The organism is Microscilla marina ATCC 23134 (genome assembly GCF_000169175.1).
In the GTDB taxonomy this organism is placed as follows: Bacteria; Bacteroidota; Bacteroidia; order Cytophagales; family Microscillaceae; genus Microscilla; species Microscilla marina.
In genome coordinates this window covers 5,001-120,343 of the sequence record NZ_AAWS01000012.1, presented here as the reverse complement: position 1 = coordinate 120,343, position 115,343 = coordinate 5,001, and the positions used below count along the sequence as shown (strand labels likewise).

Sequence of the window (115,343 nt, the reverse complement as noted above, 5' to 3'; positions counted from 1 at the left end):
TTGTTGAGTCTATTATCAAGGTACTGGCAGATACTTACCTAAACAATGGTATTAAAGCATTTAAACATATTTTTTGGTGTACTCATTCTGTGCTTATTTTCGCATCAGGGGTTTGCTCAAGGCAACAAGTTATTTGTTACTGCGCTTGATGAGAATGAACAGCCAATACCAAAAGTAGAAGTGTTGGTAGATAGTTTTTATGCTGCTGTAACCAAGCCAGATGGCAAGCTGATTATTAGCATGAAAACCACCGATGACCCTCAATCATTGACGGCAGTAAAAAACGGGTTTGCTTTTAAAGACTGGGGGTACGATACTACCAGCCGAGAAATTACCATCCACATGGTTACTACCGGGCTTATCAAAGGAAAAGTGACCAGTAAAAAAGGAAACCTCCCTGTACCCAATGTAGAAGTATTGCTGGTAGGCACCAGGGCAGCACCTGCTCACACCAACAAAAAAGGCGAATTTACCATTAAACTTCCCGCTGATATTTCGCCCAATTCACCTAAAAAATACGCTGTGTACAGTTTTGGGCTTGAAAGCTCTGATTTTGAATTTTATGAACGCAACGGGCTGTCTAACATACGTTTGCAACAAATGCCTGCGCACAAGGTAAAAGTGGCTTATGTGATAGACAACATCACTAAAAAACCCATTGCTGACCTTATGCTGACTGCGGATGGCAAAGAGTATACCTCTGATCAAAATGGTTATATCAAGTTTAGGTATGCTTTGAGCACCAAAAACGAGTTTAAACTTTTGGGGTATCAAGTAGTAAACCTGGCGTATGATGAAAGGAATGCCGCCTTAAGACTAAGGGTACAACAAGCACTGAGTAACGTAAGCGATACAGTAGTAGTAACCACTCGTTCTGGTGAACGCCTCATTGTAAAGGTAGATGAGTTTAACAACTTGCTTGCTGAACGCAACAAAAACTTAAGCACCGAAAGAAGCCAACTGGAAAAAGAAGCTGATGCGATTAAGAAAAAGCTGGATAGTGGCAATGTAAGCGACGAAGAAAGGATAGAATTGAAGAGAAAGCTGGATGCTATTTTTTCTAACCTTGCCCGCAACCGAAAGGTAGGCGATAGTATAGAAAACATTCGCCAAAAGGTATTGGAAGAAGTAAACAACAAACTAAAACTTGCCAAAATACAAAGCGACCTTGCCAAGAAAAACGCCCAAACGCTCCAGCTAGAGCAAAAAGCCGCTAAAGCACGCAGCCAACGAAACAACCTTATATTTGGTTCTATAGCTACTATTTTGCTGCTGATAGCCATTGCCTTTTTCATGTTCAATCGTCGCAACCGTAAACAAAATAAGTTACTGGGCGAAAAGGTCACCGAGATTAACCGAAAGAATGAAATGCTGGAGGAGTCTAAGACTATTTTGGACAGAAAAAATGCCCAGCTGAGCCAACAACGCCACGAAATGGAAAGGCAACATACCAAAATTACTGATAGTATACGGTATGCCTTGACTATCCAAGAGGCCATATTGCCCGCTCAAGAGTTGATCACTGCCGCTTTTAAAGACCACTTTATATTATATAAACCCAAGGATATTGTAGGGGGTGATTTTTATTGGTTTGCCCAAAAAGGTGACAATTACATTATTTCGGCCATTGACTGCACTGGACACGGGGTACCAGGAGGGTTTATGACTATGATTGGCAATACTTTGCTCAACCAAATTGTAAAAGAAGACAACATTACTGATCCTAAGGAGATATTGACCCAGTTGAACATAAAAGTAAAGGAGACCCTCAAAGAGCAAGTAAAAGACGAAGGGCGCGATGGTGACGGAATGGATCTGGGGATATTAAACTTTGACATGGTAAACAAAACAGCTACTTTTTGTGGCGCCAAAACGCCTTTATTTTATGTAAAAAACGGCGAGATTACCTACCTTAAAGGCACCAATATATCAATAGGTAGTACGCTTTCGCGGAAGAAAAAAGAGTTTAAATCACATACCATTACTTTTGAAGAAGGCGACCAGTTTTACCTGGCTTCTGATGGTTTTCAAGACCAACTGGGGGGACCCAATAATGGAAAACAAAAGTTTTTGAAGAAAACTTTTATTGCGCTCATTGAAGAGGTAAGTGTGTACCCTTTAGAAGAACAGGTTCAAAGGTTTGAAGAGGCACTTGCTAAATGGCAAGGGGCAGGCGACCAAACTGATGACATTGTTATTTTAGGGCTAAAGGTATAAATAGTCGAGAGTTGGTAGACCGTAGTCGGGAGCTACTACAGGCTACAAGCCTTCATCGACAAACGCACCTTGGTGTGCAAGCATTTACGTTTTAGCAGGTTGATTTTTTAGCAATTTATAAAACCCGCAAATAGAAGGCTATAGCGTGGGGGCACTCGTTGAATTGTGCTTTTTGAAAAATTTACTACTGATAATTGGTGAGTGAAAAATCATAAATACGATTTTGCGAAAACTACCAAAAACATCTTCAATTCAGTTTTACTCCTACTACCAATATATCATCGGTTTGTGGATAGCCCAGCATCCACTCTTGAAGCATAATCTCTAACAGCCTTTTTTGCTCATTTACTGGTTTGGCTGCCAAACCTATCAGTCTCTCTCTTAACCTTCGTTTCATCATTTTTTTGCCTTCTTTGCCCCCAAATTGATCTTGATAACCATCTGAGTACATATAAAACACAGTAGGTACTGAAATATCTATAGTGTGTGCGGTATATTTCACCACCGCTTTGGAACTACCAGACTCGGTATTGATTCCATAAATATCGCCCCTGATTTCTGTAAGTTCACCGTTTTGCACCAGTACCAAAGAGTTTTTTGCTCCGGCAAAGTACAATTGTTGCTTTTGCCTGTCTAATACAGACACCACTATATCCATTCCATCATTTATTTGGGTGTCTTTTGTTTTGAGCAAATAAGGCAAAGTTTCGTTCAAAGCATTGAGAATTTCGTCAGGTTTGGTTATTTTTCTTTGTACTACTATATTCGACAACGCCTGAGAACCCAGCATAGTCATGAAAGCACCTGGTACCCCGTGTCCGGTACAGTCACCTACAATCAATATTTGCAAATGCTCTACCTCTTCGCACCAGTAAAAATCGCCCGAAACTATGTCACGAGGTTTGTATAACACAAAGTGTTCAGGAAAAACCTTTTGCATACGTTCCTCGAACGGCAAAATAGCTTCCTGAATACGTTGAGCATAGCTAATGCTACTCATAATATCGTCGCGTTGTATTTGTACTGTTTCGAGCGTGTCCTGCAAGGTTTCATTAATGGCATTGATTTCTTCATTGGCGGCACTTATTTCAGCGTTCGATTCTTGCACCTCTTGATTAAGCAGCATCAACTCCTTGCGTTGCCTTTCAAGATCATCCTTTTGTTTGGTGAGCTTTGCATTTAATTGTTTTTGTCGTTGGCGGCTTCTAAAAATAAACATGGTAAACAATGTAATGGCCACAAGTACTATTACTGCAAACCAACCCAAATTTCGATAAAGCCGCTTTTTGAGCACTTCTTTTTCTCTTTTTGCTTTTTCGTTTTCCAACCTTGTATTGAGTATTGCCTTTTCTTTGTCTTGTACAAACCTGAGCGAATCGGTTTGTTTTTCAAACCCAAATTCGGCTTCCATCCGGGTCAGCTTTTTAGTATTGGTTTCATTAAATAAGCTATCAGACATTTGTTTAAACAATTGATAGCTTTGGTAGGCATTGGCAAAGTCACTAGTAGCAGCATATACTTTTGCCATTAGCTCAGCTCCTTCTTTTACAAACACCAGGCTCCCCTTTTGTTTTGCCATATTTACACCACTTTTTAGGTTTTTGAGTGCCTCCAGATAATCTTGTTGATGATAGTTTACTCTGCCCAGCTCTACATAAGCTTGAGCTGTCCAGGCTTTTTCCCCCAACTTTTTATGGGTGGTCAATGCTTGGGTCAGGTACTCTTTGGCTTTGGCATATTGGCGCTGCTCCAGCCAAACTTTCCCTAGGTTGATATAAGAGTTGGCAATGCCACTTTGGTTTTTATTTTTTTTCCTAATGTCCAACGCCAGTTGCAAATACTCAAGGGCTTTATCGTACTTTTTTTGCTCCTGATACACTACCCCTATGTTGTTGTAACTATACGCCATTCCACGCTCGTTTTTAATTTCCTTTTTGATTTCAAGCGATTTAAAATAATAGTCCAACGCTTTGGCATAGTTGTTTTGGTTGCGGTGAATATCGCCCACGTTGTTATAAATAATGGCTTCTCCTGACTTATTACCTATTTCCTGCAATATTTTCAACGACTTAAGGTAGTGTTTCAAGGCTTGGGAGTAATTCCCCTGCTCGTCGTATATAATTCCTATATTGCCATAGCCATAAGCCACTCCCATTTTATTATCCAGCTCCTCATCTATCTTTACCGATTTAAAATAATAGTCTAATGCTTTAGGATAGTTTCCTTTTGCCTCATAAACATTGCCTATATTGTTATACAATGCCGACACACTAATTTTGTCGTTCAACGACCGATCTATCAACAATGCCTCTTGGTAATACTCCAGGGCTTTGTCATAATTACCTTGCTTTTGGGTAACCAAGCCCACCCTATTATACATCTTAGACAGTTCTCTTTTTATCTGATGTTTTTTGCTCAAAGCTATTCCTTTGCTATACACCTCCAAAGCCTTGTTGTTATTACTTACTCGTTCGTACAACAACCCGATATCATAATAAGTCTTTACTTGATACACAGGTGTAATACCCTCAGTATTCAATGATTTTCCATAATACTCTAAAGCTTTTTTTTCCTCTTTTTTTGACCGAAACACATTACCCAAGCCGTTATTTGACCTTACTATACCTTCTGTATATTTGGCTTTTTCTGATTTTGCCAATGCCTTCTCCAGGTATAGTTTTGCTTTAGACAAATTGCGCTGGCTTTGGTATAAGCTACTTAAATACAGGTAACTATCTACTTCTCCTCTTACATAGTCGTTTTTTTGAGCAAGATCCAGTGCTTTTGCGGTGTATTTCAACACATTGATAGAGTCGGCATTCAGCGCATACTCTTTAGCAATGCCATTGTATAAGTCTGTTTTTTGGGTATCTGATAAGTCTGTATTGAGTAATTGTTGGAGAGAGTCTATTGTAGCTTTATTTTGACAAACTACTTGAAAGCATGCCCAAAATAAGAAAAAAATAGAAAAGTATATTTTCATAAACACCTGTGTTTTCGTAACCTTTCGTAAATGCCTTTTTATCTTTCAAACATAGCATAAACCATTCGATATATTATAACCAAGAAAATTTTGGATGAAAACTGTCCTGTGCCACTGACAGCTCTATACTATAAGGATATGTGCTGTAAACCCTGGTTGCTACTATAAGCTTCTGGATTCACAGGCAATAAAAATACAAAAAAAAGGCAATTAAGAAGCAATATTGTACAATAAAGAGTCAGGAATAGATCACAAATAAAACCTTATTACCCTTCATTGTTACTGTTTGCTCCCCAAAAGCCTTTCAAATTTGCGCAGTATGAACTGCTTAGTTCAAAAATAACTGTGCTTTTCTCTTTTTCCAGACAAAAGTGATGGTCGTTTGATTTTTGGTAGCATCATAACTTAGCGTGATGCTTTTCTTGTCAATCTTCTCTGCTTTCTTAATCGTGGTAAACTTTTTATGATGAATCACCAGGGTCACTTTTCGGTGTTTGGGAGCATTAGGGTAACGATGCTTGCTACGGTTAAACTCTATCTCATAATGACCAGCTTCCTGCTCTGCCTCAAACTCTAGCAACTCGTATTTTTTACGCTTTAGTGCCTCCGCATCTTTTCCATCGTCTTCATACATTTGTCCGTCTTGTTCTCCTTTTAGGTCTTTGTCAAAATAGTAGTGTATAATGAGATTTTCAGAACTATAAGCACTGGTATTGCTCAGGTGGGCTACCATCGGCACAAAAGCTCCTCCGCGTACAAATACTGGAATTTTGTCGGGGGTTACAGCAATAGTAGTGGTGGTTCCACCCTTGTATACTTTGTTGCTCCAGAAGTCTGTCCAATTGTACCCTTTCGGGAAATACACCTGCACTTTGGTTTGTCCTTTTTGCAATACTGGAGCTACCAAAAAATCGTTGCCCCACAAGTAGTTTTTATTCTCTTGGTATAGCTGAGCATTGTTGGGCTCTAAAAAAAACAAGGGGCGCATCAGTGGTGTACCTTTGGTAGCATTTTCATAAGCCAGGGTATAGTTATACGGCAGCATTTGGTAACGAAGCTTTATAAACTCACGCACTATTTTTTGGGTAGAATCGGCATAATAAATTGGCTCAGAAGGTACTGCTTCTTGTGAATGTGGGCGGTAAATAGGTTGAAAAACACCATACTGTAGCCAACGGGTATACAGCTCTGGGCTAAGTTTTCCTTCGGCAAAACCACCCAGGTCGGAGTGCATATAGCCCACTCCTGCCAACCCCATATTGAGGGTAAGTGGAATCTGTGACTGTAGCCCTCCCCAAGTACGGCTCACATCGCCCGACCACGGAATCAACCCAAAGCGTTGTGATCCGGCAAAGCCTGCCCTCATCAATATAAATGGTCGTATACGAGAATATTCTTTTTGGTAGCCTTCGGCAATGAGTTTAGCCCAGTAGTGCCCATAAATATTGTGCACCTCATCTGCCTTGCCTTGAGTATGCCTCATTCCAGCCGGATGCATTTCAGGTTCGCCCAGGTCGCCCCACCACCCGTGCACTCCAGTATCAATATGTTTTTTGTATTGTGCCCAAAACCATTGCTGAGTAGCTGACTGAAAAATGTCTAACAACCCGGTTTTACCAAAATAAAAATCAGGAATAATAAAAGGCTTGCCTTGTTTATCTTTGGTTAGTAAACCTGCTTTGGAAATATGCCCAAAATTTTTGGAGTCAGTGAGCACAAAAGGCTGGGTAATTAATACAGTGTGAATATTTTGCTTTTGGAGGTCGGTTACCAGTCCCGCACCACTTTTCCAGTGGGGGGTATACCAGTCAAAGTCACCCATTGCTACCGACTGTTTAATTTCGCCCTTGCCATACCAGTAATGATCTAAAATGACGGCATCGAGCGGAAAGTCTTTTGCCTGATAAGCTTTTACTACTTTGCGTACTTGTGCTTCGTTACGGTAGCCATAGCGGGTGGCAATATTGCCCAATGCCCAACGCGGAGGCAAAGGCTGCCTTCCGGTAAGTGCAGTATAATGCTCTACCACTTGAGTAAGCGTTGGCGCAGCAATTAAGTAATAAGTCATTTTGCCACCAATGCTCTCAAAAGTCAGTTGATTTGGGTTGGTTTTCCCTAAGTCAATCACTCCTTTAGGAGCATTGTCAAAATAGATGGAGTACTTTTTAGAAGACAACACCAAAGGAATATTATACCCCATTAGTTTCGATTGGTTACTGTAAGCATAGTGGGCTTTATTGTATAGCTCCAGTCGATACCCTCGCCTATTCATTGGCAAAGCCCGTTCTCCAGTACCAAACAACTGTTCTTTTTTGTCAAGATTAAAGGCAAAACCTTTGAGGTAACCTTGCTTACCCTTGGTTTCGAAATACCCAGCGGCTTCGCTGGTTATCAGTTGTTTGCCCCGATAAAACTTTAATTGAAAAGGTGTTTTTTGAATAATTACTTTCAAAGCTGAGGTACTCCACTCAAGCGTTTGACTGGTATTTTTAAGGCTTATTTTAGTGCCTTGGGGCTGTAGTACAACCGCATGCGAAGAATCGGGATTTTGAAAACCCTTTTTCTCAAAAGACACTTCTATAATATAAGGGGTAAATGCCCGGAGGCTGAGTACACCATCATTAGTTTGTATATTTAAGGTATTTTGAGTGCTACGATGGCTTTTGTATTGTCGTTGAGGGTTTTGAGCGTACACATATTGCCCCAACAACAACAGACTCCACAGCAAAACCACTGCAGTTTTAGTATGCTTAGTCATTGTTCTATAAAAGTTGTGATTTTTCTAATTAAGTAATGGACAAAAAATAAGCTACCCCAGTCAACAGCACCTTGAGCAGATGCACTGCTTCAAAAATTTCACCCTGTAAAGGACTACCGAAGCTTTGGCTCCAGATTATCGAAATTACCAGCTATGACAGTACTTTTTCGTTTGTGCACCAACAAGGTATTGGGTTTCTTTGGAACACCTTTATTTTTTCCATTTTACTAAGGAATAAATGTACAGAAAAAGTTTTAAATCTCCTCAATATTGATCAAATCAGATGTTTTTTTACTTCTATTTGTAAATAGAAAGATATTCGAAGCTCTTTACATTCAAACTTTTATCTCGCCCAGAAATTCACTATATTTCTGTGAATACCAATAAGTAAGCTGCACAACCCTATATAATGATTATTTATAACCGAACATATATTGAGCAACATAAGAATTCCCACGAGTTTAAATCAGTCAAAAAAGCCTTCGATTGGTTTATCAAACATACCTACCCTACGCTCAACGCCCAACAAAAAAAGAAGCTAAAGAAAGCAAAACGTGCCCACAAAAAAGGGCATAAATTGTCGATTAAACGAATGAAAAAAATCTTGCAAACCTATGGTGAGTTTGAAGTAGTTTACCGTTTTAAAGCCCCTGGTTGAGCAGTTATTATCGTTTTTTTGACGCAATGAAGGAAGGGATAAAACTGGCTTTTGAAGCTAAAAAAGGCTATATTTACTTTAGATTTCAGAAGAAATTAAGCCCAAGAGGTTCTGTTTGACGACACACCTCAAGGGCTATTGTTAAATTAAAAAATATAACAATGCAAGATAATCAAAATTTACAGGCGCAACCAAATCAAACCCCCGAACAGAAAGCAATTTCTCTGAGGATAGAGCACTTGCTTATTTTTCAGCTGAGTCTACGTCATCGGCTTGAGAAATTTGCCTTTGATGCTGACGATATTCTGGAGTTGATGCCCCGCACCACTCAACCATACAACAGACAATCAGTACAACAAGCAAGTAGTCAACTACAAGCCATGCGCAAAGAGCTGGACTACCTTATCAACGAAGTAAACCTCTGTGCTGGCTTGATTCCGCTGGATGAAGTTGATTGATATAAGTTGCTCTTGATTAAGGAACGTGATCGGGCTGTTTTATTAAATGTATGATGAGTATCTTGCTAATAATAAGCGAGTTAGATGTTTACTAGATGAAGAGTAATTTCATTAACTGAGTCTCTAACGCCCATAAAGGGCTTGAGTAGACATTAGAAATATTAGGAACTAGTCTAAGTAATTATTATAAATCTAATTATCAATGAGTTATCCATCATACATTGTGAAAAACAGCCCGTGATCGCAATAACTGTCCGGTTTAGAACATATCCTCTTTACTGACTTTCGTTACCCCGGCAGTTCCGCCGGGACTATGAGCTTTTATTGTCCGTAGCTATGGCTACGCCCGCAAAAAGTGCCTCAGTCAGCCTTGAGTTTATGCCCTCAATCTCGACACTTATTTTGAACATGTTCCTAAATAAAAAGAGACTGTCTCCTAAAGCAACTCATACCAAATTTTATTTGGCTTAAGTTTACTATGAAACAGTCTCTTTTTAGTCTTGATAATTGGGTAAAAACTATGCTTCTACCTGGTTTACTACGATTTTTTCCATCACATCACCCTCACGAATAGTGTCTATCACTTCAAGTCCTTCTATTACTTTACCAAACACTGTGTGTACACGGTCGAGGTGCTGTGTGTTTTGGCGATTGTGGCAAATAAAGAATTGTGAACCACCAGTATCTCTTCCACGGTGCGCCATAGACAACACCCCTTTATCGTGGTATTGGTTGTCGCCATCCAACTCACAAGCAATGCTATAGCCTGGTCCTCCGGCACCTGTGCCATCTGGACAACCACCTTGTACTACAAAGTTTGGGATCACACGATGAAACGCCAAACCATCGTAATAACCTTCATTGGCAAGTTTTATAAAGTTAGCTACTGTCCCGGGAGCGTCTTTTTCAAAAAACTCTACTTTCATTACTCCCTTATTTGTATGAATGTCTGCTGTTTTCATATCAATTTTTTGTTTGTAATTTATTGGCAAGGTAGGAGATTCGAAAGATAGATAAAAACTTTGCCCGCATCTTAAGGGGTGGTAACCAAATAAATACGCATTTTTAACCTCAGTTTTACCAGCCACACTTCATTAAAATTTATTTTGTAAGCAACTGTCGTGGTGCCATGCCCTTGTTGCCTTGACCAACCAAAACACATTTTACCATAACACTCTTTTTTATAGACTATTCACCTCTTAACACTAGTTTAACAGAGATTTTCTCCCCTAAAAGAATCTTATTGCCGATATATTGTTTACTTTACCACAAGAACTCCTCTCAGCTTTTAATAATGCGCTACAAACCATTCATTTTGTCTATTGACTTCAAGATTGTTTAGCTAAAGTAGGGAGCATTTCTCACGGCTGGCGCACGCATCCCGCGTGTGTTCCTAACACATTAAGATCAAGTAACTTTAAAAGGTGCTTATTTTTAATTGAAGGTGTTGTCTATCAATAGTCCATAGCATTTAGTCCGTAGTCCATAGCGGATTCGAGTAAATGTTTACCCTATTAATCACTGTAAACCAATGGCGTATATTAAATTTGCGTACTTGCTTTATTTTTCAAAGGGTTTCAGTTTTACGTCTAAATTAAATAGTTTTTAAACTTATAACCATTTGATAACCGACCAACGGGAGCTCACCGAAGGTAATCAGTAATCAACTTTGACTAAAATCACTGAGGAGTATTGGCCTATCAGTAATTTAAATAATTCAACTGAAAAGTTAAGTTGACGCTAATACGATAAGAAATCGGGGCTTTGAAGCTGTCCGATTTAGAACATTGTTACTAAGTACTCAATCATCCATTATGAAAAAGATATTTCCACAATTTTCACTAGCGCTGTACACGTTTTTACTCCTGTTTTTTGTGAGTGCCTGCAAACAACCCACTTCAGAAAACAAACAAACTCAAAAAACGCCCCTACTTACCGCTGGTATGTGGCGTGCTACTATACAAACTCCGGGAGGCAAATTGCCCTTTCAGTTAGACATCAAAAAAAACGAGGAAAACCAACAATATACTGCCCATATCATCAATGGCGAAGAACGCATTTTACTTGATGAATTTGAGTTTGTAAAACCTGATTCGGTCAAGATTACTCTGCACGTGTTTGATGCTTACCTTACGGGTAAAATCATTGATGGGAGGCGTATCAAGGGTTTGTGGATAAAAAACGGGCTCAAAAAACCTTATGAGGTAGCGTTTGAAGCTGAACACGGCAAAAACTACCGTTTTGCTCCTGTAGCTGATGCCAATCAACCATTGGTTGACTTTAATGGTAGGTGGCAGGTAGAGTTTACCAAAAAAGATGGGAGCACATATCCGGCTATAGGTATTTTCAAACAACAAAAACGTAAGGTAACGGGTACTTTTATGACTACTACTGGCGACTACCGTTATCTTGAGGGACAAGTAAACCAAGCTGGTGAGCTACAAATTAGCGCCTTTGATGGCAATCACGCTTTTTTGTTTCAAGCCACCCAACAAGGCGACAGTCTCAAGGGGCAGTTTTGGCATGGTAAAAGTGTATACGAAAGTTGGACAGGGATAAAAAACGCCCAAGCTAAATTACCTGATGCCAACAGGCTTACTTACCTAAAACCTGGTCACGACAAGCTTGCGTTTAGCTTTCCTGATATGTTGGGCAAAAAAGTATCGTTGAATGACCCAAAGTTTAAAAATAAGGTGGTGTTGGTACAAATATTTGGCACTTGGTGCCCCAATTGTTTGGATGAAACGGCTTTTTTAGCTCCCTGGTATGACAAAAATAAAAGTCGTGGGGTAGAAATTATCGGTTTGGCTTATGAACGCAGCCCTGAGTTTGCGAAGGCGAAAAAACGCATTGAGAAGATGATTAAACGGTATAATATAGGGTATGACTTTTTATTTGCGGGGCATAATGATAAAAAAGAAGCCGCGAAAACATTGCCAATGCTCAATCATATTTTATCTTTTCCTACCACCATTTTTATTGACCGCCAGGGCAAGGTACGTAAAATACACACAGGGTTTAACGGCCCCGGAACAGGCAAATATTATGAGGATTTTAAAAGAGATTTTAAACAAACAATGGATGAGTTAATCGCTGAAGGGAAAAGTCAATAATTATTATACTAACTGAAGTTACGCAGACCTACTTATTTTGATGGTTATATGGCTTTATTGCTCAATGGTTTGGCTACGCATTGCGCAATAAAGCCATTCAACAATAGAAACAGGTGACCTTCAGAAAACTGCGTAACTTGAGATACTAAGTAATTGACTAAAAAGTACCTACAAAAAAAACACACCCCAAAAACAATGATTTTTGGGGTGTGTAGGTGCTTGCTTTTTATGGAAAAATTAAACTTTTTAGAATGTCTAATTTTATTTATAAGGTAAATCAACTATGCTCTTGTCTATGTATACAACATATATTAGTATAAAGTCAATCAGTTTAGACTAAACAACTTGATATTTCGATAAGTAGCACTATTTTAAGGTTAAACATAACACTTATATTATGACTACTTTGTCATAAATCTCCTTGATAAAAATGAAAACTTTAGAATATAGTAGGGTTTTTGTATATTAACTTTTAAGAATAAGCTAAAACAAGTCATGTCAATGTATGCTTATTCAACTAATATTGAGATTTACTACTTTTTAGGGCTTTTGCCATGGCTAATAATCAACATCTGGACAACTCGTCTGAAGAGCACTTTCAGACCATACTTGAATTACTCGAAACACTGGACAAAAGCAATATCATTGGTGCGTTTCAACTCTCCGAAAACACCTCTAATCTTTCCATTGATATCCTTTCTTACCTTTTTGCTATCTCACTTTTTTTTCCTGACGATTTTGTGACTGAACAGTCCAGATTAATTGTTGAAAACAGTCTGGCTTCAAGCTCCGATGTGTATGCCCTCAGTTATAACTTTGACCTGGAGTACCATTTGGACAATGAGTCAAAGCTTTCTGATTTTTTGTCTGAACTACACTTTGAGTTTAACCTTAACTCTTCTATTGTGGGCAATACTGCCTTGCGGTTATTGAATACAGGTTGGATGTTTTGCCTCCAGCAACAAACTGCTAGTGCCGACCAACTACAGGATTGGATTCATAATCGGGAGCTTTCGCTTGATAACCTCGACATTGAGGAGGTGCCTGCTGCGGTGGGTGGGCTTACTAATTTAAATTTTCTATTTCTTGAGCTCAATCAATTAAGTACCTTGCCAGACGAGATCAGTAACCTTAAATACTTAAAACGTTTGTACCTCAATGATAATTTTTTCAGTGAGTTTCCTGAATGTATATGCCAACTAGAATATTTGCGCGAATTGCGATTAGAGCATAACAAGATAGAAACCGTTACTCCTTTGATAGGTCTCATGACCAACCTTGAGGTGCTACACCTGAGCTATAATCGTTTGACAACCTTGCCCCCCGAAATTGGTCAATTAAAAAAACTACGACGGGTATGGTTGGTAGGAAACCATTTTTCGGGGGCTGAAAAAGTGAAAGTAAAAAAATTGTTTTCTCCCTCTACAATGATAGAAATTTAAACTACTGCTTCTATGAATAGTTTTAAGTCAATTACGGGTTTGATCATTGCCACATTTTTGTACACCTTGCCGCTACATGCGCAACGCTCTACCCAAGCCATCCAAGAAGTAACCCAAGCCATTGAAGCGTTTAATCAAGCATTTTTAACTGCTGATGTAATTTTTTTAGACCAACACCTTACTGAAGAGTACATTCACTCAAACAGTGGCAGTGCCTTGATTGACAAAAAAGGATGGCTCAATTACATCAAAAAACGACACACCCAACTCAAATCAGGACAACTAAAGGTGCATACTTACCAAATGACCGAACTCACAGTGAAGGTATATGGCAATAGTGCCATTGCCAATGGCCTAATCACTTCCAGTGGTGTTTTTCGAGCTAAAAAATTTAAATCTATCATCCGTGTAACACAGATGTGGGTCAAAGAAAAAAACGTGTGGAAACGTGCCGCTTTTCACGACTCGAAGCTCAGTAAGTAACCTGGTCAAAACTTTAATATGATACCAGCAAACTGTCTGGTGAGTTTCTCTTGATGAAGGGGTGCTATGGGGTTGTTCTTCAAATGAATTGCTTTTAAGCTAGGCATTCGCTGGATTATTTTAGGTAAACTAGTTAACTGATTGCTGTGCAAATACAAATACTGAAGTTTGGTTAACTGCACAATCTCTGCTGGTATTTCGCTCAGTTGATTATCGTATAAATTAAGCTCGGTTAAATTTGTTAGCGCCAACACCTGTTTGGGGAAAACCTTGAACTGATTGCCTCCTAAATACAATTTTTCAATTTTTTTTAACTTTTCAAAACCATCCGGCAAGCCCTGCAATTGGTTATGAAACAAACTCACCCTTTGCAACAACCCAAGTTCACTTACTTCTGGAGGTAGGCGATGCAATTTATTGTACTTCAGGTTCAGCGATTTGAGTTTTTGCCATTGGGCTATTTGTGGGGGCAATTCAGTCAAACGACAATAAGTAATAGATATTTCGATGAGGTTGCGCAGCTGCCCTATTTCTTGGGGTAGCTCAAACAATTGTGAGGTAAGTACAGCCAGTGCCGTAAGCTGGGTCAATAAACCTATTTCGGGAGGCAGTGTCAATACCTCATTACGGTATTGGTTGATCATGAGGCGCTCAAGGCTCTCAAAATGCTGTAAACCAATAAAACTCTCTCTTAAGGGTAGGTTATAGTGTTTTAGATAAGGGTTAAAATTCCATTCACGTAAATGAGGAAAAGCTTCTACCAACCCATACCGAACACACATGGCTTTTTTTCGAAGGGCATCGCTCTCTATTTGCATAAAGTACTCAAGCGCCTTGGGCAATCCTCTGCCTTGAATAATTTGCTCGGCAAGTGCTTCATTTTCTGGTTGCCCATTGCAAATGAGTTTTACAAGATTAAGCACTTCTTCGGGTGTATAGTGAACAGGCATTTGTGATTGTTTACGCTATTAAGGAACGGAAAAAAAATAACCCCCGAATCAAGTTCGGGTGGAGGTGCTCTTTCACCCTGATACTTCATTACTTTTTTTAGCCGTAGCTATGGTTACGCCTGCAAAAAGTGCCTCCTCTCAGAATAAAATCCCTACCTCAAAATCGGTAATTTATTTTTTCACCATTCCTAAAACTAAAAAAGGACTGTCTCATAATAACTTCAACTAAAATATTATTTTGAATATTAACCCCTACCTGCCAGGTTTTTAAAACCGTTTTTTCTTAAAAAAAGAAATTTGGTAATGCTTGAATTATGAGACAGCCCCTTAAAACTTCATTACTTTTAGTTACTTACTTTCGATCAAACCGGCACGACGCAACAAAGCTTCTGGTGAAGGCTCTTTGCCTCTAAAGCGTTTGTACAACACCATAGGGTGCTCGCTGCCTCCTTTTGCTAAAATGTTGTCTTTGAAAGATTGGGCAGTTTTGGAATCAAAAATCCCGTTTTCCTGAAAATACTCATAAGCATCAGCGTCTAATACCTCTGCCCATTTGTAACTATAGTAGCCTGCCGAATAGCCTCCGGCAAAAATATGACTAAAACCACAGCTCATGCTATTGTTTTCTTTGCTTTCGGGAAACAAACGCGTCTCCTCCCCTACCTCACGCTCAAATGTTGCAATATCACCAACATTGCGAGGATCTTGAGCATGCCATGCCATATCTAACCTGCCAAAACTAATCTGGCGAACGGTTTGGTATCCTTGCATGTAGTTTGCACTGTCTTTGATGCGTTGAATCAGGTCAGCAGGAATACTTTCCCCGGTTTTGTAATGTTGGGCAAAAATGTCCAGAGTTTCTTTTTCAAACACCCAGTTTTCCATAATCTGCGAAGGTAGTTCCACAAAGTCCCAGTATACATGGGTACCACTCAGGCTTTCATAATTACCACTTGCCAACATCCCATGCAAAGCATGCCCAAACTCATGGAAAAAGGTCAGTACCTCGTTGAAAGTAAGCAAAGATGGGCGAGTTTCGGTGGGTTTGGTAAAGTTGCATACAATAGACACATGAGGGCGCTGCTCTTCCTCATTGACTACTTTTTGCCCTCTAAAGCTGGTCATCCAAGCACCATTGCGTTTGCCTTCTCTTGGAAAAAAATCAGCATAAAACACAGATACATGGCGCCCCTCCTCATCTTCTACCTCATACGCCTTTACCTCTGGGTGATACACCGGAATATCGGCATTGGCTTTAAAGTTGAGCCCATATAGTTTTTTTGCTACTGCAAAAATACCCTCAATCACCTTATCCAACTCAAAATAAGGCTTGAGCATTTCGTCGTCAATATTAAACTTCTCTTTCTTGAGTTTCTCAGAGTAATAGGCATAATCCCAACGCTGCATTTCCTCTATACCATCCAGTTTTTTGGCATAAGACACCAATTCTTGCATCTCTTTGTCAGCTGCGGGTTTGGCATGCTTGAGCAAGTCGTTCAAGAAGTTTTCTACCACCTTGGGGGTACTTGCCATGCGTTGCTCCAGCACAAAATCGGCGTGGGTAGCATACCCCAATAGGTTGGCTCTTTCATAACGCAGGCGCGCAAAGTCTTTTACTATTTTTTGGTTATCGTTGTCGTTGCCTTGACACCCTCTTTTGGCGTAAGCCTTGGCAAGTTTTTCTCGCAATTCACGCTTGCTGGCATAGGTCATAAAGGGCACATAACTTGGGTATTGTAAAGTAAACACCCACCCTTCTTTTTCCATTTGCTTTGCCGTCATTGCGGCCGCCTCACGCACTTGGTCTGGTAAACCTTCAAGATCTGCCTCATCAGTTAAATGCATAGTATACGCATTGGTATCTGCCAATACGTTTTGCCCAAACTGCACCGAAAGCTTCGACAACGCTACATCTATTTCCCTTAACTTTTGCTTATCTGTATCATTTAAATTTGCTCCATTACGCACAAAACTCTTATAAGTTTTGTCTAACAAAGTAGTTTGCTCTGCCGATAGACTCAAGGCTTCTTTTTGTTCGTATACCGCTTTGATTCGAGCAAATAAAGCTTCATCCAACAAGATGTCGTTGCCGTACTCGGTAATCATTGGAAAAATATCTTTTGCCAACTCCTGAATCTCTGGGCTGGTTTCGGCACTATTGAGGTTCGACAATACTCCTGCTACAATATTTACTTTAGACCCGGCACGCTCCAGGGCTTCTACGGTATTGACAAAAGTAGGAGCCTCTGCATTGTCAGTAATGGCTTTTACTTCTGCTTTACCTTCTGTCATTGCGGCTTCTATGGCAGGTTTAAAATGCTCCGTTTTGATTTTATCAAAAGGTACCGTTTCAAAAGGTGTATCAAATTTCTCTAAAAAAGGATTCATAGACATCTATAATATCAATTTATGTTTTTGTCAGTGTTATAAAGTTCAAGATAGTGATTTCTTGTAAGCCAGTCAAAAGTTATAGTGATGCTATACAATGGTACTGACGTGTATTATACCCCTTTCTTTTTGTAGAAAACCACTAGCCAACCTTCGTTGATGGTGTGTTTTTCCATAGTATAAAAGCTCAGGAAGTTAGGCACGAAAAAATTGCGTCTTTGGTTGCCCAATTGTATAACCAACTCTTGCCCTACGCTGGTTACACGGAGGTCTTCACTCCCTTCTTCTACAAAAGGCAAGTGGATTTTTAACAAATAACGACTGCCATTTTCAATGATTTGAAAAGGGGACTCGTTGTACAAAGGCTTTGAAGGATCGCTGTCGGGGTAAAGCAAGGTAGCGATGGTTTTGAGCAAATCGATTCCAAAAACTTCTTCCCCCAAATGTTTTACCTGTGCAATAGGCAGCGGATCAAAACTTTCTTCTATAGTTTGTAAGTACTTCTTTTGGCTCTGAATGTATTTATGGAAAACCGAGTCGGCATCCATTTCTGGAAAGATGCGGTTAATCACCACTGAGTCTACCGGATACCCATACATTTGCAAGTAAGTATAAGCACGTTTAGCTTCTTTGATCACCATTCGCTCCGGGTTTACCACCAAGCGAATAGAGCATATTTCGGGGTTGCTCATGAGTTTTTGCACCTTTTGCAACTTATTAAAAAGCTCATCCAGTTCTTCATACCCTTTGTCTATAGGAATACCCGTAACTCCCCGTACCATAGACCCCACTGCTTTGATGGCATATTTCTGAAAAGGAAATGCTTTGCTCAACCACCACTGGCTCACTTGTGGAATGGTAAGTAAAGTAAGGGTTTCGCCAGTAGGCGCACTGTCAATAATTACCACATCGAAGGCCTTTTCTTCATAATACTTGTCTATCCACAAAAAAGCAGAGGCTTCTTCCATACCGGGCAACGCTGACATTTCTTCTGCCACTACCCGGTTTACCCCTTGTAGCTTAAAAATGGCCAACAACATCTCGCGCATTTGTCCCCAGTACTTTTTCATAGAATAATATACATCTAACTCCTGCCCATAGAGGTTTTCTTGAATAAGGGTAGGCTCAGGCTGTAGCTTTACGTCTAGGGCATCGGACAGGCTGTGCGCCGGATCGGTAGAGATTACCAAGGTTTTATACCCCATTTCGGCGGTTTTTACGGCAGTGGCGGCGGCTATGGTAGTTTTGCCTACCCCACCTTTTCCAGTATAAAGTAGTATGCGCATATTATTCTCATATTTGCAAGTAAAATATCACCTGTTTAACATTCTTAGCACCCTATTTGTTTGTCAATCACTCATTCGTCGATCTACCCAATCTATGATTGTATCAACTTTTTGGGGCGAAAACCAATGGATTTCTTCGTCTCGCCTAAACCAAGTCATTTGTCGCTTCGCATATCGACGACTGTTGCGCTTAAGCAAACGTACTGCCTCGTCCCAATCGTGCTTGTTGTCCATATAGTCAAATATCTCTTTATACCCCACTGTTTGCAGTGCATTGTGGTTTTTGTAAGGGTACAAAGCTTTTACCTCCTCTAACAGTCCTTGCTCCAGCATCAAGTCCATGCGCAAATTAATGCGCTCGTACAACTCTTCCCGGTCACGCTCCAACCCTATTTTTAAAATATTAAAAGGTCGCTGTACTTTATTTTTTTTACGAAACGAAGAATAAGGTTGCCCTGTACTCAAGCACACCTCCAGAGCACGTACTACCCTATGAGGGTTGGCTTGGTCTACCTGTTGGTAATACACCGGATCTAGTTGCTCCAATTGCTGCAATAAAGGCTCAAGCCCTTCTTGCTGGAGCCTCCCCATCAACTGGGCACGAATTTCGGGAGCTACTTCAGGCATTTCGTCTATTCCATCGCACACCGCCTGTATATACAAGCCCGACCCACCCGTAAGGATGGCTACTTGTTTACGGGCAAAAATGTCCTCTAGGCAAACCAATGCATCTTTCTCATAGTCTCCCACATTATAGTCATCCATAATAGACTGAGAATCGATCAGGTGATGAGGAGCTTGCGCCAATTCTTCGGAGGTAGGCTTGGCGGTTCCTATAGCCATTTCACGGTAAAACTGTCGGGAGTCGGCAGACACTATCTCAGTGTCGAAATGTTGCGCCAAACGAATACACAAGGTTGTTTTACCCACTGCCGTAGGCCCTACCACTACCAGCAAGTATTTGTTGAGATTGGTCAATTGTAGCTTATTTTGTAATGATTTAACTATATTTGAGTAATATCAAAAGTCCATAGCAATGACAGGTTCAAGCTTTAAGCAACCAGCTTCGAGTTAGTCCTTGTTTCATTAGCAACTAACAAGTTGATAACTTACTTATTTTTAAGCATTTATAATTTTGTTAATTAAAAGTCCCTGACAAGGGTAAGCATCAAACTAACAAATTCATAACCCATTGAAAATAAGTTTACTATGATTTTATTAGTTGCCTATGAACCGAATCTACAGCAGTTTGCTCAATGCAGTTAAACAGGGTGTAGCTTGCGACTTGTCGCTTGAAACTTGCCCCTGTGGACACTTCAAACTTACACCTACCAACGCTATGGGCTACTGTAATATCAAAGATTAAAGAATAGAAGGCAATCAATTCGCCGTATTTTTTCTGTGAACTTATCTTGAATTTTACCGGGTACACAGCATTGTAATGCTTTTTGCCCAAACAAGACGAGTTCTGTTTGTGTGTCTCTATACCCCCAAACTCTGATGAATCAAGAGAATAAACCAGTCACCGAAGATTTGATGCAGGAAATTGCACAACTTCGTCAGGAACTTGACCAACTCAAGCGCAATGGTACCCCATCGGCCAACCATAGTTTTTACAAAGAAATGTTTAACTCAACTATTGACAGCATTTTTATTTGTGATGACGACGGGATGATTATTGACGTAAACGAAACTACCCTGCATACCCACCAATGCCAGCGCGAAGATATTGTAAATAAAAGTGTCAAGGCGTTTTGTGATCGTTACCAATACGATTTTCAGGCGATTCAACAGGGCATTCAAGACGCTTGGGAACAAGGTACGGGTAAAGTAGACTTACAGGTCTTAAACCGCCACAACCAATTGATTTTGCGTGAATTGGTGCTCAAAAAAATGATGTATTTATCTCAACAAGAGGTAGTAGTGGCTTTTGGCAAAGCGTTGTATCAATCACAAATTTCTCAAAAAATTATCAGCGAAAGTGAGTCTCAGTTTCGCACCATTGCCAACCACGCCCCAGTGTTGTTGCGTATGTCGAACCCCCAACACCAGTTTTATTTTTTCAGCAAACAATGGCTTGAGTTTACAGGCAAAACTGTAGAAGAAGAAATCAATGAAGGTTGGCTAAAAAATGTGCACCCCACTGACTATGAGGGGGTAAAAAATCATTTGTTGAAGTCGTTTGAAAAACAAAAAAAATATGAGGTAGTATATCGTTTGCTCCGCCACACCGGACAATACCGCTGGATTGTAGAAAAGGGGGTGCCTTACCTCGACGCACGCAACCACTTCAGGGGATATATAGCGTCAGCGGTAGATATTACAGAACAAAAAATGGCAGAAGAAGAAGCCAAACGCATCCAGCTGATCAAGGAGACTAAGACTCGGTTTCAGGAAGCATTGGAAGGGGTAAACCTGATGGGGATTAGTGTAACCACTGATGGTACAGTTACTATGTGCAACAACTACTGGCAAAAAGTAACGGGGTATACTAAAGAGGAGATTGTAGGCAAAAATTACTTTGACCTGTTTGTACAGGAAAGCGAGCGCCCCGAACGGTGGAATGAGTTTGATAAGACCCTGCAAAACGGGGGTTTTTGGGAAACCTCAGAGCGTACCATTCTTACTAAAACTGGTGATGTGCGCTATATTCAGTTTAACTCGGTAATATTGAACAATGAAAAAGGAGAACTGGGTGGCTTGACCAAGGTAGGCAAAGACATTACTGAAAACCGCAAAGTAATGAAAGCACTCAAACAAAGTAATGAAGCACTGCAGGACTTGTTTGACAATTCTAACGACTTAATTTTTATTTGCTCTATGCGGGGTAAGTTTTTGTTTGTAAACAAGACTTTCAAGAAAAAAACCGGGTATACCAATAAGGAGCTTAAAAAGATGAATATTCTTGATTTGCTCCATCAAGACACCAAAAAATCTACCCTTAGTACAGTCAAAAGCATCATACAAGGCGAAACGGTATATAATTTCATCACCATCTTGTCGCACAAAGAAGGGGGTAATTTGTATTTAGAAGGCAGTGTTACTTGTCGTTTCGAAGATGGTAAGCCTACAGCAATGCGAGGCATATTACACGATACCACAGATAAGATACGCGCCGAAAAAGCCCAGACTCTGTACTACAGTATTGCCAACCTGACGGTACGCAGTAAAAATATGAATCAGTTTTATCAAAGCATTCACCGGGAACTGGGCAATGTGATTCAAGCCAAAAACTTTTATATCAAACTGTATGACTCTGACCACCGCCAAATGAGTTATCACTATTATGTAGATGAGGCTTTCGCCAGCGGAGGATTAGAAATACGCCAAAACAAAACCGATAAAGGACTGGCTGAGTATGTGGTGGAGTCTAAAAAAGCTTTGTTTCTTTACGAAGAAGAAATACAGGCATTGGCTGAGGCTGAAGGCTTGATTTTATCGGGTCCTGCTCCTAAAATATGGATTGGGGTACCACTCAAGTTTGAAAATGAGGTAATAGGGCTAATTTCGGTCAAATCGTACCGCGATCGTAATATTTATACCATCAAAGACCTTGAGTTACTCGACTTTGTGTCGGGGCAAATTGCACTGGCAATTCAGCGAAAGCGTAATGAAGCCAAGTTGAGTAGCAAAACTGCCCAGCTTCAGGCTATTTTTGAGAGTAGCTCACACGTGATGTGGTCTATTAACCGTAACTGGAAACTTACTTCGTTTAACCACAACTACGCCGAAACCCTGCAGCGCCAGTATGGAGTATCGCCTACTCTCAATCGGGGGTTGATCCAATTGAGTGCCAAGTTACGTAAAACCAATAACTATAAGGTTTGGCAAAAAATGTATGAGAATGCGTTCAAAGGGGAAACGCAATATTTTGAGATAGAATCGGACACTCAAGATGGTGAAACCTGGTGGCGCGAAGTGTACTTAAACCCTATAAGGTTAGAAGATGGGCGGATAGAAGAGGTTTCGGCAATATCGCACGACATTACCCAAAAGAAATTGGTAGAGCAAGAGGTGATCAGGGCTAAAGAAATTGCCGAGAAATCGCTCAAAGTAAAAGAACGTTTTCTTGCCAATATGAGCCACGAGATACGCACGCCTATGAACGGAATTATAGGAATGATTGACCTTATGATGGATACTCCACTGGAAAACAAGCAGCAAGAATATATGTACACTATCAAAAAGTCGTCAGAGACCTTGCTCAATATTCTCAACGATATTTTGGACTTGTCGAAACTAGAAGCGGGTAAAATGGCGCTACACCCGAAGCCAATGGACATCCGCTTTATGGTAGAAAAGGTTTACACCTTATTTTTGCAACAAGCCAAAGCCAAAAACAATTTTTTGAGTTATCAGGTAGACCCTAAAATCCCTTATTTTTTGGAGGCAGACGAAACCCGTTTAATTCAGATTATATCTAACCTGATGTCGAACGCTATTAAATTTACCGAAGACGGGCAAGTAGCCATCAAGTTTACGCTTGCTTCTAAGGGCGAACTGTCTGTACACTTATTGGTAGAGGTAGCTGATAGCGGCTTGGGTATATCGCCCGAAGATCAAAATCGATTGTTTAGTACATTTACCCAACTCGACAACTCTTCGTCTAAGTCTTACTCTGGCACTGGCTTAGGGCTTGCCATTTCTAAAGAACTTTGTCGCCTAATGAATGGAGACATTGGGGTGATTTCGGAGATTGGACATGGTAGTACTTTTTGGTTTACGTTTGAGGCACAACCTACCGATGAAAAACCTGAAGGGTATTTGATGGATGATTGGGATTTTTCGTCTAAAGATCATTTTGGCGATTACCGCCCACGAATTCTTATTGTTGATGACAACATCGTGAACCGTAAGGTGGCCAGTGAGATTCTAAATAACGCTGGGTGTATTATTTCGCTTGCCGAAAGTGGTTATCAGGCATTAGATAAGGTACAGGCACACAGCTACGACCTCATTTTTATGGATATTCAAATGCCTGGTATGGATGGGGTAGAAACTACACGCGCAATTAAGGGTTTGGGCATTGAACAACTCCCTCCTATCGTTGCCATGACTGCCTACTCGATGAAAGAAGATCGAGAACGTTTTATGGAAGAAGGTCTGGATGACTATGTGTCTAAACCAGTCAAAGCCCAGACATTGATCCAAAAAGTGCAAGAGTATATTTTGGGTAAAAGTAATGTACCTCAACATTCGGCTACTCAACTACATGAAAGTGAAACGATTACGCTAAAACCTGCTGATACAGAAGTAGATGTGCAACCCATGATTTTGGATATGTCGGTGCTGGGACAACTCAAAAAATATGGTGGAAACGATTTGGTCATAGAGTCGCTGCAAGATTTTGAAAATGAAACCGACCAACTACTCACTGATGCCATGGAGGCTTTTCAGCAAAGTGACTACGAACAGGTACGTAAACATTTGCACACCATCAAGGGTTCGGCAGGTACTTTAGGCATAGTACAAGTAGCCGAATTGTCTGAAACAATGGAAGACCAACTGAAAGTGCAAGATATTACCGACCTGGAAATCAATTTGCAAAAACTACTGCAATATTTCCGCGATTTTCAGGCAAATTACCAAGGGTTGGTGAAGTAATAGAGACAAGCTTTAAGCAAAAGTTGCAAATCCTTGGATGCCGATGAATATCGGGGCTCCAAGTTATGCACTCTACATTGACCTCATCACAACAAGCTGCCCCAATGAATCGGGTTTAAAAACAGCTTCAGTTCACAGGTAGCTAACAAATTCATAGTATGCACGACTGGCGCACGCATCCCACGTGTGTTCCTAACGCATTGAGATCAAGTAGTTCTAAAAGGCACTTATTTTTAACTGAAAGCATTGTTTATCAGATATTTAAAGCCTTCACTTGAAAAGTTAAGTTGACGCCAATGCAATGAATCGGGATTTAGAAATAGATTCGGTTCACAGGTAACTACATTTTTTCTATCACGTTGATTTTTTAACAATTTATAAAACCTTAGTAAGTACTTAAAGAACAAAAAAATACCTGGCAAGTTGCTACAACCTGTCAGGTATAAATATTTAATAAACAATACTCGTATTATGCGTTCAATGCTTCGGCACCACCTACAATCTCTAGGATTTCTTTGGTAATGGCCGCCTGACGAGACTTGTTATAAGTAAGTTTCAACTCTTTCACCAATTCTTCGGCGTTTTCTGTTGCCTGATCCATCGCTGCCATACGAGCGCCATGCTCAGCAGCGTTTGAATCCAAAATACTGCTATACAACTGAATCTTAAGGCTTTTAGGAATCAACTCTTCCATAATTTCTTCTTCCGAAGGTTCAAACAGGTAATCTACCGAATCGCTGTTTTTTTCCTTGATCTCAGAAGAATCCTCTATACTGTCAGCCGAAATAGGTAAAAACTGCTTACAACGAACCGCTTGGGTAATTACATTGATAAATTCGTTGTATATGATCTCTACTCTGTCTATTTCGCCAGATTTAAACTGTTCCAAAACAACCTCTGCAGTATCTTTGATATTGGCAAAGTTTAGGTTTTGAAATACTTCTACTCTTTCCAGTTCGCCTTGAGCATTTCTCTTTTGAGGAAAAATGGTTTTGTACTCACGACGAGCCAAACCTTCACTTGCTTTTTTACCAATAGTTAAAAAAGTAAGGTTGCCTTTAGCCAACTGGTCAGCATATTTATCTTCAGCCAAAGCTACTGCAGCTTTAATAATATTATTGTTAAAAGCTCCACAAAGACCACGATCAGAAGTAATGGCAATGATCAATACTTTCTCTGGTGAGCGATCTTCCATGAACTCACTTGTAAGGTCTTCGCTGCTCATATTTCTGGACAGATTATCAATGATTCCCTTAAGCATAGAAGCATAAGGTCTCATTCCTTCAATCGCGTCCTGCGCCCGGCGAAGTTTTGCCGCAGCTACCATCTTCATTGCCTTGGTAATCTGCTGGGTAGACTTTACCGTACTTATTCTGGTTCTGATTTCTTTTAAGTTTGCCATTGTCTTTTCAGAGGTTCATAGAATAAACAAGCCGCTTGCTGCAAACTGCAGTAAGCGGTTGTTAATCAATTATTTATATCTTTTAGCAATCATTTTGGCAGTTTCTTCAAGAGTATCGGTAATTTTTTTCCAATCGTCTCCCTTAGGTTTGGTTTTCTTGTTACCCAAAGTTGCCATCATTTCTTTATGGTTCAACTGCAATGACTGAAGATATTCTTTTTCAAACTCTTTTACCTTATTAGTAGGCACATCGTTCAACAAACCATTAGTAGAAGCATAAATAATTGCTACTTGCTCTTCTACTCTCACTGGAGAGTACTGACCTTGTTTCAATACTTCCAGGTTTTTACGTCCTTTTTCAATTGTCAGCTGAGTTGCTGCATCCAAATCAGAACCAAACTTAGCAAACGCTTCCAGTTCACGGAATTGCGCCTGGTCTAACTTCAAAGTACCCGCTACTTTTTTCATTGTTTTGATCTGAGCTGCACCACCCACACGAGATACCGAGATACCTACGTTAATGGCAGGACGAATACCAGAGTTAAACAAGTTGGTTTCAAGGAATATCTGACCGTCAGTAATAGAAATTACATTGGTAGGAATATAAGCAGAAACGTCACCTGCCTGCGTTTCAATGATAGGAAGTGCAGTCAAAGAACCACCACCTTTTACCTTGCCTTTCAAAGACGGAGGCACATCATTCATTTGTTGTGCAATGTCATCAGATTCACTGATTTTAGCGGCACGCTCTAACAAACGGCTGTGCAAGTAAAACACATCACCAGGATAAGCTTCACGCCCTGGAGGACGACGTAAAAGTAGAGATACTTCACGGTATGCTACTGCTTGCTTCGACAAGTCATCATAGATTACCAACGCAGGGCGGCCAGTATCGCGGAAGTACTCACCAATAGCAGCACCAGTAAACGGAGCAAAAAACTGCATAGGTGCAGGGTCAGAAGCAGAAGCAGAAACTACAGTAGTATAGCTCATTGCACCAGCATCGGTCAATGATTTTACTACTTGTGCTACAGTACTTGCTTTTTGCCCAATGGCAACATAAATACAGTAAACAGGTTCTCCCCTGTCATAAAATTCTTTTTGGTTGATAATGGTGTCAATCGCTACGGCAGTTTTACCAGTTTGACGGTCACCAATGATCAATTCACGCTGACCACGACCAATAGGAATCATCGAGTCAATCGCTTTGATACCAGTTTGTAGAGGTTCATCTACAGGCTGACGATAAATAACACCAGGGGCTTTTCGTTCCAAGGGCATATCATAAAGCTCGCCTTCGATAGGTCGCTCTCTATCATCAATAGGATTAGCAAGTGTATTTACTACACGACCAACAATTCCTTCACCTACTTTAATAGATGCAATCTCTTTGGTACGTTTTACAGTGTCGCCTTCTTTAATATCAGAAGAATCACCAAACAATACAACCCCAACGTTATCTTCTTCAAGGTTCAATACCAATCCACGTAGTCCGTTAGCAAACACTACTAATTCTCCCGCCTGAACTTTAGATAGTCCATACACACGGGCAACACCGTCACCAATCTGCAATACGGTACCTACTTCTTCTAGTTCGGCCTCGGTTTGAAAGTTAGAAAGCTGTTCTCTTAGAATAGCAGAAACTTCATCGGGTCTAATTTGAGCCATAATTAGTATATTTAAAATCGCCTGTTAAGAACGAAAATCTTGTTTTATTTTTTGTAGTTGACTTTTGATAGAGTTATCTAATTGAGTATCGCTAATGCGAATGACCATACCTCCAATTAAGCTTTCATCGATTTCCTCTTCAATCTTAATTGTCTTGCCAGTTTTTTGCGACAATGCCGCCCTCAACTCTTCTTTCAAAGGATCAGGAAGTGTCACCGTACTAGTGACGTATACTTCTTGAATATTTTTATAAATATTGAACTGCTCGCGAAATGCAACACTAATAGAATACAATACTTCTTCGCGGCTACGACGGGCAAGAATCTCAAAAAGAAGTATCATTACATCTGATACCTTACCTTCAAAGATAGCCTTCAATATTGACAATTTTTTATGTGCACGAATAATAGGATTGTGCATGACGGCAAAAAACTGTCGGTTTTCTTCATTCACTGTCTGGAAAAGCTCCATGTCTTTGTCCACTTGATCCAACGTACCTCTCTCGATGGCCAAATCCATGACAGCCTTGGCATATCGTTGTGCAATTCTGTTATCAGACACCATTATTAATAATTTTGATAGTTTCGCCTAAAAAATTGAATAGAAAATCAAAGAAATACAATGCGTGAATTAGTTAACCTTTAGGTCGTTAATCAATTCCTGCATTAAGTTTTCTTGTTTATTACTATCTGACAATTCACGTTTTAGTAACGTTTCAGCTACTTGTACCGAAAGTGTACTGATTTGACTTTTGATATCAGCTATGGCAGCTTGTCTTTCTTTATCAATAGCCTGCTTTGCTGCTTCTTCAGCATCACCAATGATCTTAGATGCTTTGGTAGTTGCTTCTTCCAGGTTTTTGTCAGCAATTAGTTTTGCTTCCTTAAGTATTCTGTCTTTTTCTATGCGGGCGGCCTCTTCCATATTGGCTTGAGACTTTTTAAGCTCGTCTACCTCTTTGCGGGCAGTCGCGGCTTCATCCAATGCATTTTGGATAGAATCTTCACGATCTCTCAAAGCCTTCATAATAGGCTTCCAGGCATATCGGCTTAAAATGAAAAGTACTACCAGGAAGGTAATCCCTTGCCAGAATATCAGACCAATGTCGGGCGTAACTAAATTCATTTTTATATAAAAGTTTTAGTAATAGACTTATGTAAATAGCAAAATAGCTTAATTAAATGCACTTTTTATAAAAGCTCAATAAGCTTACTCAATTGTGTAGAATTAAATAAAACCCACTCGTTGACCTAGTGTCAACAAGTAGGTTTATTTTGTAAATTATCCTTTGAAAGAAATCAACAAACAGATTACAACACCAAAAAGAGCAACACCTTCAATCAAGGCAGCTGCAATAATCATGTTACGTTGAATGTCTCCAGAAGCACTTGGGTTGCGAGCGATACCTTCAACAGCACCACCACCAATACGTCCGATACCAACACCTGCGCCTAACGCTACAAGTCCGGCTCCGATACCAGCACCCATAATTGCCATACCAGATCCCATATCCATCATGAAGATAGATGAAATAATAGATAATAATTGAGCTAACATAATATTGAACTTATGTAATAATGAATAAAAAGAAAATATTAATTAACAAGAGTGCTAACCACTCATGCATAATTAATGCGTTTAACAGTGTCACCACAAACCGATTTACCAATTTGCTGTGTCACGTAATATTTTTAGTGAGCGTGTGCGTGTGCTTCATCATGATGATGCTCCTCTACTGCTGTTGAGAAATAAGAGGCAGAAAGCAAGGTAAACACATACGCTTGAATAAATGCTACCAGTAGCTCCAGAAAGTTCATAAAGGTTGCAAAAGCAGTACTTACTACTCCTACAGCAAGACTTTGGAAAATAAAGATCAAACCAAACAAACTCAACATAATAATGTGACCTGCTGTAATGTTAGCAAACAATCGGATCATTAGAGAGAATGGCTTGGTGAACATTCCTATAATTTCAATAGGAACCAAGATAATGTAAAGTAGTTTGGGTACAGGAGGGGTAAATATGTGTGCCCAGTAGTTTTTGTTAGCACTCAGCGTTGTAATTACAAAAGTAATTACAGAAAGCACCAAAGTTACGGCAATGTTTCCGGTAAGGTTGGCTGCACCAGGCAATAACCCCAACATGTTGTTAAACCAGATAAAGAAAAATACGGTAAGAAGATAAGGAGTAAACCTTTCATACTTAGGTCCAATGTTTTCTTTGGCTATATCATCTCTCACAAAAATGATGATAGGCTCAAAAAATGATTGGATGCCTCTTGGAGCCTTACCCGCTCGTTTTTTATATCCTTTAGAAACACTAAAAAACACGAAAAACAATAAGGCTACACTTACAAACAAAGAAGCTACGTTTTTGGTAATAGAAAAATCCATTACGTGCCCTCCATTTGCCAAGGCAAAATGTCCATGAGCATATACATATTTGTTGCCTCCATGTTCAAAGGTTATGGCTCCATGATGAGCTTTCGCTCCTTCTTTGTGCCCTTCTTTTTTGATGTCCTCATGTTTTCCATCTCCGTGAGGAATGGCAGAAGACATGAAAATATCAAGACCTTTGTCGGTGTATAAGATTACAGGCAACGGGATGGTAAAGCCTTTGAAAAACTCCCAACCATGCGAATCGGCAATGTGGTGAGTGATGAGTTCACTGAAGTCTTTTGCTTCAAACTTGTCATCTCCTCCTCCTTTGGCTTGTGCAAATTGAAAAAGACAAAGAAGTCCAACCAATAGTAGCGTTTTTTTAAGCATTTTATTATCTATGATAGTCTCGTTTTTCGTATATATTTAATCCGATCATTCAGATTTTGCGCGCAAATTACCCAACAGGAAATAAATTTCAAAAACAAAGTACAAGAAATAAAAAACAAAGAAGGTTATTACAAACGAGTAAATGCCTTCCATTCTGAGAATAATACAAACAAATACAAATATAACACTCAAAAATAGCCTTATACCCATTGATAAAAAGTAGTATACATGGAATGCTTTTTCATCTTTTTTTAGCCCGTAGCTTGTTACAAGCGAGGTTACCAAGGCTATAGCAATAAAAAATCCCCATAAGCCCCACTTGGTAAAATGAAATAAATTAATTTGTTTAATAAATGTATCAGCAATAATAAAAATTGCAATAATTAATGAAGGGATGCCAATCTGTCGTAAATGTTGCTGCATCTTTAACGAGATGTAAGGGTTCGAATTAAAAGAAAAATAGCGACAATTACAGAAGTAAGTGATAAGATGAGTGTCATGATAGGGTTTTCTAGCCCCCAGTATTCATCTAACCACCTACCTCCTAAAACTGCCGCCAAAATTAAGGCAAACATTTCAAAAGCAAGTGCTGAATAACGAACGTAATCGTTAGACGACCTGTTTTTGTTTTTGGTCATGAGAAGGTTTCTTAGTACTATCGTTTATTTTTATTTCTTTTACCATGTTGCCCATTTTGCAGCTTCCATTAAATACAGCTCCTGCTTCAACAATCAATTTGTTACAAACAATATCACCATTAATCACTGCTGTAGATTTAAGGGTCAATAAGTCTGCGATCTCAACCAAGCCTTTTACTTCACCTGAAATCTCAGCATTTTGGGCTAAAATACTTCCTTGTAAACCAGAAGTTTCTCCAAGTACAACTCTTGATTTACTTTTAATATTACCGACAATCTTACCGTCTAAGCGTACTGGTCCGTAAGTCTCGATATTACCATCTAAAACAGCTCCTTTACCAATGCGGGTTTCTGCATTGCTAAGTTCTGTGATATCTTTTTTGGTTTCTTTGCTAGTGTTATTTCCAAATACAGCCATGAACATGTTTTTTTGGGATTTAATTTAAAATGAAACAAATGCTTCGGGGTTAACTGGCGTACCTTTGTACCATAATTCAAAATGCAAAAACGGCTTATTTTTTGAATTTTTACCTAAAAGAGCTACTGCTTCTCCTGCTTTCAAAAAACTTCCTACTCTTTTGTTCTGAAACAAAGTAGCACAATGCGTATACACCGAAATGAGATTAGATTGGTGTTGTATTGCTACAACATACCCTTTATCACTTGTCCAAGAAGTCATAATAATTGTGCCATCTGCAATAGAAGACACAGTACTGCCGTGCGTAGACACAATATCCACCCCGTAATTTTGTTGACGAGGATTATATTTTTTAGAGATTACTCCTTTTAAGGGAGCAAACAAATAGAGCGACTTCAGGCTTTTGATTCCTTGCCCACCCATGAGCGGGTTTCCTGAACTTCCCTCAAATTCTTCGCGCAATAACTTATCGTTAGGATCTATATAATCTGGATTGATTGAGTCAGAAACTTTGCGAATGACAGGTATTTTTGATTTGGCGCTGTCTTCATTATTAAAGTACTTTACCTTCCCTCCTACCACATTTCTAAAGTTTTTGATAAAAAATTCCCGTCCTTGTACCTGGCTTGATATTGAATCGATCTTTTGATTCAAAGTTTTTACACTTCGCACAAACTCAGCCCCATTATCAGTAGTCAAGGTACTTTCACTGAAAAATTTTTGAGAGGTGAAAAAGCCTAAAGTAAAGACCAATCCGGAAAATAGCGTAGCAATAAATATAACAATGGAGTAGGTATAAGGGATTTGTTTTTTCTCCTCTAAACTTTCTTCGTTTCTTATAATTAACTTATATCGGGTAGTAAGCCAATTAGACAATGTTTTTTTTACTTTCAATGTGGTATATTTTTGTTACACATCTGGACAAACCCACAAAATCGGTGCAAATTAACGTATTTTTATTGATATTGATCGTTAATTTGCCTAAAAATATGCTGAAATATGGGTTTTTTATGTAATTTTGATACTGTTTTTGGTATTTATAGTACATTATACTGTAAATACAGGCAATTTATCTGCCAAAAAACACTTAGTTAAACACTTGAAAATCAATGTTTCATATACAAAACCTGTATTAATTAAAATCAACCAAACACAATAGTGTTTTATTTAGGTATTGTAACTTAGTGATCTTTCATAAATAATTTGAGCCATTAAAGTGTATCTATTGTCCTCATTCTCCTCAAAAAAAAAGTTTCATAGCTTTGGCTATGCACCGTTTTTTTTGAATTATCTGAGAATAATATATTTTCTTGAATTGGCACATCTTATTTTTTCCAGATCACTTGCCAATATACTATTTTAATTTGGCTTTTTAATCTCCATTTTTTGAAAGCAGAAGCAGTATAGTGGCGTAGGTTTTTACCATTATAGTATAAAAACTCTTTTTTGTGAGACAGGTTTATTTTAATGTCCTTTCATTTAAAATTAGCCACAAAAAAATAAACTGGAAAATTTTGAAGTATTTTAAAGTCATACCTCTGCTTGCAATCGCAATAGTGGCCATTTTACAAGCCTGTAAGCCTTACCATAACATTACAGCTCATTACAATGCTTATTTTCTTGCCAATGAGCGAATGCAAGAGATAGAAAGAAAGCTGTTTCTGAAGCGTATCGAAGATTACAATAAGATATTGGATGTGCAGCCTTTTATAGATACCAATACTATGAAGGCACACGATCAGGACATTAAGTACAGTCTAGAGAAAGCTTCTATTATATATCACAAACACGATGAAAGCAACTGGATGGATAATGCCTACCATGTGATTGCTAAAGCCAGGTTTTACGGACGTAACTTTGACCAGGCAATCGTAGGCTTTAAGTTTGTGAATACCCAAAGTGAAGACGATGACCTCCGGCATAAATCACTTATATTTCTTATTCGAACTTTTCTGCGCACTGATCAGGACAGAAACGCGTTGACGGTAATTAATTATTTGAAAAAACAGGCAATGAGTAAACAAAACCTGCGTGATTTTTTGATTATGCGGGCGCACTATTACCGAACAAAACTTAACTATAAAAGAACCGGGAGGTATTTGGTAAAAGCAGTAGATATGATGCGCCATGGAGAACGTAAAGGACGCATTCATTTTATCATAGGGCAAATATACCAAAGGTTTGAACAATACGATAAAGCGTATACTCATTACCGCTCTGTGCTTAGAAACAACCCTCCTTATGAGCTGGCTTTTTATGCCCGACTCAAAATGACCCAGGTATCTAACATAAAAACGGATAAAGACATACGTAAAGCCCGACGTTATTTCAGACGGCTACTACGTGATGTAAAGAACAAAGAGTATCATGATAAAATTTATTATGAACTGGCGCTTTTTGAACTGCGACAAGACAGCACCAACCGAGCAGTTACTATGCTCAAAAAATCTATTGATGCCAGTGCAGGTAACAAGGTACAAAAAGCCTACTCTTACCTTAAACTAGGTGAAGTGCACTATGCCCCACTAGAAGAGTATGAACTTGCCAAAAAATATTATGATAGCTCGATGGTGTCGCTGCCCAAAAATGTAGAAAACTATAAGATGATCAAGCGAAGGGCGCGTATCTTGGGCGACTTTGTAAAATACCTGAATAGTGTAAGGCTGGAAGATAGCCTGCAAAGAATGGCTAAAATGGACACCTTACAGTTATCAGCTTACCTGGATAAAAACTTGAAAGTTAAAATAGAAAAAGCATACGACGAGGAACAACGCCTTATACAAGCTGCCAAAGACAAAGCCAAACGAAGCAATAATACCAGCACTTTGAAAGAACTGCAAAGTAATGTATGGTATTTCTATAATCCTCAATTAGTGGCGCGAGGCAGGGTAAAGTTTCAACAGAAATGGGGCACAAGGGTACTTGAAGATAACTGGCGCCGGAGCAACAAAGATCCTGAGCCACCTGATTCTTTGTTTATAGGGGGAGACAAAAAGCCTGACAAAGGAAAAATTGTAGCAGACAGGGTAAAAAAGGCAAAAGAAGAACTCTATAAAATTATACCTTTTACTCCAGAAGCTATCAAGGCCTCTGACAAAAAACTGGAGGATGGTTTTTATGAGTTAGGTAAAATTTATAACCTCCATTTGAATGAAAACAAAAAGGCCATTGGGTCATTTGAAGAGTTGCTCAAAAGGTTTTCTAAGACAAAGTATGAGGCAGAGGTACTTTATTTTTTGTACCTCATTAACAAAAACTTGCCGAATGCTTCCAGGGCAGCCTATTATAAGCAGCAAGTGCTGAAAAAATACCCTAACTCGGTATACAAAAATATGATTATTAACCCTAATTGGTTAAAAGAGGCCAAGAAACACGAAAAAGAAGTAAAAGAGGCTTACAAAAAAGCTTATGAGGCTTATCAAAACCTCCAGTATGAAAAATCGCAACAACTCATGGATGCTACACTGAAAAAGTTTCCACAAAACCTCATTCAAGATAAGTTTTCGTTTCTGAAGGTGCTAATTATTAGTCGCACACAAAATAAAGAAGTAAGGGAAAAAGCCTTGTTAAAGTTTATTAAAGACTACCCGGGCAGCAACCTTAAAAAGTTTGCCAACAACTTGCTTAAAAAGTCTAAAGCAATGTAGCCACTTCATATTTCACAGTAACCTAAGCGGTAAGTTTCAAGTTTGTAATTTTAATACTTGACTTATCGCTTTTTGCCTGAAGCTTGTAGGTTAAAAAAGGTTACTTTTTATTTTTTTTTGTATAAACTTCACTATGATTAATTAACTATATCAAAAATCACTAATTTTGAAACACTAAATTAAAAACAGTCTCAAACAATGGGTAAAAAAGACAGACCATTTTACAGAAAAGGATATTGGCGGCTGATTATGCTTATTTGGATCGGTTTTTTGGCAACTATTACCGGAGCCGTTCTTTATTTTACCGCACTAGAGAACGACTTTATGGGATTTTTTGGTCCTATACCAAGTCTGGAAAGCTTAGAAAACCCCAAAACAGAACTTGCCTCTGAAATTTATTCTGCAGATGGCAAACTGATGGGTAAATATTACCGGGAAAACCGAAGCCCGGTAGAATATGAAGAAATTTCTCCCTACATGATCAATGCCCTCATAGCTACCGAAGATATTCGTTATGAGAGTCACTCTGGCATTGACCTCAAAGGTTTGACCCGTGCCATTGTAAGGCTGGGTAAAGATGGAGGGGCAAGTACCATTACCCAACAACTTGCAAAAAACCTCTACCGTACCCGTGGAGCAGCCAGCAAAGGTAAACTTCACGACTACCCATTGGTGGGCACGATTGTATCAAAAACCAAAGAATGGGTCACTGCCATTAAAATTGAGCGGAATTATACAAAAAAAGAAATTATTACAATGTACCTCAACACGGTAGAGTTTGGTAGCAATGCTTTTGGTATTCAAACCGCTGCCCGTACTTTTTTTGACAAACACCCTAGCCAGTTAAATGTGCCTGAGTCGGCAGTGTTGGTAGGTTTGTTAAAGGCTCCCACCCGTTATAGTCCGGTATCTAATCCTGAGCGATCGAAAGCCCGCCGAAACACGGTGCTTGAGCAAATGGAGAAATATAAATTTATTACTTCATCACAAGCAAGTTATTTCAAATCTCAGTCTATCAAGCTTAAATTTGGGGTAGAGGACCACGTAGGTGGAATTGCTCCTTATTTTAGAGAAGAAGCCAAAAAGTTTCTGAAAAAATGGGCAAAAGAGTCAGGGCGTGACTTATATACAGATGGCTTACGCATTTATACTACTATAGACTCTCGTATGCAAGCCTACGCCGAGAAGGTAGTAGAAAAGCAAATGAAAACACAACAAAAAATCTTCTACAAACACTGGGAAAACAGGAATCCGTGGGTAGACGCTTACAATGTAGAATTACCCAACTTTATTGAAGATTTGGCGAAAACTACTACTCAATACCGTATTTTCAGAAAAAAATATGGAAAAGATACTGCCAGCATTAACAAGGCAATGAATACCCCTGTAAAAACTAGGGTATTTTCCTGGACTGGTGAAAAAGACACCTTATTGAGTCCAATGGACTCTTTACGCTACTACAAACACTTTTTGCATACTGGTTTCATGTCTATGGAACCACAAAGTGGTCATGTAAAAACCTGGGTAGGAGGTATCAATTACAAATATTTTCAGTATGATCACGTAAAACAAGGACGCAGACAACCTGGGTCTACATTTAAACCCATTGTGTACGCCTCTGCCATTGACCTGGGGTATACTCCTTGTCACCAATTTGTTGATCAGCCAGTAGTGTTTAATGCCGGAGGAGGCCCTTGGGTAGCCCGTAATGCTACTTTATCTTATACGGGTGTTCCCCTGACTTTGCGCCGGGCACTAGGGCAATCAATCAACTCAGTTACAGCCGGACTTACCAAAGCCATTGGGGTAAGAACGATAGTAGAACACGCCAGAGAGTTGGGTATATCATCTCCGTTACGCTCTGTACCCTCGTTGTGTTTAGGGTCAAGTGAGGTATCGCTATTTGAGATGTTGGGAGCTTACAGCACCTTTGCCAACAAAGGGAAACATACGGTACCTATATTTATATCGCGCATAGAAGACCGCAACGGAAATGTTGTCAAAGAGTTTATACCCAAGGTAACCAAGGTATTGGATGAAGAGACTGCTTATATTATGTTGCACATGCTCAAGGCTGCTTTGGAGCCCGGTGGTACATCTACCCGACTATGGAGCTATGGTGTAGCTACTAAAAATGAAATTGGTGGTAAAACAGGAACTACTCAAAATAACTCGGATGCCTGGTTTATTGGTGTAACCAAAGATCTTGTATCGGGTGCTTGGGTTGGTGGCGATAACCGTAGTATTCGTTTTAGGAGCATTGTATACGGACAGGGTGCAGTACTTGCTTTGCCCATGTGGGGTGAGTATATGAAAAAAGTATATGCCAACAAGGATTTGCCTTATACCCGTGGTTCGTTTGAACGCCCCGATAAAGTAGACATAGAGTTGAATTGTGCCAAGATGCGACAAAAACGAGCTCAGATGTTACTGGATAATGAATAAATTATATAAATTATAAATTAATATCGCCTGCAAGAATCAAATTCTTGCAGGTTTTTTTGTTTTTATATCCAACCTGTCGTACTAATGATATACGCGGATACAAGTGAACAATGAAGGCAGTAAAAGACACACTCTATCAATACTTAAAAATACCTAATCGGGGGCTTGAATGGCTCATTTACCACAACTTATACATAGCATTGGGGGCTATGGCGCTTGCTTTTACTACTTACCTTTTGCTTGACACACCTTTAACCCAAATCAACTGGGCACTACTTTTATTTATTTTTTGTGCTACCATATTCACTTACAACATAGATCGTGTTCCTTTCTATTTTAATCATTGGTTTACTATCACACTCCAGTTGGTTGCCACCATCGGAATAATTACATGTAGCTTTTGGCTTTCCTGGCAGTTGCTTTTATTCGTAGTACACTTGGGGTTTATTGCGGTTTTTTATTCTATCCCTAAAGGGTTAGGGTGGCTTTCGTGGCTTTCGTTGCGACGTATACCTTTGCTCAAAATATTTTTGATTGCCTATGGCTGGGCAGCAGTTACGGTAATCCTTCCTGTAATTACATTGCATACAGACTGGCAAGCTCCTCAGGTGTTATATTTGTTTACTGAAAGGTTTTTATTCATTTTTATTATTACGCTGCCTTTTGATATAGGTGATGTAAAAAATGACCAAAACCATCGTATTATTACTATTCCCGTATGGTTGGGCATCAAGCGTGCCCGTCAAATAGGCTACCTGCTCATTGTAGTTTATATGGCTACAGCAATAGGACATTTTCAACAGATTATTTTTGTAATAATGGCAGGTGTGCTGATGTTCAGTTGTGGGATATTTTTGAGACAAGTAAACGCACAGACTCCCCGAATTTACTACAAAAAATATGTGGATGGTGCTATGTTTTTATATTTTGTATTATTTAGCTTTGTGTAAGCCTTGAATAATTAATTACTGAAGTCACGCAAATCCTTCTAAGCACCTCTATTTTGATGGTTATATTGTCATATGGCTATATTGTTTCGCAATGCATCGCAAAACAATATAAGCCTTTTGAGGAAGGTATGTAACATTAGTTAATTAGTTTACTATGATAGTTTAATAGCTAATTGCGCCAATAGGAATCGGTATCTAAGACTTGCTACTGCTTAAACCCAATTAGTGCACTGGGAACTAAATTCCTACTACATTAGCTTCGCAGAGCTCGCCACAGCAGAGCTGTAGGCTCGGTTATTCGGAGCCTTTAGCCTGCTGACTTTACTTAAAAAAGTTTGCGTAGCTTTGGCTATGCGCACTTTTCGAAGTGTGTCAGCAAACAAAATACCCTCGAATAAATAGCGCATTTATTTAATCCCCAGTGCATTAGTTTTACCCAAAACACCTTGAATTATGAAAGAAGATTTTATCAAAAAATTAAATATCATCTGGTTTGCACTCATCTTTGGTCAAGTCATTTTTCTATGTGTCATTCTGCTTGTATTTCAAGATAGTGGGATTAACGAAAGTTCACAAGGTTTGCTGGAGTATGTAGCGGTGGGGGCTTTGTTGCCTATGGTAATGATGAGCCAGGTTTTATATAAAAAGCAAATACAAAGAGCACAGGCATCTGAGGCTGCAGAAGAAGACAAACTCATGATGTATCAGACAGCTACTATTGTTAAAGCAGGGCTTCTGGAAGGAGGCAATATCTTTTGTTTGGTCGCCTACTTGCTTACTGGTGTGCAATGGCTACTTATACCGATTGTAGCAGTATTGGGCTTATTTTTTATGCAACGTCCTTCTGTACAGAAGTATGATATTGAAGTAGGGAGTCGATTCTAAAAAATAAATACCGGATGACTACTTGCCATCCGGTATTGTTACCTTTATGCATTGACACTTTCCTGCAAGGCTGTTTCTTTCTCTACTTCGGCTATAATCTCTTGCCACGCAGTGAGTTCAGGAATCCCTGGCTTTCGTTTGCCAAATAACTGTACAATTTGATTGCCTTGAGCGTCAAAACACTCCAAGGCAGTTACTACCCCATCTTTGGTAGGCTTACGCACCACCCACACATCTTTTAGGTGAGGCTCTTTCACGTGTAGGTTAAAATCAGGGTCCATTATATTGAACCAGTCCTGATGATCCAGGAGTTTTTTTACCGGGCCAGTATGAATTTGAATCATTCCTTTGTTACCCACAAATACCATAATAGGCGTATTACGCTCAGCGGCCAGCGTCACTACTTTGCGAAAAGCTTGTGGGTTTACTTTGATGGCATAATTTCCGGCAGGAGCTAGTCTTAAAGCTTGGGTTCGGGTAAGCTTATGTTTTCTTACCAACCCAAAAAAATCGTGGGTATCTTCTAAATTAATCCATCCTTTTTGAAAAGCAGCCACATCAATGTTTTCGTCTGGATGTTCTTCTACCGTTTCGTCCCAGGCATGTACAGCCTGTAGGTCAGATTGATCCTCGTGACGGTATTTGGTTACCAATGCCTGATATTTATCCAGGTTGCTCTTGGCAGTAAGATATATTTTGTGAATAGCCTCGCCATCCTTGGCAAAAAACTGAAGACTATACCGGGCTTTGCCTCTGACTGTATCGGTTACGGCAAAAGCTGAATCCCACGACTTGAAAAAAATACGTAAGTCTATGTCTTCGCCTACAAACAAACCCACGTGAGGGTTTTCCAGCGAAGCGTTCGCGTATACTCCTTTGCGCTCGTGTACTACATCATTGTTGCGGGTCAAGGCCATCACTTTGCCCAAAGATTCAACTTCTTGTAGTATTTCTTTAAAAGCAGGCAACAATCGGGTAACTTCATCGCTTCCGCAACGAGTGGCCAAAAGTTCGGCTTCGCTTACTTTCAAAGAGTCAGCGGCATTGCGAATGCGTAAATGAGGTTGAGTTTGTTTTAATTCTTCCCAACGGGCTTTGAGATTTTTTGGAGTGCTTTCCATATTTTTCGGTAATTTTTAATTCTTATATAATGGTCTGGTGTTGATGGATAGATGACTGGTAGGGTAATTTGTCGAAATCGCCAAAATACACTACCGGACAATGGTGATATGGGTGGGTAGCCACCTTCACCGAAAACTGATAACATTTGTTTAAACATTGTTCAGTCAATACTTCTTTTGGTGTTCCATAAGCTTCTAACTTTCCTTGGTGCAATAGTAAAATTTTATCGGCATACAATGCTGCCAGGTTCAAGTCATGAATCACCAACAATACTATATTTCCGTTGTGGGCAAAACCTTTAGTGAGTTGTAAACAACGGTGTTGATAACGAATGTCTAAGTTATTTAAAGGCTCATCCAACAACAGTAGTTTGGAGGTGGTGGCAGCTGTCTGTTGATGCAACTGCGCCAAAGCTCTTGCCAGTTGAACCCTTTGCTTTTCACCTCCCGACAGTGACGCATAATTACGTTTTGCCAGTGGTTGTATGCCCGTTTGCTCGCTCACTTTTTGAACCACTTCCCAATCGTACTTGCCAGGTTGGTGCTTAAAATGAGGATAACGCCCCATGAGCACTACTTCTTCTACGGGAAAATCTTGGCTCATATGAATATTTTGGGTCAATATTGCCCGTTCATAAGCCATTTGCTTACTAGTTGTTTTGGCAAAGGGTGTTCCTTTCCAGGCAATTTTTCCTTGGGTAGGCAAATATTCCTGACTGATCAACTTCATCAATGTAGATTTACCCGCCCCATTAGCACCTACCACGGCAATTAGTTCTCCTTTGGTTGTATCAAAAGAAATATTTTTAAGAATATCTTGCGACTTGATGCGATAGTCTACCTGGCGTAGTTGTAACATTAATTTAGTGCATTTTTTTGTCGATACAAAATTATTAGAAATACAGGTGCCCCCAATAAAGCAGTGATTACCCCAATGGGTATTTCAGCAGGAGCCACTACAGTACGGGCAAGCGTATCTGCCCAACAAAGCAATAAGGCACCCGCAAGCACTGATGCAGGCAATAAAAACCTATAGTTACCTCCTCCGATCAAACGAAGGACATGAGGTACTACCAAGCCAACAAAACCAATCATCCCGCAAAATGCTACGGCAGTGCCTATTGCCAACGCCGTAAGTATTACTACTTGAATCTTAAGACGCTCAATGGGCATTCCTATGTATTTGGCTTCTTGTTCGCCCAGTGTCAAAGCGTTGAAAACTTTTGCCAGACGAAATAAAAACACTGTAGCAAGCCCAGTAGCAAATGCTATCAAACCTACGGTTGTCCAATTGGCACCACCCAGGCTACCCAATGTCCAAAAGGTAATGCTGCGTAACTGAGCATCATCGGCTACGAAAATAAGTACCCCAGTGCAAGCACTTGCCAACGCATTGAGCGCAATACCTGCCAACAACATCATAGTAACATTGGTGCGGTGTTTTTGACGTGCCAAGGCAAACACCAGAAAAGTAGACCCTACTGCTCCCAAAAAAGTAACCAAAGAGAGTAAGGTGCCTGCCCACCAGCCAGACGCCAACAATGAACTGGCCAACACAATGACCAACGCTGCTGAAAAAGCGGCTCCAGCAGAAATGCCAATAATGGAAGGGTCTGCCAGCGGGTTGCGAAACAAACCCTGTAGTGCTGCACCACACAACGCCAACGATGCTCCTACCAATAAACTTGTGATTACTCTGGGCAAACGAATGACCCATAAAACGGCCGTTTTTTGCGCATCGGATACTTCCTCTACCCACCCAGCCTTGGCAAGCAGTATTTGCCACCACTCGCTAAAGCCAATGTGAATAGCCCCCATACCCGATGTTGCCACCAATGATAGTAAGACAATGACTGATAATACAATGAGTATGTAGCTATTGCGTTGCAAGAGTGGCTTTCAGTTTTTTGTTTAAAGTATATACTGCTTGCCCCAAACGCGGACTGAATCCGGTAAGAAACTGACCATCCATGGCGACAAACGCTTTGTTACGTCCAGCGTTGGTATTGACTACCCCTGGTATTTTCAACAATCCATTGCCCTCGTCCAGGCTTTTTAGCCCACTTTCAAACATCAAAATTACCTCAGGATTGGCTTTTACTAATGCCTCAGCAGTCAATGGCTTGAAGTTGTCAAAATCATTGATGGCATTTTGTCCACCTGCCATTTCAATGATTTTTTGTACGGGGGTATTTTTGCCAGCTACCATCAAAGTACCTGCGCCTCTGGCATAAATAAACAACACTTTAGGGGTATTTGGCAACTTTTCCAACTTTGTAAGTGGCTCATCTATTTGTTTTGTGAGTGCCTCTACAGTTGCGCCATTGGTTGGAGGTAGTTTTTGAGCTATGTCTTTGATCAACTGCTTGGCTCCCTGAACAGAATAGTCTATTTTAAAAAGCTCTAGATCGATCTTAGTGGCTTTTAATTGCTGGATTAGCTCAGGCTTAAGCTCTTCGGTTTTACCCAAAATCAATGAGGGCTTCAAAGATATAATGCCCTCTGCTTGCATATTACGGGTATGCCCTACTTTAGGCAATTTGTTAATGGCGCTTGGATAGGTGCTTGTTACATCTACTCCTACTATGTTTTGCTCATAGCCCAGTACACATAGTACTTCGGTAATGGTTCCGTTTAGCGATACAATTCTAAGTGGTGTAACGGTTGTTTTTTCTACCTTCTTTATATGCTGTTGTTGACTTTCGTCAGATGCATTGCTTGTACAACCTCCTGCCATCAGGCTATATGCTAGTAACCCTACCCAGGCGAGAATTAAACCCAGTTGAGTAATCACGTTTTTTTGATGTATTGCAGATTGTTCCATATCTATTCAGTTTTGTCTATTTGATTATAAATAAAACTACTAAAATAACCTGAGCCATTTGACTAATCTTATAGCCCCAGACTTCTTAAAAAAATATGTCCATAGCTTTGGCTATGCAAATATTTTTTCAATCGCCTGAAACTAAAATATTGCACCAAAATTTGGCTCATTTTATTTTTTCCGTTTTACTAAACTCATGTTGTTGTGTTATTTGATAAGGCAAACTTATAGTTTATTTAGACTAAATAAAAATAAAGTTCTCAAATTATTTGGAATCATTCTAAATAGTAGGTTTGTTTGCAACGTCTTTCTGACAAACACAAACTCAGAATTACTATGAAAAATGCTGCAATATTATTTGTAATCTCTTGTATAACAGTTAGCTATGGATATAGCCAAACAGGGCTCACTGACAGTGCTGAGGCAGTCAGGTTAGAAGAAGTAGTAGTAACGGCTACTCGCACCGAAAAACAATTGGGTACACTTACTACGCCTGTAACCCTGATTACTCAGCAACAAATCAAGGCTTTGGGGGCAGTAAGACTTACCGAGGTATTGCAAGAGCAAACTGGGCTTGCCATTAACAATGACCATGGGCAAGGAATACAAATGCAAGGGTTTGACGCTGACTATACCTTGATTATGATAGATGGTGAACCATTGATTGGACGAACAGCAGGCACTTTGGCTCTGTCGAGAATTGCAGTAAATAACATCAAACAAATAGAGATTGTCAAAGGACCTAGTTCTAGTTTATATGGTTCGGAGGCTTTGGCTGGGGTAATTAATATCATTACTCACCAACCCAAAGATGACTTGAACGGAGGAGTAAATGTACAATACGGAGCAAACCAAACCTTTAATATCAATGGTAAAGTAGGCTTTCGCCATAAAAAACTGGCGGTTTCTTTATTTGCTGATAGCTACCAAAGTGCGGGTTATGACCTTACGCCTACTGTTGAAGGAGCCACCGTGGAACCTTTTCGTAACCATACCTTGCAGGCAAAACTGCAATACAAATTCAACCCAAAACTTAAGTTCTCTTTGTCGGGTAGATATTTTGGCGAAAGCCAACAGCAAAAAGCCAATATAGGGAGCAACCCACCTGTGATAGTAAGTGGAGATGGGGCACAAACAGATATGAATATACATGCAGTAGCAGAGCACAAGCTTACACCAAATGTACAGTTCAAGTATAAGTTTTACCACACCCAATACTCTACTCGCTCATTGCTACGCTACGAGCAAGACCAAAGTGTGTATGATGAAAGCTTTTTTAAACAGAAATTTAGCCGCCCCGAAGTGGTCACCAACTATTATATCAACAAACAGCATTTTTTAACGCTGGGCATAGGCAGTACCTTGGAGTCGGTAGAGGCTACCCGCTACACTACCCAACAACGCTTTAGTACATTGTATGCCTTTGGGCAACACGAATGGACACCAGCAAAAAAGCTTTCGGTGATTACAGGACTCAGGTTTGACCAGCATTCGGTCTATGGCAACCAAGTAAGTCCCAAACTCTCGGCAAGGTTTCAAGCCCTGCCCTGGTTGGCAATGCGGGGTTCGGCAGGGGTGGGATTTAAAGCACCTGACTTTAGACAATTGTACTTAAATTTTAGCAATGCAGTAGCAGGCTATAGTGTATTTGGTACCCAAGCATTGGCCACTGGAATAGAGCAACTCAATGATGCCGGACAGATAGCGGCTGTATTTACTGACATATCTCGGTTTCAAGGTTTAAAACCTGAAACTTCTATAGCTTACAATATTGGGATAGAAACCCGATGGAAAAGCGGGCTAAAAACAAGTTTCAACTTTTTTAGGAATGATGTACAAAACCTGATTGAAACCCAGATTGTTGCCCGAAAAACAAATAGCCAATCGGTATTTAGCTACGCCAATTTACGCGAGGTATTTACTCAAGGGGTAGAGTTTAATGGTAGTTACCGATTGTTCAAAAGCTTAAAGTTAATGGCTGGTTATCAGTATTTAATCGCCAAAGATAAATCGGTGATTGATCAACTAAACAACGGAGAAGTATTTAAACGTGATCCTCAAACATTGGTCACTACCAGGGTGCGCTCTTCTGAATACGGAGGCTTATTTAATCGCTCGCGTCATATGTGGAATGTACGCCTGTTTTATGAGCACTTACCCAAAGGTTTCAATGCCAGCTTGCGAGGAGTTTACCGGGGTCGCTATGGGCTTGCCGATATGAACAACAACCAAATATTAGACGCTGACAATGAGTACGTTACGGGGTATTGGCTTTGGAATGCCTCATTGAGCCAACGCTTGTATAAAACATTGAGGGCACAGGTAGGGATAGACAACCTGTTTGGCTTTCAGAACGCTACAGCAATACCAGGTATTGCAGGTAGGTTGTGGTACATACGGTTGAGCTATCAATGGCAAAGAAATACCCCAAGCAAAACTTTATAAATGGCATTTTAGTGTCTTAGATTAGAATCAATTTTTAATAACAAATAGTGTAGAAACAATGACTAGATTTAGCTTTATTTTTCTGATGGTGGCAGGAGTTCTGCTGACTTGCACCGCTTGCAAGAAAGAAGCCTCTGAAACTGTAACTCCTCCTTTAGAAACCAAAACATATCAGAACCTGGCAGCTCCTGGCGATGTGATTGACCGCACTACGGGCAAGGTGATTCAGGAAAACCCTTATGTATATTTTAGCCTTGAAAAAGGTAGTACTGTAAGCAAAGACGAAAACTGGGACATTGGTTTTAAGGGCTCCAGTATCATATTTAATAGTGGAATTAGCGGGAGTGGGCAAGCAGGTGCAGTAATCAAAACAGGGGTGTTTGAAGAGCTCACTACAGCGCCAGCAAGCGAGGAGTTTCGTCAGGATAGTAACGAGCGCCTGGCAGTGCCTGCCGGAAGCAACAATGGATGGTACAATTATGCCGGACCTCCTTCGCACTTGATTACTCCCATTGCTGGTAAGGTAATTATGGTGAAAACCTTTGATGGCAAATATGCCAAAGTAGAGATACTAAGCTACTATAAAGATGCTCCGGCTACGCCTGATGCTTTCAAAGATCAATCGGCCACTTATACTTTCAGGTATATGTACCAGGCTGACGGAAGTAAAAACCTAAAGTAATTCTACAATACCTAAATATCATACTTACACTTGTTCGCTGGTATCAGCGACAATGAAAACAAACATTTACTTAACCTTTTATTGAGTTTTTGAATCCAATAGCAATTATTCTCCGACCAGCTAGTACAATGGGGATTAAGTAAATAATGAATTAATTTGGATGAATTAACTTCGTTGAGCTCGCGAAAAGCTCGGTTTTGTTCTCTAACGAATCGTTAAAATGGCGGATAGCCATAGCTATCTAACTTTTTGGCGATGAAGTAAGAGGGCAAAAGTCGCTGAATAAATCATTAGTAATTTAGTTCCCGTTGTACTAGGAACACAAAAGCCAACTATATCAATAATAGATTATTTAAACAGTTGTCTTGATCTTCAACTCAACTGTTTTCCTTATAAACAGGCAAAAGGGATATTATTACTGTATCGTAATGCCTTACATTGGTTTACAAAAAAGCGGAGGTGATACCTCCGCTTTTTGTTTATGTATATTTCTGAACTAACGCCCCAGGTACACCATTAAAATAGAAATGTCTGATGGTGATACGCCACTAATGCGTGAAGCCTGCCCTATAGTGTCAGGGCGAATAGTTTTGAGTTTTTCACGTCCTTCAGACGAAATGGCTTTGAGGTTGTCATAATCAAAGCTTACAGGAATCCGAAAACCTTCCAGTTCATACAGCTTTTGCGCCATTTTTTCTTCTTTGTCAATATAAGAAGCATATTTGGTCAAAATCTCTACTTGCTCTACTACTTCGTGATCAAACTGGTTTAAAAACTCTGCAACGCTTCCTTCCAAACTCCTTAGCTTTTCGAAACTTACTTCAGGTCGCTTTACCAGGTTGATCAAAGCCGATTTTTCTTTGATAGAGGCAGTACCCAAGGTTTCTAAGTGGTTGTTAATCTCGTTGGGTTTGTATTTGATCTTTGCCAACTCTTCAGACATTTGTTTGATTTGCCCTCTTTTTTCCCGCACGCGTTGCATACGCTTTTCTGAGGCAAGCCCTAGTTTGTAAGACTTTTCAGTCAATCGCAGGTCAGCATTGTCCTGACGCAACAAAATACGGTATTCAGCCCTTGAAGTAAACATGCGGTAGGGCTCATCTGTGCCCTTATTGATCAAATCATCTATCAATACTCCAATGTATGCTTCAGAACGACTCAAAATAAATGGGTTTTCTTCTTTTACCTTTAAATGAGCATTGATTCCTGCCATCATTCCCTGACAAGCCGCCTCTTCGTAGCCAGTGGTTCCGTTGATTTGCCCAGCAAAAAATAAGTTTTCAACCAGTTTGGTCTCAAGCGTCATTTTCAATTGGGTAGGCGGAAAATAATCATACTCTATGGCGTATCCAGGGCGAAACATTTTGGCATTTTCGAAGCCTACAATACTGTGTAAGGCTTCATACTGCACCTCTTCGGGCAACGAAGTAGAAAAACCATTGACATATACTTCTACTGTATTCCAGCCTTCGGGCTCTACAAATATTTGATGACGTTCACGCTCGGCAAAACGATTGATTTTATCTTCGATAGAGGGACAATAACGAGGACCTATGCCTTTGATACGCCCCGCAAACATAGGAGACTTGTCAAAGCCTTTCTCTAGTATGGCGTGTACTTTTTTGTTGGTATAAGTAATATGACAACTCCGTTGCTCTTTGAGTTTGGGAGTATCAGTATAAGAAAACTTACCAGGATCTACATCTCCGGCTTGTTCTTCCATTACCTCATAGTTGATCGAGCGGGCATCAACACGTGGAGGGGTTCCGGTTTTCATTCTTCCTGCCTCGAAACCCAACTGCACCAACTGTTCGGTAATCCCTTTAGAAGCTCGTTCGCCTGCTCTGCCTCCTCCAAATTGTTTTTCTCCTATGTGAATCAGGCCATTCATAAAAGTGCCACTGGTGAGAATCACTGAGTTACTTAAAACCTCAAGCCCCATAGAAGTCACTACCCCACTTACCTGGTTGTCTTTCACGACCATCCCCACCACCATGTCTTGCCAAAAATCTACATTGAGGTTTTGCTCCAAGGTAATTCTCCATTCTTCGGCAAAGCGCATTCTATCGCTTTGGCAACGTGGACTCCACATAGCAGCTCCTTTGGATCGGTTCAACATTCGAAACTGAATCATTGTTTTATCAGTGACAATGCCGCTCATACCGCCCAATGCATCTATCTCTCTCACAATCTGTCCTTTAGCTACGCCACCCATGGCCGGGTTACAAGACATTTGAGCGATCTTGTTCATATCCATGGTAATCAACAAAACTTTAGAACCCAGATTGGCAGCAGCAGAAGCTGCTTCGCACCCTGCGTGCCCCCCTCCTACTACTATAACATCATACTTTGGAAACATGGCATTCAATAATTTCAACCTAAACGCTTTGTGTACCCGCTTAGGTCAGTTATGATCTAAAAATTTTACAAATATAACAAAAATCAATGGATAAGGTTCAAAAGTAGGTTTCAGGCATTGAGGTGAGGCTTTACCTTGCTACAGTCATAGTAAAGCAATGGCACAAAACCACCTAAAAACAACAACCCTGCGCAACAAGTGGTTACACAGGGTTATTCAGAACTTGATAATTGTTTATTTATTTTTTTACCCGTTCTACATACTCTCCGGTACGAGTGTCTATTCTTACTATCTCGCCAGTGTCTACAAACAAAGGTATTCTTATTTCGGCTCCTGTTTCTAAAGTCGCAGGTTTTAGGGTGTTGGTAGCCGTATCGCCCTTAAGCCCAGGTTCGGTATAAGTTATTTCCAACTCAACAAAGGTAGGTGCTTCAGCGAAAATAGGATTTTCGTCAGAGTCGAAGCCTACGCTGATCAGCATCTCTTCTTTTACAAACTTAAGGGTATCGCCTACCAACGAGCCATCAATCATTGTTTGCTCATAAGTAGTGGTATCCATACATACCAAAGCATCACCTTCTTTATAAATATATTGAAGCTCTTTAGTTTCTACACGCTCCATATCTACGGTTTCGCCTGAGCGATAACGGTGTTCGATGATTTTGCCAGTACGGATATTGCGTAATTTTACATGGTACATAGCGCGGGTTTTGTTAGGAGTTACATGCTCGTATTCCATCACTACGCCCAACTCACCATTTAACCGGATAAATGCACCTCTTGAAATATCTGAAGTAGTCGCCATAAATTCTATGTTTTGATTCTTATGAGTGGCAAAATTAAGATTTTTCTTTTTAGCGACAAGCGATAAGCTACAGGCAACAAGCTTCAAGTTCAGGCATTTTTACACTTTCGCTCTTTATGGGCATAAAAAAACCTTGAGTATTATCATTGAAAATAACACTCAAGGCTTACTTTACCAAAGCTATAAGCTTGTAACTAGCAGCTCATGGCTTAAAGTATAAACTGACTCAAATCTTTATCCTGTACCAGGCCAGCAAGTTTTTCTTGTACCATATCTTTGGTAACCAAAATCTTGGCATTGGGTCCAATCACATCGGGTACGTCAAATAAGAAGTCGTTTAGCAGATGACTCATGACAGTATGCAGGCGACGTGCACCTATGTTTTCTACCTCAAGGTTGATCTGGTAAGCCATTTCAGCAAGTTGCTCTAAAGCATCGTCTTGAAAAGCAAGCGATACTCCTTCGGCATGTAACATTGCCTCATACTGCTTAGTCAAAGCATTTTTCGGCTCTTTCAAAATTTGGTAGAAGTCTTCTTTGGTCAAGCTACTAAGTTCTACCCTGATTGGGAAACGTCCTTGCAATTCAGGGATCAAATCAGAGGGTTTAGACACATGAAATGCCCCAGCTGCAACGAATAAAATATGGTCAGACTTAAGTACTCCGTATTTGGTATTGATAGAACTACCTTCTACTATAGGGAGCAAATCACGTTGTACACCTTCACGGCTTACATCAGGTCCACTGCCTCCGCTTGAACCACGGGCAATTTTATCGATCTCATCTATAAAGATCATCCCGGTGTTTTCAGCTTTCTTTAAGGCTTCTTCTTTTACCTCATCCATGTCGATGAGTTTGTTTACCTCTTCTTCCAACAATATCTTACGTGCTTCGGCAATCGTTACCTTTCGTTTTTTACTTTTCTTGGGCAACATTCCATTAATCATCTCCTGGATGTTCATCATTGCCATTTCGTCCATTCCTGGTCCTACCATTCCGACGTTGCCCATGCCATTTTGCGAAATATTGATTTCAATTTTTCGCTCATCCATTTCACCATTCCGAATTTTCTCGCGGAAACGGTCACGGGTTTTTTCGTTCAACTCCTGATCATCCTTGCTCATTGACGAGGTTTCGTCAGGGGTGACATCCATTGTAAAACCAGTAAACGAATTTTGAGCGGAGGCATCACGTACTGGAGGAATAAGGGCATCTAATATAATTTCTTCTACAATTTCTGTGGCACGTTCTTGTACAGTTTCGCGCTTAGACGCCTTCACCATATTAATGGCTTGTTCTACAAGGTCGCGTACCATACTTTCTACATCACGACCTACATATCCAACTTCGGTAAATTTAGAGGCTTCTACTTTGGTAAAGGGGGCATCAGCTATTTTAGCTAAACGGCGGGCTATTTCGGTTTTACCTACCCCAGTAGCACCAATCATCAAAATATTGTTGGGTACTATTTCTTGCCGCATATCATCAGCACTATTCATTCGTCTCCAACGGTTACGCAAAGCAATAGCTACTTGTTTTTTTGCGTCATTTTGTCCTATGATATATTTGTCAAGTTCGGCTACGATTTCTCTTGGAGTAAGATGTTTTTGATTATCTGCCATATTGTTTTGTTGAAATTGTCTTCGTTTTATCTGGTAGTTTGCAAGATTTGTGAATATAACTCAAAATAAGATTTGTTATTGGCTGATCAATCCAATATTTAGATTGTGCTAAAATATAAATTGCAATGACCGGATTTGTTGAGTTCACAAAATCAAAAATTACTACAGGCAACTACCTTGAAAAGTTTGCCAAACTAGCAAAGTATGACAAAATGTCTTTCCAATAGGTAGACAAAAGTACAGCTATATCTCTAAAATTTATGTTTGCCTTGGGGGAATAATCGTTTGTAGTAGTTTTTCCAATGCAGTGCTTCTTCAGGGGTATCAGCACTCTTGTACAATTCGCGGCAAGCCTCCCATACATTAAAATCAATCATGTCTTCGCTTTCTCCGGCATCACGAGCTTTTACATAATACTCAATGGCTTGCTCATAGTTTGCCAAAAAAAACCAATTCGCGCCAATCAAGTTCAAACTGCTGGCTTTTTCTTCTGGATATTGCTCTATAATTTTTACCAAGAGTGTATTGCTATCTTCGTATTGCCCTTGATTAGACAAACGTGCTGCCAGATTAATCATTTGTTGATAGTTGGAACCAGCATCCATTGTCTGTAAAAATGCATCCTGGAGCTGTTGTGCCTCGGTAGGGTTTAACCCTGGCGGGCTACTGGATATTTTACCATATAAGTGGACATTAATTTTACCCTGTTCGAGAAAAAAGCCCAACTTGATATGAGGGTCTTGATTTACCCCTATAGGCACTCCTTGCTCTTTGAGCAGTCTCAACCCTTGGTAAAAGGCATCTACCAAATGTCGCGTATTGTATATGGCTTGTTCAAACGCCTCCGTACTATTTTGATGGGTAATCTCTAGTGCTTCTTGCATTTGTTGTATAATTCTATGCACAAAATCCTGTACTTCGATTTCGGGTAATTCAGCCAAGCGGGTAATAATCTCCAGAGAATTGCTCAAGCTTTCTGAGGGAGCCTGAAACTCTCCTGCTTGGTTCCACAAGTTTTCATCGGTATACGCCATAGCCAATGCCACTATTGAGTCATAGTATGCTTGCTTGGCAAATGCAATCATTGCAAGGTTTACCTGGCTGGTAAATTCATTGTTCATAAGTAAAATAGCGTTAGACTTGTTCGTATCTTAAACAGAGCTACTCTTACCAAATCAAATAATCTTTAATCACTGAAACACACCTCTCCATAAGCAACTTATTTGATTGATTTGTAGGTACTTTAAACTTACTAAAAAAAAATTTCAACAAAGATAACTTTTCGAGTCTTTTCAGTACATGTTTTATAAAATCATTCTTTTGAGGAAGAAGTAGAAGTTAAACAACACAAAATCTTTACTTTTCAGGTATTTTGTAGCACTAAGCCTTGACTGAATAAACGAACTATTCGAGCAGTATAAAAGTCATACACGAAAGTGATGCTCAACCCTATGTGCTTCCTTAACAAAGTCTTTATTTTAGCTTTAGCCTCTCCATACGGCGGAGTTGAGCAAAGCTCTAATTAACATGAGGTTAGTTTGCAAGCATACTGGTTCGCAAAAATTAAGGACATGCCTGATGAAACTTTAAAGGGGAGATGAAAAAATAATTGGAATAGGTAGAAAAGTTTACTGTCAAAAATTATCTGATTGACACGTTCAATTGTAAGTTTATAATCAAGCCCAACGTATAAGCCTAAGCTAATATAAAGTTAGACAAATTAAGTACCAAGGCAGCATTCAACATACCTAATGAGTAGGTGTACCATATTATGAGCAAGTTGTTTTTATAATTTATAGCTAATTACTTGCTGCTACTTAGGGCTAAAAAAACCTGTATACATAAGCCAGGCAAAGTTACGTTGTTTGGTTGTCTATTACACAAACAATGAATGAGTGCGTGAAACAACATTACCCCACCCGCTTTTTTGCTTCAGCAAAAAAGGCAGAAACCTGGTTATCTAAATCCCCCTGTTTCTGCCTCTGTTCTATTCTTTAATATTTAGATCATTCAATGCACTGTTGCCAGGTATTTCATGAGCATTCGCTTAGACACGGGCAACAAAGTAGCGTTTACCGGGCAAACCACTTGCGAGTTGATGAGGTAAGTTGCCGGATTAGGCAGTTTTTTGTACTTGCGTATCAACTCTAACTTTAAGCTCTCAAAGGTGCGTCCAATGCCCCGGGTAATGCTCTCAACAAAAGAAGTATGAATGCCCCGGTATTTTTCGTTGGCACTTTCAAATATAGAGACCTGATATTCATATACCTGCGTATCTTTTTTTCCTTGTTGCTGTAAAAAGAAATATCCTTCTTGAAAATGTAATGGTGTAATGCCCACTGGCAAAATTTCAATGTTTTCCTCTATATATTCAAAAATATCTTTGCCTTCGCTCAACATAGTCTTAAACTGAGGAGCAGCATACTCTATAATCGCCTCCAATTCATCTATAATCTCATCGCTTTCTACAATTTTTTTATAGTGCAGACTTAATGTTTCAAAATCAGCTTTCGACACTGTCTCAGGAAAACTTTGAAAGAGTACTTCTTTGTTTTCTTTAATTGCCAGTAAGTTTTTATAATGAAATACCATGTCTGACAAATAAGGGTATAAAGCCACCCTGTCAAATTGTTGTCTGATATCTTTTAGATAGGCTAACAAAATATACTTCTTGTACTCAAAGTCGATCAAATGAGAAGTTAGCCAGTCTTTATCTAATGCTTTCATATATCTTATTTATTGTTGGTAAATTTTGTCAGTACTTGAACTCCGACGGTTGTTTTATAAAAAACAACGTTTACAATTTATTATTATAAACAACAAGCATAAACACAACTTTTAAATGTAATAAATAAACATTTTAACGAATTATATTCTGATTAACACTGGATTTACAGAGGATACACGAATGTCATAGTTTGGCTGCATCATGTAAGAAAACAGTAAAAATGGCAGACTATTACCCACTCAAACTGTCAAAAAAACGATTGGCATAGGAAATGATAAAACAGTATCTAAACTAATCTTGGTGATAGGGTGAGTGTGCATATCTCATTACCTTGCCTCTGTCAACCATTAGTTTTTAGTATACCTTTGTTTCAATATTTTTAGTAAACTCAAATTATAAAAAAATGGCTTTGAATATTAAACCGTTAGCTGACCGAGTGCTTGTAGAGCCTGCAGAAGCTGAAGAAAAAACTGCTTCTGGTATCATCATTCCTGATACTGCTAAAGAAAAACCTCAAAGAGGCAAAATTGTAGCAGTTGGTAACGGTAAAAAGGACGAACCTTTGACTGTACAAGCAGGTGACCAGGTATTGTATGGTAAGTATGCTGGTACAGAAATTACCGTTGAAGGCAAAGAGTATTTGATCATGCGTGAAGCTGACATCTTTGCTATTGTTTAGGTTTTCTCGACAAACCAGATTTAGGCAGTAACCATTACTGCCAAACTATCAACTTTACTATTTTACAAAACGAATATAATAATCATTTTTAGTTATGGCTAAAGAGATATTTTTTGATACTGACGCTCGTGATAAATTAAAAAAAGGATTGGATACTTTGGCAAATGCCGTAAAAGTAACCTTGGGTCCTAAAGGAAGAAATGTAATCATCGACAAAAAATTTGGTGCTCCTTCCATTACCAAAGATGGGGTAAGCGTTGCCAAAGAAATTGATTTGAAAGACGCTATTGAGAACATGGGGGCTCAATTGGTAAAAGAAGTAGCTTCTAAAACAGCAGACACTGCTGGTGACGGTACTACTACTGCTACTGTATTGGCTCAAGCTATTTTCTCTGCGGGTATCAAAAACGTTGCTGCTGGTGCTAATCCAATGGATTTGAAACGTGGTATTGACAAAGCAGTAGACACGATTGTAGCTGACTTGAAAAAACAGTCTAACACAATTGGTGACAATGATATAAAAAATGTAGCTACTATTTCGGCTAACCAAGACGAAACCATCGGTACTATGATTGCCGAGGCGATGGAAAAAGTTGGTAAAGATGGTGTAATCACTGTTGAAGAAGCTAAAGGTACTGAGACTGAGGTAAAAGTAGTAGAGGGTATGCAGTTTGACCGCGGTTACCTTTCTCCTTACTTTGTAACCGACACTGAAAAAATGGAAGCTGACTTAGAGACTCCTTATATCTTGATCTCTGAGAAGAAAGTTTCTAACATGAAAGAATTATTGCCTGTTTTGGAAGCTGTTGCACAAACTGGCAGACCTTTGTTGATCATTGCTGAAGATGTTGATGGTGAAGCATTGGCTACTTTGGTAGTAAACAAAATTCGTGGTTCTTTGAAAATTGCTGCTGTTAAAGCTCCTGGCTTTGGCGATCGTCGTAAGGCTATGTTGCAAGACATTGCTATCCTTACTGGTGGTACGGTGATTTCTGAAGAGCAAGGTTACAAACTAGAAAACGCTGGTATCGATCACTTGGGTACTTGCGAAAAGATCATCGTAGACAAAGACAATACTACTATTGTAAATGGTAACGGTGAGACTGGTCGTATTGAAGGACGTGTAAACGAGATCAAATCTCAAATCGAAAACACTACTTCTGACTATGACAAAGAAAAGTTGCAAGAGCGTTTGGCTAAATTATCTGGTGGTGTAGCTATCTTATACATTGGTGCAGCTACCGAAGTAGAAATGAAAGAAAAGAAAGACCGTGTAGATGATGCATTGCACGCTACCCGTGCTGCGGTACAAGAAGGTACTGTAGCTGGTGGTGGTATTGCTTTGATCCGCGCGATTGATGCTTTGGACACTGTTAAATTTAGTAACGAAGACGAAGAGACTGGTGTTAATATCATTCGCACTGCTTTGGAGTCTCCTTTACGTACCATCGTTTCTAACGCTGGTTTAGAAGGTAGTGTAATTGTACACAAAGTACGTGAGGGCAAAGGTTCTTTCGGTTACAATGCACGTAGCGGCAAATTTGAAGATTTGGTAGCTGCTGGGGTAATTGACCCAACTAAAGTTACTCGTTTAGCACTTGAAAATGCTGCTTCTATCTCTGGATTATTGCTTACTACTGAGGCAGTAATTGCTGACGAACCAGAAGAAGCTGGTGCTGCTGGTGGCGGAATGCCTGCCGGAATGCCAGGTGGCATGGGCGGAATGGGTGGAATGATGTAAGCCCCCCTTTTGTCTTAGACAAAAAGCTATAAAAACTACGCCTCCTGAGAGTTGTTTCTCAGGAGGTTTTTTTGTTCCAAAAAATTGGTAGCAAGCAAAGGCTATTCATTGAAAACAATAAACAGCAAAAGAAAATAGTGATTGTACGATTGTTGCTAATTTTTGGGTAGCATCAAAAATCAGAACATTCACTATGAGCTATACAAAATCACCTGATCACTGTTTTTTTCAAAACAAAAATTATAACCTGTACCATATTGCTGAACTCAACTTGTTGATTGTAGAAGCCAGGGGGCTGGTACAATTAGCGTTTGCTCAGGAAGCTTGGTACAAGGCGATTGACAAAGCAGTAGAATTTAAAGCATTAAAATGGCTCATAGATGGATCGGCCATTGAACTTGTAGACCTCAAAGCCAGCGAATGGCTCAGCAAAGAATTGTTTCCTGTTTTGGGCGAAAAACTTGACTACCCAGGACAACGCATTACCGCAAATGTGCTTCCAGCACGTTTTTATGCCGAGATGAGCTCAAAAGACTTAATGAAGAAAAAACTGGAGCATGATACTACTGCCAGCGAAGGAGGTATACAAAGGGTTTTTCAAAATTTCAAGACTTTTGAGGAAGCTTATGAGTGGGTGGTGAACCATCAGGAATGAAATTATTTCTTGGCAAAATATTCGGAAGGAGAAGCTCCCATGAGTTTCTTAAAGGATTTGTTAAAGGTAGTTTTAGAGTTGAAACCTGCCTCTTGTGCAATACCAAAAATCGTAAATTTTTGTGCTTCTTCGGTCTGAGCCAATGCGATAAATTCTTTGATACGATAATAATTGACATACTCAAAAAAGGTCATACCGATTCGTTCATTTAACAAACGGGCAACTTCAGGATTGCTCACCCCTAGCAAACCGGCAAGCTCTGACTTCAACAGTTTGCGGTTGAGGTAAGGTTTCTTGTTTTCCATTAATTGTTCCAGCTTGTATTTTAGCTGGTCAAGGTCTTTTTGTGACAACCGAGAATGTGCATATTTTTTGGTTTTTACTACTGATGCCAACCTAAACAAGTCGGGCGCTGTCATACCATAATAAGCAATCAAAAGAATAATGAGAGCAATGCTCAACCAAAGGGCTTGTCGAGTGGTTTGGGCAATAAACTTATTCCCATAAATACTCATCAAATAAACCACCACCCAGCACAATAAACAGGCTCCTATGGCTATCAAAAAAGTCAGGAAAAACCGCGTTTTGACCACATAGCTCAACTCATTCTGTAGTTTTTTCTTAAAGGCAAAAAACAAACGGCAACTAAGCACCCAATACGTAATGTTGAACAACAAACCCACCCCTGCAAACCAAATAGACATTTGAAGTAGTTGCCCACTCTTATATTTGGCTATGTAGGCTTCTTTGGTAGGTATGATAAAAAACACCGTAATTAGTATGATATAAACCACCCCTGGAATATAATGCACCAAATCGCGATAACTAAAGCGTTTGTCAAACAAAGACGATCGGGTAAACAAATATATGGTAGCTCCAAACAACAAAATGGCAAACTCGGAAATGGTAATGAGTTTGAAGTTTTTGCCAAAAACCTCTGACATATACAACACCCGCCCTGTAAGTCCTACAGTTAACACCAACACAAAAACAATCAAATATTGGTTCAGGGTTTTTCTACGTGTGGGCGAAAAAAGGTAGATAAATATCAAAAACAGGCTTTGTAGGTAGCCAAAATATACCAATTGATTCAAAAAGTTTTGCATGCGCTCTAAAACCAATAAACAAAGTAGGCACTGTACGCAATGCCTACTTCTGACTCATAAAATTAAAAAATTTTAAACTGATGCACTTGTTTTACGGCTTGATGGTTCATTTTTAGATTGGCGCGATAAAACTGCTCAAACGCTGCTTTACTTTCCCACTGGGTAATGGTAAAATAATCAGGGTTATAATCATAACCAAAAGGCGAAACTCCTTGAGTAAGTTCCAGCTTAACCACTCCTTTTGACTGACGCACTTTTTTGCGCCAAGCTTGCTTAAACTCACGAAACCCTTGTGTATCTTTTTGCCAATAAGCAGTCAATACCGTGTATTTTTTCTTATGTACCTCAAAAGATATGTCTTTTTTTAATTCATAATAGGTGAGGTCAAACCTAGACCAAATGTTTCTCCTCTTCTGGTGAAAATCGGGGTAGTTTGCCTCTACATGCGCCAAAAACTTATTACGAAGGGCAAGATTGTCCCAATAAGCCAATATTACGCTCTGGGGGTGGTAGTTTCCCTGAGTAGGGCTTTCTTTTACAGGAAACCCTTTTAGGGAGTGGTAACCAAATTTTTTACCTATGGGGATAAATGTTTGAATGTAATTTTTAGTTTTTTCTTGTACACCTGGTTTCAGCCTCAACAACAAAAGATCAAACACCTGCCCTTTTTTTAGATGATAAGTGAGTTTGTCAGATTGGGCTGATAAAGTCAAGGTATGCACCCACATGAAGCACAATAACAATAATATTCTCATAAGTTTTTTTGTTTATATGATTTGTAATTCCACAAACCTATGAGATTGGTTAGATAACGAGAAATAAAACAAAGGCATAGGGGTACATATACGGTATATGTACTTTATTGCTATTGGTAAACAAAGGAAAAAAACAGTATTTAAGCACTTGCCAAACGCCTATTGACTAAATGGAAAGCCACTACACCATTGCCAAATGTTCACTATACATTCCACTGGTAATTAACACTTTGCAAAATTATTGTTTACTCAAAAAATCTCCTTAAGTAACGGACAATAACTTCTCTATTTAGGAAATGAATATTTTATTTTTCAACCGTTACTAAACCAACAATTGACTACATCAAAGTTGTTGCTTTTTGCATAAAGTCTCTGATGATTAATTCACAAAAAATTGTTAATGAAAAATATTACTTGAACTATCTCTTTTGGGTTGGTGTTTTGACGGTGGTAATTATAAAAAATAATGACTTTAGTAAGCTTGATGACAGTTTATAAAAATTAAATTGCTCAAGTTTGTACGACTGTTTTTTTATTTCATTCAAAAACCCTTTAATAAAATGATGAACAGACTCCTATCCACTCTTTTACTGGTATTGATTGCCAGTGGTTTAACTTACGCTCAAGACTCTCCGGCAAAATCGCGGTTCAGTGCCGACTTGGGCTTAAGTGTTGGTGCGCAACAATACGGCGGGCATGCCTGGTTATCTAATATGCATTTTTTGGGAGCCAAAAGAAAAATAGGTATTGGTTATGGTATTCGCTGGAGCTCTTACTTTGGTACAGACCAGAACTTTACCAGTGCTCCTCCCGAATTTGCTGGAAAAGCAGAAAAAGAAGGGACTTTGACGGTAGCCAATGCCCAAATTAACTCTTTGAACCTTGCCATATTTTTGCAATATAACATTACCTCAAAACTAGAAGCGGGATTTAACATCGATGCCATTGGGTTTAGCTTTGGCGAAGAACAAGGCAGTGCTTTTGCACCTCCAGGTACAGGTACCAGCAATACTGCTGCTTATTTGGCCAGCCCCACTTCTACCAATATTTTGCTGGTAGGAGCCAATGATCGTGGCTCGCTTTATTCTGAGTTTTTTGTTCGTTATAAACTCAACGACCGCCTGGCAGTCAAAGCCGCTTTTAGTTATTATTTTTTAGAATATACCACCAGTCAGCCTATAGCTGCCAACGATGACAACGACCGTTTTCGTAACAGCGCTTCTATGGTGGGGCTTGGGGTCAGCTATACAATTAAGTAATTGCCTAAATTAAGCGACGTGTTCGCCCCTGAGAAAAATACTTATAAAACCCTCAACAATAATGGCCTGGTTTGGCTTCAAGCCTTATTGCCATATTTTGTTGAAAAATAACCGAATTAATTGCGTTGCTCACTGTATCACAGGACGAGCTCCAAGCTTTTTTCTCAATTAACTTTGTAGGGTTTGGACTTTGTTCTACGGTTTCGAACACCTATTTTAGAACATGTCACTAAGCATTACATTGTTATGCTGCCACAAGTAAAGTGATATATAAAAAAGAAGACCTTTGAACATACAAAGGTCTTCTTTTTTGTTTCCAAATTTTGCTCTCAGAGTATCATTTCACTACAAACCTCATAGTATGTACAGTCTCTCCCAAAGTTGTCCTCAATAGGTATATTCCAGCTTTATAATTAGCCGTATTGATTTTGATCAACTTTTCATTCTTCTTCTCTTCTTTACTGTTTGCCCTATCTATGACATTCCCCAGTAAGTCAATCACTTTTATATTTACAGCTCCCTTTTGAGTCGTATTTGTGTTTACTTTCAGGTATAGCGTGCCTCCCTTTTTCACTGGGTTAGGATAAGCAAATACCACCAAGTCGTTGCCCTCTGCACGGTTAGCAGCCCTTGTATTGGCAGTAGTACCTAGTGCTATATTTAGTGTATAGTCTTCTACTTCGCCATAACTAAAACTACCACAAGCAGTTGTGCTTCGGTAAGATACCTTGATCCTCATATTGGTGCTGCCAAGTACTGCATTTGCAGGAATGGTTACCGTAGCTACTGCCACCAGGTTGCCAGTTTTATTCATTGCTATAGTTTCGCCACTATCATCAAAATCACCATCCTGATTCCAGTCTACCCACGCATACATTTCATCATCGCTACCATCTCTATACCCCTCTATTTCTACTCTTAGGTTATGACTACTGTTTCTGGCAACTGTAGTAGAAATGTATCTATAGTCCTGATAACCAATTGCACCTCGGTCAGAAGAATTATTAATGGCTCCTAATTGAACTTTGGTAATGGCTTCTGGACCATTATTTCCTTTAGCAGTACAATACACCCTGTCATCGGCAGATAATAATGTACCTGCAACAATAGACTGATCAGGAATAGCTGAAACTGCACAAGATAAGAACTGTAATACTTTTCCATCTGAACTTACCTTCATTTCTATCCAACCATAGTGCATTCTGCCCGAACGTTGAAAACGAATGCCAATATATTGTCTTTTTCCTCTCCAGGCCTGATAAACATCAGAGTCAATCATATGTTGTCCTCTGCCTAAATGATACTGTCTACCTTTTTTCCAAGAACTGCTTGGACCTATTTTTATGCCATAACCCAATGGAGTTAGTTCATAGTTATCGTTGGCGATGGCATCTTTTCGCCAGGAAATAAACTTGAGACCAGGCACTGACGATTGTCCTGTTTTATAAAGCTGCAATTGGTAAGTGACTTGTGCACGTGAAAGGCTCTGGTGAGAGGTTAATAAGGAAAAGTTTGCTGAATTGGGTGACCCTTGATTTAAATCCATGACCTCATTTTCTAATGTTTTGATAAAGCTTTTCCCTAAAAACTCCATATTAAGCGTATATTTTGAGGCAATTATTGTCGCCGCATTACCAGAAGTAAAAGCTGCATTCAAAAACTCCAGTTCAATATTGTTCCGATAGTCCCAGCCTTGGTTGGCACTATGCCCTTGATAGGTAGAATTACCCTTCATTTTCAAGCGGGCACGTTTAGAATCAAGTACGTTTACCTCAAAAATAAGCCCGGCAGGTACATTTTTAATAGTATAATGAGTACCTGACGTCAATACTCCCCTGTTAGCAAACGATGCATTCTTAAGTTCTACCAAAATGTCGTTTGCCATTGCTCCATCGTTGGTTTTAGCTTCTACAAACCTGTCGTTATAATAAACCACCATAGGTTTGGTGATAGTAGTTGTCATAGAAGCTCCAGGTTTCTCCCTCAATCCATAAGCAATTCCTTTTACATACGAACCGTCTGCTGATGCCTCCAAAAGCAGCCAACCATAAAGATAAGAATTATTGATGGTAGGAATACGAATGGCTGCATAAGCGGTTTTGCCTCGCCAGGCAGTATACCCAGGGCTTGTAATAATGGGCAACTGATCGGTCACGCCTGCCCGACCTTGCCAAGTACCGGCTGAGGTTGCCGAAATGGTAGTATTTTCTGACAAAACCCGTACTTGTTTGGTATTGGTATTGCACAATACTTCCAGGTTGGTTTCATAATTATCCAACGTAACTTGGTCACCATCAAAGTTTCTTAATAAAACACTGAACTTGCCCCCAATAGCAAATGACTCAAAAGAGCTATTTTGTGGCAGTCTATTTGGAGTAGTGTACCCCATTTCTATGTGTTTAGAAAACACCTCATAGTATCTGCCATAAGCCTCAAGAAAATCTATAGTATAAGTACCTGTAACATGAGTTAGTTGTGAAACCCCTCCTATAATAGCTGGATTTAATAAAGTCACAGTAAAATTGGTCGAGTTGGCTTTGTTGTGCTGATTTGCTTTTCCTGCCAAGGAAATTTCTGCCATTGTTTGATCAATCACATTGATATTGACTGTTAAACCCGCTGGAACCCCGCTTACCGCGTAGTGCACTCCCTGCTGCAATGCTCCCAATCTGGCAAACTGTACTCCTTCAGCTTTGATTTTTCTTTTATTTAGTATTTTGCCGTCATTATCAAAATGCTCAACCAAGTTGAGGTATTTATCCTGATCGCTGTCGGTAATTTGCTGATATGTAAAAACAACCCTGCGATTTGCAGGCATGGTAACCGTACCAGTAGCTATCAGATTGTCGTTTGCCCACAGTGTTTTTCTTGCCTCATGCAAATCAAGAAACCCTTCCATACGTGTAACCTGCCCTTGGGTAAACATGGCTTCGCAAGGGTTATAGTCCATGTGATTTTGCACATTGATAAATTCATTGAAGCAGTTCTGTAGGTCAGTATTCACACTACAGTCTCCCGATACCTCTCCTCCCGTGGTGGCAGGTGTATCGCTTACTTTATCGCCTTCTCCTCTGGTACATCCTCCTTTAAAAGTGTGTTCTAATCCTAAAAAATGCCCAAACTCATGAGTTAAAGAGGAAGCAGGAGGAGTATACAACAAATATTTACCATTATACACTACTCTGGCAGTGCCTTCTTCAGACATACCTGTAGATGGCAACCAAGCAGTACCCGAATTGGTAGTACTACCCGATTTTAAAATCAATTGAATGTGCACATTCATGTACTTAAAGTTGTTCCAGGCATAACGGGCAATGTCCTTATCTCTGGTACCGTTCAAGGCAAAACCTTCTTGGTACTCATGGTAAATAATACCAGTAGTTGTGTTGCCTTTGGGGTCAATTTGAGCCAACCGAAACTCTACATCCATCCTACCCTCAATACTTTGAAAACGAGGGTTTACAGGGTCGTTGCCTCCTTTAAAATTGGCATTGACAGCTTCTAGAGCTTCTTTTACAATGGCATCGTTTACAGGGTATACTTTTCCACTGTTTCCTTTCCATTCTGTGCCATATATATGAAAAACTACCGGAATGACATACCTCGGATTTCCTGCCGCTTTTTGCTGTTTGGTTACCCTATGGGCTTCATTGGTTCGGCTACGAAAATACTGCTGAAGGGCTCCTTCAAACGCCTTAGAGTTTGGGGTAGCTGTCTGCTGATACAAGCAACTTTCATTGTTTTGACGTTGGTTTTGTGCCTGTGCAGGCATGGCAACAAAGAGGTAAGACAGCAATGTAGCTGCCCACAATTTTACAATAAATGTTTTCATTATTAATACATTAAAGACGTGTAGTATAAATTGGAATAGTACAGAAGTATCTCACATGGATGACTCCTGAATTGATTTTCTGACTTTTGTCAGTACATAAAGTTTGGGTGAACTCTCACAACTACCTGAAGAATAACCTGTGAAAATAAAGTGGTCCGATGGTGTAAGGCATTGAGTCGTTGGATTATAAAAAACCAAGCCTACAAACGCTTAAATACCAGTAAGTTTCAAAGTGATTTTTTGCCATGCCAATGGCCTGAACCATTCACTGCGTGGAGCGTACCGCAAGTAGTGTAAGGCTGTTTTTTCAAAAAGGACACAACAACTGGAAGTTACATTTCCTGAATCAGATTATTTTGTTGGATTACTAAGCAAGTACAAACCAAGCTATTGTATCTTGCATTAAAGCAAGTATATAATAAGATGGTCTTGGGCAATACCTTGGAGTTACAAACAATTAGTGAGTGATGCTCCATTGTCGGGGTAATACAAAACTTGAGGTAATGATCAAGTTTAAAGAGGGGGGCTTAATTGGTTAATTAAAACTTTGAGCGCAATCGTTTGCTGTCTCATAAGTTGTTTTTGGTATAAGGTCAACTGATAAAAAATTAACATGATAATATTATTAAAAGTGTGTAATATAATTTTATTATGAGCCTAATGTAATAATTCAATATACTGAGCCATCACTCAAGTACACATTTTTCAGGAACAGGTTAATAAAGTACAAATAGCTGACAATTTAGTATAACTTTATACTGCTTACCACGCTACCTTTACATACAATTACATGCTATATACCTTCAGACAAGGGCAGTAAAAAAGATAAAAAAACACGCAAAACAGTATCTATCCAAACTTTATTCTGTACAAGTTTTTATTTGACATATATCAATCATTATTTGTTTTTTTACGGTAAAAACTCAATTTAACCACACATTATTTTACAATACAGGCTTTATGCTTTTGTTTAAAAAACACTTCACCGCCTGCTATACACTATCAAAAAACACCCACCCCCCCCCCTGTCATCCCATTACACAAATTACAAAACCCGATTTAATCCAAATAATATCTTATTAAAGATTACATAACACACACTTTATTCTGTCAGAGTTATTTTTCACTACATTCACGCCTTTCTTTACTTAACCCAATCAAATACAATGAAAAATTACACGCTAATCTTGGCTGTTTTGATGCTTGCAATAGTGGGTTGTCAAAACAGTGAAACACCCACCCCCACTCATCAAACAGTTGCTCAAATACCAGGCAATGCACCTTCTGTACGGCAGTCGGCTGCTTTTTATGCTCACCTGGCTTTTCAGCATGCGCCTGTTCACTATCAAGACGTTGATCGTACTGGATCGCACGGCTTGAGCGGTAAGGCTGACTACATTACAGCAGTAGATTTTGATGGTGACCTCAACTCTAGCAACAACTGGAACAACATTGCCAATAATGCTTATAAGGCGCAAGCCCATGCGTATTATTCGGTGGTGGAGACTTCTACTCATTATTTTATCATTTATGCGTTTTTTCATCCCCGTGACTGGACTGATAATTGGTTTTTGTATCGTTTTGATGAACACGAAAATGATTTGGAAGGTTTGTTAACTATTGTAAAAAAAGATGGCAGTACTTATGGCAAAGCCGAAGGAGCTATTACAGTTTTTCACCGCGATTTTTACTCTTACAAAGCACCTGGATCATCACTTACTAATGGTGATGAAGACATTGATGGCACTTTTACTACCCAATATTATGGAGGGGTGTATCGTTTTAAAACTTCGCAAGAGGCCAAAGGACATGGTTTAAAGGCACACGCCAAGCAAAAGCCAGGGGGCAGTGATTATGTGGTATATTACCCAAGTAAAACTACCAGCGAAGTGCCTGACGATATTTATGACCGTCACGTAAAATACAAATTAGTGAATATGTTTGGAGCAGATGGTTTGTGGACGAATCGCTTCAACACTGCTTTTTTGACCAATGCCAAGAGCTTTCCAAGTACTTACGGAAATGGTTCGGCAAATGCTCCGTGGAACTGGGACGACCACAACGATGGTGGTGGGCAAGGTTTATTACATGGAGGAATGGCTTATTACCCTGCCGAATTGGTAGCTGCTTATTTCAATGGATTGGGCTCGTTTAGCAAGCAATATATTTATAACCCTTATTTGGGGATTGAATAAAAGTTTAACATAAAAAAATCCTGAGATGGTTTAATCTCAGGATTTTTTTATGCTAATTATCTATGTCTTAAAAATTCTCATGCATACCTTCATCTGAACGGTCAGTACCTATGTTGTTGATCTGATCTTCGTAAGAGAACTCCATTAAGGCTGGTTCTACCCTGGCATACTCTCTAATTACTTGTACTACCAAAAAAGCAGCTATGATGCCTAATACATGTTGCGCTATACTCATGATGGTGACCACTTGTATTTCAGCTATTTCTTTGGCGTTCATTGCCAATCTGAAGCTCACCTGCCCCAAGACACTCTTAAGTATCCAGGCAGCCCACCAAACCCCTAAAACAGACGTAGAAAGTTGCCCTTTGTCTTTGAACTCGTGGGTTGCCAAAAGCTCAGCTGTTTCTTCATACAATTCTTTCATTATTTGAAAAGGGCGAAACAAGTTTAAAAATGGCACAAACCAAGCACCCGCTGCCCAACCTTCCGAATGGTTCAAATGATCAACTCTTTGGTGCAGATTGTAGTAGGCACGGCGAAACCATTGGATAAAAGTAATGCCCGAAATAGTGAGTACAATCAAATACACTATGGCCACCAAACGTTCTCGGGCATCGTTGGCGTTGGCTTCTTCAATTGTAACGGATGCTCCTGCCACAGCTGACTGAATAAGGTCATACTGTAAGTAACTGGAAATTAAAGCTATAACCTCAACAACCATCACTACCCAGATTAAAGTAATGGCTGTTTTTGCCCGTTGATCATTGGGTTTTAAATTGTTCATAAATCTCTTATTTTAAGTTTAATACACTTATTAAAAAACATAGAGGTTAATTATTTTTGTTGGATAAAACTTGGTGAATAACAACGACTCACTATTTTGTTATTTAAACTTATTCAATTTATATTTTGAACGTGCCCCACAGCAATTTAGTTATTTAAAGTTTTTAGTTCTGTTACCAACATATTTTATAGCCAATGACCACCAAACGACAAAAGTAACCTTTGTAAAAAATTGGTGTAAGCCACAAAAAAAGCGACAAGTCATGATGTATGACTTGTCGCTTATTGCTTCTTCCTTTGTGTCTTTGTCTTTGCTTAAACGGCTACATTATTCTCGCGCAAGGCATCGTTTAACGAAGTTTTGAGGTCGGTACTGGCTTTACGTTGGCCAATAATCAAAGCAGTAGGAACCTGGAACTCTCCAGCAGGGAACTTTTTAGTATAAGTCCCAGGAATCACTACTGATCTTTCGGGTACATACCCCTTATATTCTACAGGCTGGTCGCCAGTTACATCTATTACTTTGGTGCTTCCGGTAATGGTTACATTGGCACCCAATACGGCTTCTTTGCCTACCCGCACCCCTTCTACTATGATGCAACGCGAACCAATAAAAGCGCCATCTTCTATAATAACGGGGGCTGCTTGTACAGGTTCTAACACACCACCCAAACCTACACCACCACTTAGGTGTACGTTTTTGCCTACTTGAGCACAACTGCCTACAGTAGCCCAAGTGTCTACCATAGTACCAGAGTCGACATAAGCTCCAATGTTTACATAAGAAGGCATCATCACTACCCCCTTGGCTACATACGCTCCATGACGTGCCAATGCGTGAGGTACCACACGTACTCCTAGCCCGGCATAGTCGTTTTTCAAAGGAATTTTGTCGTGAAACTCAAACGGACCTACCTTGATGGTTTCCATTTTACGCGTAGGAAAATACATAATTACTGCCTTCTTAATCCATTCATTTACCTTCCAGCCATCAGAGGTTGGCTCGGCTACCCTCAACGCTCCTTTATCCAGTTTTTCAATAATGGTGTTGATAGTTTCTACAGTGTCGGCTTGTTGCAAAAGGCTACGGTCTTCCCACGCCTTTTCTATCAAAGTTTGAATATCGTTCATGATTTGTTTTTATTACAGCGACAAGGCATAAGCTTCAAGCAGCAAGGTTTACCATACTATACCAAAACCCCTTGTGTACACTTGTAGCTTGTCGCTTGATTCTTATAGCTATTATGGTTTTAAAATTAGCACATTCGCCTATAAGTTTCTAACAGAACAGGTATTTTTCTGAAAAACAGATTTTTTTATTTTTTTATTTTCACGTCAAATATTTTACCTTGTAGTAGAGTTGGATCAGATGCCAATTTCATTTATTCAATTCATCTAAAATAATTGTAAATCTTCACTTAACTTTCAAACATTATGGTTGACCAATTAGCCAAAGAAATTGCGGCACACGCAAGTATCAACGAGGAACAAGGTAAAATTGCAGCAGAAATTGCCATTGAGTTTATCAAGAAAAGAGTTGCCGATAAGGTAGATCAAAAGGTAAACGAAGTACTCACCCTTACCTCGGCTACTATAAAAGCCGAAGTATATGAGGCTGTCACTGGAGAACCTAAAGAAACTTTCATGGAAAAAGCGTCTGAGATGACTAACGATGCTAAAGAAAAAATAGGAGAGTTTGCCGGAGACGCCAAAGAAAAAATAGGAGAGTTTGCCGACACTGCCCGTAACTTTTTTTCTAACCGTTTTGGCAAAAAAGAGGAAGAAAAGAAAGACGACGACAAAAAAACAGACGATAAGATTGCAGAGAAAAAAGACTAATCCTAATAGTCTATAGCATTCGGTCGATAGTCAATAGCTTTTACAGCCTAAAGGCCCTTAGCTTTAGGCTGGTTTGCAAGCATGCTACCTGTTTTATAATACATTGATTTTTAAGGGTTTATAAAATCGGCAGATGGAAGCAGTTTCTTGTGAGTATCAACAACTAATATTGCATCGAGAAGCAATGTAAAGCTTTTTAGATTAAAGTTTTGTTTTTTTACAAAACTATCGAATACAAGGCACCAGGCACTCCCTGGTGCCTTTTGTTATAAGGGGCAATTGTTTTAAATTCATATTTCCATAACTTTGGCAAGAGTTGCGTAACAAACGATGAAATAGGCAATTTGTATAAATTTATTTTTATGAAACGAGTAGCAGTATTTACCTCAGGAGGCGATGCGCCAGGAATGAACGCTTGTATAAGAGCAGTGGTGCGTACCGCCATTTATAACAACATAGAAGTATATGGCATTATGCGCGGCTACGAAGGAATGATCAAAGGGCGCATTCACCGGATGGAGTCTAAATCGGTAAGTAATATTATACAACAAGGGGGCACGATCTTAAAGTCGGCCCGTAGTGCTGAGTTTCGTACTTATGAAGGACGCAAACAAGCTTATCAACAACTTAAGCATTTTGACATTGATGGCTTGGTGGCCGTTGGTGGCGATGGTACTTTTACTGGTGCCAAGGTGTTTCACGAAGAGTTTGGTATGCCCACAGTGGGTTGCCCTGGTACTATCGATAACGATATTTATGGGACTGACTATACCATTGGCTACGATACAGCAGTAAATACTGCCCTGGAAGCTATAGATAAAATTCGCGATACCGCTGACTCGCATAACCGGGTGTTTTTTGTGGAGGTAATGGGGCGTGACTCAGGCTATATTGCCATTCAGTCGGGGATTGGAGGCGGCGCCGAAATAGTGATGGTACCCGAAACCGAAACTACCATTGCCCAAGTAATAGAAACCTTACAAAAAGGCAGGCTCAACCATAAATCTTCTTCTATTGTAATTGTAGCTGAAGGCGATGAAGAGGGCAACGCAACCGATATTGCCGCCAAAGTAATGGATGCAACCGAAGGGTTAGACATTAAGGTAACTACTTTGGGGCATATTCAACGGGGAGGCTCACCTACAGCTCAAGATCGAATTCTTGCCAGTAGAACGGGGATTGGTGCAGTAGAAGGGCTACTTGCGGGCAAAAGTAGTGTAATGGCTGGGGTAAAAAACAACAAATTGGTATACACACCTTTTGAAGATGCCATTGATAAAAACAAGCCTATTGAGGATGAACTCATTAAACTGGTAGATGTACTAAGTATTTGATATGCAGCACATTGCTGTTTTCTTAAAATCTTAAGTGGTTAAAGTTTTACAGGGTCGCCTAATTTTAATGTTTTCCCAAACACTGACTCGCTTCTTGTAATTAGTGTTTGGGAAATTTGTTTTAGCCTCCCTGATCATTGGTTACCAGTAATATAAAAGGCGAACACTTACTCTAATCGTCTTCTCCTAATTCACAAGTTTATCAATAAAACAGGGCGTATCTACACACCAGGTTAGCATTGTAGGCGCTTGCTTACATCAATACTCCATTGACTGCCCTGAGTGGTTTGGGCAGTTCAGTTTCTTTGAGCTGCTCTCTCAGGTCTATTTCTATAGTGCGACACATAGACGTCATAGGAATGTCATTGATTCCGTTCGAAAAAGGATCTTCGGTATAGTGCCCCACTTGCTCAAGTACTGTGAATATCCAAGAAACCAATACCGCCAAAGGAATCGTCATCCAGTGCAATATATCTACAAAGCCAAAAGGCAACAAACACACAAAAACCCAAACAAATACTTTGGTAAAAAAAGCGTATTGACGAGGCAAAGGGGTGTTTTTGATGCGTTCGCACTTGCCTTGTAAGTCATACATAACATTGAGCGAGCGGTCTAGTTCCATGTGTCTAAAATCGTCAATCAATCCTACACTTCGGGCATATTGCAGGCGTTCTCCCTGAAGCTGGTTCAATTGGGTAGGTTTATTTTGCTTGAGGTTTATTTCTTTGAGTTCTTCTTCTGAAATAAAATGGATTAACTCGTACCAACAGGTTTCATTGAGCAAGTCTTCGCGACGTAAATGCAAACGCAGGGCGTTGAGCCAGGCAAGGTGTCGATATACCAGCTCTTTCTGAAGTGTTTTCGCGTTTTCTTCACTCATATCACCTTGGGCAAACTGTGTAGTAACAAATGTAGTAACCTGACGGGCAAATGAGCGGCTGGTGTTTACAATGCCTCCCCATATCTTACGGGCTTCCCAAAAACGATCATAGGCTGAATTGTTGCGAAAACCTAGCAAGATGGCAACCGCTGTGCCCAGAGTACCTAATGGCAAAAAAGGTATAGCTACTTGCTTTACCCCATAATGTAAGTAAACAATACAAACCAAAGTAGCCAAAATGGTAAAGATGAAGAGGTTTTTCCAGGCAAAACCCAAAATTACCCTGAATGAGATAGTTTTATTGATATACATTCTGTTGTGTGAGTTACAATGTAAAAGCCACAAAGCACAAGTTGTAAAGAGTGAGAGACAGGCAATCCTGTAGTGTAGGATTTCGACTACTCTTCAACAAGCAATGCTATACAACCAAAATTAACAGAACATTCCGTAAAACCCAAACTCCTCCTTGTGACCCTATGTGTCAAGGCTTATTACCACCCTGACACATACAGATGATAAATTTCGTAATAGATAAATTTGAGAAACTATTACTATAATATCACTGAAAACCTGAAAATCAATTATTTACAATTTACCAAGGGGTGTTCCAGAATAAATTTACATTCTTAATTTCGTCTTTTAACTTGGTATAACTATGAAATATTTTGTCAAACGCCAGAAGTTTATTCCTAACATAAAAGTTATGGTTAAAAAAAATCTGGCACAAACAAAGGATTATTTAAAAGTATTGAAAGTATGAAAAAGGGAGCCAGACTTATAAGCTTGTAGTCTACGGAAGCTACATGTTTATCCAAACTTCATTGGAAACAAGCCATGCTGCTTTGAACAAACAGGAACATATAAGCCAAGTTAAAGAACGACACCAAGTATGGCTTATTTTAAACACTTTTTTACAGGGTTTAAGGATAAATATGCTCATAAGTTCAAAGCCCTGGCTTTGAGATATGAAAGTTGGGGCAAGGTTGATTACCAATGCAATATATTGTTGTCTCTGTCATGCTTTTAAGAAAGCCCAGGTATAAATCTTAAAACTAAAAAAAGACCTCACCGCAGAACGAAGCTCAAGCTTTGTATAGCTAATCTACTGAACTTTGTCTCTGATCGTTGTGCTTTTTTGGGTTACTTTATTTTTCCATTTTACTAAACAATTTCATAAATAAAATTCTATCATGTCAAAACTATCACGCCGACGATTTCTCGGCTTATCAGCTATGGGAAGTGCCTCTGTAATGGGATTAACCACTATTAGTCTTGCCAATTGTTTTAACCCTACCTTGCCTCAAAAAGAAAAAAACCGCAACGAAACTACCCACTTCACCTCCATTGTTATAGGAACTGGCTATGGAGGGGCAGTATCGGCTTTACGCCTGGGAGAGGCTGGAGTAGATACCTTAATGCTGGAAATGGGGCAACTGTGGGACAAACCTGGTCCTGATGGAAAAGTGTTTTGCAAAATGACCAAACCAGACGGACGAGCTATGTGGTTTAAGAACCGTACAGAAGCTCCTTTGAGTTCTTTTTTGTGGATAGACGCTATCAATCGTCCCATTGACTATTATGCCGGAGTACTCGACCGTATTAATTACCCCAATATGTCGGTATATGTTGGGCGAGGCGTAGGAGGAGGTTCACTGGTGAACGGTGGCATGGCTGTAACCCCTCCTATGAACTATTTTCAGGAAATTTTGCCAGAAGTAAATACTCATGAAATGTATAATAAGTATTTTCCTCGCGCCAATCAAAAGCTTCAGGTAAATACCATTCCTAATACTTTACTGGAAAACTCTCCTTACTATCGTTTTACCAGAGTGGGTCGTCAACAAGCAGAAAAAGCTGGTTTTAAAACTGTAACAGTGCCTAATATTTATGACTATAACTATATGCAGCAGGAAGAAGCAGGTAAAGTACATAAATCAGCTTTTGGCAAAGAGGTGATTTATGGCAACAACGGAGGCAAGCGTAGCTTAGACAAAACCTACCTGGCTGACGCTTTGGGAACAGGCAAAGTAACTCTTAAATATTTGCACCGGGTGGATGCCATTACCCAAAACTCTCAGGGGTTATACCAGATAGACGTTTCTGAAATAAACACTTCAGGGGCAACCGTTGCCAAAAAAACTTTTACTTGCAAACACTTATTTATGTGTGCCGGGTCGGTTGGCTCTACCGAAATGCTGGTACGTGCCCGCGAAACGGGTAAACTACCTTCGTTGCCAAGTGAGGTAGGCACTCATTGGGGCAATAATGGCAATGTAATGACTGCCCGTGCCAACCATATGTGGCACCCTACCGGCACCAAACAATCTACCATTCCGGCAATGGGCATCAACGATTGGGACAATGCAAGTAATCCGGTATTTGCCGAAATAGCTCCATTGCCCACTGGGTTCGAGACCTGGATCAGTTTGTACCTAGCCATTACCAAAAACCCTGAAAGAGGACATTTTGAGTACGATGCTACCAAGCAACAAGCTGTGTTACGCTGGGGAGCACATCAAAGTCAACCATCGATCAATTCTGCCAAAGCCATGTTTGACAAAATAAACAAAGCAAATACTACCATATACCGTTATGACTTATTTGGCAATAACAAGGCTTTTGCTGATGATTTTACTTACCATCCGTTGGGGGGTTGTGTGTTGGGCAAAGCTACCGATTTGTATGGTCGGATAAAGGGATACTCAAATTTGTATGTAAATGACGGAGCACTTGTTCCAGGCAATACTGGTGTAAACCCATTTATAACCATCACGGCAATGGCCGAACGTAATATAGAAAAGATAATTCAAGAGGATATGCTTAAATAAAAGTTGTAAGCAATTAGTCATAAGTAGTAAGCAGCCCTGACAGGGGCAAGTCCATAGATGCCAATGTATATCGGTGCTTCAAGTTGCGCCCTGTTCCATAGGTAACTAACAAATTTATAGTACGCTTATTTTCAATAGATTATGAATTTGTTAGTTAGTAGCTTTTTACCTTTTCAAATAAATATTTGGGTTACTTTGATTACAAAGCATGCGCTTCCTGCTTTTGTTTTTAGTGGTATTCCATCTATTCATTTTAATGCGTAACTTTGTTCTTAGTAACGGACAAAAAATAACCCCTGATGAAGTGGGACTGTAAGCTTTCTGTTTTGGAAATGACCTTTACCATCGATACCTTGTAATCTTTATCACTCGTAACACCACGAATCAAGTGAGGGATTCAAGCACTACAAAGCTAAAGCTGTGCTGAACTCTGCCAGAGGCTAAATGCCTTGCTTTGACAGCAAATTTCTATCTCCAAACGGATATCTTATTTTTCAACCGTTACTTAATAAAAAACCAAACATAAAATTTAATAAAAATGATAGGAGCACTGGGAATTTTGGTGGCTATTGGAGGCTTTTTGTTTTTGTGGGCTATGTTGAGCTACCACACAATGAATAAGATAAAACATCAACTGGATGAAATAAAAGAAAACATGGAGCAACTGAGCCAAACAAATGATGTAGCCAGCATAGAACAGTTGAAAATATACCAGAAACGTTACTCAGCAAAAAAATACGACTATAACGAAATGGTCAACGAAATGCCTTCGAAAATGGTAGCCATGGTGTTTAAGCTTAAGCCAGTTTCTTAGTACCAATGGCAACAATTTAATTCGGGAGGTAGTATTATTACATATAGCCTGATGACTACCGCTAGGTAGCAACGGCTCAACTCACAATCAAAAACTAAAGCAAAAGATGCCCGATAATAGACAAGGAATGTCACGCCTTGAATGGTATTTCAATAAATTGATTTGGAATACCCACATGCTGCACGAGTTATGGCAAGGCTTACTTGTGATTGCTGTTTATACCTTCGCCTTGGTATATTTTAAAGTAAACATTTGGTCAGAGCCCTCTACCATGGTACACTCTATTTTGGGGCTTGCCCTGGGGTTGTTACTGGTGTTTAGAACCAATACGGCGTATGACCGCTGGTGGGAAGGACGCAAGCTTCTAGGAGCCTTGGTAAACAACTCACGCAATATTGCCATCAAAATAAGTACTTATTTTGACACAGCCGAAGACAAAGAGTATATGAGCAGGATGGCATCGGCTTATGCTTTTGCATTGAAAAGCCACTTGCGTGACAGTGACGCTGCCAAACGTATTTTTGACTTGCACTTGATTACCGAAACTGAGTACCAACGCTTTAGAAAGCTCAAGCATGTACCCAATGAAATTGCCCGTTGCATGTACGCATTGGCTACCCAACGTTATAATGAGGGTAATCTGAAAGAAATGCAGTTTCTAAGCTTTGAAAAACACCTGGCTGCCCTGACCGATATTATTGGTGGGTGTGAACGCATCAAAAAAACGCCTATGCCATTGGCTTATGGTATTCACTTAAGGCAGTTTCTCAACTTGTATATATTTTCATTGCCATTCAATCTGGTACACGCCCTTGGCTATTGGACAGTACCTTTGCTGGCGGTTACTTATTATGCATTGGCGGGGCTCAAAGAAATTGGAGAAGAAATAGAAGAACCTTTTGGAACAGATAACAACGACTTGCCAGTCAATCAAATAGCCCACACCATTTATAATAATATTTATGAAACTACAGGTGTTACACAACCCAAGATTTTTGATGAGGTGAGCGAAACTCACGAAAATGAAGTAAACCATGATGCACAAGTACCCCGGTTTGACAAACAAGAGCTGATAGATAGACCATAGAAAGGTTCTGGGGACTAGTACTCTGGACACTAAATATGTAAAGCACTATTTCGCGCCTTTTGTTCAATAGCTTCTCTTAAAAAATATCCCATAGCTACGGCTATGCTCAATTTTTGAAGATCGCCAGTAACCAAAACCGAGCTTTTCGCGAGCTCAACGTAGTTAATTCATCAAAATCTCTACTTTACCTACTTAGAAGCCAGAGTGCTAGGTGTTAGGTTCTAGATACGTCTTGCAACTACGGGTGCAAGTCCTTAGATGTCGATGCATATCGGTGCTTTAAGCCACAAGTGCACCTTGTTTAACTTCTTGAGCTCACCACATCAAACTCCAGATTCAGCTCATCGGTAACTACACTTTTTCTATTACGTTGATTTTTGGCGATTTGCTAAAAACCATAGCTAGAGGTGTTGACAGGAACAAGTTTTAGGTTTTGAGGAGTCATGGTGGCGTACTGCACACCACCATATTTACATTTAATACCAAAGGGCAGGGTTTTAAACAAACCTTGCCCTTTTTTGGTTTATATTGTCCTGTCTTAATAAAAATTTGTTTAGTAGTTTGGGCAGTAATTTTTAGCCCTAAAGACAACGCTTTAAACAAACCCTAAATCAAAAAAACCTATGCTTGAAAATTTATTTACACTTGTAAACACGGTAGCACTTGTTGGTTGGTTGTTGTTGATATTTGCCCCAGGCTGGCAGTGGACCAGGCGTATTGTACTTTCATTGGGTATATCGCTGTTTTTTGCGATCATTTATATCGTAATGTTTGCCCTCAATATTGCCGCTTTTAAGCTAGATAGCTTTAGTACCCTGGCGGGGGTCATGGATTTATTTAAGGCCCCTCAAGCAGTGCTCATTGGTTGGGTACACTACCTTGCTTTCGACTTATTTGTGGGTTGTTGGGAGGTAAGCAACGCCCAAAGAACGGGCGTCCCTCATAAGTTTGTGATTCCTTGTTTGCTTTTTACTTTTATGTTGGGTCCTACCGGATTACTCATGTATTGGGTAGTGCGCCAATTAACCGTCAAGCCCAAGTTGGAGGCTAATTTTTAAAACTTAACCTCTGACTGGTTGGTTAGCATACTATGAGCGAACAAGAAATACAAAACCTGATTAAATTACTGAAAAGCGATGAAACTCAATATTGGGAAATCGCTTTTCAGATAATGAAAGGAACCGGAGTACCCAACCATCCTGAAGTGTACCGTTATGCCACCAACAATAACCATAAAGTATTGCTGAGTTATCAGCATAACCTGTTGCATCAGTTAAGCCAGCAATACCCTTCGCGTAAGCCTAGAAGAAACAAGAAAAAGTGGTAGGCGGTTCTCATCTCCTACTGCTTTTTTTGTGTGTATTTTGGATTCCTCCATTCCTCTTTTTTGCATTTCCCCTATAAATATCACCTCTGCCCTTTTTATTTTGCAGCACACAGTTTAGTTCACAACCCACTGTTTTACAAAACTTTAAAATCAGAAACAGTACTTCCCGATAAGCTCACACACCGTACTTATAGGCAGATTCCTCATCAATATAAAGTTTTGTCTACTTTTGGAACATCCTCGCTAAGCGTATGCTTAAAGCGTTGTCTTCAGAGGTAAAAATGATGAGCCATTTGTTCAGATTTGCTGAATGATAAGCACTGTTTCGCCTTTAAAAACAAGACAACCAACTAATTTGTAAATGCTCTAAAGAGGAAATGAACAAAGTAAAATTTAGTAGATAACCATGCAAAAGAACAAGCAAACATTGACTCAGAAAGAACGCCGCTACGATATCGACTGGTTGCGTATTGTATTGATTTTTAGCGTGCTGTTGTTTCATGTAGGAATGGTGTACCGGGGAAGCAATGAAGATTGGCACATAAAGAGTCCTCAAACCAGTGAATGGCTGCACCACCTCATGGTACAATTGCATATTTGGCGAATGCCGCTATTGTTTTTTATATCGGGGGTGGGCACCTACTTTGCCTTGGGCATAAGAAACAGCCGCAAGTATTTGGCAGAACGAACCAAACGCTTGTTTATACCATTACTTGCTGGAATGTTTGGCATTATAGTGCCCATTCAAGTATATATAGAGTTTCTTCTCAGGGGTAGGTTTCAAGGCAGTTTTTGGGATTTTTATCCTACAATATTCGAGTGGGTGCCCTACCCCAATGGAGCGCTAAGCTGGCATCACCTCTGGTTTATTTTATACCTTTTTATTTACTCATTGCTTGCCCTTCCTTTATTTTTACAATTGCGTACCACCAAAGGAAAAGCTTTTATTAAGCGACTCACACGTATTGCCAGTGGCAAGGGAGCATTGTTGCTGGGTGTACTGCCAATTTTGCTTGTCAAGGTTTTACTTAAGCCCCACTTTCCAGAAGAGACTCACGCCTTGTACAATGATTGGGAATACTTCACTTTTGGCTGGATGTTTTTTATTACTGGATATATGATTGCCTCCCATCAGCATTTTTGGGACATTTTGAAAGAGCAACGCCGTATATTTTTGATAGCTTGGGTGCTTGCATCAGCATTTTTGTATTATAACTACTTGGCTACGCCCAAAACCTGGATTTTCCCCAAGTTACCTTTTGACATTCGTTATTGGTGGATTTCTCAAACAATGGTTGCCTGGTTTAGCATGTTGGCGGTGATGGGCTATGGCTATCGTTATTTAAATATTCGGCATCGTTGGCTCAAGCCACTCAATCAAGGGGTGTATCCTTTTTACATATTGCACCAGCCTGTCATCATTGTCATTGGTTTTTTCTCGGTGCATTGGGGGCTGGGTGTTTGGGCTGGTTTTGTGGTACTTACGATTCTTTCTACAGTAGTCTCTATAGGTATTTATTGGTGGCTTGTTCGTCCATTTGCCCTGATGCGGACATTGTTTGGAATGAAACCCAAGCCTACCCTCAAAAAAGAAAGTGAGCCAACACCAATAAATCAACTTGCCTAAGAGCTTGTTTAAATTTTCGGTCATAGGAGGTTTTATGATGGGTTTTCGGATTAGATACGTCAAATTTACAATCAGGAAATCCTCGTAAAAGACCTGATTAATGAACCAAGCCGCAGGCGAGCTCTGCCTCTGCCTTTTGGCTAATTTTAAGCAAGCTCTAAAGCCACAAAGCGTGAACAAGTTACCCTGTTCACGCTTTGTACAAAAAATTAAGCATTGATTATGCTCCTACTGCTACCGGACGTTTATAAATTACATTGAACGCATCTAGTAGCATGTCTATAGACTCTACTACCTGCAAATGTTTGTTTTGAGGTATTTGTTCCAGCACTTTTCCTATTGATTTAAAAGAGCGGGTGCGAGCGTTTTCGTATACCTCTTCGCCCAATTTAGTAATCACTACATAACTGGCGCGTTTGTCGTGCTCAGCTTTCATTTTTTCGAGCAAGCCTCTCTTTAACAAAGGCTCAATCAAACGTGTAGTAGTACTTTTGTCTATGCCCAATCGCTCGTGTAAATCGGACAAAGGCATGATCTTGTTTTCTCGAATAAGATCAAGCATGTAGCATTGATTCAATGTAACCCCTGTGTTGTTTTGCGACTTTCGGTCAAAAAAACGCAGGGTTTTAGATAATTCCCTTACAGTATCAATGATTTTTTCCTCGATGTTAATGTCGTTTTTCATAATAACTCTCAAGTATTTTCAGCCAATGGCATGCCTTACATACCTTCAAACCTGAATTGTTTTTTAATGCAAACATTTAGATCCTAAATGTCTGTTGTTAGAAATTATTAACCTGATAAAATTTATATTAATACGCTTCCAATATGTGCTTGCTTGTTCCATCACTTGGAGTATACAATCACCCTTTTGTTTTGAACACAGTGCATAAGTGTGTTTAATCAAAAGTATTTGGTAGAATATCAGCTAGTTGAAAAGTATTCTAAAGTAAATGTTTAACGAAGTTATGTGGTAGCAGGAGTGTTTAAAGCAAAAATATAATGCTTAAAATATGTTGAGTGGTGGCTAGGAAAAGCTGGATTACAGTTTTTTTCTTTATGTTTTTTGCTAGTGCAAAGTTAATCTATTTTCGTATTCTTTAGTATTTCAATCTGTATTTTATCTTGTTTTAATCGAATTATTTTAGTCTACTTAATGCTTTGATAACGACATAAGTTGTATTATAGTTTTTTTAAGATAAAAAAAGAGTGATTTTACCTAAAAATAATATGGTTTGAATACCTACTTAGACAATGGAATTGTACAAGTCGCCTGTTTTTTGCCACAATAGTTGTATAGCAAGACTGTAAGTGGTGTGGTGTGGCAAGCTATACAACCCTGTAGAGGCAGTTTATACATAAGTAATCAACGCAGGAGTAGTCAAGTGAGGAATGTTGTTGAAACTCTTGAGGTAAAACTGTCCTTTGTTATACTGAAACTCGGTAAAAGAGGTGTTCATTACCTGCCAGTTGAGTTCCATCATTTTTTCGTCGCTAATACCCAACAACAACCCAGTGAGTACGCCAATGGTGCCGCCCGATGATATAACAATGCCCGAGCTTTTGCCTTCCATTCCATCCAGTAAAGTTTGATAAGCCCGCTGACAACGTGCCTTAAAGTCGACAAAAGACTCATACCCTTCTAAACCAAGCTCGCCTTTTGCCCATTTCTTCAACGATTGAAAAAACAATTTCAAAATACTTTTGCGTACTTCAGGGTCAGTTTTGCCTTTTTGCTCCATAGCCCCCTTTAGTTCAGGAGCATCGGCCATGAGTTGGGGCAATATTTTATTAAATATGCTGGCGCCCTGATGCTCATTAAAATCGGCATTGGTAAACACCTCAGGAAACCCCGCACTATGGGCATACTTTTCTATAATCCCTTCGCTGGTTTGGCGGTGGCGTTGCAAGTCGCCTTGCCAGGCAATGTCAAACTGAAGCCCTGTGTTTGCCAAATATTCGCCCAAATGGTTTGCCTGAGTTTTGCCCAAGTCAGAGAGTTGATCGTAGTTACTTTTCATAAAAGACGCTTGTCCGTGTCGTACCAAGTATAAGCTCGCCATAATGTCTTTAATTTATTTTAAATTTGTTGAAAGTTACCATTTTGTAATATTACAAAAACCTGAATCAAAAAAAATGAATCATTTGTTTACTCCCCCTGTTTTGTGGGCAATGCTACTGGTTACGCTGTTGTGTAGTTGTGGCAAAAGCGAAAAAAAAACCACCAATACCTCCTACAGTGCTTATGATGAAGAACTGGAGGTAGCAGGTAAAAAGAAAGAGAAGAAGAAGAAAAAAAAGAAGGGAAAAACGTTTAACCTGCCAAGTATTACCCTTACTCAAAAAAACGTAGAAGAAGAACTCAAAAAATATGGCGCAGCCCACCCCGAAAGCGTAGTAATGATTTATACCCGAATGGGCAACCTTAAACTCAAACTCTATAAAGAAACACCTTTGCACCGGGCAAACTTTATCAGATTGACCAAAATCAAGTATTTCGACCGTACCCAGTTTCATAGGGTAGTCAAAGATTTTATGATACAAGGTGGTGGTGGTGGTGGTTTGCACCGCATCAAACTCAAAGGAATCATAGGCAGTTACCGCATACCTCACGAAATAAAGCCCAACCGTTTTTTTCATAAACGAGGGGCGCTTGCTACAGCACGAATGTATGAAAACAACCCCATGAAGCGTTCTAATCCTTATAATTTTTATATAGTACAAGGCACTAAATACAATGTGCCCACGCTCAATAATATGGCACAAAAAGAGAAGCTTAACTTTAATCAGGCACAAATGCAGGCATATACCAATATTGGTGGGGTGCCCTCGCTAGACGGCAAGCATACGGTGTTTGGCGAGCTCCTAAAAGGCTTTGATGTACTGGACAAAATTGCCGCAGTGAAAACGAAAAAATCGGAGTGGCCAGCCGAAGACATTATCATTGACTCGGTGCGGGTGGTAGAGTAGTAAAAAACAATGGTGGTAAGTAGCTTCTACAGCTTAAAGCTGCTAGTGCAGTCTTTTAAAGATTAATAAAAAGCTACTTCTGGATGTTTAAAGAACTGAGTAATAAGTTTGGATTGTTGCTCAAACTTTTCTAACGCCTTGCTCAGTTCTTTCTTCAATGCTTCTATATTCTTGAATACTCTGTTCCTTAAACTTACATTTTTGAGGTAATTCCAGACTTGTTCCGACGCATTGAGAGCCGGGGAATAGGCTGGCTGCCTTACTACCTTGAGCCTTCCTTTGGGCAAAGTCTCTAAAAATCGTTTAAGAGTTTGATCAGCATTAATAATTTTATAATCCTGTCAAGGTTGATAATACAAATCTAAAGGTTGAGCTCGCAAGCTCGGAATGACACGTAAATCATAAATTTTTTAAGATAACAAAGTCTACAAAAGCAAGCAAAAAGTTTCATAAAACTACCTTGCGAACGTTCGTTTGAAAAAATCACCCATTTAACAAAACTCCTCTTTTTTACAGTTTTTGCCAATGCGAGTCTATTGAACTGAAGGGTTTCCAAACCAACCACAGCTCAATATTATTTCACCTGACCAACAGAAAAGGGTATGCGAAACTGGAGGTTTTTTCTTGCTATATATATTTTTGGTAAAAAGAAAAGCGGTACATTTGTTGAAATTAGCATACCATTTTCCTTCGTCTTATTAAAATAGGATGCCTTACAATGATGTGACACAGAGAATTTACAAATTACGCTTTTCTATCATCGTGTGATACCAAATATAAGCCGTTGTTCCTAAAATGCGTTGCTTGTAAATACTGTCTTTGCAGCTTTATGTACGCTTCATTTGAGATAAGACAGCCTTCCAGACGCAATATTTTCAATCCTAAAGCCCACCACTACTTTTGGGCGAAGTAGTAACCTTATTGCAAATTATTTTAATATTCATGTTGTTTATCAAAACTACCACATTTCTATTTTTAATATCATGAAAGTACCATCACTCAGGCCACACAAGTTTCTAAAACAAATACAAAAGATTTTATTGCTGTTATGCTGGGTTGGCATATGCAGCATACAAGCTCAAAACTATGAGTGGGCACATGGTATAGGCGGGACAGACTTCGATGCCGCCAATGATGTGGCCGTAGATGCCAGCGGCAATGTATATGTTGTAGGGAATTTTCGCAGTACCAATGTAGATTTTAACCCCAGTGCTGGAAACACTGCAAACTTAACCGCGGATGTTATAGACGTTTTCATCGCCAAGTACACAAAAAATGGTGACTACCTATGGGCGCACAAAATAGGGGGAGCCAATACTGACGATGGGTTAAACATTGCAGTAGATGCCAATGGCAATGTATATATCACCGGAGCTTTTAGTGGCACTGTAGATTTTGACCCGAGTGCCGGAGGGGTTGCCAATTTAAATGATGGTGATGGAACTGGATTTTTTGCCAAATACGACACCAATGGTAATTACGTTTGGGCACATAATATAGGTACCAGCAGTAAAGGCATTGCCGTAGATGCCAGTAACAATGTATATGTTATTGGGGATTTTTTTGGCACTTTAGATTTTGACCCAAGTACTACAAACACAGCAAACTTAACGGCTAGCTCCATAGATATTTTCTTTGCCAAATACGACACTGATGGCAATTATATGTGGGCACATAAAATAGGAGGCAGTGGATTTGACTTCAAGAATGGGAATAGCATTGTAGTAGATGGGAGCGGCAATGTCTATATCACCGGAAACTTCAGGGGTGCCAATGTAGATTTTGACCCCAGCGCCGGAAGCACCGCCAATTTAAGCAGTAATGGGGATGCAGATGCGTTCTTTGCCAAGTATGATAGTAATGGCAATTACTTGTGGGCACATAAGATTGGAGGAACCGCTTATGACGGTGGCGTGGTTATTACAGTAGACGGGAGTAGCAATGTTTATATCATTGGCGCCTTTACTAGCTCCAATGTAGATTTTGACCCGAGTGCCGGAGGCACCGCCAACTTAAGCAGTAATGGAAATTTAGATATTTTCTTTGCCAAATATGATAGTAATGGAAATTATGTGTGGGCACATAGTATTGGAGGAACAAACAAGGACTCTGGCAGAGGCATGACGGTAGATGGGAGTGGCAATGTCTATATCACTGGTTATTTTCAGGGATTCGATGTAGATTTTGATCCGAGCGCTGGAGGCACTGCTTTGCTAAGTGCCAACCGCAGTACATCCTCAAGCATTTATGTCGCCAAATACAATAGCAACGGAGAGTATATATGGGCATATGAAATAGGAGGCGACGATTCTAATAACGGTGCTGGTATTGTACTGGATGGGCAGGAAAATATAGTCTTTACCGGGTACTTTTCCGAGGATAATGCAGACTTTGATCCTAGTGCTGGAGGTACTACTCCCCTGAGCAATCAGGGGCAATATGACATTTTCATCGCCAAATACTGCCAATCAGCACCATCGGGGGCGGGTAGTATTACAAGTTCGGCCACTACAGTGTGCCAAAGCCAAACCGGGGTTACCTATACCGTACCTGCTATTGCCAATGCTACGGGTTACACCTGGACTTTGCCTGCCGGAGCAAGCATTGTAGCTGGGGCAAACACCAACAGCATCACCGTAGACTTTAGTGATGCGGCAGTAAGCGGCAATGTAACTGTCAGCGGTACCAATGCCTGCGGAAACGGGACCACCTCAACGGCGGTAGTCGTGACCGTGAACCCTTTACCTGCCAGTGCAGGGAGTATTACAAGTTCAGTCACTACGGTGTGCCAAAACCAAACCGGGGTTACCTATACCGTACCTGCCATTGCCAACGCTACGGGTTACACCTGGACTTTGCCTACCGGAGCAAACATTGTAGTCGGAGCAAACACCAATAGCATTACCGTAGATTTTACTGCTGCCTCAAGTGGCAATGTGACCGTAAAGGGAACCAATGCCTGTGGAGATGGTGCAATTTCGGCTGCCTTGGCGGTGGCAATTAGTACTTCGATTGCTCCGGCAGTGAGCCTCACTTCAGATACCAACAATAATGAAATCGTTCAAAGTACCAAAGTCACCTTTACCGCAACCCCCTCCAATACAGGAACTGCTCCTACCTACCAATGGCAAATAGATGGCGCAAATATAGCGGGAGCAACCAACGATACTTATGTAACCAGTACCCTAAAGAATGGTGAGACAGTATCGGTAATTGTGACAGCGAGTGAACCCTGTGTAACCACACCCACGGCCTCGGCAAGCTTATCGATGAAAGTTGTAAGCCTTCCAGATCAACCTTTCAATCTAACAGGAGTATCTACTTTGAATGAAGTAGTGTTATCGTGGCAGACAACAGGAACAGGCAACGAAGCAGGTTTTCACATCCTCAGATCAATCGATGACAGCAGTAATTTTGTAAATATAGTAACGCTTGGTGCAGACATAAGAACCTATACAGACATCGGTCAATCGCCAAACACCCAGTTGTATTATAAGGTGGTAGCTTTTAACATAGCAGGCGAAACAGAATCAGCTATATTTAGTTTTCTGCTGACAGGTACCAACGAAGAACTGACCAACGTATATCCCAACCCGTTTTCCAACACATTCAGCGTAACATTAGGCCCTTTGTTTCAGGACAAAGTAAATGTAAGATTGTTAAACCTTCAGGGGCAGTTGATAAAGGATTTTGGCTTGTTGGATACTGATGCACTATCTCAGAAGTTGTTTGATGCTTCTACGATTTCCTCAGGAATATATATACTTGAGCTTGTCACAAACAAACATAGAGTCACTGTACGGGTGTTCAAAAAGTAGTTTTTTGATCATTCATAAACTCAAACCTAGTATCAATAAGTTATTAACTTTTAAAATACAGGTATGGAAAGTAGGCCTTAAGAGCTTGTTGAGATTAAATTGGTTGAACTCGCAAGCTCGGTTTTCGCTTTTGGGAGTTATTGTGTTGAATTTGCCTCGATGCATCGCACCTGTTGAATCGTAATTTTCTACAAAATCTGTTGTCTGATAGTCCTACACTTCATTGTGTATGTCAAAATACACTACTTTTTTAGCATAGACGAGGCTGTCTCATAATATCTTTTACACCAAATAATATTTTATAAATAGTGCCATAACTGACAGGTTTTCAAAACCTGTCAGTTCACAATCCCGAAAAGTGGGGTATAAATTCTGAGAAAGTAATTTTCTCTTAAAGAAAGTTTGGCAGCACTAGACTTATGAGACAGCCTCTTATAACTTGTTGAGTTTGAAAAAACACAGGTTATTTTAAACCTCTTCTACTCTTTGATTGGTTCTTGCAAAATGGCAGGGGTAAATCCACTCACTTGGCTTGCATATGTGATCAAAAACATCAATAACCACCCCATCCAAAAACTACATCTTTTGTTGCCCAGCAACTGGAAAACGCAACAAGTTTAAAATAGAACCCCTTTGAATGAGGGGATACGATAGTAGCAGAGTCACCGATGTTGATGCTCTGCCCAGCTTTTTGGTAAGAGTAAACACCTCTAAAGATAAGAGATGTATTAAATAATGAACAAGCGAGCATCGAGAATGCAGAATTTATGTGCTTTGTATCTTTCCAAGAGGGGGGTTATCATAGAGCCCCCAACTTTGACCAGGCACTACCAGAAGACGAAATAGGTGTAGAAAGAGCCATTGCTCTTGATGACGTGAGATTTGAACTGGCTCAGCTGGAGGCTTCACCTTAGCCCATTAACCATCCAAACGCTTACTCGCAATCAAATCATAAAAGGCACTTCGGTTGCCTTGGCTTAAAGGTAAATGGTGTTTTTGGATAGTAATGGTATTGCCTTGAATGCTGTCGATGTGGGCAATATTGATGATGTAAGAACGGTGAATACGGGTAAAACTATCGGAAGGTAACTTTTCGAGCAAGTGACTCAACGAAGTCAAACTAATGAGTATTTCGTTGGGCAGGTGTATTTTCACATACTTTTGTAGCCCTTCAATAAACAATATATCTTGGGTCAACACTTTGACAATTTTCTGATCGGTTTTGATAAAAAAATAAGCTTCGTCTTCTTTGGTTGTTTCTAAGGTGGCTTGATGAGGCTCCGGAGGCGTAATTGTCTGAGGCACGCTTTTGATCACCTTATTGACTGCCTGAAAAAAACGGTTAAACTCAATGGGTTTGAGCAGGTAATCTACTACGTTGAGGTTAAAAGCATTGAGGGCATATTCGGCATAAGCCGTGGTAAATATAATGGCGGGAGGTTGTTTGAGGTTACGCAAAAAATCTAAGCCACTGAGGCGGGGCATTTCAATGTCCAGAAATATCAAATCTATAGTTTGGGAATGAATTGTCAGGCTGGCTTCGATGGCTGAGGGGAAGACTTGCTCTAATTGCAGAAAAGGAACTTGTTGGACATAACCTTCCAACAACTCTCTGGCAAGGGGTTCGTCGTCAATGATGATACATTTATACAACATGAGGAGTTTTTGTCTAATGTCAACGGTCAAGCTGAATATACAAATTTACCTGAAATGAATCATTGTGTTGGGTTATTTTTAACTCATGTGCTTGTGGATAATGTAACTCCAGCTGACGCTTTGAGTTGGTCAAGCCAATGCCACTCGTTTTAGTTTTATTCAGGGCAGGTCTTGCCAGGCTATTGTTTACCTCTACCACCAATTTATTCTCAGCTTCTACACAAATGCTTACCTCTATCCAAGCGTTGGCATCGTTAAAAAAGTTGCTGTGTTTAAAGCTGTTTTCTACAAAATTGATCAGGATAAGCGGAGCGATTTGGTGCTGACTGTCCATTCCTTCGGTATACAAATCTATGTTTTGCGATGTACTCTTTTTGAGCAACTGAAGTTGAATGTAGTTGTCAATCATTGCTACCTCTTTGTGCAAGGGCACACTTGCCTGGGCGCCCTCATAAATCAAGTAGCGTAAAATATCTGCCAGACGAGTCACCATCAGTGCCGCATTGTCGTGTTTTTGTTGGCATAAGCTGTAAATATTGTTTAAGGTGTTGAATAAAAAGTGAGGGCTGATTTGGCTCTTAAGCAGTTGTAACTCCGTTTCTAATTGTCGACTTTTGAGCAGGAGGGCTTCGTTGGTTTTAACAAACCATTGCTTGTAATACCAGTATAGGCAAGAAAAACCCACTAACAACAATGTAGTCAACAACATCATTGTCAGGTTGTTGACAGATACCTCTATCAATAATAACTCTCCCAAGCCGCTATATACCAATAGGCTCACAAACACCACAAACACCCCTGCCAAGCTTAGACCGTAGCCCACATAACGCTTGGGTTGCCATAACTTAGGAATCAGTATAAAGTAATGAATGTATACGATGGCGGCATGCAGGGTCAATTCAAGCAGTGCCCAATGCCATGACTCTGCCAAAGAAGAATCATGAAAATAGTCGTTGAGAATAAATAGATAAACAAATAACCAAAAAAGTGCTTGGTCGAGCCAACGAATATGTTGTAAAGAGTTTTTCATTTGCTGATGGTTTTAGGGAGTAACCAACAAATAGTATATGCATTTGACAGAGGATGTTTCACCCAATAGTCCATAGCACCGACAGGAGCAAGCTTTAAGCAACAAGTCCTTAGATACCGATGTATATCGGTGCTTCAAGTTGCCTCCTGTTCCAGAGACAACTAACAAAATCATAATATACTTATTTTCAGTGGTTTATGAATTTGTTAGTTAGAAGTATTTAGTCGATAGTCGATAGCTGATTCGAGTAAATGTTTACCTTGTTAAATGCTGTAAACCAGTATTTTATATTAAGGTTGCTTACTCAATTTATTTTTAAAAGTGTATCGGTTTTACGCCCAAACACCCAATTAAACAGTTTTTAAATTCGTAAATAACTGAGAACCAGCAAACAACTTTGACTAAAATCACTGCGGAGTATTGTCACCCTGATACGTCGTTAAATTTTAGCCGTAGGCAGAGCTCAGCACAGCAGAGCTGTAGCTATCGGTTTTGACCACGACAACATTTAGGGAATGTTGGGCGAGGTTGAGGGACGCTGCTACACTCGCAACCGTCGCACAGGCTGGCTCAACATCCACTGGATGTTGCCATCTCGCCTCCAACCAAAACCTCTCACTGAAAATACGTACTTTATTTAGTGGTTACTCCCTTACCACCTCATAATAAGCATAAGTCCACAATTTTTTGTATTTTTTTCTCTCAATGAAGCATTCTCAGGCACGAAAGGCTAGTCACAGGGAATGAAACAGTTTTGAACCTTTTATACGCATTGGTTCGGTCAATGAGTCTATTCGGGTCACAATAGGTTTGATTCATGGAATATTTTTTTTCTTGTATTAATTCTATACGTAATTAGTTCTAAAATACAGTTTAAAACAGCGTTATGAAAATATTCACCTATATCATTCAAGCGTGCCTTGCTATAGTTTTATTTGGGGCAAGTGCTTGTAAAAAAGATGCTCAACCTCAGGTACAAGATGCCAGCGAAAAACTTTTTATCAATGGTAAAATATACACGGTAAACAACGCCGCACTATGGGCAGAAGCCATATTGGTAAAAGATGGAGTAATCACCTATGTAGGCACAACTGCGCAGGCAAAAGCACAAGCATCTGCCAATGCGCAAGTGATTGACTTACAAGGGCAAATGATGATGCCAGGCATTCACGATGTACACATGCATCCGCTGGAAGCCAGCACTAATAATTTTAAATTTAATTTGAGCAATGCCGAAACCAACCCCGAAAACTACGCTGCTACCGTCAAACAGGCCATCAAAGATCACCCTGGGACAGGTTGGCTACTGGGTGCAGGGCATTCGCTCACAACTATTTTGGCGGCTACCCGTGCGCCTCGCTTGATCTTAGACGAGCTAAGTAGCACCCGCCCCATAGGTATTATGGAACAAACTTCTCACTCGTTTTGGTGCAACTCTAAAGCCCTTGAAGTGTTGGGCATTAGCCAGCTCACCCCCGACCCACAAGGGGGCATTATTGTACGCGAAGCTAATGGAGCACCTAATGGATTGTTGATTGACAATGCTGGAGAATTACTTGCCGAGGCAGCACTCAAAGCTACCAATGCCAAAGAAGCAACAGATTACCAAGGTTTGGTAGAGTTTGCCCTGCCCGAAATGGCAAAATATGGCATCACCTCCGCTTGTGAAGCACGCACTTTCTGGAAAAGGAATTATCATAAGGTATGGCAACGCATAGAAGCAGAAGGCAAACTAACAGCTCGTGTTACACTGGCACTTTGGGCGTACCCTGCCGAAGACGATGCGTCACAAATACAAACCCTGAAAAGCTTGTATACTAACGATGATACCAAGCTGCTGCGCATCAATCAGATAAAACTATACATGGATGGTATTATACACAATACTACGGCGGCTTTACACACCAACTACCAGCAAGATGTACTGGGCAATGGTATTGGCAATGGCTTAAACTACTTTACGCAAACACGTTTGGCAAGCTATATTGCCCAACTTGAATCTACTGGGTTCGACTTCTTTATTCATTCTATTGGCAACCGTGGTACTACCGAAGCCTTAAACGCCATTGAAAAATCGGGCACAGCCCAAGGCAGACACCGCCTCACCCACCTCGAAATGGTACAAACCAGTGACTTGGCAAGGTTCAACGCTTTGAATGTAACGGCAGACTGTCAGGTAGCGGGTAGCTTTACCCACCCCGACCACTGGAGCGAAAATGCCGCATTGGTAGGCACTGCTCTAGCCAATGATTTGGTGCCTTTGAAAAACTTGGTAAATGCCAAGGCTCGTTTAACTTTGAGCAGCGATTGGGATGTAAGCACGCTTAACCCATTTGTAGGCATGCAAAACGCGGTGACACGTAGCCCTCAGGAAATTAGCCTGGCAGAAGCAGTAAAAGCTTATACCATCAATGCAGCGTATACTATGCGACAAGAAAACAAGGTAGGCACTATAGAGATAGGCAAAGAAGCCGACTTGATTGTACTGGATAGGGACATTTTTAGTATTTCGCCCAGTACGATAGGACAAACTCAGGTAGTACAGACTTATTTGCGGGGCAAGTTGGTGTATCAAAAATGATAATAGTCCACAGTTTTCAGTCGATGGTCGACAGTTGTTGCATAAATGCAAGTTGTTAGCAACCTACTGAAAATCAATAAATTGAAAATTATGACACAATATATAAATAAGTAAAAACACAAAAAACTCCCCCAAGGGTGAAACTACACCTTTGGGAAGTTTTGTATAAAAGGTTTAATCTACTTTAGTTACTAAAACGCGCTGCCACGAAAGCCTCTTTCATTCCTTTTGAGTAGTCATAAAAACCTACTCCAGACTTAGCACCCAAGTGTCCGGCTTCTACCATATTTACCAGCAATGGACAAGGCGCATATTTTGGATTACCCAAACCATCGTGCATTACCCGCAAGATAGACAAGCACACATCTAAACCAATGAAATCGGCCAGTTGTAAAGGGCCCATAGGGTGTGCCATACCCAGTTTCATTACGGTGTCTATTTCCTCTACTCCACCTACACTCTCAAACAAAGCATAGATTGCCTCGTTGATCATGGGTAATAAAATACGGTTGGCTACAAAACCAGGATAGTCGTTTACAGAGGTAGGTACCTTGCCTACTTTTTTGGAAGCTTTCAATACTGCTTCGGTCGTTTCTTTAGAGGTAGAGTAGCCATTGATTACCTCTACCAGTTTCATTACGGGCACGGGGTTCATAAAGTGCATGCCAATCACTTTTTCGGGGCGTTTGGTTACTGCGGCAATCTTGGTGATAGAAATAGAAGAGGTATTGCTGGCAAGTATGCAGTTTTCGGGCGCGTACTTATCTATGTCTTGAAAAATTTTGAGCTTAATATCTATATTCTCAGTAGCAGCTTCTACCACTAAATCTACAGCTTTTACTCCCTCTTCAAGGTTGGTGTAAGTAGTAATGTTGCCCAGAGTAGCTGTTTTTTTAGCTTCGTCAATTTTTTCTTTTTTTACTTGACGATCCAAATTCTTTGAAATGGTAGCCAATGCTCTTTCCAAAGCTTCTGAATTAATGTCAATCAGGTTTACTTTATAATCGTTTTGGGCAAATACGTGGGCAATTCCATTCCCCATTGTACCAGAGCCAATGACTGCTATATTTTTCATGATGATAGTTATGTTAAATGAATGATCGGACATGTGTATTGAGGCGGCAATATCACAATTATTTGGTTTAAACTCAAAAAGAAGGGATTGATACTGATTGAGTGCAATGGTTTCAGTTTTTTTTCATATTTTTATTTTGCAAATAAGCGTAAACAATTAACTTTATGTGCTAAAAGTGACCACTGGTCATTTTAAAATCGTTACAGAGTAATATGGGAGTTCTTGAAAGAAAAGAAAGAGAAAAAAAACAAAGGCGAAATGCTATTTTAGATGCTGCAGAGAAGATTTTTTTCCGGCAGGGTTTATCTAACACCTCCATGGACAGCATAGCCAAAGAAGCTGAGTTTAGTAAAGGTACATTGTACTTGTATTTTAAAAACAAAGAAGAACTCTACCGGGCAGTTTTATTACGTGGTTTTATACTGCTGGAGCAAAGACTCAAAGAAGAAACCAACGAAGAAGAAAATGCTTATGACAGCCTCAAAAAAATCACGATGGCTTACTATAAGTTTTCTCAGGAAGAAGATGGGTACTTTAATGCTATTTTGTCTTATCAAGACGATGAGTTTGACCTGGACAACCTGGAAGTAGAATCGGGTAAATCGGTAAAAGCCGGTAATCGAGTGATGCAAATACTCATTGATGCACTGGAACGAGGACGGAATGATGGCAGCATTGATCCTAATATCAATCCAGTAGAATCGGCATTTGTGTTGTGGAGCCAGTTTACTGGTTTTTTGCAAATGATTAAAAAGAAGAAAGAGATCATTGATCACTATTTTACAGTAGGTGCTGACCACTTGTTGGAGACTTACTTTTTACTTCTCGAAAAATCCTTAAAGCCATAGAGTAAACACCAAAAACACTGAATAAAGAATCTATTTTCTGCATTTGGTGTTTGGTGCATAAATACTTGACTAATGGTCATAAAATGAATTATAGCCAACTATATTATACCATCACTTTAAATAATGTATTATCATGACGAAGATAAAAGACAAGAATATATTGATTACCGGGGGAGCCAACGGTATTGGTAAAATACTAGGCGAAAAATGCCTGAAAGAGGGGGCCTCTCATTTGGTTATTTGGGACATCAACCAGGAAAACTTAACCAAAACAGTGGATGAGTTTAAACAAAAAGGGTTTGGCAATGTATCGCCCTATATTGTAGATGTATCAGTCACCAAAGATATAGAAACTCAAGCTGCCAAAGTATTATCAGAAGTAGGCAATATAGATATTCTGTTTAACAACGCGGGAGTAGTAGTAGGCAAACAGTTTTATGAGCATACCGCTCGCGACATTGACAAAACCATGCAAATTAATGTAATGGGGGTCATGCATGTAACCCGTTTGTTTTTACCCGGAATGATAGAAACCGGAGCAGGGCACATCATCAATATTGCCTCTGCTGCCGGGCTTACGCCTAACCCCAAGATGTCGGTATACGCAGCTAGTAAATGGGCGGTACTGGGTTGGTCGGAGTCTTTACGGATAGAGCTCGAACGCACTGGTCCGGATTTACACGTGACTACAGTTACCCCCAGCTATATCAACACTGGCATGTTTGACGGTGCCAAGGCTCCATTAATTACGCCTATCTTAGACGCTGATGATGTCACCAACCAGATCATATCAGCTATTAAAAGCAATGAAATACTATTGCGTGCGCCAAGTTCAGTGAACTTACTACCCATTTTGCGTGGAATATTGCCTACGCGTATATTTGACTTTGTGGGAGGCACTTTGTTTGGTATTTATGACACAATGGCGGATTTTATTGGACGACCAAAAGGGGAAGCTTTACCAGAAAAAGACAACAAAGCTTCGAAAACTGAAAAGGCAAAAGCATAACATTTGTATTAATAATGATTGCTTAGAATAACCAAATACAACCAACCCAATCTCCAATAACAAACTCATGAGCACCGAAGCCAAAAATTCAACTCGTAAAACAACTGCCAAAAAAACTACCAGAGGTACTACTAAAAAAAGCACTGCCAAAAGTGGGTGGGATGCCAAAGCTTTGACCGATAAACAACGTGCTTATTTTGCTCAGGGCAATACCAAAAGCTACGACTTCAGGCTGGAGCGTTTACGCAAATTACAAGAAGTAATAGAAGCGCATGAAGAAGCCATTATTGAGGCATTACAAAAAGATTTTAAAAAGTCGCCTTTTGAGACCTATGCTACTGAGATTGGTTTTGTGTTGGGAGAAATAGCGCACGCCCGAAGCAACCTGGCATCGTGGATGGGCGCTAAAAAAGTAGGTGGTTCGTTGCTTAATTTCCCCTCTGGGAGCTACATTTATTCAGAGCCTTATGGTATTTGTTTGATTTTGGGCGCCTGGAACTATCCCTTACAGCTTACTTTTGGTCCTTTGGTAGGCGCCTTGGCAGCAGGCAATTGTGCTATAGTAAAACCATCGGAACTTGCCGCTAACACCTCGGCAGTGATGGCAAAAATGATCAGCGAAAACTTTGACGAAGCCCATATCAAGGTAGTAGAGGGGGGCAAAGAGGTAGCCGAAAAGTTACTTGCCGAAAAACTTGATTATATATTTTTTACCGGAAGTGTAAGGGTAGGCAAAATAGTAATGCAAGCTGCTGCCCAACACCTTACTCCAGTCACTTTAGAGTTAGGGGGTAAAAGCCCTTGCGTGATAGACAAAACCGCCAACCTTGACCTTGCCGCCAAGCGCATTGCCTGGGGTAAGTTTTTGAACGGTGGGCAAACTTGTGTAGCTCCCGATTACTTGTTGGTACACAAAGCAGTAAAGCCTCGCTTTATGCAGTTGTTTAAAGAACACATCAAGGCAATGTATGGGGATGATCCTCAACAAAGCCCTGATTACCCACGCATTATCAATCAAGGTCATTACAAACGTTTGGTGGGTTACCTGAAGGAGGGCAGAATATTGACAGGAGGCGACACCAATGACAAAGAACGATATATAGCCCCTACTGTGCTGGATCAACTCAACTGGGATGACCAAGTAATGCAAGAAGAAATATTTGGTCCTATACTGCCCATATTAGAGTTTGAAACCATTGAAGAAGTTGCCCAACAAATCGCACACCATCCTAAGCCTTTGGCTTTGTACTTGTTTTCGGAAGATGCTGATCATCAAAAATATATTACCGAAAATGTAAGTTTTGGTGGAGGGTGTATCAACGATACAGTGGCGCACTTGGTCAATACCAACATGCCTTTTGGCGGGGTGGGCGACAGTGGCATAGGAAGCTACCACGGCAGGTCGAGTTTTCAGACGTTTTCGCACCAAAAAAGTGTGATGAAGAAAGCCACCTGGCTGGATGTACCTTTGCGGTATGCTCCTTATAAAGGCAAAATGAAATGGCTTAAGATGGCTTTCCGCTGGACTTAATCATTGTATAGATACAACGCCCTGTTATGTGAGTTTGCACCATTATATATCCAACTTAGTTTGATGCACACAGGGCGTTTTTTAAGTTTTACTTCAACTCCTCTATAAACTTCTCTACTCCCTCGATATACAGCTCGGCATATTGCATAGATGCCAAATTTGAGGCAGTTTTCAGATGTATAAAAGGTTTATCTTTACGAGACTTAACACTTACACTGTTTATTGATAATGAAGCAACCACTGCGGTAAAATTAATAGGCGAGGGAATTTGTTTGTTTCTTTCGGTAAAATAGAAATGATAGCTCTCTCGATACTCAGGACTGAATAAAATCCGTTTGCCTACAATTACCCGCAAGTTGGTAAGGGTTACTTTACACTCTGGAGCTATTTCAGATTTATTGGCATATTTTAGGGTTGCTTTCACCCCTATCTCTTCTAGCAACACCTTTTCATCAGGGTGTAGTTTCAACACAATTGCTTTCCCACGATTAAGGTATTGCAAAGCTACCAACACGAATACAATACCTGCAATGCTCCCAAATACATATAGCCCTTTTTTACTGCCTAGTGCCCATACACCAGTGATAAGTAGAAATATGCCTACTATTATCATAAATAACTGTTCTTGATAACCAATTTTCATAATCCGTGAGTTTTTGATGGTAATTACTGCAATTTAAAAAGCTTGTTGGTTAAATTTGATATTCTATGGATAACCTTATCAAATTTTACAGCATAGGGGCGCCTTATGGCGAATTTTCTAATTTTGCTCCCTATCCTATCAAACTCAAGGGCAAAGTGTGGGCTACTACTGAACACTATTTTCAAGCACAAAAATTTGTGGGAACTCCCCACGAAACCAAGATAAGAAAAGCTGCCAGTCCCATGAAAGCAGCAGAGTTGGGACGTACCCGTAAAGTAAGGATTCGTGACAACTGGGATCACATCAAAGACAATGTGATGATGGAGGCAGTGAAGGCTAAATTTACCCAACATGCCGACTTACAAACTTTGTTATTGGATACAGGAGGTGCAACCCTGATAGAACATACTGAAAATGATGCTTATTGGGGCGATGGTGGGGACGGGAAAGGTAAAAACCGCTTGGGTAAAATATTGATGAAAGTAAGAGAGGAACTAAAAGACAAATAATTTATAGCAGCTTTGCTATGTTTAGGTGGGTATCTATATAACTATGGAGGCTTGCTCTGGTTAATCTTCGCAGAAAAACAAAACATTGTTGCCACAAAGCAAAATTTATAGCAACAACTGGGTACACTCAAACATATAAACAACTAATTATCAAACGCTTGCACATACGTACAATTTTTCAATACATTTGTCCAATAAGCTTGATTTTCTTTTCCTTTCCTTTGTAATGCTCATTTTTTGAGTTCAATAACAGAGCTTTGTTTAAATGGTGTATTTTCTGTGTAATGATCAAACGGGTTTGGAGCACCGTTCACTACATTGAAAATAAAACAACAAACTCATTACTATAATGCTACTAAATGAGCACAGTACATCAATCAAATATCATAGTACTTTCACAGTAAATGTTAATATTTAACATTTACCAATTAGTTATTACATTAAATTTGTAGACTGCTAATATACAATATACTAATCAATAACAATACACTCATGAATAAGGGGCAACTTGCTAAGAATCAGGACAAAAACCAACAAGAAAATTCAAACCATACCATTCAGCAAAAGAAAACAGCGAAGGGTATAGGTACCATACAACGAAAAGGAGGATATATACCTCATACGAGCAACCAAAGTGGTCAACCACCCATCCAATCCAAACAGGCTCCTATTTCCAGTAAACACAAAAATGTAGTCAAGTTTGGGGGGCACGATCGCAACAACGAAAATCGTGGAAATGTAAACTCCTCTCCATCTGGCGAAGTAATACAACGCAAAGAAACTGACCCACCCTGGTATGAGCGTGCCTGGAACGCCGCAGGAGACGCAGCCGGAGACGCAGTAGACTACATAGGCGACAGAGCCACTGAAGCTTCGGAGTATGTAAGTGGTAAAATGGAAGAAGGCTCGATATACTTGCTCAACAAAGTATTGCCTGTAGGCGTGGGGGTAGCAGTACAACTTAATGGAGGCATTACCTGGGGGATACCTCTACACACAGGAGGTTCGGCTATATGCTATCTCAAGCGTACAGACGAAAATACAGTAAACATTTTGGTACGAAAACAGGGTACACTGGCTTTTGATACTGGTGTGGGCGCTTCGGCTATGATTGGTAAAACTGGTAGCGGTGGCAAACCAGGAGCTGGTATAGGTGGCGAAGCAGGGGCCAACTTCCAGGCAGGTATTCAAGGCACAGGCATCGAAGAGTTTAACATTCCCGTTCCACAGTTTTTAATGTTTGCGGGTAAGTCGGCTTTGGCAAACATGTTGAAAATGAACATGATGACCAGGCCTATCAATAACCTACTCAAGCAAAATGCTGATCAATACCGCATTCGCCAACGCATAGAAGTTGGTGTGTTTGCCCAGGCAGATGCTGAAGCAGGCATAGGGGTACGTCGTCCTTCAGATGATTTTCAAGGACGCGAAGGCAGAGGAGATACTCAATATGGAGCAAGTGGCTGGGGACGTGAAGGTGACCGTGATTTTCAAGGGTCAGCTCCCAAACTAGTAGATGTGTTTGGTTCTAAGAAATTTGATCCAATGGCTTTACTCAACCTTTTGAGTGTGTTTGCCAGTGCTCAGGTACGCGGACAAGTAGCGGGTGGAGTGGACCAAAGAAGTCAAGGCAAAAAAACCATTACCTCACTATATCTGGAAGGAGAAGTGACCTCTATGATTAATATTCCTATTCCGTTTTTGAGCCAGTTTCTGCAAATGATTCCCTCTGGTGGTGGAGCTGGTGTAGAGCTTCAGTTTACTCAAGAGGAGGGTAAAGACATTGAAACATCTTTAAAAGTTTATCAGAAGTCGGGCGAAGATCAAGTGTATGCAGGTGCTGCCAATAACCAAACATTTAATATAAACCTGACCAACCTACTGCCTACTGATCAGATTCTTGCCAGTTTGAAAAAACGTCAAATGCCTAATATTAGCATCAAAGCTGCTGATATGAAAAAAGCGTTTGAGAAGGTATCATTCTTTAATCGAATGTTGCTGACAGGTGGGGCTACTAAAAAGCTAAAAGGCTTTTTAAGAAAACAACAAGGCACTCGTTCGTTATTGTCTGACAAAACCAAGTCGAAAGCCGAGAACATGGGTGGTAGTTATGCTGTATACCTTGATTTGGGCGGTCAAATGACTGGTCCTGATTTTATGGCGATTGTACAAAAGATTTTCAAAATAGGTAAAGAGGCTTACGATGCAGGCAAAGACTCAGAGAATGTGGCGCAAACGTTCAAGGCATTGCAAGACTTTTTTGCTGGAAAAGCAGATTCACCCGAATTAGTAAATTTGTTGGATGACGTGCTGGATGGTTATAAAGTAGATACTGCATTGATCAGAATTGAGGGCTCGTTGGGGCTTGGCATCAGTGGTAAGCTTTCGGCTGGCGCCAAAGTAAGGGGTGATTTAAGTGCACAGGGTGGAGCATTTGTAGAGATGGATTACGTGAAAAAAATGGGGCAAGAAGGGCGCATGAACCTTCGTCACCTGTTGGCAGAACTACCCAAAGTATTAAACAATCCACTGGATTACTTCCCTGGCAATTCATTGATTAAGATGTTGTATGAAGATTGATCATTAAGTTCTTGGCTATAAGAGCTGGTGAAAGTTCATCACAAAAATCTCAAATGTAAAAATTTAAACAAGCTTTCAAAAGAAACCCCCACAAGCTAGAAAAGCGGTGGGGGTTTTTATTTATTAAAAGGTTATTTGTGGGTCAGATGACACCTCAATTAAGCCATTACTTCTTTTACTTTATCAGCAGCGTCTTTCAACACAATGGCAGAGGTCACCTTCAAACCAGATTCGTCAATGATTTTAGCTCCTTCTTCCGCGTTGGTTCCTTGCAAACGAACAATGATAGGTACTGGAATGTCTCCAATGTTTTTGTAAGCCTCTACTACTCCTTTTGCTACTCGGTCGCAACGTACAATACCACCAAAAATATTGATAAGAATGGCTTTTACGTTAGGGTCTTTCAAGATGATGCGGAAGCCCGCTTCTACAGTTTTAGGGTTGGCTCCACCTCCTACATCTAAAAAGTTGGCAGGCTCACCACCCGACAGCTTAATAATATCCATAGTAGCCATTGCCAAGCCAGCGCCGTTTACCATACAGCCTACATTACCGTCTAATTTTACATAGTTTAGGTCAGACTCTTTGGCTTCTACTTCAAAAGGATCTTCTTCAGTAACATCGCGCATTTCTGCCAGATCAGCATGACGGTACAAAGCGTTGTCGTCTAAGTCAATCTTACAGTCAGCCGCCAAAATACGACTATCAGAAGTTTTCAACATTGGGTTGATTTCTACCATAGTAGCATCACTGTCTGTGTATGCTTTATAAAGTGCGTAAATGAACTTTACCCCTTCTTTCAATGACTTCCCTTTCAGACCTAAGGCAAAGGCTACTTTGCGCGCCTGAAATGCCTGCAATCCTACACGAGGATCTATCCATTCTTTGACAATTTTTTCAGGAGTTTTCTCGGCCACTTCTTCGATGTCCATTCCACCCTCTGTACTAGCCATAATAACTATTTTGCTGGTGTTACGGTCAAGCAATATGCCCATGTAAAACTCTTTTGGCTCTTCTTCGCCTGGGTAATACACATTCTCCTCTACCAACAATTTGTGTACTTTTTTGCCTTCGTCGCCAGTTTGTGGAGTCACCAGTTGCATTCCCAAAATATTGTCGGCGTACTCCAATGCTTGCTCTAGGTTGTCAGCAAGCTTTACTCCTCCACCTTTTCCACGGCCACCTGCGTGAATTTGAGCTTTCACCACTACTTTTTCTGAGCCACTTTCAGACTGAACTTTCTTGATAATATCTTTCGCCTGGCTCAGGTTCTCGATCACGTGACCCGCCGGAGTGGCTACACCATATTTGCGCAAGATACTCTTGCCTTGATACTCGTGAATATTCATTTGTATAAATGTTTTCCTCCAACCAATGGAGATTTACAAAAAAGTCAATATATTCTACCACTTCTCTTGTTTTCAAATTTAAATAAAAATCAAGGAAGGGTTCAATGGAACATAACTAACCCACTATTGTTTTTACTAATTTATTTGCTTTGATTTTGCACAGTAAACAATAAAAACCCTGTGGATGTTTCGTTAGATTTGCTTATGGTTGTTGCGTATATATTTTTACTATATTGCAACCCAATTTGAGCCCAATCTAAATGTTTTTTGGGCAAATACAAAATTAAGTAACCATAGATGAGTGCCAGAGAAGCAAACTAAAAAAGGTTGCTATAAAACACCAATGTTATTTAGTATTTGCAGGCTATACCTGACATAAACTATTTAAACTTTTTTAAAGAAACTATATGTATAAACACGAGGTAAAAATGAGGGTACGGTATGCCGAAACCGATCAGATGGGCTATGTGTATTACGGGAACTATGCTACTTATTTTGAAGTAGCACGGGTAGAAGCATTACGCAAACTGGGATTTAGGTATAAAAACCTGGAAGAACAAGGTATTTTGATGCCAGTACGGGAGCTTACCACCCGCTACATTCAACCTGCCAAATATGACGATCTCATTACTGTAAAGGTAAGTGTAAAAGAGATGCCAGATGTCAAAATTATTTTTGACTATGAGGTATACAACGAAGAAGGACAAAAACTCAATACTGCGCAAACTACTTTGGTGTTTGTAGACGAAAAAACTGGTAAACTGACGCGTTGTCCCCGCCCTTTGGTTATATTGTTTGAAACTTACTTTGGCTAATATTTACCTATGATCATTGTCAAACATAAAAGTACCCCACAAGCAAGCTTTGATAAACGTTACCCTGAGTATAAAATCATAGATGTAACCTCTAAAGCACCAACGCCTTTTGTAAAACTGAGCCCATTTTACCCTATTGGAGATATTCCAGTACCTTTATCAGAAGGGCACTTTGCCCAGTCGGTAGAGGGAATATGGCAAGGGCTAAAAGTGTTTGAAACCGCAAGTATAGATTTAAAAAAACTGGAAGTAACTACTATGAAAGGGCTTAAGCGCACGGTACGCAAGTTTGGCAATGTAAAGGGGCATCAGGCAGGGGTAAACAATCATAACTTATTGCCCTATATAATAGCACGCAAACAGATATACTTGCCTGCCTACCGTTGGGTGCTTGATCATAAGGTAAGTGATGTACTACAACTGATCAAAAACGAAGCTGAGCAACACCCTATTATCTTACTTGATTATGAAACCAATGGAGATGTGGAGAATGCATCTAAACCGTTGTCGCACGCTTATTTGGTGAAATATTATTTGGAAAACAATTTTCCAGTTTAATCTCTGACCTTTCTGTAGGGGTACTTGAGTCTGATATGGGTATTAAAATATTCTCCCACTGAAGGTGCACTGACCAGTTCTTGATAAATATCGTTGGTGACTTGATAGTATTCATAAATTCCTCCATGACAAAACACCAGCTCTAGGGTTTCGGTATGTGGGTGGTACCCAGTAGAGGTAATCATACTTGACTCACTATGTATGCGTTTTATTCTTGCCATTTTTTGTGGTTAATTTAATACTTACCACAAATTTCTAAAAAAAGTAGCGAAAAATATTTTTTATAATTATTAAGTAATCTATAAACTATGTAAAACTCTGTCAAGGCTTTACCTTCGGCAAAAGTTTTACCCCAACCCATCAAGAATAATGGAACCACGTATTTTGATTATTGGCAGAAACCTATCAGTGATTAATATATTGATAGATGAGCTCGAAAAATTTGGGCGGAATGTAATGGGGGCTACTGATAAGCCTGACATTGAGCGACTGATACAACACCATAACCCAGATTTGGTAGTGCTGGGGGCAGGCTTGTCTGATAAAGAACGTGACGAAATGTTGGTATTTCTTATCTCAGTAAAAGCGAACATCAAAGTACAGCTTATAGAGAAAAAAGAAAAGAGTAGCCCTTACGATATGGTGGAGTTTACCAACCGCAAGACTGTAGAGTGGAAGGTAGAACAAAAACTAGGGAAACTTATACAGAAATAAAAAAAGCAACACTATTACTGCTGTAACAGTGTTGCAATAAATCTAAAACAAAAAAAACATTACTGAATAGTGATACCTGTAAAGTTTACTTCTATATCAGTCTCACCATCCACTACAGTAGTAGAAGCGGTTTTAACACCAGGCTGATGCTTAAGGGTTACCTTTAAAGTAGCGGTTCCGGCAATACCAGTAGAAAAAGTAGTGTTAATACCAATAGGGTTGCCATTGGCATCTTTATCAGTATATGATTGAAACTGAAGGTTGCCAGTAGTGTTATAAAACACTTGATGCTCTGCACCTTCTTCTTTTATTTCTACAGTCACATCTTCTGCAGGTGTTTCTGATTTATTCTCTACCTTGAAGGCTACATTATACTTAGCACTTGCTGACAAATTTCCAGAAATATTGAACGTTCCAGTTTGGGGTCCATTAGGGCCATCTGAGTCAGAAAAAGTCATGGTTACTACTTCTGAAGTATTGGCTTGGTTAGTAAAAGTCAGTGTAAGGTCTGTAATCAGTTCTTCTTCGTTTGTAGCAGGTGCTGGATCATCGGCTTTTTTACAACTTGACAAAAGCACCGTTGCACATAATATACTCAATAACAATCTCGAAATAGTTTTCATTTTACTTAAAAAAAATTAGATATATAAAAATAAGGTACAAGCAGGCAAATCCAAACAATGTGGTTTATCTACTCGCTTGTACTTGCGTATTCTAAAATGTATACTTTAACCTAAGGGTAAAACTACGCCCCAAGTCATCGGCAAAAAACCTAAAGCGGTTTAAATAGTCACGGTAAGCCGCATTCAGCATATTATCTATACTTAAGCTTATTTTCAGGCTTTGACGATGAAAAGGTAAGGTAAAACCAGTTTGAAAACCCCAAACAGAATAGCCAGCTGGTGCATTGATCAACTCTTCGTAAGTCAATTGATCCTCTCCTATGTTCTGGCTTGGTGTGTCACCTTCAAAAGGTTCGCGGTTTTGGGGCAACAAACGTTGTTCTGCCACATGACGACCACTCAGGCTAAAAAATACTTTCTTGAGTTTACCCACTTTGGGAAGTTGATAAGTCAATGTATTGGTAATATTATCAGCTGGCATCAAAATCAAAGGATTGTCAAAGCTACGGTCTCGTCCACGCACCACTGACGCCTTAGAACGAAAAGTAAGCGAAGAAGTAATGTCATACTCCAGTGCCGCATCTATGCCCATAATTACAGCGTTGGTTTGCAAATATTGATATATAGGAAACTCCCCTCGAATGGTCAATGTAGACCAAGGCGCGCTGGGAGCTAAATAGATATAATTTTGAATTTGATTATAATATCCACTTAGTTCTATATTCAGCCCGTTTTTTTCATAGGTCAATGTGTTGATCCACTTGTAGGACTGTTCGGTTTGTAAGTTGGCATTTCCTAACTCAAAGCTTGCTGAACCATGGTGCAAACCAGCACTGTACAGCTCATTGACCGCAGGTGGGCGCCAGGCTGTTCCCAAGTTCGAACGAAGGCTTAGATAATCGTTAAATCTAAAAATAACCCCCAAAGTACCCGAAAAATTATTAAAGTTCAATGTTTTGTTTTCTACCGGATCGTTGGAGGTAGGACGAATATAAGTGGTAAGAGAGCGTTGGTCATAGCGAATGCCTGCTTCAAACTCAAAGTTTTCCCGAACATAACGCTCAATTACAAAAGCGCCTGCTGTAGTAGTATTAAAGTTAGGGATAAACATTTGCCCGGTAAAGACATTGGTTTGGTACATGCCAGTAAGCCCAAGACTCCCCTTCCAGTGCCCCACAGCGTTGTGGTTAAACACAAGATCTAGTGTGTGTGTGTTTAAGTTGAGCGACAAAGCAGCAGTGCTTTTGCCCCGGCGTGAGTGATCGAACTCTGCCCTTGCATTAGACTGCAAACCATACTGTATTTCGATTTTCCCTACCTTGTCTAACAACCAAAAGGCTTTGGCTTTTAGTAGGTGATGGCTTACTCGTTGTTTAGGCTGGATAATGTCATAACTAAAGTCTTTGATTACCAATGGTTGGGGGCTACTGATGGCCCGCTTTAAATCGGCGCGGTTTCCGGTATGTGCCGCCTCAAATATACCCAGTTCAGTATCAAACCTGCTATGAAATATTTCTATGCCGAAGCGTTCTTTGGTGTACCCGACTGCCCCCGAAAAGTTAACTTCCCGTAAACCAGTATTGGACAAGTGATAGTCTGGGGTATGTACATTTCCTGACTGTTTGTAGGTACCTTGTAAACGCCAACTGAGTCCTTCTATTACTTGCCCCTCTAGCATACCTGACATAATACCCTGACGACCGTTAGACACCCCTACTAAATTGAGCGCACCACCTATGCCTGGGCGTTGACGCAAGCGTGGAGGCTCTACAATCACCACTCCGCCTATGGCATCAGCGCCATAACGTACTCCTGCAGCTCCTTTTACAACAGATAATTGCGTAGCTACAAACGGATCAATCTCTGGGGCATGCTCTGCCCCCCATTGTTGCCCTTCTTGCCGAATACCATTGTTTAAAACGAGTACTCGATTGCTATGTACTCCGTGGATCACAGGTTTGGAAATAGAATGACCAGTTTGCAATGTATTTACTCCAGTCAAGCTTTTTAATGACTCACCTAAATTTTTACCACTTGACTTGTCCAATGCATCGCCTGATAGCGAGCTCTTGGCTTGAGTAGCAGTTTCTATTTTTTTACCTTCTACTAAAATTTCTTCCAATAAATGGTTGTCATGTTTAAGGGCAAGTTTTTTATCGTGATGAGCGTGGTTGTGGTAGTGATGAATCACAAACTCGGTTTGTTCATAGCCAATCATTCGGCAAATACAAATATGTTCACCCTTGCAAAGGTCGGGAATCTGAAACCTGCCTTTTGCATCAGTGATTACCCCTTTGTTGGTACCCTTGAGATAAATGGTTACCCCTGCCAAAGGTGTTTTACTCTGCGCATCAATCACTACTCCCGAAAGCATTCCCTTGCATTCAGTTTTAGTAGTTTTTTGAGCAAATAAAAAATGAATTGAGAGTAAAACGTGTAATATAATAATTGATAAAGTGCGCATATCTTTTTGCAACATTGTTACACAAATGTAGTTTAAATGCAATAACGTTGCAAGTAAGTCTGGCTATTTTTTTATAGCATTATGGCACTTGTTTTACTCAAAATAATGATATATTGATCAAAAGCCCATTTTTTCAACAAGGGTTGCAATAGGTGTATAATTCATTCCAAAACAACCTGCACAAGTATATACTTTGGCGGTTGATTGGTTGAGTAATTGAACTACTTTTGCTTCTGATACTCTCCAAAGGTATTTTTTAGATAAGCGTTTTTGTAACTTCACCTGTGGATGAATTTCTACCAAGCGTGATCGTTTAATTTTTTCGGGATGTTTCAGCCGGGCTAACCCCTCCAATGCATATGCCTGCAGCTCTATATTCATTGATCTAAGCCATTTTTGTAGTGTATATTCATCTTTTTGCCTTATTAGTTGCCGCATACGTCTATATTGGTCAGGCGTGCTATGTCCACAGTCGCTCCCGTATTTATACAATCTAAAAGGCAACAATGAAATATCACCTGTAGTCAACTGGCTACCATAAAGCAGGTTGTGCCCATCAATGTATTTTTGTAAACTCGCCGTATTTACCCAACTATATAAGGTGCGTAGCTGCTCACGTGGGTATGTGTACCCCTTATTATAGGTTACCTTAAACAACTTGATTCCAATGATTTGTATTTTCTGAGCCAATATTGACAATTGATAGACCTGGTGTTGTTGGGTAAATACTACATAATGTAATTGAGTGATGCCTGAAGGCAAGAGGCGCTCAATGGCAGTGTTGACTTCTGCATAGAGTGTGGTGTCTTGCTTCATTTGTCGTATTTGTTGCTTTATTTGTGCTGTATGATGAGGCGTGGTTTGCAAAAAGTCAACAAGACGTTTTGCCTCTTGAGCAGTCGCAATGTATGGACTTAGTAATAAGAGGATGATACAAAATGGCCTGATAAGAAGTAGCTTCATAGTCAATCGTTATTTTAAATATACCAACGATAAAAAAAGCGTAGAGGGTTATTCAAGCAAGTAGAAAGTTGAAACAAGGCAGGTGGGAGGCATTTTTTAACAAAGTTGTGTACAACTCGTTGAGGTTTTTAATGGCCCTGAGTACAATTATATTCCTAAATACTTGTATTTCATTGATTTTGGTACGAAATTTTGCGTTGATACACGAGGTTTTTTAACCTTCATAAATAATTTTCTACTGATCAATTCATCAAACTTGTTTTTGGGATTATGCGCAAGTTTTTCCGACGGTTTTTTATTTTCATATTAATATTGTCAGCCGTAGCTGCTTTGGTAGCTATAGGTGCGGCCTTGTTTTATACTCCCTCACAAAAAGCCAAGGTTGAAAAAGAAGTAAAGGAAAGGCTTACTCGAAGCTTGAAAACTAACATAAAAACCGGAGAAGTAAATTTTGATTTCACTACCAATTTTCCGGCACTCACCCTTACTATCCATCAGGTACAAATAGAAGGCAAACCCCACCGCCGCATATTTGCCAATATAGATAAGCTTCAGTTTACACTTGATTTTAATGAGTATATCAATGGACGGTATACCTTTAAAACCATGGAGATAGACGGTGGACAAATCAATTTTTTGGTAAATAACAATGGAGAAGATAATTATAGTTTTTTTGACCTTGCCGCACAAATGAGCGATAGTACAGTAAAGTTTAGTGTAGAGCGTATTAAGCTCAAAAACTTAAAAATTGCTTACCAAAACGTTGCCCAAAAAGAAGCTTATAACTTTACAGTACAAAACATAGCAAGCACAGTAGTAGCTCAACCCCAGTTTTTTGATTTAGATTTAAGCGGCAAGCTTACTACACTTAATTTTCAGGCCAACGGGTACAATTACCTTAAGCAAGAAGAGGTAACTTTGGGAAATAGTAAAATTTCTTTTAATCGAAACAAAGGGCGCATAGATTTACATCCCCTTCAGATAACTTTACGCAAGAGTGACTTTGAGCTAAAAGGTTATTATGATATTAAAAAACGTCAAGCGGACTTTATAAACCTTGAAATTGCTGGCACCAACAAAGACCTCAAGGCGCTTACTGTGTTTATGCCTGCCAAAGTACACAATAAACTCTTAGATTATAAAACAAAAGGCAATGTAGACTTTAAAGGCTCTATCAAGGGCAATTGGTCGGCTAAAGCTTTTCCGCATGTAGAAATAGACTTTGGTTGCCGCAATATTGCCATCCAATCACCCAATATTGAGCAAGTATTTCAACGCTTTAGTTTTACGGGTAAGTTTAGCAATGGACGTGAAAATAACTTGAATACTTCATTCCTGAAAGTTGATCGTTTGAAAGGCTCCTTAAAGTTTGAGCGGGTAAAAGACTTAAGCAACGCCAGTATTCGTGATTCGCTCAAGAGTGAAAACCTTCGAGGTAGTTTTGAGCTTAGAAACTTTACCAACCCTTATATAAGCCTACGTTTAGACGCTGGGCTTGACCTGGAAGCTTTTACAGAGTTTTACCCACTAGATATATTCAAAAAGGCGGAAGGCTTATTTGGCCTGAAGTTATATATGGAAGGGTTGCTCGATGATTTGACCAAGGAAAAAGAAGCAGACGATGTGCGCATAACTGGCGCAATGGAATTGAAAAATGTAAACTTTACATTGTCAAATAACCCCTTACAATTTAAAGATTTTTCCGGGGATTTTGAGTTTAATAATAATACTACTACTATTCAAAGCTTTGCCGGACAAGTAGGCAAATCAGACTTTGCTATCAATGGTTTGTTAAAAAACCTCATGCCCTATTTATTGCTTCATAATACTGAAACCTCCACAGCACGTATAGAAGGTAACTTGGTAGCCCGCAAATTTGATGTGGCAGAATTGCTTCAAAAAGCGAGTTTGGGAACCTCCTCAGAAAATAAAGTAAACCCGCAAGCCTATACATTGCATGTGCCCAGTGACATTGCTTTTAACTTGAAATGTAAAGTAGATAGCATACAGTTTCGTCCGTTTGTGGCACATAAGTTTACTTGTGACTTAGCAATGAACGATAAAGTACTCAAAACCAGTAACATTCACCTGAATGTAGCAGGAGGAACAATGAATGTATTGGGAATTTTTAATGCGCAAAAAGATAATTTCTTCACTTTTGATGGCAGGATGCAGTTCAATAAAGTACGGGCAAACCAGCTCATGGCAGCTTTTAGCAACTTTTCTCAAAACTTCATCCAATCATCAAATATCAATGGTTTGCTCACTGCCGACGTAGAGGCAGGCCTAGTGTTTAATAAGCACATGGAAGTAAACTTGCCCAACGTAGTGGCAGATATAGACGCAAAAGTAACCAATGGAACGCTGATAAATTTTGCTCCCGTAAAACAGCCCTTCAATTATATTAATCTAAGAGTAGATAACTTACCTTTTACTGAGATGCGTCAAGTGTTGCAGATAAGAAACGAAACGGTGTTTATGCCAGAAGTGACAATACAAAGTACGGTATCTCCTCTTTCTATTATTGGCAGCTATACAGTAGACAAAGGCTTTAATTATAAAGTAAAAATACCCTTGGCTAACTACCAACAACGAAACATTCGCATAGACCCTAACTCTAGTGTATTGATTGACAAAAGAAAAGGGTCTGCCATTTATTATGTGACTATTAAAGGTGGGTTGAACGACTTGCGGGGAAACTATACCAAAGTACCTGATAAAACCAACCTGGAGCAAAACTGGAGCAAGGAAAAACGTTATTTTATCAACTTATTTAACCGTACTTCTTTGAGCGGACGAGCACTTAAAATTGATACAATTAACCAAGTATATTTTGATAATTAAATAATGATGGTATTACTGTACTATTGACTTGTTTTTTCCATCACTCAAAATGTCTCAAGACAACTTTGTACTTGTCAAACTTTTTTATAAACACTTCTATGCTCCAGACCAAATTCCTTTGTTCCTTAGGTTTGCTTTTATTGTTAACACCTGACTTGATCGCCCAAACTTCTCCACAAGGTAAGTATATGGTGAAATTTAAAGACCAAACAATACGATACTGGGGAACCCTTGAGATAAAAAAATTCAATACTTTTGAGTTTCGTGCCCGCAGCAAAGAAATGAACTGTAAGTTTAGCCTGGGGCAATGGATAAGCCAGGAAGATACGCTTACCCTCAATAGTTTTAAAGAAAACGAACTGCCTGACCAATTTCAGTTTCAAACCTTATTTTGTAAATGGTGGCCATTTGAACAGAAACGTTTGCTGATCAAAAAAAACAAATTGATTGTTCTACGCAAAAACCAAAGAGGGAAGTGGAGAAAAGGTAAGGCATACAGGAGAAAATAATAAAAAATGGGCGGCTGTTCTAACCTAGCAACCGCCCGACGATTTTAACGGGAATCGAACCCGTGACCTCCGAATTGACAGTCCGGCGCTCTAGCCATCTGAGCCATAAAATCAACCATCTCCCGATGGAAAAAAGCCCTTGTAATCCTTGAATCATTAAGAAGACATTGTCACCCTTGCTCTGCCACTGAGCTACGTCCCCATTTTTGGTTTATTAGAATAATTATATTTGTAAAATAGTGGAGACGCTTGGATTCGAACCAAGGCACTAGGTTTTAATAATGACCGCAAATTACAACCGCCGCTAAATCTTACACTAAGGAACGATACTCTGAAGCTAATAATATCGGTTATCTGTTAAACGCCAACAACTTAGCCACTCGGCGAAGGTTGACATAACCTGATATTGGTTTCACAATAAGGCTTAAGCTAAGACTAGTTCCTTACAAGTAAATATAATAAAATATGCCTCATATTTATATCAATTCTCAGTTTTAGTTACTCACTCACCACTTTTTTAAACACACCTTTACGAATTTATTGATAAACGCAATGTATTAGTTTATAGAGTTAATAAATTTACCTCTGATAAAAACTGCGCCTAGCCTATTAGACAGGGCTAGGCACCACTAACACAGATAAATAAGTATGACAATTGAAAACATGCGTGAAGCCGTTCGCTTTATTCAGGCTAAAACATCAGTGCAACCTGAAGTAGGCATTATACTAGGCACTGGCTTAAGTGGGCTTGCCAATGAAATAGAAATAATAGATATTATAGAGTATGAAGATATTCCTTACTTTCCAGTATCGACCGTAGAATCACACAAAGGCAGGTTAATTCTAGGAAAACTAGGAAACAAGCCAGTAGTAGCAATGCAAGGACGTTTTCATTATTATGAAGGCTATAACATGCAGCAAATCACCTTTCCGGTAAGAGTGATGAAACTATTAGGCATCAGTCATTTATTTGTTTCTAATGCCGCTGGAGGACTCAATACAACGTTTGATCTTGCTAATCTAATGATTATTACTGATCATATTAGCCTGCTACCAACAAATCCACTCACTGGTTCTAACCTCGCCGAGCTAGGCATACGCTTTCCCGATATGTTGGATGCTTATCACCCTGACTTGATAGCTAAAGCTGAAGCCATCGCTCAAGAGCATAATATAGAAGGGGTACAAAAAGGCGTATATGTAAGTGTGCCAGGTCCTAATCTTGAAACTCCCGCCGAATACAAATATTTGAGTATTATAGGAGCTGATGCTGTAGGAATGTCTACTATTCCTGAAGTGATTGTAGCCCGTCACATGGACTTGCCCGTGTTTGCTGTTTCGGTGATTACAGATTTGTGCTATGAAGGTAAACTAAAAAAGGCAACTCTGGAAGATATATTGGTAGTAGCAGGCAAAGCAGAACCTAAACTCACTAAATTGATGAAACAAATGGTGGAAAGGTTATAGGTCTTCTATAAAAAAATCCCTCTCAAAAATGAGAGGGATCATCAAATCTATTGTTAACTAAAAACAGGTATGCTCATCTAGTTTTACCAACATTTTTAAGACACTAACATCTTATACTTACGCGCCCAATAACTGCGTCGGAAAAAGCGTTGGTACTTTTCATAAAAGGTTTTGCCTAACAAAGCAATGCCTACATAATACACTATATCCCCTATAAGGAATAACCCTGACCCTAATAACGTTTTGTATTGTGGAGACATAGCACTTGCAAAGGTAACGATGCCTAATATTAATGGCACTAAAGAAAATAAAATAAGGGTAATTGCAAACTTTTTTTGTTTTTGGGGAGAGAAATTATCTTTAAAGTATGTAGTGATTTTTTTCATGTTAGCTTATTTAGTGTGTTAGTGTAGTGTTCTTGTACTTTGTGTATATACCAGAGACGTAAACAATAATAGAAGCGTTGCACATTATAAGTGGTTATTCTATCATTATATTACTTTTTTATAGAAAATCAAGTAAATGCTTGCTTTTCTATACACTACTTTACTTACGAAAATCGTCACTACCTGGTACAGCGGGAACTAAATTCCTAATGATTTATTCAGCGACTTTTGCCCTCTTACTTCATCGCCAAAAAGTTAGATAGCTATGGCTATCCGCCATTTTAACGATTCGTTAGAGAACAAAATCCATCCAAATTAATTCATTATTTACTTAATCCCCATTGTACTAGATTACTTATAAAGCCTCCTTTCCATTCATTAATCCTTTCAACTCATTTAATTTTAATAAAGCCTCCACTGGTGTAATGGTATTTACATCTACCTCTTTAAGAGCTTCTTGTATTTGTTGAGCAGTGGGGTCTTTGGCTTCAAATATATTCATTTGCACATCTTTAGGTATGCTTTCGGTAACCACCTCAGGGCTACTAATACCGCTTCCTTGTGAACGATTGGCCTCCAAATGGTGCATAATATCATCGGCACGTAGTACGATTCGCCGAGGCATTCCAGCCATACGTGCCACGTGAATACCAAAGCTGTGTTCACTACCACCAGTAGCCAGTTTGCGCATAAAAACAACCTTATTGCCTACTTCTTTCACTGTTACATGGAAATTCTTGATGCGAGGCATATCTTTGGCTAATTCATTGAGCTCATGATAATGAGTAGCAAACAAGGTTTTTGGACGCCCCTTGCGGTAGTCGTGCAAAAACTCCAATATAGCCCAAGCAATAGAAATACCGTCATAGGTGCTCGTTCCCCGTCCAATTTCATCCATCAATACCAAACTGCGTTCACTCAGGTTATTCATGATGCTTGCCGTCTCCATCATTTCTACCATAAAAGTAGATTCGCCTTTGGCTATATTATCAGAAGCCCCTACCCTAGTAAAAATCTTATCTACAATACCTATATCCGCAGCATCAGCTGGCACAAAACTTCCAACTTGTGCCATTAAGGTGATTAATGCGACCTGACGTAACAATGCTGACTTACCAGACATGTTAGGTCCTGTAATAACCATAATTTGTTGATCTTCATCGTCTAATAAAGTGTCATTCGGAATATAAGGTTCTTCTGCAAGTAACTGACGTTCAATCACTGGGTGTCGACCGGCTTTAATATTAATGGCTTTACCTTCATTTACTGTGGGTTTTGTATAGTTATATTTACGAGCGATAAAAGCAAATGAAACCAAACAGTCAAGAGTAGCTAATATACGAGCATTTTGTTGAATTGGATTGGTAAAATCACCTGCTTGAAGTACCAATTCATGATACAGTTGGCTTTCAAGCTCCCATATCCGTTCTTCGGCATGCACAATCTTATCTTCGTATACCTTAAGCTCCTCAGTAATGTAACGTTCTGCATTTACCAAGGTCTGTTTACGAATCCACTCTTTAGGAACTTGATGTTTATACTTATTGGTTACTTCCAGGTAAAAGCCAAACACTTTGTTATAATCTAGTTTTAACGATTGAATACCAGTTTCTTCTATCGCCTTTTCGCGTACTTTCTCCAAGTACTGTTTGCTATTATACACAATTTCGTGCAACTCATCCAGTTCATCATTCACCTTTGGTTTAATCAAGCCACCTTCATTCAATACATTTTTAGGCTCATCCAACAATTCACCATCAATCTTGTCAACCAAAAACTGACATTCATTTAATTGATTAGCGAATTTTTGAAACTGAGGCAAAGGATGATGTTGTAAAATAACTTTTAAAGATGCGGCTTGTATCAATCCCTTTTTGATTTGTAACAATTCTCTTGGCTTTACTCTACGTGAAGCCACTTTAGAAATTAATCTTTCAATGTCTCCGGTTTGCTTAAGGTGTTGAGTTATATCTTCTAATAAATCGTTGTCTTGCAAAATTGATTCTACTATGCTAAGGCGTTCCTCTATACGTTGTTTGTCTTTCAATGGCAATGCCACCCATTTACGTAACAAACGCGCACCCATAGGGGTCACAGTATTGTCTAACACTTGGATCAGGGATACCCCATTTTCCTGCTGAGGAAACAATAACTCAAGGTTGCGAATTGTAAATTTATCAAGCCACACATAACGATTGGCTTCTATGCGTCCAATGCTTGATATATGTTGGATATTATTATGGTGAGTCTCGGTAAGGTAGTGTAAAATAGCCCCAGCTGCTGCAATGCCTTCCGGCAAATCTGCAATGCCAAACCCTTTAAGTGATTTAGTTTTGAAATGACGATTTAATATATCTTGACCAAAATTGTAAGTAAAGAACCACTCTTCGAGAAAAAAGGCATTGAAACGATCTTTAAACAAGTCTACAAATGTTTGTCTTCCTGTTTTGCTAAATAGTATCTCTGAAGGGTTAAAACTTTGGAGTAACTTATCTATATACTCAAAATCTCCTTCTGCAGTAAAAAACTCCCCAGTAGATATATCTAAAAAAGCTATTCCAAAAACTTCTTCTTTGGCACTTTTGCGTATGCTCAACGAAGCTAAGTAGTTATTTCTATTTACCTCTAACACCGAGTCATTGTAAGAAACCCCTGGTGTAACTAGCTCTGTAACTCCACGCTTGACCAACTTTTTAGTAAAGCGTGGGTCTTCTATTTGATCACAAATGGCTACTCGTTGCCCTGCACGCACCAACTTAGGTAAATAAGCATCTAAAGCATGGTGAGGAAAACCTGCCAATTCAGTTCACTAGCAGCCCCATTGTGACGTTTGGTCAAAGTAATCCCTAATATCTTGCTTGCAGTGATCGCATCTTCGCCAAAGGTTTCATAAAAATCACCCACCCTAAATAGAAGCAACGCCCCCGGATACTTCGCCTTAAAGGAGTTGTATTGTTTCATCATTGGGGTTTCTTTTGTTTTTTTACCCTTTGCTTTAGTAGTGGTTTTTTTGGTCATTATTTTTATGAGTCTTTGGTTATGGGCTTAACACAATTAGTTTTAAGCTACCATTTATTGCATAAGTTTTTAACTTCAAATTTAACCCTTTTGTGAAACATCCCGAAGAAAAGTTATAAGAATGTGCTCGAAACCTAACAATTTAGACTGTCTGCATAGCCTCACCTCCTTTTCTACTTCTATTTGCGTTAGTATCACGTAAACTACCGAAATAACTTATTTACTCTAGAGCCAAAAAACCCTCACTGTTTTCACAATGAGGGTTGATATTGGATCGGCAGTGACCTACTCTTCCACATTTGATTGTAGTACCATCGGCGCAATGGGGCTTAACTGCTCTGTTCGGAATGGGAAAAGGTGAGCACCCATGCTCTAACCACCGTTAGATCTTGCAATGTTTCATAAAGCATTTCACTTTACTGCGCATTGACTTATTTCTTTAAAGTTCTTATATATGATTTGTAATGGAATTTGATATGTGAACCATTATTACTTATAACCATTGATTGATTATCAATAATTATAACATAATGGAAGGCAGAAATTCTCAACACCGAAGCATTTTCTTTGTTCATACTTCTCTCTCTCTCACTTTGCTAACCCTTCATTTCCAGGAAGTTTTCGGGTAATTAGTATTGCTCAGCTCAGCGTCTTTCAACTCTTACACTTGCAACCTATCTACGTCGTCATCTCCAACGACCCTTATATAGATATCTCATCTCGAGGCGAGTTTCGCGCTTAGATGCTTTCAGCGCTTATCTCTTCCGAACGTAGCTACTCAGCGATGCATCTGACAACACAACTGATACACCAGAGGTTCGTCCAACCCGGTCCTCTCGTACTAAGGTCAGGTCCTCTCAAATATCTTACGCCCACAACAGATAGGGACCGAACT

87 protein-coding genes, 1 tRNA gene, 2 rRNA genes and 1 pseudogene (1 of these 91 only partly in view) are annotated in these 115,343 nt (G+C 39.8%); 43 read left to right on the top strand and 48 right to left on the bottom strand.

Translation table 11 applies throughout. From position 1 onward, the window contains the following. Nucleotides 1-45 precede the first annotated feature (45 nt). Nucleotides 46-2,217: a SpoIIE family protein phosphatase gene (locus tag M23134_RS13045; protein ID WP_002696773.1), complete on the top strand. Its 2,172-nt coding sequence runs from the start codon at nt 46-48 to the stop codon at nt 2,215-2,217. Nucleotides 2,218-2,464: 247 nt separating this feature from the next. Here the strand turns inward: M23134_RS13045 and M23134_RS13040 are convergent, their stop codons facing one another. Together M23134_RS13040 and M23134_RS13035 are read right to left on the bottom strand one after the other, a co-directional pair. Further along, nucleotides 2,465-5,200, bottom strand: coding sequence for a tetratricopeptide repeat protein (locus tag M23134_RS13040; RefSeq protein ID WP_002696771.1), 2,736 nt, complete (start codon nt 5,198-5,200; stop codon nt 2,465-2,467). A 328-nt stretch (nt 5,201-5,528) separates the two neighbouring features. Further along, entirely contained in the window at nt 5,529-7,958 is a 2,430-nt protein-coding gene (locus M23134_RS13035) for a glycoside hydrolase family 31 protein (protein WP_002696768.1), read from the bottom strand. Between the two features lie 409 nt (nt 7,959-8,367). Between M23134_RS13035 and M23134_RS13030 the strand changes: the two genes are divergently transcribed. Beyond that, nucleotides 8,368-8,616, top strand: a complete 249-nt coding sequence (locus M23134_RS13030; protein ID WP_002696766.1) for a hypothetical protein — start codon at nt 8,368-8,370, stop codon at nt 8,614-8,616. Between the two features lie 161 nt (nt 8,617-8,777). Next, complete coding sequence (locus M23134_RS13025; RefSeq protein ID WP_002696762.1) at nt 8,778-9,074, top strand: hypothetical protein; 297 nt, start codon at nt 8,778-8,780, stop codon at nt 9,072-9,074. Nucleotides 9,075-9,592: 518 nt separating this feature from the next. Here M23134_RS13025 and M23134_RS13020 read toward each other — a convergent pair. Further along, a complete protein-coding gene (locus M23134_RS13020) occupies nt 9,593-10,036 on the bottom strand; it encodes a peptidylprolyl isomerase (protein WP_002696760.1) in 444 nt (147 codons plus the stop codon). 852 nt (nt 10,037-10,888) lie between these two features. On the opposite strand from M23134_RS13020, the gene M23134_RS13015 reads away from it, so the two are divergent. The 3 genes from M23134_RS13015 to M23134_RS13005 all read left to right on the top strand — a co-directional run bounded on the left by M23134_RS13015 (nt 10,889) and on the right by M23134_RS13005 (nt 14,112). After that, complete coding sequence (locus tag M23134_RS13015; protein ID WP_002696756.1) at nt 10,889-12,187, top strand: TlpA disulfide reductase family protein; 1,299 nt, start codon at nt 10,889-10,891, stop codon at nt 12,185-12,187. Nucleotides 12,188-12,741: 554 nt separating this feature from the next. Then, a complete protein-coding gene (locus M23134_RS38050; RefSeq protein WP_002696754.1) occupies nt 12,742-13,629 on the top strand; it encodes a leucine-rich repeat domain-containing protein in 888 nt (295 codons plus the stop codon). A 12-nt stretch (nt 13,630-13,641) separates the two neighbouring features. Continuing rightward, nucleotides 13,642-14,112: a nuclear transport factor 2 family protein gene (locus M23134_RS13005; RefSeq protein ID WP_002696751.1), complete on the top strand. Its 471-nt coding sequence runs from the start codon at nt 13,642-13,644 to the stop codon at nt 14,110-14,112. Nucleotides 14,113-14,117: 5 nt separating this feature from the next. Here M23134_RS13005 and M23134_RS13000 read toward each other — a convergent pair whose 3' ends face one another. The 4 genes from M23134_RS13000 to miaA form a co-directional block, all read right to left on the bottom strand. Next, nucleotides 14,118-15,062 carry a leucine-rich repeat domain-containing protein gene (locus M23134_RS13000; RefSeq protein ID WP_002696749.1) on the bottom strand — a complete coding sequence of 315 codons (945 nt, stop codon included), beginning with the start codon at nt 15,060-15,062 and terminating at the stop codon, nt 14,118-14,120. A 348-nt stretch (nt 15,063-15,410) separates the two neighbouring features. Beyond that, on the bottom strand, nt 15,411-17,450 hold the full coding sequence (locus M23134_RS12995; protein ID WP_045113509.1) for a M3 family metallopeptidase: 2,040 nt from the start codon (nt 17,448-17,450) through the stop codon (nt 15,411-15,413). A gap of 113 nt (nt 17,451-17,563) precedes the next feature. Further along, entirely contained in the window at nt 17,564-18,736 is a 1,173-nt protein-coding gene (locus M23134_RS12990; protein WP_002696744.1) for an ArsA family ATPase, read from the bottom strand. Nucleotides 18,737-18,799: 63 nt separating this feature from the next. Further along, nucleotides 18,800-19,714 (bottom strand): tRNA (adenosine(37)-N6)-dimethylallyltransferase MiaA, encoded by a 915-nt coding sequence (gene miaA, locus M23134_RS12985; RefSeq protein ID WP_002696742.1) that lies wholly within the window; start codon nt 19,712-19,714, stop codon nt 18,800-18,802. A 250-nt stretch (nt 19,715-19,964) separates the two neighbouring features. On the opposite strand from miaA, the gene M23134_RS41125 reads away from it, so the two are divergent. Continuing rightward, on the top strand, nt 19,965-20,102 hold the full coding sequence (locus M23134_RS41125) for a hypothetical protein (RefSeq protein ID WP_002696740.1): 138 nt from the start codon (nt 19,965-19,967) through the stop codon (nt 20,100-20,102). A gap of 134 nt (nt 20,103-20,236) precedes the next feature. Then, on the top strand, nt 20,237-24,340 hold the full coding sequence (locus M23134_RS12975; RefSeq protein ID WP_002696737.1) for a PAS domain S-box protein: 4,104 nt from the start codon (nt 20,237-20,239) through the stop codon (nt 24,338-24,340). A gap of 469 nt (nt 24,341-24,809) precedes the next feature. Here the strand turns inward: M23134_RS12975 and atpG are convergent, their stop codons facing one another. From atpG to M23134_RS12925, 9 genes are all read right to left on the bottom strand, one after another. Further along, nucleotides 24,810-25,742, bottom strand: coding sequence for an ATP synthase F1 subunit gamma (gene atpG, locus M23134_RS12970; RefSeq protein ID WP_002696735.1), 933 nt, complete (start codon nt 25,740-25,742; stop codon nt 24,810-24,812). Between the two features lie 69 nt (nt 25,743-25,811). Further along, nucleotides 25,812-27,410: a F0F1 ATP synthase subunit alpha gene (gene atpA / locus M23134_RS12965; RefSeq protein WP_002696733.1), complete on the bottom strand. Its 1,599-nt coding sequence runs from the start codon at nt 27,408-27,410 to the stop codon at nt 25,812-25,814. Between the two features lie 24 nt (nt 27,411-27,434). After that, the gene (gene atpH / locus M23134_RS12960; protein WP_002696731.1) at nt 27,435-27,974 is read right to left on the bottom strand and encodes an ATP synthase F1 subunit delta; all 540 of its coding nucleotides are present in this window, start codon (nt 27,972-27,974) and stop codon (nt 27,435-27,437) included. 66 nt (nt 27,975-28,040) lie between these two features. After that, the gene (atpF, locus tag M23134_RS12955; RefSeq protein ID WP_002696729.1) at nt 28,041-28,535 is read right to left on the bottom strand and encodes a F0F1 ATP synthase subunit B; all 495 of its coding nucleotides are present in this window, start codon (nt 28,533-28,535) and stop codon (nt 28,041-28,043) included. A gap of 156 nt (nt 28,536-28,691) precedes the next feature. Continuing rightward, on the bottom strand, nt 28,692-28,967 hold the full coding sequence (atpE, locus tag M23134_RS12950; protein ID WP_045113507.1) for an ATP synthase F0 subunit C: 276 nt from the start codon (nt 28,965-28,967) through the stop codon (nt 28,692-28,694). A gap of 134 nt (nt 28,968-29,101) precedes the next feature. Beyond that, on the bottom strand, nt 29,102-30,178 hold the full coding sequence (gene atpB, locus M23134_RS12945) for a F0F1 ATP synthase subunit A (RefSeq protein ID WP_002696727.1): 1,077 nt from the start codon (nt 30,176-30,178) through the stop codon (nt 29,102-29,104). A 425-nt stretch (nt 30,179-30,603) separates the two neighbouring features. After that, nucleotides 30,604-30,816 (bottom strand): AtpZ/AtpI family protein, encoded by a 213-nt coding sequence (locus M23134_RS42720; RefSeq protein WP_002696725.1) that lies wholly within the window; start codon nt 30,814-30,816, stop codon nt 30,604-30,606. Then, nucleotides 30,788-31,234 carry a bactofilin family protein gene (locus M23134_RS12930; protein WP_002696724.1) on the bottom strand — a complete coding sequence of 149 codons (447 nt, stop codon included), beginning with the start codon at nt 31,232-31,234 and terminating at the stop codon, nt 30,788-30,790. Before M23134_RS12930 ends, M23134_RS42720 begins: the two co-directional genes overlap by 29 nt. Nucleotides 31,235-31,258: 24 nt before the next feature. Continuing rightward, nucleotides 31,259-32,128, bottom strand: coding sequence for a murein hydrolase activator EnvC family protein (locus M23134_RS12925; protein WP_002696722.1), 870 nt, complete (start codon nt 32,126-32,128; stop codon nt 31,259-31,261). 620 nt (nt 32,129-32,748) lie between these two features. Here M23134_RS12925 and porW point away from each other — a divergent pair. The 4 genes from porW to M23134_RS12905 all read left to right on the top strand — a co-directional run bounded on the left by porW (nt 32,749) and on the right by M23134_RS12905 (nt 39,161). Continuing rightward, nucleotides 32,749-34,881, top strand: coding sequence for a type IX secretion system periplasmic lipoprotein PorW/SprE (gene porW / locus M23134_RS12920; protein WP_157558469.1), 2,133 nt, complete (start codon nt 32,749-32,751; stop codon nt 34,879-34,881). A 198-nt stretch (nt 34,882-35,079) separates the two neighbouring features. Then, complete coding sequence (locus tag M23134_RS12915) at nt 35,080-37,326, top strand: penicillin-binding protein 1A (RefSeq protein WP_002696718.1); 2,247 nt, start codon at nt 35,080-35,082, stop codon at nt 37,324-37,326. Nucleotides 37,327-37,436: 110 nt separating this feature from the next. Further along, a complete protein-coding gene (locus M23134_RS12910) occupies nt 37,437-38,276 on the top strand; it encodes a UbiA family prenyltransferase (RefSeq protein ID WP_002696714.1) in 840 nt (279 codons plus the stop codon). Nucleotides 38,277-38,729: 453 nt separating this feature from the next. Next, on the top strand, nt 38,730-39,161 hold the full coding sequence (locus M23134_RS12905; protein ID WP_002696712.1) for a hypothetical protein: 432 nt from the start codon (nt 38,730-38,732) through the stop codon (nt 39,159-39,161). Between the two features lie 44 nt (nt 39,162-39,205). Here the strand turns inward: M23134_RS12905 and M23134_RS12900 are convergent, their stop codons facing one another. From M23134_RS12900 to M23134_RS12885, 4 genes are read right to left on the bottom strand one after another with little or no spacing between them, the layout of a single operon-like run. Continuing rightward, complete coding sequence (locus tag M23134_RS12900) at nt 39,206-40,282, bottom strand: hemin-degrading factor (RefSeq protein WP_002696711.1); 1,077 nt, start codon at nt 40,280-40,282, stop codon at nt 39,206-39,208. Nucleotides 40,283-40,304: 22 nt separating this feature from the next. Further along, nucleotides 40,305-41,141: a heme ABC transporter ATP-binding protein gene (locus tag M23134_RS12895; RefSeq protein WP_002696709.1), complete on the bottom strand. Its 837-nt coding sequence runs from the start codon at nt 41,139-41,141 to the stop codon at nt 40,305-40,307. After that, on the bottom strand, nt 41,141-42,172 hold the full coding sequence (locus M23134_RS12890; RefSeq protein WP_002696707.1) for a FecCD family ABC transporter permease: 1,032 nt from the start codon (nt 42,170-42,172) through the stop codon (nt 41,141-41,143). Before M23134_RS12890 ends, M23134_RS12895 begins: the two co-directional genes overlap by 1 nt. Next, nucleotides 42,159-43,106, bottom strand: coding sequence for a heme/hemin ABC transporter substrate-binding protein (locus M23134_RS12885; RefSeq protein WP_002696706.1), 948 nt, complete (start codon nt 43,104-43,106; stop codon nt 42,159-42,161). The genes M23134_RS12890 and M23134_RS12885 overlap by 14 nt, the downstream gene beginning before the upstream one ends. A 336-nt stretch (nt 43,107-43,442) precedes the next feature. On the opposite strand from M23134_RS12885, the gene M23134_RS12880 reads away from it, so the two are divergent. Further along, nucleotides 43,443-45,551 (top strand): TonB-dependent receptor plug domain-containing protein, encoded by a 2,109-nt coding sequence (locus tag M23134_RS12880; RefSeq protein ID WP_002696705.1) that lies wholly within the window; start codon nt 43,443-43,445, stop codon nt 45,549-45,551. 58 nt (nt 45,552-45,609) lie between these two features. Beyond that, on the top strand, nt 45,610-46,233 hold the full coding sequence (locus tag M23134_RS12875; RefSeq protein ID WP_045113506.1) for an HmuY family protein: 624 nt from the start codon (nt 45,610-45,612) through the stop codon (nt 46,231-46,233). A gap of 496 nt (nt 46,234-46,729) precedes the next feature. Here M23134_RS12875 and mnmG read toward each other — a convergent pair whose 3' ends face one another. The 5 genes from mnmG to M23134_RS12850 form a co-directional block, all read right to left on the bottom strand. Next, nucleotides 46,730-48,592: a tRNA uridine-5-carboxymethylaminomethyl(34) synthesis enzyme MnmG gene (gene mnmG / locus M23134_RS12870; protein ID WP_002696703.1), complete on the bottom strand. Its 1,863-nt coding sequence runs from the start codon at nt 48,590-48,592 to the stop codon at nt 46,730-46,732. Nucleotides 48,593-48,830: 238 nt separating this feature from the next. Further along, nucleotides 48,831-49,397 (bottom strand): elongation factor P, encoded by a 567-nt coding sequence (gene efp, locus M23134_RS12865; RefSeq protein WP_002696702.1) that lies wholly within the window; start codon nt 49,395-49,397, stop codon nt 48,831-48,833. A gap of 209 nt (nt 49,398-49,606) precedes the next feature. Then, complete coding sequence (gene hslU, locus M23134_RS12860) at nt 49,607-51,019, bottom strand: ATP-dependent protease ATPase subunit HslU (protein WP_002696701.1); 1,413 nt, start codon at nt 51,017-51,019, stop codon at nt 49,607-49,609. 251 nt (nt 51,020-51,270) lie between these two features. Next, complete coding sequence (locus tag M23134_RS12855) at nt 51,271-52,140, bottom strand: hypothetical protein (RefSeq protein WP_002696700.1); 870 nt, start codon at nt 52,138-52,140, stop codon at nt 51,271-51,273. Nucleotides 52,141-53,029: 889 nt separating this feature from the next. Beyond that, entirely contained in the window at nt 53,030-53,746 is a 717-nt protein-coding gene (locus tag M23134_RS12850) for a hypothetical protein (RefSeq protein ID WP_002696699.1), read from the bottom strand. A gap of 404 nt (nt 53,747-54,150) precedes the next feature. Here M23134_RS12850 and M23134_RS12845 point away from each other — a divergent pair, with 404 nt between their 5' ends. The 3 genes from M23134_RS12845 (at nt 54,151) to M23134_RS12835 (ending at nt 56,822) form a co-directional block, all read left to right on the top strand. Then, a complete protein-coding gene (locus M23134_RS12845; RefSeq protein ID WP_045113505.1) occupies nt 54,151-54,426 on the top strand; it encodes a co-chaperone GroES in 276 nt (91 codons plus the stop codon). Between the two features lie 94 nt (nt 54,427-54,520). Beyond that, nucleotides 54,521-56,167, top strand: a complete 1,647-nt coding sequence (gene groL / locus M23134_RS12840; RefSeq protein WP_002696697.1) for a chaperonin GroEL — start codon at nt 54,521-54,523, stop codon at nt 56,165-56,167. Between the two features lie 193 nt (nt 56,168-56,360). Beyond that, the gene (locus tag M23134_RS12835) at nt 56,361-56,822 is read left to right on the top strand and encodes a hypothetical protein (RefSeq protein ID WP_002696695.1); all 462 of its coding nucleotides are present in this window, start codon (nt 56,361-56,363) and stop codon (nt 56,820-56,822) included. A gap of 2 nt (nt 56,823-56,824) precedes the next feature. Here the strand turns inward: M23134_RS12835 and M23134_RS12830 are convergent, their stop codons facing one another. Then, the gene (locus M23134_RS12830) at nt 56,825-57,928 is read right to left on the bottom strand and encodes a helix-turn-helix domain-containing protein (RefSeq protein ID WP_002696693.1); all 1,104 of its coding nucleotides are present in this window, start codon (nt 57,926-57,928) and stop codon (nt 56,825-56,827) included. A gap of 62 nt (nt 57,929-57,990) precedes the next feature. Beyond that, a complete protein-coding gene (locus M23134_RS12825) occupies nt 57,991-58,683 on the bottom strand; it encodes an antibiotic biosynthesis monooxygenase family protein (RefSeq protein ID WP_157558468.1) in 693 nt (230 codons plus the stop codon). A gap of 560 nt (nt 58,684-59,243) precedes the next feature. On the opposite strand from M23134_RS12825, the gene M23134_RS12820 reads away from it, so the two are divergent. Next, a complete protein-coding gene (locus M23134_RS12820) occupies nt 59,244-59,942 on the top strand; it encodes a hypothetical protein (protein WP_157558467.1) in 699 nt (232 codons plus the stop codon). 337 nt (nt 59,943-60,279) lie between these two features. Here M23134_RS12820 and M23134_RS38045 read toward each other — a convergent pair whose 3' ends face one another. Further along, complete coding sequence (locus M23134_RS38045) at nt 60,280-63,774, bottom strand: M43 family zinc metalloprotease (RefSeq protein ID WP_002696688.1); 3,495 nt, start codon at nt 63,772-63,774, stop codon at nt 60,280-60,282. Nucleotides 63,775-64,940: 1,166 nt separating this feature from the next. On the opposite strand from M23134_RS38045, the gene M23134_RS12810 reads away from it, so the two are divergent. Continuing rightward, nucleotides 64,941-65,969, top strand: coding sequence for a hypothetical protein (locus M23134_RS12810; RefSeq protein WP_045113503.1), 1,029 nt, complete (start codon nt 64,941-64,943; stop codon nt 65,967-65,969). A gap of 67 nt (nt 65,970-66,036) precedes the next feature. Here M23134_RS12810 and M23134_RS12805 read toward each other — a convergent pair whose 3' ends face one another. Together M23134_RS12805 and M23134_RS12800 are read right to left on the bottom strand one after the other, a co-directional pair. Beyond that, a complete protein-coding gene (locus M23134_RS12805; RefSeq protein ID WP_002696685.1) occupies nt 66,037-66,753 on the bottom strand; it encodes a DUF4328 domain-containing protein in 717 nt (238 codons plus the stop codon). 314 nt (nt 66,754-67,067) lie between these two features. Further along, a complete protein-coding gene (locus M23134_RS12800; protein ID WP_002696683.1) occupies nt 67,068-67,883 on the bottom strand; it encodes a 2,3,4,5-tetrahydropyridine-2,6-dicarboxylate N-succinyltransferase in 816 nt (271 codons plus the stop codon). A gap of 303 nt (nt 67,884-68,186) precedes the next feature. Between M23134_RS12800 and M23134_RS12795 the strand changes: the two genes are divergently transcribed. After that, on the top strand, nt 68,187-68,591 hold the full coding sequence (locus tag M23134_RS12795) for a hypothetical protein (protein WP_002696681.1): 405 nt from the start codon (nt 68,187-68,189) through the stop codon (nt 68,589-68,591). A gap of 362 nt (nt 68,592-68,953) precedes the next feature. Continuing rightward, nucleotides 68,954-69,925, top strand: coding sequence for a 6-phosphofructokinase (gene pfkA / locus M23134_RS12790; RefSeq protein ID WP_045113502.1), 972 nt, complete (start codon nt 68,954-68,956; stop codon nt 69,923-69,925). Between the two features lie 253 nt (nt 69,926-70,178). On the opposite strand, the gene M23134_RS12785 is transcribed toward pfkA, so the two are convergent. Continuing rightward, nucleotides 70,179-71,117, bottom strand: coding sequence for a bestrophin family protein (locus M23134_RS12785; RefSeq protein WP_002696675.1), 939 nt, complete (start codon nt 71,115-71,117; stop codon nt 70,179-70,181). Between the two features lie 878 nt (nt 71,118-71,995). Between M23134_RS12785 and M23134_RS12780 the strand changes: the two genes are divergently transcribed. From M23134_RS12780 to M23134_RS12755, 6 genes are all read left to right on the top strand, one after another. Continuing rightward, on the top strand, nt 71,996-73,633 hold the full coding sequence (locus M23134_RS12780; RefSeq protein WP_045113501.1) for a GMC oxidoreductase: 1,638 nt from the start codon (nt 71,996-71,998) through the stop codon (nt 73,631-73,633). A 538-nt stretch (nt 73,634-74,171) separates the two neighbouring features. Continuing rightward, a complete protein-coding gene (locus M23134_RS12775; RefSeq protein ID WP_002696666.1) occupies nt 74,172-74,447 on the top strand; it encodes a hypothetical protein in 276 nt (91 codons plus the stop codon). 106 nt (nt 74,448-74,553) lie between these two features. After that, nucleotides 74,554-75,534, top strand: a complete 981-nt coding sequence (locus tag M23134_RS12770; protein ID WP_002696665.1) for a bestrophin family protein — start codon at nt 74,554-74,556, stop codon at nt 75,532-75,534. Between the two features lie 623 nt (nt 75,535-76,157). Next, a complete protein-coding gene (locus M23134_RS12765; protein WP_002696663.1) occupies nt 76,158-76,592 on the top strand; it encodes an ABA4-like family protein in 435 nt (144 codons plus the stop codon). 32 nt (nt 76,593-76,624) lie between these two features. After that, complete coding sequence (locus M23134_RS12760) at nt 76,625-76,861, top strand: hypothetical protein (protein WP_002696661.1); 237 nt, start codon at nt 76,625-76,627, stop codon at nt 76,859-76,861. Between the two features lie 406 nt (nt 76,862-77,267). Further along, on the top strand, nt 77,268-78,488 hold the full coding sequence (locus M23134_RS12755) for an acyltransferase family protein (protein WP_002696659.1): 1,221 nt from the start codon (nt 77,268-77,270) through the stop codon (nt 78,486-78,488). A gap of 220 nt (nt 78,489-78,708) precedes the next feature. Here M23134_RS12755 and M23134_RS12750 read toward each other — a convergent pair whose 3' ends face one another. Both M23134_RS12750 and M23134_RS12745 read right to left on the bottom strand, forming a co-directional pair. Continuing rightward, complete coding sequence (locus M23134_RS12750) at nt 78,709-79,173, bottom strand: MarR family winged helix-turn-helix transcriptional regulator (protein WP_002696657.1); 465 nt, start codon at nt 79,171-79,173, stop codon at nt 78,709-78,711. Between the two features lie 667 nt (nt 79,174-79,840). Then, the gene (locus M23134_RS12745) at nt 79,841-80,551 is read right to left on the bottom strand and encodes a histidine phosphatase family protein (RefSeq protein WP_002696654.1); all 711 of its coding nucleotides are present in this window, start codon (nt 80,549-80,551) and stop codon (nt 79,841-79,843) included. Nucleotides 80,552-80,624: 73 nt separating this feature from the next. Between M23134_RS12745 and M23134_RS12740 the strand changes: the two genes are divergently transcribed. Beyond that, a complete protein-coding gene (locus M23134_RS12740; protein ID WP_157558466.1) occupies nt 80,625-81,458 on the top strand; it encodes a peptidylprolyl isomerase in 834 nt (277 codons plus the stop codon). 62 nt (nt 81,459-81,520) lie between these two features. Here the strand turns inward: M23134_RS12740 and M23134_RS12735 are convergent, their stop codons facing one another. Then, entirely contained in the window at nt 81,521-81,745 is a 225-nt protein-coding gene (locus M23134_RS12735) for a transposase (RefSeq protein WP_002696649.1), read from the bottom strand. A gap of 696 nt (nt 81,746-82,441) precedes the next feature. Here M23134_RS12735 and M23134_RS38040 point away from each other — a divergent pair. The 3 genes from M23134_RS38040 (at nt 82,442) to M23134_RS41120 (ending at nt 86,190) form a co-directional block, all read left to right on the top strand. After that, nucleotides 82,442-85,276 carry an SBBP repeat-containing protein gene (locus M23134_RS38040; RefSeq protein WP_002696648.1) on the top strand — a complete coding sequence of 945 codons (2,835 nt, stop codon included), beginning with the start codon at nt 82,442-82,444 and terminating at the stop codon, nt 85,274-85,276. 486 nt (nt 85,277-85,762) lie between these two features. After that, nucleotides 85,763-85,897, top strand: coding sequence for a transposase domain-containing protein (locus M23134_RS42715; protein WP_394330660.1), 135 nt, complete (start codon nt 85,763-85,765; stop codon nt 85,895-85,897). Nucleotides 85,898-86,043: 146 nt separating this feature from the next. Continuing rightward, nucleotides 86,044-86,190 (top strand): hypothetical protein, encoded by a 147-nt coding sequence (locus M23134_RS41120; protein WP_002696644.1) that lies wholly within the window; start codon nt 86,044-86,046, stop codon nt 86,188-86,190. A gap of 4 nt (nt 86,191-86,194) precedes the next feature. On the opposite strand, the gene M23134_RS12720 is transcribed toward M23134_RS41120, so the two are convergent. Further along, entirely contained in the window at nt 86,195-86,932 is a 738-nt protein-coding gene (locus M23134_RS12720; protein WP_002696643.1) for a LytR/AlgR family response regulator transcription factor, read from the bottom strand. Between the two features lie 19 nt (nt 86,933-86,951). After that, nucleotides 86,952-87,962, bottom strand: coding sequence for a sensor histidine kinase (locus M23134_RS38035; protein WP_002696641.1), 1,011 nt, complete (start codon nt 87,960-87,962; stop codon nt 86,952-86,954). Between the two features lie 886 nt (nt 87,963-88,848). On the opposite strand from M23134_RS38035, the gene M23134_RS12710 reads away from it, so the two are divergent. Further along, the gene (locus M23134_RS12710; RefSeq protein ID WP_002696639.1) at nt 88,849-90,543 is read left to right on the top strand and encodes an amidohydrolase; all 1,695 of its coding nucleotides are present in this window, start codon (nt 88,849-88,851) and stop codon (nt 90,541-90,543) included. Nucleotides 90,544-90,727: 184 nt separating this feature from the next. Here the strand turns inward: M23134_RS12710 and M23134_RS12705 are convergent, their stop codons facing one another. After that, on the bottom strand, nt 90,728-91,618 hold the full coding sequence (locus M23134_RS12705; RefSeq protein WP_002696637.1) for a 3-hydroxybutyryl-CoA dehydrogenase: 891 nt from the start codon (nt 91,616-91,618) through the stop codon (nt 90,728-90,730). A gap of 212 nt (nt 91,619-91,830) precedes the next feature. Here M23134_RS12705 and M23134_RS12700 point away from each other — a divergent pair, with 212 nt between their 5' ends. The 3 genes from M23134_RS12700 to M23134_RS12690 all read left to right on the top strand — a co-directional run bounded on the left by M23134_RS12700 (nt 91,831) and on the right by M23134_RS12690 (nt 95,006). Next, nucleotides 91,831-92,466, top strand: a complete 636-nt coding sequence (locus M23134_RS12700; RefSeq protein WP_002696635.1) for a TetR/AcrR family transcriptional regulator — start codon at nt 91,831-91,833, stop codon at nt 92,464-92,466. Between the two features lie 133 nt (nt 92,467-92,599). After that, the gene (locus M23134_RS12695; protein WP_002696633.1) at nt 92,600-93,475 is read left to right on the top strand and encodes an SDR family oxidoreductase; all 876 of its coding nucleotides are present in this window, start codon (nt 92,600-92,602) and stop codon (nt 93,473-93,475) included. Between the two features lie 67 nt (nt 93,476-93,542). Continuing rightward, on the top strand, nt 93,543-95,006 hold the full coding sequence (locus tag M23134_RS12690) for an aldehyde dehydrogenase (RefSeq protein ID WP_002696631.1): 1,464 nt from the start codon (nt 93,543-93,545) through the stop codon (nt 95,004-95,006). Nucleotides 95,007-95,094: 88 nt separating this feature from the next. Here the strand turns inward: M23134_RS12690 and M23134_RS12685 are convergent, their stop codons facing one another. Then, complete coding sequence (locus tag M23134_RS12685) at nt 95,095-95,649, bottom strand: hypothetical protein (RefSeq protein WP_002696629.1); 555 nt, start codon at nt 95,647-95,649, stop codon at nt 95,095-95,097. A 65-nt stretch (nt 95,650-95,714) separates the two neighbouring features. Here M23134_RS12685 and M23134_RS12680 point away from each other — a divergent pair, with 65 nt between their 5' ends. Further along, nucleotides 95,715-96,158: an NADAR family protein gene (locus M23134_RS12680; RefSeq protein ID WP_002696626.1), complete on the top strand. Its 444-nt coding sequence runs from the start codon at nt 95,715-95,717 to the stop codon at nt 96,156-96,158. A gap of 492 nt (nt 96,159-96,650) precedes the next feature. Next, nucleotides 96,651-98,738, top strand: coding sequence for a hypothetical protein (locus M23134_RS12675; RefSeq protein ID WP_002696621.1), 2,088 nt, complete (start codon nt 96,651-96,653; stop codon nt 98,736-98,738). Between the two features lie 158 nt (nt 98,739-98,896). Here the strand turns inward: M23134_RS12675 and sucC are convergent, their stop codons facing one another. Next, nucleotides 98,897-100,087 carry an ADP-forming succinate--CoA ligase subunit beta gene (sucC, locus tag M23134_RS12670; protein WP_002696615.1) on the bottom strand — a complete coding sequence of 397 codons (1,191 nt, stop codon included), beginning with the start codon at nt 100,085-100,087 and terminating at the stop codon, nt 98,897-98,899. 407 nt (nt 100,088-100,494) lie between these two features. Between sucC and M23134_RS12665 the strand changes: the two genes are divergently transcribed. Both M23134_RS12665 and M23134_RS12660 read left to right on the top strand, forming a co-directional pair. Continuing rightward, nucleotides 100,495-100,902, top strand: coding sequence for an acyl-CoA thioesterase (locus tag M23134_RS12665; protein WP_002696611.1), 408 nt, complete (start codon nt 100,495-100,497; stop codon nt 100,900-100,902). A gap of 9 nt (nt 100,903-100,911) precedes the next feature. Further along, nucleotides 100,912-101,460 (top strand): DUF6939 family protein, encoded by a 549-nt coding sequence (locus tag M23134_RS12660; RefSeq protein ID WP_002696609.1) that lies wholly within the window; start codon nt 100,912-100,914, stop codon nt 101,458-101,460. Here M23134_RS12660 and M23134_RS12655 read toward each other — a convergent pair. Beyond that, nucleotides 101,457-101,681 (bottom strand): KTSC domain-containing protein, encoded by a 225-nt coding sequence (locus tag M23134_RS12655; RefSeq protein WP_002696607.1) that lies wholly within the window; start codon nt 101,679-101,681, stop codon nt 101,457-101,459. The genes M23134_RS12660 and M23134_RS12655 overlap by 4 nt on opposite strands. Nucleotides 101,682-101,829: 148 nt before the next feature. Here M23134_RS12655 and M23134_RS12650 point away from each other — a divergent pair, with 148 nt between their 5' ends. Beyond that, nucleotides 101,830-102,174, top strand: coding sequence for a PleD family two-component system response regulator (locus tag M23134_RS12650; RefSeq protein ID WP_002696603.1), 345 nt, complete (start codon nt 101,830-101,832; stop codon nt 102,172-102,174). A 59-nt stretch (nt 102,175-102,233) separates the two neighbouring features. On the opposite strand, the gene M23134_RS12645 is transcribed toward M23134_RS12650, so the two are convergent. From M23134_RS12645 to M23134_RS12635, 3 genes are all read right to left on the bottom strand, one after another. After that, nucleotides 102,234-102,797, bottom strand: coding sequence for a hypothetical protein (locus tag M23134_RS12645; protein ID WP_045113500.1), 564 nt, complete (start codon nt 102,795-102,797; stop codon nt 102,234-102,236). A 91-nt stretch (nt 102,798-102,888) separates the two neighbouring features. Further along, on the bottom strand, nt 102,889-105,276 hold the full coding sequence (locus M23134_RS12640) for a TonB-dependent receptor (protein ID WP_002696598.1): 2,388 nt from the start codon (nt 105,274-105,276) through the stop codon (nt 102,889-102,891). 102 nt (nt 105,277-105,378) lie between these two features. Further along, nucleotides 105,379-106,224 carry a hypothetical protein gene (locus M23134_RS12635; RefSeq protein WP_157558465.1) on the bottom strand — a complete coding sequence of 282 codons (846 nt, stop codon included), beginning with the start codon at nt 106,222-106,224 and terminating at the stop codon, nt 105,379-105,381. Between the two features lie 270 nt (nt 106,225-106,494). Between M23134_RS12635 and M23134_RS12630 the strand changes: the two genes are divergently transcribed. Further along, nucleotides 106,495-109,068 (top strand): AsmA-like C-terminal region-containing protein, encoded by a 2,574-nt coding sequence (locus tag M23134_RS12630; protein WP_002696594.1) that lies wholly within the window; start codon nt 106,495-106,497, stop codon nt 109,066-109,068. Between the two features lie 98 nt (nt 109,069-109,166). Next, a complete protein-coding gene (locus tag M23134_RS12625; RefSeq protein WP_045113499.1) occupies nt 109,167-109,577 on the top strand; it encodes a hypothetical protein in 411 nt (136 codons plus the stop codon). A 39-nt stretch (nt 109,578-109,616) separates the two neighbouring features. Here the strand turns inward: M23134_RS12625 and M23134_RS12620 are convergent. Beyond that, nucleotides 109,617-109,690: transfer RNA gene (locus M23134_RS12620), tRNA-Asp, on the bottom strand. Between the two features lie 535 nt (nt 109,691-110,225). Between M23134_RS12620 and M23134_RS12615 the strand changes: the two genes are divergently transcribed. Next, nucleotides 110,226-111,044: a purine-nucleoside phosphorylase gene (locus M23134_RS12615; RefSeq protein ID WP_002696588.1), complete on the top strand. Its 819-nt coding sequence runs from the start codon at nt 110,226-110,228 to the stop codon at nt 111,042-111,044. A gap of 95 nt (nt 111,045-111,139) precedes the next feature. Here M23134_RS12615 and M23134_RS12610 read toward each other — a convergent pair whose 3' ends face one another. The 4 genes and pseudogenes from M23134_RS12610 to M23134_RS12595 form a co-directional block, all read right to left on the bottom strand. Next, nucleotides 111,140-111,430 carry a transporter suffix domain-containing protein gene (locus tag M23134_RS12610; RefSeq protein WP_002696586.1) on the bottom strand — a complete coding sequence of 97 codons (291 nt, stop codon included), beginning with the start codon at nt 111,428-111,430 and terminating at the stop codon, nt 111,140-111,142. Nucleotides 111,431-111,785: 355 nt separating this feature from the next. Continuing rightward, nucleotides 111,786-114,448: pseudogene (mutS, locus tag M23134_RS12605) on the bottom strand (DNA mismatch repair protein MutS). 272 nt (nt 114,449-114,720) lie between these two features. Beyond that, nucleotides 114,721-114,832, bottom strand: a 5S ribosomal RNA gene (rrf, locus tag M23134_RS12600). Nucleotides 114,833-115,057: 225 nt separating this feature from the next. Further along, a 23S ribosomal RNA gene (locus M23134_RS12595) occupies nt 115,058-115,343 on the bottom strand (it continues 2,586 nt past the right edge of the window).

What these genes read in the sequence shown, in the direction of transcription:
- M23134_RS13045 (WP_002696773.1), top strand. Translation starts at nt 46, where the DNA reads ATGGTATTAAAGCATTTAAACATATTTTTTGGTGTACTCATTCTGTGC.
- M23134_RS13040 (WP_002696771.1), bottom strand. Translation starts at nt 5,200, where the DNA reads ATGAAAATATACTTTTCTATTTTTTTCTTATTTTGGGCATGCTTTCAA.
- M23134_RS13035 (WP_002696768.1), bottom strand. Translation starts at nt 7,958, where the DNA reads ATGACTAAGCATACTAAAACTGCAGTGGTTTTGCTGTGGAGTCTGTTG.
- M23134_RS13030 (WP_002696766.1), top strand. Translation starts at nt 8,368, where the DNA reads ATGATTATTTATAACCGAACATATATTGAGCAACATAAGAATTCCCAC.
- M23134_RS13025 (WP_002696762.1), top strand. Translation starts at nt 8,778, where the DNA reads ATGCAAGATAATCAAAATTTACAGGCGCAACCAAATCAAACCCCCGAA.
- M23134_RS13020 (WP_002696760.1), bottom strand. Translation starts at nt 10,036, where the DNA reads ATGAAAACAGCAGACATTCATACAAATAAGGGAGTAATGAAAGTAGAG.
- M23134_RS13015 (WP_002696756.1), top strand. Translation starts at nt 10,889, where the DNA reads ATGAAAAAGATATTTCCACAATTTTCACTAGCGCTGTACACGTTTTTA.
- M23134_RS38050 (WP_002696754.1), top strand. Translation starts at nt 12,742, where the DNA reads ATGGCTAATAATCAACATCTGGACAACTCGTCTGAAGAGCACTTTCAG.
- M23134_RS13005 (WP_002696751.1), top strand. Translation starts at nt 13,642, where the DNA reads ATGAATAGTTTTAAGTCAATTACGGGTTTGATCATTGCCACATTTTTG.
- M23134_RS13000 (WP_002696749.1), bottom strand. Translation starts at nt 15,062, where the DNA reads ATGCCTGTTCACTATACACCCGAAGAAGTGCTTAATCTTGTAAAACTC.
- M23134_RS12995 (WP_045113509.1), bottom strand. Translation starts at nt 17,450, where the DNA reads ATGAATCCTTTTTTAGAGAAATTTGATACACCTTTTGAAACGGTACCT.
- M23134_RS12990 (WP_002696744.1), bottom strand. Translation starts at nt 18,736, where the DNA reads ATGCGCATACTACTTTATACTGGAAAAGGTGGGGTAGGCAAAACTACC.
- M23134_RS41125 (WP_002696740.1), top strand. Translation starts at nt 19,965, where the DNA reads ATGAACCGAATCTACAGCAGTTTGCTCAATGCAGTTAAACAGGGTGTA.
- M23134_RS12975 (WP_002696737.1), top strand. Translation starts at nt 20,237, where the DNA reads ATGAATCAAGAGAATAAACCAGTCACCGAAGATTTGATGCAGGAAATT.
- atpG (WP_002696735.1), bottom strand. Translation starts at nt 25,742, where the DNA reads ATGGCAAACTTAAAAGAAATCAGAACCAGAATAAGTACGGTAAAGTCT.
- atpA (WP_002696733.1), bottom strand. Translation starts at nt 27,410, where the DNA reads ATGGCTCAAATTAGACCCGATGAAGTTTCTGCTATTCTAAGAGAACAG.
- atpH (WP_002696731.1), bottom strand. Translation starts at nt 27,974, where the DNA reads ATGGTGTCTGATAACAGAATTGCACAACGATATGCCAAGGCTGTCATG.
- atpF (WP_002696729.1), bottom strand. Translation starts at nt 28,535, where the DNA reads ATGAATTTAGTTACGCCCGACATTGGTCTGATATTCTGGCAAGGGATT.
- atpE (WP_045113507.1), bottom strand. Translation starts at nt 28,967, where the DNA reads ATGTTAGCTCAATTATTATCTATTATTTCATCTATCTTCATGATGGAT.
- atpB (WP_002696727.1), bottom strand. Translation starts at nt 30,178, where the DNA reads ATGCTTAAAAAAACGCTACTATTGGTTGGACTTCTTTGTCTTTTTCAA.
- M23134_RS42720 (WP_002696725.1), bottom strand. Translation starts at nt 30,816, where the DNA reads ATGACCAAAAACAAAAACAGGTCGTCTAACGATTACGTTCGTTATTCA.
- M23134_RS12930 (WP_002696724.1), bottom strand. Translation starts at nt 31,234, where the DNA reads ATGGCTGTATTTGGAAATAACACTAGCAAAGAAACCAAAAAAGATATC.
- M23134_RS12915 (WP_002696718.1), top strand. Translation starts at nt 35,080, where the DNA reads ATGGGTAAAAAAGACAGACCATTTTACAGAAAAGGATATTGGCGGCTG.
- M23134_RS12910 (WP_002696714.1), top strand. Translation starts at nt 37,437, where the DNA reads ATGAAGGCAGTAAAAGACACACTCTATCAATACTTAAAAATACCTAAT.
- M23134_RS12905 (WP_002696712.1), top strand. Translation starts at nt 38,730, where the DNA reads ATGAAAGAAGATTTTATCAAAAAATTAAATATCATCTGGTTTGCACTC.
- M23134_RS12900 (WP_002696711.1), bottom strand. Translation starts at nt 40,282, where the DNA reads ATGGAAAGCACTCCAAAAAATCTCAAAGCCCGTTGGGAAGAATTAAAA.
- M23134_RS12895 (WP_002696709.1), bottom strand. Translation starts at nt 41,141, where the DNA reads ATGTTACAACTACGCCAGGTAGACTATCGCATCAAGTCGCAAGATATT.
- M23134_RS12885 (WP_002696706.1), bottom strand. Translation starts at nt 43,106, where the DNA reads ATGGAACAATCTGCAATACATCAAAAAAACGTGATTACTCAACTGGGT.
- M23134_RS12880 (WP_002696705.1), top strand. Translation starts at nt 43,443, where the DNA reads ATGAAAAATGCTGCAATATTATTTGTAATCTCTTGTATAACAGTTAGC.
- M23134_RS12875 (WP_045113506.1), top strand. Translation starts at nt 45,610, where the DNA reads ATGACTAGATTTAGCTTTATTTTTCTGATGGTGGCAGGAGTTCTGCTG.
- mnmG (WP_002696703.1), bottom strand. Translation starts at nt 48,592, where the DNA reads ATGTTTCCAAAGTATGATGTTATAGTAGTAGGAGGGGGGCACGCAGGG.
- efp (WP_002696702.1), bottom strand. Translation starts at nt 49,397, where the DNA reads ATGGCGACTACTTCAGATATTTCAAGAGGTGCATTTATCCGGTTAAAT.
- hslU (WP_002696701.1), bottom strand. Translation starts at nt 51,019, where the DNA reads ATGGCAGATAATCAAAAACATCTTACTCCAAGAGAAATCGTAGCCGAA.
- M23134_RS12855 (WP_002696700.1), bottom strand. Translation starts at nt 52,140, where the DNA reads ATGAACAATGAATTTACCAGCCAGGTAAACCTTGCAATGATTGCATTT.
- M23134_RS12850 (WP_002696699.1), bottom strand. Translation starts at nt 53,746, where the DNA reads ATGAAAGCATTAGATAAAGACTGGCTAACTTCTCATTTGATCGACTTT.
- M23134_RS12845 (WP_045113505.1), top strand. Translation starts at nt 54,151, where the DNA reads ATGGCTTTGAATATTAAACCGTTAGCTGACCGAGTGCTTGTAGAGCCT.
- groL (WP_002696697.1), top strand. Translation starts at nt 54,521, where the DNA reads ATGGCTAAAGAGATATTTTTTGATACTGACGCTCGTGATAAATTAAAA.
- M23134_RS12835 (WP_002696695.1), top strand. Translation starts at nt 56,361, where the DNA reads ATGAGCTATACAAAATCACCTGATCACTGTTTTTTTCAAAACAAAAAT.
- M23134_RS12830 (WP_002696693.1), bottom strand. Translation starts at nt 57,928, where the DNA reads ATGCAAAACTTTTTGAATCAATTGGTATATTTTGGCTACCTACAAAGC.
- M23134_RS12825 (WP_157558468.1), bottom strand. Translation starts at nt 58,683, where the DNA reads ATGAGAATATTATTGTTATTGTGCTTCATGTGGGTGCATACCTTGACT.
- M23134_RS12820 (WP_157558467.1), top strand. Translation starts at nt 59,244, where the DNA reads ATGATGAACAGACTCCTATCCACTCTTTTACTGGTATTGATTGCCAGT.
- M23134_RS38045 (WP_002696688.1), bottom strand. Translation starts at nt 63,774, where the DNA reads ATGAAAACATTTATTGTAAAATTGTGGGCAGCTACATTGCTGTCTTAC.
- M23134_RS12810 (WP_045113503.1), top strand. Translation starts at nt 64,941, where the DNA reads ATGAAAAATTACACGCTAATCTTGGCTGTTTTGATGCTTGCAATAGTG.
- M23134_RS12805 (WP_002696685.1), bottom strand. Translation starts at nt 66,753, where the DNA reads ATGAACAATTTAAAACCCAATGATCAACGGGCAAAAACAGCCATTACT.
- M23134_RS12800 (WP_002696683.1), bottom strand. Translation starts at nt 67,883, where the DNA reads ATGAACGATATTCAAACTTTGATAGAAAAGGCGTGGGAAGACCGTAGC.
- M23134_RS12795 (WP_002696681.1), top strand. Translation starts at nt 68,187, where the DNA reads ATGGTTGACCAATTAGCCAAAGAAATTGCGGCACACGCAAGTATCAAC.
- pfkA (WP_045113502.1), top strand. Translation starts at nt 68,954, where the DNA reads ATGAAACGAGTAGCAGTATTTACCTCAGGAGGCGATGCGCCAGGAATG.
- M23134_RS12785 (WP_002696675.1), bottom strand. Translation starts at nt 71,117, where the DNA reads ATGTATATCAATAAAACTATCTCATTCAGGGTAATTTTGGGTTTTGCC.
- M23134_RS12780 (WP_045113501.1), top strand. Translation starts at nt 71,996, where the DNA reads ATGTCAAAACTATCACGCCGACGATTTCTCGGCTTATCAGCTATGGGA.
- M23134_RS12775 (WP_002696666.1), top strand. Translation starts at nt 74,172, where the DNA reads ATGATAGGAGCACTGGGAATTTTGGTGGCTATTGGAGGCTTTTTGTTT.
- M23134_RS12770 (WP_002696665.1), top strand. Translation starts at nt 74,554, where the DNA reads ATGCCCGATAATAGACAAGGAATGTCACGCCTTGAATGGTATTTCAAT.
- M23134_RS12765 (WP_002696663.1), top strand. Translation starts at nt 76,158, where the DNA reads ATGCTTGAAAATTTATTTACACTTGTAAACACGGTAGCACTTGTTGGT.
- M23134_RS12760 (WP_002696661.1), top strand. Translation starts at nt 76,625, where the DNA reads ATGAGCGAACAAGAAATACAAAACCTGATTAAATTACTGAAAAGCGAT.
- M23134_RS12755 (WP_002696659.1), top strand. Translation starts at nt 77,268, where the DNA reads ATGCAAAAGAACAAGCAAACATTGACTCAGAAAGAACGCCGCTACGAT.
- M23134_RS12750 (WP_002696657.1), bottom strand. Translation starts at nt 79,173, where the DNA reads ATGAAAAACGACATTAACATCGAGGAAAAAATCATTGATACTGTAAGG.
- M23134_RS12745 (WP_002696654.1), bottom strand. Translation starts at nt 80,551, where the DNA reads ATGGCGAGCTTATACTTGGTACGACACGGACAAGCGTCTTTTATGAAA.
- M23134_RS12740 (WP_157558466.1), top strand. Translation starts at nt 80,625, where the DNA reads ATGAATCATTTGTTTACTCCCCCTGTTTTGTGGGCAATGCTACTGGTT.
- M23134_RS38040 (WP_002696648.1), top strand. Translation starts at nt 82,442, where the DNA reads ATGAAAGTACCATCACTCAGGCCACACAAGTTTCTAAAACAAATACAA.
- M23134_RS41120 (WP_002696644.1), top strand. Translation starts at nt 86,044, where the DNA reads ATGTGCTTTGTATCTTTCCAAGAGGGGGGTTATCATAGAGCCCCCAAC.
- M23134_RS12720 (WP_002696643.1), bottom strand. Translation starts at nt 86,932, where the DNA reads ATGTTGTATAAATGTATCATCATTGACGACGAACCCCTTGCCAGAGAG.
- M23134_RS38035 (WP_002696641.1), bottom strand. Translation starts at nt 87,962, where the DNA reads ATGAAAAACTCTTTACAACATATTCGTTGGCTCGACCAAGCACTTTTT.
- M23134_RS12710 (WP_002696639.1), top strand. Translation starts at nt 88,849, where the DNA reads ATGAAAATATTCACCTATATCATTCAAGCGTGCCTTGCTATAGTTTTA.
- M23134_RS12705 (WP_002696637.1), bottom strand. Translation starts at nt 91,618, where the DNA reads ATGAAAAATATAGCAGTCATTGGCTCTGGTACAATGGGGAATGGAATT.
- M23134_RS12700 (WP_002696635.1), top strand. Translation starts at nt 91,831, where the DNA reads ATGGGAGTTCTTGAAAGAAAAGAAAGAGAAAAAAAACAAAGGCGAAAT.
- M23134_RS12695 (WP_002696633.1), top strand. Translation starts at nt 92,600, where the DNA reads ATGACGAAGATAAAAGACAAGAATATATTGATTACCGGGGGAGCCAAC.
- M23134_RS12690 (WP_002696631.1), top strand. Translation starts at nt 93,543, where the DNA reads ATGAGCACCGAAGCCAAAAATTCAACTCGTAAAACAACTGCCAAAAAA.
- M23134_RS12685 (WP_002696629.1), bottom strand. Translation starts at nt 95,649, where the DNA reads ATGAAAATTGGTTATCAAGAACAGTTATTTATGATAATAGTAGGCATA.
- M23134_RS12680 (WP_002696626.1), top strand. Translation starts at nt 95,715, where the DNA reads ATGGATAACCTTATCAAATTTTACAGCATAGGGGCGCCTTATGGCGAA.
- M23134_RS12675 (WP_002696621.1), top strand. Translation starts at nt 96,651, where the DNA reads ATGAATAAGGGGCAACTTGCTAAGAATCAGGACAAAAACCAACAAGAA.
- sucC (WP_002696615.1), bottom strand. Translation starts at nt 100,087, where the DNA reads ATGAATATTCACGAGTATCAAGGCAAGAGTATCTTGCGCAAATATGGT.
- M23134_RS12665 (WP_002696611.1), top strand. Translation starts at nt 100,495, where the DNA reads ATGTATAAACACGAGGTAAAAATGAGGGTACGGTATGCCGAAACCGAT.
- M23134_RS12660 (WP_002696609.1), top strand. Translation starts at nt 100,912, where the DNA reads ATGATCATTGTCAAACATAAAAGTACCCCACAAGCAAGCTTTGATAAA.
- M23134_RS12655 (WP_002696607.1), bottom strand. Translation starts at nt 101,681, where the DNA reads ATGGCAAGAATAAAACGCATACATAGTGAGTCAAGTATGATTACCTCT.
- M23134_RS12650 (WP_002696603.1), top strand. Translation starts at nt 101,830, where the DNA reads ATGGAACCACGTATTTTGATTATTGGCAGAAACCTATCAGTGATTAAT.
- M23134_RS12645 (WP_045113500.1), bottom strand. Translation starts at nt 102,797, where the DNA reads ATGAAAACTATTTCGAGATTGTTATTGAGTATATTATGTGCAACGGTG.
- M23134_RS12640 (WP_002696598.1), bottom strand. Translation starts at nt 105,276, where the DNA reads ATGTTGCAAAAAGATATGCGCACTTTATCAATTATTATATTACACGTT.
- M23134_RS12635 (WP_157558465.1), bottom strand. Translation starts at nt 106,224, where the DNA reads ATGAAGCTACTTCTTATCAGGCCATTTTGTATCATCCTCTTATTACTA.
- M23134_RS12630 (WP_002696594.1), top strand. Translation starts at nt 106,495, where the DNA reads ATGCGCAAGTTTTTCCGACGGTTTTTTATTTTCATATTAATATTGTCA.
- M23134_RS12625 (WP_045113499.1), top strand. Translation starts at nt 109,167, where the DNA reads ATGCTCCAGACCAAATTCCTTTGTTCCTTAGGTTTGCTTTTATTGTTA.
- M23134_RS12615 (WP_002696588.1), top strand. Translation starts at nt 110,226, where the DNA reads ATGACAATTGAAAACATGCGTGAAGCCGTTCGCTTTATTCAGGCTAAA.
- M23134_RS12610 (WP_002696586.1), bottom strand. Translation starts at nt 111,430, where the DNA reads ATGAAAAAAATCACTACATACTTTAAAGATAATTTCTCTCCCCAAAAA.